We start from the raw sequence: 113,384 nt of genomic DNA, 5'->3' as shown, positions 1-113,384 counted from the left end.
CGCCTTGGGCTTGTTGCGCGACCAGATCAGGTCGTGCGTGCCGTTCTCGCCTTCGATCAGGCGGGCATAAACGGTGGCTGGGAACGAAGGATCGTCCAGGGTCACGGACACATAGGGCCGTCCGGCCTCGCTGGTCTTCTTCCACGCCGCGCCGATGTCATGACTTGCCGCTTGCAGGCGGTAGTCGGGGGCGTTCTCGTTGTCGCCCTTGTCGTTGGGAACCAGCTTGACTTTGACGTTGAGCGTCAGGGTGCGGAGCGTGCCGGTGAAGCCGTCTTTCTCTGCGGTGAAGGTGCCGATGTTTGCCATGATGATTTCTCCTTTCGGGTTGAACAAGGTCGCGCCAGTGCGTCCTTGTTGTGATCCGTCCGGCGGGGATGGGCTGGCCGCACCGCTTGCGGTCGGAACGAAGTGGAGAACCTGGAAGCAAAAATAATTTGTCCCGCGAGGAATGCGCGCAGCGCAGGGGAAATTATTTTTGCTGGAAGGTTGCGGCCATGAAGCCCAAGGCGCAGCCGCGCCACCGCCAGGATTCACAACAAGACAAGGACGTACAGGCCGACCGCTCCCGAATGGAGACATGGCCGACTCGGCATCCCCGCGTGACGGCTTCACCGGCTTGCGCCCTGACGCGGGCCAGGTCAATGCCCCGACGACAAGGCCGGAGCGCCCCTGCCGCAGCTCGCGGCACATGCTTGAGGCGTGGCGTGGAGGCTCCATCGGGCGAGGCCGGGCGGTGTGTCGGTGAACCGTCCTTCGTGACATACAGGCAACGAACCGCCAGCGTCGAGGACGGCACGCTTTCGCACAACCTGCCGCAGCAAGCCGGGGCGTAGCCCCACAAGCCCCGCCCATTGCGGCGGGGCGCAGTCCAAACACCGGCGGCGGGGTGCGCCGCCGCACTTGTGGGCTTCGTGGTTTCTCGCGCACAAGGCCGCTTGTGCGCGGCCCCTTCGCCGCCCGCCCGAAGGCGGCGAAGGGGCGTTTTGGTTTTGGGCCTTGAAACCGGGCGCGGCCACCGCCGCGCCCGGATTTTTGACCACCAGCCCCAGGGCGGAACGGACTGGGGCTGGCGTGAATGATGGGTTAGTCCTTGGTTTCGATAATCCACCACACGGCACGCGGCAAGGCGCGGCCCGTGATGGGGTGAAAGTCGGTCAGGTCGGCTCGGGCTGTCCAGCCGCGAGGCGGACGGTAGCCGCGCACGTCGCCTTCGCCGTGCCAGCGGCGGGCGCGTACCGTACCGGGGGCATAGGTCGCCGCCATGCGTGGGCGGCTGGTCGTGGTGCGGGTCATTGGGGTTTCTCCTTGCAGCGAAGCGCCCCGGTCGAGGCCGGGGCGCTTGCCTTCCGTGCGGGTCAAGCGGCCAGTGCTTCGGCGGGTTCATCCGCCATTGCCTCGGCATCCTCCGGGGCGTTTTGCTCCGGGCCTTCTTCCTGCACGGCATCCTGCGGGCCTGCGGCCTTGAAGATGGCGGGCATCCAGCCCGTGCCATCGGCCAGCCGCTCGGCCTCGCTGGCAATGTCGGCCTTCTTCAACTTCGCCAGCCGGGTTACAGAATCCGGTGCAAACACGGCCACGGCATCCAGAATCACGGCCTTGGAAACATGCTTGAAGTAGCCTTCTGCGGTCGGCTTCCACCATGCGGCCATGTCGAGGCCCACGGCCTGCGCCAGTTCTGCGCCGCGCTGGTGCGGCGTGGCGCGGGGTGTCACCACGTCCACCGTGGAAGCCACGCACACGGCCAGCAGCCGCACCAGTTCATCTTGCGGCTTCGCCAGCAGCACGGCGAACAGTTCGGCGCTGTCCTCCGGCAAGGCTTCGCCCGCCACCTGTTGCAGTTCGCGCAGCGCCACGGCGGCGGGCGATTCGGGCAAGTCCGGGGCCATGCCTTCCAGCCGGTCTTGCACTTTGAGGCTTACGCCCAGCGGCAAGTCGTGGCCGTAGTGGCTGCCCTGCAAAACGGTCTGCACCATGCCATGCACCACGGCGGCCAGCGCGGCTTGCGGATGCCGGGCGACTTCGATTTGCAGCGCGGCGGTGCGGTGGGCGCTCAACTTCTGCGCCAGCCGGTCGGACATGGCGGCGGCCTTGGGCTGCCTGTCGTCGTCTCCGTCCTCGCCTTCCTCGTCGTTCGCGGCTTCGCCTTCGCCGCCGAAACCCTGCCGAATCCTTTCCAGTGTGCGCAGCGCCTTGGCTTCGGCTTCGCGCATCAGGCCGCGATGAATGACGGCCTCGCCGTTGCGGTCGATGGTGACGATGGCTCCGGCTGCGGCCTTCACGTTCGCGCCGTAGTCTTGCAAGCCATCTTCTAGCGCTTGCAACTGCTCGCCCACGGCTTCGCCTTCCTCCTGCAAGGCATCGGCCTTTTCCTCGTCGTCGGCGTCCAATGCGGCATCCACGGCTTCGGCCAGTTCGTGCATCCGGGCTTGCAGCTTCTCGATGCGTGCGGCTTCGCGCTTGTTCGGTTCGCGGCGCTCCCTCGGGGCGCGTTGGAAGGTGTGCAGGTCGGCATGGGTCGCGCCCGGCGTGGCATCCACCCACGCCCAACCTTCGGCGCGAACATTGGCGGCAATGCCTGCCAGCCGGGTTTGCGCCAGTCGTTCCAGCAGCGCGGCATCGGTCAGATACACGCCCGCATCGCCTTCCGCAAACAGGTCGCGGCGGATGCCACCGCCTGCGGCTTCGTAGGTGTCCAGCCCTACGAACCGCACCAGCGGATGCCGGTAGGCGTCGATTTCGCGCTCGGTCAGGCGTTCGCGCAAGTGGGACGGATGCCGCTGCCACTGCGGGGCATCGTAGAACGCGGCTTCCTGTGCGGCGTGGTCATCGGTGATGGCAAGCGCCATCAACTGATCGAGCGTGACGGCATCGGCGCGATAGTCGGCCATCAGGCGCGGCGACACGTTCGCCAGCTTCAAGCGGCGTTGCACCACCAGCGGCGTGACGCTGAAATCCGCCGCAATGTCCTCGATGGGCCGGCCTTCGGCCACCAGCGCGGCGAATGCCTCGAACTGGTCGGCGGGGTGCATGGCTTCGCGCTGTACGTTCTCGGTGAGGCTGGCCGTGCGGGCGGTGCCATCGGCTACCAGCAGGCAAGGAACCTCCCATTCCTTGCTGATGCGGTGCTTTTTCGCCAGCAGCTTCAACGCGGCGAGGCGACGGCCACCGGCGACGACTTCGTAATGCTCGCCATCGGCGGATGCAATCACGATCAGGTTTTGCAGCAGGCCGACACGCTGGATGGATGCGGCGAGTTCGGGGATGGACATGCGCGGGGTCTTGCGCACGTTGCGGCCCGTGGGGCGCAACACCAGCCGCGACAGCGGAACCAGAATCAGGTTCTTGGTCGGGTCGGCAGCTTCCAGCGCGGGGGCTTGGATGGCGCGGGCTTCGGTAGTGGTAACGGCGTTCATGGTGTATCTCCAATCAAGTGAAACAAGGGAATGGAGGGGAACCGCCCCTCCGGCGGGTAAAAGATCGGAAGGGTTCAGGCTTTCAACTGGCGCAGGCCATCGGCCAGCATCCAGAGGGCGCGATTGAGGCGCACATCGGAATCAATGCCTTGCACCGGGCGGGTCTGCTGGCGGCGCCCGTTGGCGCTGCGGCCATGCAATCCGCCTTTGGTCAGGTTTTCTTGGGTGCGGTTGAACACGCTCCACAAGTCCGGGCGGCGGTCGTCGAACCGGCGCGGCATCAGGATTTGCGATTCGGTGATGGGCGCTGGCTTGTTGTCGGTGGGGTCGTACTTGAGGGCCAGCGCGGAACGGGCGAACACTTCGGCCTCGCCTTCGTCCAGCGTGATCGCGCGCATGGCATCGCGGGATTCCTTCACCCGCTCGAAGCCGCTCAACACCTCGAAAGCGCCTTCGATGACGGAGCCGGCTACGTCGCCTTTGTGGGGCACGCGCACGTCCGCCACGGTGTCGCCGCAGACAAGACCATTGCTGCACACGAACCGGAACATGCCGGCCAGCATCTGATAGCTGCTGGTGCCGTCATGCGAGTTCAGCAGCACGATTTCGTTAGCCTCCGCGCCGTTGATCTGGCTGGCGTGGCGCAGGCGAATCATGTGTTTCGTGTGCTCGCGCTTGCCTTCATCGCGCACGCGGGTCTGCGTCACCATGAAGGGCTGGAAGCCTTCTTTCCGAAGCTCGGTCAGCACGGCGGCGGTGGGGATGTAGGCGTACCGCTGCGAACGGCTCTCATGCGGGGCGTCCGCGAAGATGGACGGCGCGACACGGTGAATCTGGTCATCGGTCAGCGGGTATTCGCTGCGCAGTGCCGGGGAACGGGAAGCGAAACGGGATGCGAGTTGCATGGTCTTTCTCCTGACAAAAAGAGGTTTGCTGTTCACACCGCACACCGGATTCCTAGATTCGGAGCCCAGCCTTTCAGCTGTTCGGTGCGGTCGGCACGAGGAACCCGGTTAGCCCTGTTGCCACCGTCTTTCCTGAGTTCATCGCCCGCGACGGTCAGGAGCGCGCGAACGGGTGCCGTCAAGGAGGCAAGCGCAGGGTTGGTGCGGCCCGCAGGCGCAGCCGAGGACACGGCCCTGCGTGCCTTGACGGCACACGGGCGCGGGCTACAGTCGCAGACAAGGTGATGAGGTCAGGGAAGACGGCTGGACATGGCAACGGCCATCCCTATGTGCCGAACCGCACGGCAAGCGAAGCGCGCAGGCCCGGATCTAGAAGCCGGGCCGGAGGCGTCAGCCGAGCGGAGCGAGGGAACGATGGAAGCCCGTCAGGGGCGAGACGCCGCAGGCGGCTCGATGCGCAACGCGCACGACAGCGCGACCGGCCATGTCTTCTTGGCCGGGGACGCCCTGACTTCGATGCTCGATGAACATCACGCCCAGGACAGCCCTCATGCACAAGGCATCGAGAAATTGCTTCTGCTGCTGGGACTGCGATTGGCTTCTGGCCGATCCGGCGCAGCCGGTTCGGCGGTCTTCCAGGGGCGCCAAGCATCGCGCGGCGGGGATAGCCCGCAGGGCTTTCCCCTGGAGGCAAGCGAAGCGCCGCGGGCGCGAAGGCATCGGCATCGGGCGCAGCAAAAAGAATGGCGCGTCGCCCGAAAGGACGACGCGCCGGGTTGTTAGCGCGATCAGCTCGTCGCCGGCGACACCATCGCTTCAAGCTGCTCTATGACGCCCGGCTTAACGAAGACGCAAGGCTGGTTGGCCTCGATCGGCACGTTGAACACCTTGGCGAACACATGATGCTTCAGGTGCGCCAGCCGGCCCGTGCGATAAGCCTGCTCGGGCTTCAGGCGGCCACCCGGCGAGCCGCTGCGCTGCGGGTCGCATTCGACTAGCGCGACGAAACCATCGTCGGCCAGCTTCTGGTGCTCGGGGCATAGGCCCCAGCCCGTCTTCGTATGGTGCTCCATGCTTGCACGCAGGCGCTTGTCGAGCAGGATGGTGCCGGTATCGAACGCTTTGCCGCAGACCAGGCAAACGTGCTGTTCGAGGGAAACATGTGATTTATCGTTCATGACGATCTCCGGTTACACAGGCGGAATTGCCCGGAACCGTCACCAGCACGGCGCAGCGCAAGCGGTCAGGGGTCAAGGACGGCCGGGAGGCCGCAAGCGTGCTTGCACGCGCAGCCCTTGACGGCGAGAACGCCGTGATACGGTGAAGGGAACAGCAAGACCGCCTCACACCACCACCTACGCACACCTGTCTTCAGCAAGCGCAGGCCCGCGAGGGCCGTAGCTGCGCCACCGGGCGCAGCAAAAAAGGGGCCGCAGCCCCCCTGTGTCAGATCAGGCCACGCTCAGCGAATGACGTAGTGGCCTCGCCGCCGACGACGATGTGATCCAGCGTGCGCACGTCCACCAGCGCCAGGGCTTCCTTGAGGCGTTGGGTCAGCAGCTTGTCCGCCTGGCTCGGCTCGGAATTGCCGCTCGGATGATTGTGCGAAAAGATCACGGCCGCTGCGTTGTGTTGCAGTGCCGTTTTCACGACTTCGCGCGGATACACCGATGCCTGGTCGATGGTGCCGCGAAACATCTCCACGTATTCGATCAGACGGTTCTGGCTGTCGAGGAACAGCGTAGCGAAAACCTCATGCTCGAAGTTGGCCAGCTTGGTGCGCAGGTAGTCCTTGACCAGCGCCGGCGAAGTGAACAGCGTCCCGCGCGGAGTTTTCTGGTCGATAACGTACCGCGCAGCTTCCAGAATTTGGTCGGCAGTCGCCGGCAGATAGCGCCCCTGGTCGTCACGCACCAGCAGCGAGGAATCGAGAGACAGAGAAAGTTGCGACATGATCATGCTCCGGTTGCTCGGGCGGAATTGCCCGGAACCGGCCTCAGCACGGCGCAGCGCAAGCGGTCAGGGGTCAGCGACGGCCGCCAGGACGCAAGCGCGCAAGGCGCGCGCAGCCCTTGACGGCGAGAACGCCGTGATACGGTGAAGGGAACAGCAAGACCGCCCACACCCCGCCCGCAGAGACGACGGATGGGCAAGCGCAGCGCGCAGGCCCACAGGGCCGGAGGCGTCAGGGATCAAAGCCGGATGGCCATGACTCGGTACGAGGCATGGGGCGTAGCCCGCGAGCCCGACGGCGGAACGCCGGGACGCTCTTTTGTCGCTAAGTTCCTATGAAATGTGGAGCTTCAACTCGCGATCTATAGGTAACGACGTGACCACACGCATTTAGAGCATCGTCAGCAGGTTGGAGATGAAAATTGCTTTGTCCATAGAGCCGTCGATTCAGTCAAGAACCGCTGTTGCGCAGTCAGCGCTTCCCTCAAATCATTGCCCAAATCGTGGTGCCCCTGACTCAATAGTTCTGCCATCACGGACTCGGCGATTTGCGAACCCCGGGGGAATGCCAAAAGCGTGCCTTCGGCCAGTACAGGCGGGAACTCCATGTTCGAACCAGAACCTACCAAGCTCTTCACAGTCCATAGCATCTGTCCGGCCAAATCCTTGGGGAGCAATACCAGATGAAATCCATCGAGCAGCCATTGCACAGTCAAATGGTTGCGCTGGTAGAGATAGAGTTTCGAGGCGAGGTGAATGCGCGCGCCAATGCGCTTAGCGACATGCACGGCGCCCGCAAGATGGTGAGATCCGCCACTGTTGTCAAGGAACAAACGGCCATCCCAAGCTCGCACGCTAAACGTGTCGGAGCCACGTCCGTGCAGTAGCCGAATTTCGCCATGAGAACAAAGCTCTTTTAAGCTCGCATCATCCAGTCCGAGCGGGGGCTTTCCTTTTCTGGCATATCGATTCTGCTCATCAATATAGTAGGCACCAAAGACATCCACACTTTCGTGTGGCATATCTGCCGACTTGCTTGCGGAGATGCCCTCTATATCGCTTGCGTCGCATTCAAAGTGAGGCACCATCGTCACTTGCACTAGCGATCCATGAGGACTTTGGAAAGCCTCCTTAGCGCCCGAGGCTAAGCCCGAAAATCGGCTCCGCAAAGTAAAGTTGCTGCGATTAAGATTGTCCAGGATGTCCCATCGACGGCGTGAGTCATCAAAAATCTTCGATTTTGCGGTGTTGAGGAGCACATTTTTTCCTGCCGACTCCTTGAGCCCCAATAGCTCACGCCAAGCTTCACACCGCTTCCGTACAAGCGCCGGCGGTCGATTCCAAAATCTTCGCCACCACGGCCATGTGTGGAGTTCAAGCACAGAAATTGGAAACTCAGAGAGCGACATCGCATGCATAGGTTGCAAGTACCTGGTAGTTAGGCAAGCGCAGGCCCGCAAGGCCGGAGGCGTCAGGAATCAAAGCCGGGTGGCCGCGACTCGGCATGAGGCGCGGGGCGCAGCCCGCGAGTCCGACGGCGGAACGCCGGGACGCTCATAACGTAGGCGGCAGAAAGCCAATGAACAGCACGTCACGCTCAAACTGCCCGCTCAACTCTCTTGCTCTTCGGGGTACTCTGCTTGAGGAATTGATACCCAGCCATCGCGGGTAATGCCCGCCCCAATGCGGAGATTCTTGCTTTCGGTTGCCGCCCAGTGCCCACCCCGGTGCAATACAGCGCGAATTACGGACTTCCGCGGGTGATCCTCATCGGCTTTGGCAGAACTGCAAATGGCATTCCAGGTATGCTTGTCCGGCATGCTGTCCAATCGTGGACCAACCAGTTGATCCAGAATTTCAGTCGAGACATTGTGTCGCCCGCCATGATGAGGCACCTGGAAATACCGAATGCCTGGCAACGCGAGTCCGGCAAAAGGCGCGTAGTCAATAACCTCTTGCAGCGCTTCACGCCCGGCATCGCCAGTAAGCATGACACGATGACCGTTCAGAACAGCCGACTGGACCACACTCATTTCATTTTCACGGCTGGTAGGCTCCGGCGGAAAATATTCCTCGCCCCACAGGGACTTGATGTAGGCGGTCGCGGCCTTCACCACCCGGAATATGCTGCTCAGCGCGCTATCCAAAGCACTTTCTTCAACAGCTTCCGGTGTCTTCGCGGAGTCCACGATCAGGTCGAAGTAGCGATCTAGTGTGGGTGCCATCACCATGAAGGGACCGATGTTCTGCCCCTGAAGAGGGGCATGGATTGGAATTCCCTTCTCAACCGCAAGATCCTCAAGAATTGCCGTGGCATCGTAGATGGAGCGCAATTTCCGTCTCAGTGCTTCAACTGATTCATAGGTCTCGAATCGATCAATCAACTGATCTGCATAGATCCACGGCCTGTTGATCCAGAGATTTTTGACTGTGCATTGCTCCAGGACTTTTCGCAGCCCATTGGCGTGATCGCGATCGGGGTGTGTGAGGATCACATGGTCGATGACTGTTGTTCCATAGTACGTCTTCAGGTGCTCGACGAGCTGATCTCCCGTATCCAGATACCCACCGTCAACGACGTGCACGCCCTCTGTGCCATTCACCGAATAGCGTAGCGTGATTGCATCCCCGCTTTTCGCTGTTTCGACGCCAAGAAAATCGATCTCGAAGTAGTCAGCCATACATCCCTTTCGTTTTATGCCAAGAAAGTGCCGGCGGCTTTGCCTTTACCAGCGATCCACCGCACACCTGAGTCCTGTCGGAGTCCATACCAACGACACGGCGGGAAGGCCGCCAGCATCCTCGGCGATGCCGCGCAACGTATTTCGGTCTATGCCCGAATGTGCGCCGCCTTTCGGGTGGCTATGCCAAGTGCCGATGAAGGCCAGATACCCCAAAGAGGTTCCATTCGCTGTGCGCAAATTTTGAACAAGCCCATTCGTCCCAAGGACGAAGCGGGCGGCCTCCCGAATGCTGTCAGGCGGCGCATCCACGAGGCCAGCAATGGTGATGGTTCGATTCTCAAACGAGATACGACCGACCAAGGCTCCACCTGTTTCCAGAGCGCCCCAGCGCAGCGCATCAGCATGGATCGCTTGCACGACAGGGTGCAGAATCCGAATGTTCCAGCCACCATCGTCTGCTACGTTGAGCACAGTGGTCGGGCCGAGGCTGGTGCTGGTCCATGCCATGCCGAGGCCTTCGGTATCCGAGACCCCGGCGCAAAGCGTCGCCTCCTTCGGGAGTCCGCCAACGAGCCAGCGTTCCAGTTGCAGGCCAGCTAATGAAGCAGAACGCGAAACAACGGCATCGGACATTGGCATCGTCAGTGAACGGCAGTTGTCGCCCACAAAAATACGCGTCGGCTCAGACGTATCGCCAGCAATCGACGCCCGCAGTTCCGGCACAAACCGACAGCACTCGAACAAGAATGCCGTAAGATCGTCAACCCGACCGGCGCGACCAGGCCCTTCAAGCAAAACCGCGACACAGCGCCCCTGGCCATACATGACGATCCGTGCCAACCGCGCAGGGGATTGGTTCAGCGCCGTTGATTGCGTTTCTGCGGCCAACACCTGAAGTGAGGCTGTCGCATCCACGATGAGGGCCGCATCCTGCGGAACGGTTGCAGCAAACTGCGCAGCATCGACCAAGAGAGTCACTGCGTCGGTGTCGAACGCTTGCGATTGAAGATGCGACAGCGACTCAAAGGCCGTCTTCATCAGCGCCGACTTCCGAGGTGGGACCAGCACCGATGCCCGCTCAATGAGTGCATGCCGGGCCGCGTTGTGAGGCGACATGGACTCGTTATCGACGAAGGTCATTGAGCCGAAACCCGCTCGCCCCAGTTGCATCGCGATTTTCGACCCCACGCTTCCGCAGCCGAGCAAGACCAGCGGCTGCGATGTGGCCGCAGATGGAATGCCGGACGTTCTTGCCAGCAGTTCGGGAGACAACGCATGTGCGTGAAAAGCCGGGTGAACCGTGGCGTTTCGCTCCAGGAGCGATTGAGCGTTGAGTTCATAGCGCACCACGTAGGGCAATACCTCGATACTTCTCCCCGGTGAGCCCACAAGCGACGCTGGCCTTTGAACAGTCAGAATCACAATCGCATACAAGCCATGCGTCCAGCCACGCGAGTCTTGCTGCATATCCAGAATCGAACGTCCATAGTAGCCGTCCAAGCCTTGAGCCAAAGCGTCACGATCGACGCCGAGTTCCGCTGCTCGATCAAGCAACGTCGCGAGATCGACAACCGTCTCGGGTTGATAGTGGCCGACCACATGCGGGTTGCCGTCGGTTATTGGAGCCCGCGCAATGAAGGCTGCGGTATGGCCATTTCCCCATTTACCCAACTTGTCGTTGTGAACCTCCTGATAGAACACAGGATCGACTTGAGCAGTCAGTTCGGCATTGACGATGGCGTATAGCCCGCCATCAATCGTCACGTAGCCTGCGGGAACCACCAAAATCGTGCCGTCAGCGGGAGCGGCGGCCGCGACATTCTCGGCACTGAATACAAGGGTCGAAGGACAACTGTCTCGACGAGTCGGCTCCCACCCCTGTTCAAGGTCCAGCAACGTCCCGGCTGCGGCCTTGTGCAACCAAACGATCAACTGATCGACGATGGCGTCCAGACCAAACCGATGCAGCAGCTCGTCCAACGATCCCTCGAACAGACAAGGCGAGACCAACTCGCCTTCGCGATGAGGATTGATGTGCGGCAAGTTGAGTGGGAAGTCCGCACGCAAGAAAGGCTTGGGTGCAGACATGGGCCAGTCACTGCCGAATACCAGAACGCATGTCTCGACCGAGCGCACTCCGGTCCCGGATACGCCATTGCGCCGAGACCTGCTCGGCAATTCAACAGCAACATCGACTTCAATCTGCGTCGATTCACCACTTTTCCTTGGCTCGCCAACGCGGACAAGGCCCCTGTGCCGCTGAAGTTGATGCAGTGCGTCCGCGATGGTGCCCGTCATGATGCCCCGTGTGGCATGGGCGCGCGCGCGGAGGTGATCACGGCGGCGGCCTTCGATCCGGCTTCCTTCTTCGAGGGAGGCTGCACACCCTGAGCGGTGACGGTGAAAACGAGGGGCTCCACGGATTTTTCGCTCGGATATTCGCCCGTGCAGTAAAAGTCGCCTTTTACTTCGTCCACGATTGCTACGTATTCACGCTTTGCGCGGATGCAGGGCGGATCGCTGTCGTCGTCTGCGATCGGCTTGCAACTGGCGACGATGACGGCACCGTTGCGGGTCTGCGAAAGCGCCTTGCGAGCGTCGGCATCAAGTTTGGCCTTTTCGCGGTAGTCCGACCAACTGTCATAGGACAGCGAATGCCAGGAACAGTGATGTGGCGCCTGCATGATGTCGTACTCAAGCACATCGGCTTCGGCCTTGTGGCGCTGCCACTGGCGGTTCCAGATAAATACTTCGGCATCGCCACCAGTAAGGAATTTTGCGCCATCCGGCGTCTGAGCATCAGCGGCCAATGTGAAGTTCAAGATCACGCTGGACTGGTTCTTGACCAGGCACTCTTCCTCTTCTTCGTCGTCCTGGGCGTCCAAGGGTGCCAGAAGAATCGCGGAGAAGAATGCGGAACTCTTGCCATTGATCGTCGAGAAGCGCGTGTCCACCTTCCGCACAATCGAGGTGAGATCATCGGTTTTTCCGTCGATGTCCTCGCCCATGATCTGAATGCGGTCGCCGTTCCCGACGACGAAATTCTTGTCGCGGTTCAGCTGTACGCGCCGACGCGCCTCCGTGTTGAATGCCTTGGCGTCGTCACTCAAGGTGTGCGTCTTGCTGGCGCGTCGAAACACGATCGGAGACGACCATATCTCGCGGATCACGATCTTCTTGTCCTTGTCGTCCTTCTTGTCATCCGGATACTTGTCCAGCGGCCCCAGGTGGAAGTGCCGCGTCAGGCCTCGGCAATGGTCCTGGTCCGGGTGGCTCAGCAGGAACGCATCGACATACGGCCTGCCGTTCTCATCTTTCTTCAGTCGGTCGCGCAGATCCTTGGCGACATCGCGCGCCTCACCGTCAGGGTCGTCGGCGTCTTGCCTGATGTTTACGTCGATCAGCAGGGTGGTTGCGTCGAGGTCGCCGAACTTGATGAGGGTCATGTCCCCGTTGTCGACGGGAAAAAACGTGATGGTTGTGGGCATTGGGGCTCCGGGTAGACGACCGAAGGATGATCGCGTATAGTTAATGTACGACTATTTTTTATATCCGTCTACTTTTTAGGCGCAACTGATGCAAGAGCCCTCTGTCACTGCCGCCAATCCTGCTGAGCCCAAAGGGCTAAGTTGGGGGTTGGAAAGCAGACTTCAATTCATCGATTTCCGTTTGCGCTGGGAACGGCACATTAATCGAATGGATCTCACTGAGCACTTCGGCATATCGGTTCCCCAGGCGTCACTGGACATTGCCAAGTACACGGAGTTGGCGCCGAGCAACCTAACTTACGACCGCAGTTCCAAGACCTACACGGCAGCGCCGAGTTTTCACCCGCTTTACCAACGAAGTTCGGCGCAACACTATCTAGCGGAGCTGCTGGCCACCAAGATGGGAGTCATCGAGCCTGCGGCCAGCTTTATCGGCTCAGCACTTGAGGCAGATTGGGCGCCGTCCCCCTGGCGCACGATCAATGAACAGACCGTCGAAGCAGTGGTCCGGGCAATTCGGCAGCAGGAAGCCATTTGGGTGAGCTACCAGTCCATGACGTCCATGGACGAATCGGTTCGTCTGCTGTCTCCCCACGCCCTTGGTAATGACGGTTTTCGCTGGCACATGCGCGCGTTTTGCCACAAACGCCAGCGCTTCAGTGATTTCGTCCTCGCCCGAATCCTGCGCATCGACGGCTTCGAAGCGAGCCAAGTGGACGCCAGCCAAGATTCGCACTGGCAAACTCTCTTGACGCTGGTGCTTGCACCGCACCCCGATTTGCCCGCTGCCAAGAAACGAGTCCTGGAGTTGGACTATGGAATGGAAGACGGACAGGTCAAACTTCCATGCCGCCAAGCGTTTTTGTATTACACGCTGAGGCGTTTGGGCTTGCATACCAAGGAAGCACCCGACCCTCTCGCGCAGCAGATCACTTTAAAGAACCGCGATGAAATTCAACCCTATATTGATGCCTTGTCGGCCCAAAGCTGAACGCCCATGACAACTATTTTTGAACTGGTCAAAGACCCCTATGAGCGCAAGGCGCGCGTAATCCCAGGACTTCTTGTAGCGTTACCGCTGCTCGTTCCTTTGTTGTGCGTCTACGGCGCAAAGCACCCGGTACTTACAGGCGTGATCGGCTTGCTTGGTGGCTGCGGTGCCATTTATGCGCTTGCGAGCGTAGCTCGCGGGCGCGGGAAGAAGCTTGAAGAGATCCTGGTTGCAAGGTGGGGCGGTATGCCGACAACCATCGCGTTACGCCATCGCGACAAGTTTCTCGATGGTGTCAGCAAGCAGCGCTACCACACGGCGATCACGGCCAAGCTGGGCATCGCCATGCCAACGGCAGAAGAAGAATCAGCAAGCCCTGACAAGGCAGACGACATCTACGTTGGCGCCACAAAGCGGCTTCGCGAACTCACGCGTTCCAACAAGCAGCTCTTGCTGAAAGAGAACATCGCCTACGGATTTCACCGCAATATGCTGGCAATGAAGCCTGCCGGCATCGTGTCGTGCCTCCTGGGCATCGTCTACGGATTGCTGATTGCAAAGATTCTGCAGGTAGTACCTCCTCATTTTAACCTAGAGCACCTTGCCGATCCGGGGCTTGCCGCAGGCTTGACACTGCTCATTTCGCTGGCATTACTTGCCGCTTGGCTGCTGTATTTCGATCAGGGCGCGGTCAGACGGATGGGGTTCGTCTATGCAGAACGCTTGTTTGAGTGCTTGCCGTCTTTGCCTTCTTCGGCCCCGCGGAAAAGAGCCTCAAAACCGACTACGGACTGAGATTCAATGCTCTTTGCAAATAGGCGCGTAACTCCGCAGGAATGCTTGCCTATCGGCTGACTTCCGACGGGGGATGGTCACGCCTCTTGGCTGGCAGCCGCGTGATTGCGATGCAGGTCCGAAACCACCGCGATCAATCTGTTGATCGGTTCAGCCAGCCGCTTCGGCAAGACGCGATGCTGGGTATGGGTTTTCAAGTCGGCGATCCAGCGATGCGCAACCCACACGTCTTCTTCAGGGTGGTGGTTGTCTACGCCGTTGCAATACTTGTAGCCAACGAGCGAATCAGTGTGCGACAGCAGGATGCGCGCCATCGTCATGTGGAAGCGATGGGCCTGGAGATCCGCCGGGCCTTTGGGACGCGGCAGGGTCAGTCGTAGGCATCGCTGGCCGTTGAACTCGCTCCAGTCGGGGCCAACGACTTGTCCCGCGCGTTCCAGCATCTTGCGCGACTGTTCGTTCTTGCCATTGACCAAGGCAACGGCGACCGTACCCTTCGGGTACTCCAGCTTTTCGGCGAGCAGGTTCATCCAGCGCACCAACTTGTTCAGGGTCTCATCGTCGGCAAACACAAGGAACTGATGGCGCTGCTCGTCGTCCAGAAACGCCGGCAATTGCGCGTAGAGGGGGTACAGCAGGTCGTGGAGATAGATGTAGGTCTGCCGGCGTCCTTGCTCGTGGCTCCGCGTGGTCGCAGTCAATACCTGCCGTGCCCACTCGGGCGTGAGTTCGTCCAGCGTCATCTCGGTGATGTCGATGGAGATGAGCGGGAATCCGAGCGACTTCCCGATAAGAGCCTTGCGCCCGTCGAAGGCGTGGCCGAGTTCGATTTCAACGCCGCCCAGCACCATCGGTTCAGCCTGGACCGGGGGGCCGAGCACGGCAACGTCGAGCCGGAATTTGCTGCCGAATGGCGTCTCCAGGGGATGCTCGGTTGCCACCTGGTCGGCGCCGAGCAACAAGTTGCCTTCCAGCGGATAGTCCGACGCATCCATATCCTTGAACGCCCACGGCATCGCAAGCCCGGCATTCAAACGTCGTGAGAGTTCGGCCGCGACAAGTTCTTTCGCCCGCCGGTGTTCAGGACTTTCCTGCACGGCGCGCCATCGGCTGGCTTCTTCATCGTCGAAGTGCGCTTTGGGGTTAAAGGTGTGCTGGGCAGGAAGTACGCGGAAATGGGATCGCCGACGCAGCTTCCCGCTTTCAAAGGAGGGGCTGACCCATGTCACCATCTGGCGCTCTGCGCCTGGAGACACCAAGGGCCACAGCTTGCGCGCATGTTCCCGGCTGCGAACGTCGCGCGCGGCAATCGTGGTCTGGAAAATCCCTTTTCGAGAGAAGACAACGATCGCCTCGTCCATTCCTGTCTCTCACTTACGGCGATACGGCCGCTAATTTCGTGGTGCCATCCAGCTTGCGGTGAATCAGCGATACCAGCGTCAGGATGTCCAGTGCGTCCTGTTCGGACATGGGCCAATTCGTCTTGGGCGCATGGGCCAGCGGATTGCGCACGGCGCCAAATAAGCCGATCAGCAGGTTGGCAAAGCCTTTCTGCTCGCTCTTTTCGGACTCGGTGGTGAGCGGTCCCAAGGCGAGAACGGGTTGCTGGCCTGCGAATGCCTTGTTCACCAAGTCCGCGCCGTCGCCGTTCAGGCCCGACAGCAGGCGAATCCGCTCCGCAACACCTTTCGTTGCCTCGAACACGGCATGGAAGTAGTTTTCCTCCAGCAACTCGGCGCGGCAGTAGTTCAGCACTTCCGCATGGACGACGCGGCTTTCCAGTGCGGCCTTGAGTCGTCCCGCGCGGGCGCGGGCGGCATCAAGCGTCGTGGCCTTATCGGCGTGAGCAACCTTGCCGTCATCGCGCACGTAGAAACCGGAGAAGGCAAGGACGACATTGAGTTCGTCGCGCCGCCAAGCGAACGTCGCGGGATCGCGGGCGTAGTTCACCGGGTTCATCGCGCGGTTGATGAACATGATGAGATGGTTGCCGATCTGGTGGTGGTTCTGCGCACCGGCCAGCGCATTGAACAACCGCTTCCACTTTGTCATGCCGGGCGACGTGTCGGCAACCTCGATTTCCTGCAGCAGCCGCTCGATCTGTGTACCGCTCAGACCGCGTTCGGTATCGGCGAGCACGCGGCAGGCGGCTTCAAGATGCTGTGAGTTGAAAGGGGTAATTCGCGTCGCCAATGCCTGTCTCCCTCGTCAGGCATCAGATGATGGCCTGCAGGCCCTTGTCGGCGATGACGTTGAGCAGTTTGAGCGCTGGCCCCGTGGGATGGGTTTCGCCTTGTTCCCACTTGCGCACGGTCGAGGCCGACGTGTGTAGATGAAGAGCGAACACCGGCTGGCTAAACTTCAAGGCTTCACGCAGCCGCTTGATATCGAAAGCACTGAACTCCCGCACCGGCGGCGGGCAGATTGCGTCGAACTCGCGCATCGTTACCTTGCCGATCGCTCCCGCTTCGTGGAGCGCGGCCAGATCGCCACGCAGGGATTCAATGATCTTGCTCACAATGCACCTCCAATAACACGCCTGACTGCAACGCCTTCGACAATGCTTCGGCGGACAGTTCCAGGAACACCTTGCCGGCGAATTGCAGTGCCTTCTTCTCGTCCTGCGTAATGTTCGCCTTGTCGCTCTTGGGGAACCCATGCAGGAACACATAGCGGCTGCCGATCCGGGCCGACAATAACGTGCGGTAGCCGCCACTCTTGCCACCACCAGGGCGGGCAACCCGTTTCTTGTAAAGGAAGCCGCCCAAGTCCGCGTCAATCAGACCGCTTTCCATCTCCTGAACCGCTTTGCACAAGGCGGCATCGGACAGCTTTTCGCCCGCCTGCCACCGCGCAAAATCCTTTCGTTTGAGGATGCGCGTCATCTTGACCTTCAAACTATACCCGAAACGGGCACACTTTTCCAGTGCTTAGTACGATACGCAGGCGGTGATGGCCACTGAGCCAATTGTCGTAGCGGTGATACGACAATTGGGGCGGCAAGGTGGATTGCTGGCCTCTGATCATGCGGTCACCTCTTTCGGTTCTTGATGCATGCTGACGACCGACTTGCGTCGATTCGCCACCAGTTCGGCGGCTTCCCGCACGGGCTTGTCCTCGGTGTGGACGTAGCGCATGAACATCACCACGGTCTTGTGCGCCGTCAGGGCCATGCCGACCTTGACCGGGATACCCGAATTGGCAATGTCGGTCGCCGAGCGGTGGCGGATGCCGTGCGTCCCCACATGCGTTGCCCCCGCCGCTTTGAGCGCACGGCTCCAGCCGCCGTAATACTCGCCCGTGGTCAGGTGTTGCCCTGGATGGCGCGGCGACGGCAGGACGTAAGGATTGCCTTCCTGCCTCGGCGCCGTCGAAAGCAGCCGGTAGGCTTCCTCGCTGATGGGCTTGGACATACCGCCGGTCTTGCTGTCAGGCCAGACGACGCGGCGGTTTTCCAGATCGATCCATTCCCATTCGAGCGAGACGATTTCGCCACGGCGGCCGGCAAACTCGAATTGCAGGCGGATCGCCAACGGGATGACGTAGTTCTCCAGCCCCTCGGCCTCGATCTTGTCGAGCTGCCGGAAAAGTTTTCCCATGTCCTCGTCGCTGATAAGGTGGGTGGACTTGCCGGCAGGGAACATTGGGACATGGCGGCAGGGATTGGTGCCGTCAGGCCGATAGCCCCACACCTCAGCCAAATTGAACATCTTGCGCAGGATGCTGAACGCCTTGTTCGCCTCGGTCTGCTTGTAGGAAAGCTTTTCCATCAGTCCGGCAATGTCAGGCCGCTTCACGTCGTGGACCTTCTTGCGGCCCAACAACGGGATGATGCAGCGGTCGATGACACCTTGATAGCCGACTCGGGTGCTGGGCTTGTTGCGCTTCTTGGAGTGGTCCTCCATGAACTTCTTGCACAACTCTTCGACGGTGGGCGCTTTGCGTGCTTCCGTCTTGGCTGCGCCGGGATCACCACCCCGGCGTACCTGGGCCAGCCATTCTTGCGCGAGCGAACGGGCCTGTTCGACGGTCAGTTCCCCGTACTGACCCAAGGCGGGCTTGCGGCGCTCGCCAGCGTTCGTCCGGTACTGGAGCATGAACACCTTGCGGCCCGACGGGGTAATCTTGCACAAGAAGCCGGGAACCAACGTATCCCGGAGTTCGACGGCCTGCGCCTGGGGGTGTGCCGCATCGACAGCGGACTTGGTGAGTTTGATTTTTGCCATGATGACTCCTTGGAAAGACCCGGTTCCCAGGAGCCTTCTAGGGGCCAGTAGAGGGAAAGTCAGGTCAAGTTTCGGAAAGCACCGGCATATGATGAACTCGCCTAAGTCATTGATAAACCTGCTGTATCAAGCCTTGGCGTAGTCCAGCGCAGTACCGGGCTGGAGTCATGGTGAAATAAAAAAGCCCGCAGAGTGCGGGCTTTTGCAAGGTGGGGATTCCTGGCTTATTCGGCCTTGGGGGCCTCGTCGGCAGGCGCGGCATCGGCCTCGTTGACCGGGGCGACTGGCGCCGGGCCCGGTACCAGCTCCACCGCCGGCTTGGCGATGAGGGAGCGGGTCTCTTCCACCGCTTCGGTCAGCTTGACCTCGATGATCTGGCCGAGCTCGTAGACCACCTCGGTCTTGTCTAGATAGACGCGGCCGTTGTCCCAGTTGCACTCCAACCGATCCTTGTTGTCGAGGATATGGCGGGCGGGCATGAACACCACGGCGCCGTTCTCGCGCAGACGCAGCTTGAGGCCGGCGCGCATCACGTCGATGATCTCGGCGTTGAACACCTTGTCGGTGCCGGCATCGGCCTTGAGGTAGCGGACATAGAGCCAGTCGCCGATGTCGCGCTCCACCATGCGGTGCAGGCGGCGGCAGGCGGTCAAGTGCTCGGTGAGCTCTAGGTTCGGGCGCTCACCCGGGGTCTTGCCGGCGATGACGGCTTTGAGCAGGCGATGGTTGACCATGTCGCCGTACTTCCGAATAGGTGACGTCCAGGTGGCGTAAGCATCCAGCCCCAGGCCGTAGTGGGCGCCCGGCTCGGCGGACATCAGCGCATAGCTCTGGAAGCGGCGGATCTTGCCATCCAGCCAGCGGGTGTCCAGGTTGTCGATCCAGCGGCGCAGGGCGCAGAAGCCGGACAGGCTGGCGATCTCTTCCTTCTCGAACGGGGCCTCGGCGCTTTTCAGCAGATCGATGGCGCCGTCGAGGGACTCTTCGTCAAAGCCGGTGTGGACGTTGAAGATGCCGTAGCCGACCTGCTTGCCGAGCACGCGGCCGGCACAGATGTTGGCGGCGATCATCGACTCTTCCACCATGCGGTTGGCGATGCGGCGTGGCTCGACGTGGATGGCCAGCACTTCGCCGTTCTCGCCCAGCTCGAAGTCGTAGTCGGGACGATCCGGGAACACCAGGGCATGTTCGGTACGCCAGGCGATGCGCGCCTCGGTCATTGCCTTCATCAGCGGCAGCTGGGCCAGCACGCCGGCGTCGATATCCAGCTGCTTGCCGTGCTCGGCCCAGTCGGAGACGTCGTCATAGGTGAGACGGGCGTGGGAGCTGATGCGGGCGGCGAAGAACTCGGTCTCCTCCAGCAGCAGGCCATCCTCGGCGATGAGCAGACGGGCGCACAGGGTGTTGCGCTCCTCGCCCTCTTTCAGGGAGCAGAGCTCGTCGGAGAGGGTGCGCGGGATCATCGGCACGTTGCGGCCCGGCATGTAGACGGTGAAGGCGCGCTGGGCGGCTTCCTTGTCCAGCTCGCTACCCTCGGCCACGTAGGCGGTCGGGTCGGCGATGGCCACCAGCAGTTCCCAGCCGTTGTCCAGTTTGCGGATGGCCAGGGCATCGTCCATGTCCTTGGTCTTGGCGCCGTCGATGGTGAAGAAGGGGGTCGCGGTCAGATCGGTGCGCGGCAGCTCTTCCTCTTCGATCACCTTCCACTCCGGCAGATCCGCCGGCTCGACCTGGGCCAGGTTGTGGCGCGCCAGCACCACCCACCAGGGCACGTTGTGATCTTCCTGCGAGGCGATCTTCTGGGTGATCTCGGCAGAGAAGTTGCCGTCCACCAGGGCGTGACGCTTGAGGGTGGCAACCACCCAGTCCCCTTCCTTGAACTCTTTCTCGTCCAGCCCCTTCTTGACGCGGGCCTTGATGGCGTCCTTGATCAGCGGGTGATCGGCGACCACGTTGAGGCGGTCACGGAACATCTTGACCCGAGCCACGAAACGGGTGACGGACTGCTCCAGCAGGGCATCCGGCTCGGCCACTTCCTTCTCTTTTTCGGTACGGATCAGGGCGCTCACCCGGTCACCGTGCATCACCTTCTTCATGTAGGGAGGCGGCACGAAATAGCTGGTCTTCTCATCGACCTCCAGGAAGCCGAAGCCTCGATCGGAGGCGCGGATCACACCCTCTTTCTTGGGGATGTTTTCGCGGATTTGTTGCTTGAGCTGGGCCAGCAGCGGATTGTCTTGGAACATAAGTGAGGAACCTGAAGTGGAAAACCTGGGTGGAGACCTGATGACGGATCGCCCTGCACTATACGTTTTTACCCCTCCAAAGCCAAGGTGAATGGCCGGCTCAGCCGGGTTGCAGTGCCCGGCGACCCTGCTCGATCAGGCGCTGGGATATCTGTTTGTGCAGCCCCCGTTCCAGCACCCAGCGGTGCCAGTAGAGCCGCTCGACCAGATGTTGGTCCGGGCTGAGATCGAGCAGGCTGCCCTCCGCCAGCTGGCGGCGGATCTGCAATTCCGGGATCAGGCAGCAGGCCAGCCCCTGTTCGGCCATGGCGACGAAGGCCTCGGACGAGCGCACCGTGTGGCAGGGGTAGCCGCCGGGCTCCAGCCCGAAGTGGCGGGCCATGTAGCTGACGTGCATGTCGTCGCGCTGATCGAAGGCCACCGCCGGCGCCTTGGCCAGCGCAGCCAGTGTCAGCCCCTGCGGGAAGTGGCGGGCGACGAAGGCGGGGCTGGCGGTGAGCAGGTAGCGCATCTCGCCGAGCTCGTCGACGCAGCAGCCGGCCAGCGGCTGGCCGTGCAGGCTGACGGCGCCGAACGCCTGCCCCTCGCGTACCCGATCCAGGGTGCGGCTCTCATCATCCACCAGCAAGTTCAGCTCGATGGGGTGCTGCTCCAGCAGCGGGGCCAGGGCCGGCAGAAACCAGGTAGCCAGGCTGTCGGCGTTGACGGCGATGCTGACCCGGATCGGCGCCTGCGGCTCGGCGGGGGAGAGCTCGCCAGCCAGTTCCAGCTCCAGCTGGCGCACCTGACGGTAGTGGGCCAGCAGCTTCTGACCGAGCGCGGTGGCCTGCAGCGGCTGGCCGCGGATCAGTAACGGTTCGGCAAACTGCTGCTCCAGCTGCTTGATGCGCTGGGAGATGGCGGACTGGGTGATGTGCAGGCGCTGGGCGGCCCGCTCGAAGTTCTGCTCTTGCATCACCGCATCCAGCGCCAGCAGCAGCTTGTAATCCAACGCCTTCATCAGCATGCCTTATCAACAGGGGGAATTAAGAAGAGATGCTACTCAAGTGGTGGCGACAGAACAACCGGAGATCGCTGAAAATGTCGGCAGGCCAGGCGTGACAAGGGCTGCGGGGTCAAAGCGGATTTGTCACTGTGAGATGTGACAGTGGTGGTCAAAAGGTATTCAGGAGATACTCTTTTGCGTCCGTTTTTGCATGGGGTGGAAACGGGCCATAGCGAGAACTTTTAATCCCGGGTCTTACCCCGGGATTTTTTTGCGTCGTCTTTATTCGGTGACCAGTTCGCGCGCCTCGTCATAGGCACCCTGCAGGGGCTGGCCGACGGCACGGGCGAACCGCTCATCCAGATGGAAGCGGATCCCGACCCCGCACACGGCGCCCAGATCCACCGCCTGGCGGTGACCGAGCCGTTCGATGGGCAGGCCGAGACGGCGGAAGATCCGCTCTACCGGCAGGCTGACCACGGCAACCAGCTCGCGGATCCCCTGCGCCTTGGCGAAGGCATAGACCTCGCGGAAGATGATGCAGGTCAGTTCGCTGATGCCGTTGCCGAGCCGGGGAGCCCGTTCGGCATCGATGGCGAGGCGGGTCAGCTCCCACACGTCGTTGCTGCGCGGCGGGGCTTCACCGGCGAGGGCGGTAGGGAAGATGCTGGGCAGCATGTAATCCTGGGCACAGCTGAGCAGACGGATGCAGCCGCACAGCCCTTCCTCATCTTCGATCAGCACCCAGTGGGTATCAGGGGTATCGAAACTGTCCTGCTCCAGACCACGGTGGGATTCCACATCCCAGCCGAGGCGATCGGAGAAGACGCGATTGCGAAAGCGATAAAGCTCGTTTTCTACCTCCCATCTGGGGTGTTCTTTTAATTTTCCTTTGAAAACAAGCATTCAGATGTCTCCATTTCAGTGTTCGGCGCTATAATCGAGGCCCTGGCCAGGGGGGCTAGCATATGAAACAAGACCAACTGCTTGAGTACCTCGAACATTTCACTTCGGTAACGGACGGGGATCGTTTGGCCGAGTTGATCGGTCGGTTCACGCTCGGTATGGGTTACGACTACTACCGGTTTGCGCTGATCATTCCCATGTCGATGCAAAGACCCAAGGTGGTGCTGTTCAACCAGTGCCCAGACTCCTGGGTGCAGGCCTACACGGCCAACCATATGCTGGCCTGTGATCCCATCATTCAATTGGCCCGCAAGCAGACCTTGCCCATTTACTGGAACCGGCTGGATGAGCGGGCGCGTTTTCTGCAAGAGGGCAGTCTTGACGTGATGGGGTTGGCGGCGGAGTTCGGGCTGCGCAACGGAATTTCGTTCCCGTTGCACGGTGCGGCAGGGGAGAACGGCATACTGTCGTTCATCACCGCCGAGCGGGCATCGAGCGATCTGCTGCTGGAGTCCTCGCCCATCCTCTCCTGGATGTCCAACTACATCTTCGAGGCGGCGATCCGGATTGTGCGGGTCAGTCTGCGGGAAGATGACCCTCAGGAGGCCCTGACTGACCGGGAGACCGAATGCCTGTTCTGGGCCAGTGAAGGGAAAACGTCGGGTGAAATCGCCTGCATCCTGGGGATCACGGAGCGAACCGTGAACTACCACCTCAATCAGGTCACCCGTAAAACGGGGTCGATGAATCGCTACCAGGCCATCGCCAAGGGGGTGAGCAGTGGCATTTTGCTGCCCAATCTCGAGCAGGTCGTGGTCACCAACTTCCCCAAGCTGATGCAATAAAACCCGATGATTCTCGGGGTAGAGTGATTGGCTAACAATTGTCAGATCCTGCAATTGACAGTCATGGCCGAATGGCGGCCCTTCTGCCCCGAAGGGGTTATGCCTGCTGCGCACCATTAGCAAAACCAATGGCTCAGCAGATCAATGAATTTCTCTAAATAGAACTGTCCCCCTTATAGTGCCGTCCAATCACTCTGCTGGACGGTTCATCCATGTTTGCTACCACCCTGCAAGGCTTCACCCTCGGCCTTGCCATGATCATTCCCATCGGTGCCCAGAATGCCTTCGTGCTGAGTCGGGGCATCCACCGTAACCACCATCTGCTGACGGCGACCCTCTGCTGCCTGTGCGATCTCGTGCTGATCGGCATCGGGGTGTTTGGCGGGGCCAACCTGCTGGCGGCCAGCCCGATCGGCCTGGCCCTGCTGACCTGGGGCGGCGTGTTGTTTCTCGGCTGGTTCGGTATCCGTTCCCTGCGCAGTGCCTGGCGCGGGCAGGGAGCCAAGCTTGCGGACTCGCCCCAGTTGATGGGGGTCAAGAGCGTGCTGGCCATGACCCTCGGGGTGACCCTGCTCAACCCCCACGTCTACCTGGATACCCTGATGCTGCTCGGCTCCTTCGGCAGCCAGTTTGCCGAAGAGTTGCGGCCGGCCTTTGCGGCCGGGGCCATGCTGGCCTCGCTGGTCTGGTTCTACAGCCTGGCGTTCGGGGCGGCCGCCCTCTCGCCCTGGCTCGCGCGCGGCAGGGTTCAGCAAGCTATTGATACTATTGTTGGTTTCATCATGCTGGGGCTGGCGTTGCAGCTGGCGAGCGGGGCTCTGCTGGCGTCATAAGGCTATTTTTGTGCCGCACCTCATAAAAATTAATCCCGGCTTCATGCGCTGACATATTCGTCTGTTAAATTCCCGTCGCTGGTAAAGCGACACTCATAATAAAAGGGACAAGACAGTGAATAAAACCATGAAGCTGGGTGCTATTGCAGCCATCGTGCTGTTATCTGCCTGTAGCAATGAAAACGACAGCAAGGCGCAACCGGGTGAGGTTGCCCTGCGTCTGATCCAGACCTCCGATATCCACTCCAACGTGCTGGGCTACGACTACTACCAGAACAAGGAGGATCGCAAGTTTGGTCTCTCCCGCACCGCGCTGCTGATCCGCGCGGCCCGCGCCGAAAACCCCAACAACCTGCTGCTCGACAACGGTGACCTGATCCAGGGCACGCCGCTGGCGGACTACATCTTCGAGCAGTCCGGTGCCGGTTACCTCGACAAGCAGGCCCACCCGGTGTTCAAGGCGATGAACGAGCTCGGCTACGATGCCGGCAACCTGGGCAACCACGAATTCAACTATGGGCTGGATTACCTCACCAAGACCCTGCAGGGGGCCAAGTTCCCCTATGTGAACGCCAACGTGTTCGAGGCGGGTGCCTTCAAGCGTGATGCCAAGGGGCAAATAGACTGGAGCGGCAACAAGTTCACCCCCTACCTGCTGCTGGAGCGCAAGGTGAAGGATGACAAGGGGCAGCTGCAGACCGTCAAGGTCGGCATCCTGGGGCTGACCCCGCCGCAGGTGCTGCAGTGGGACAAGCGCCATCTGGAAGGCAAGGTGGTGGTGGCCGACATGGTCGAGACCGCCAACCACTATGTGCCCGAGCTGCGCGCCAAGGGCGCCGATATCGTGGTGGTGGTAGCCCACACCGGTATCAACGCCAGCAGCTACGAGGCCATGATGGAGAACTCCGCCTGGCACCTGGCCAAGGTGAAGGGGGTGGATGCCCTGATGCTGGGCCACGCCCACAAGAACTTCCCGGGTGACTTCCCGGATCTGCCGGAGGTGGACAACAAGGCCGGTACCCTGAGCGGCATTCCGACCGTAATGCCGGGTTACTGGGGCAACCACCTCGGCATCATCGACCTCAAGCTGGAGCAGGTGGACGGCAAGTGGCAGGTGAAACAGAGCCAGGCCAGCCTGCGCAAGATCGACTCCAGCGAGGGCAGCGCGGTGGATCAACGGGTGGTGGACCTGGTACAGGCCGACCACGACGCCACCAACCAGTGGCTGGATGAGCCGCTCGGCAAGATCACCTCCTCCATCCACAGCTTCTTCGCCCTGGTGCAGGATGACCCCTCAGTGCAACTGGTGAGCGATGCCCAGCGCAAGCATGCCGAGCAGTTGCAAAAAGACGGCCTGCTCAAGGAGTCCTACCCCATTCTGTCGGTGGCGGCGCCGTTCCGTGGCGGTCGCAACGGCATCAATGACTTCACCTACGTGGCTCAGGGTGACATCTCCCTGCGCAACGTCTCCGACCTCTACATCTATCCGAACACCCTGCAGGTGGTCGAGGTGAACGGGGCCACCGTCAAGGAGTGGCTGGAGATGAGTGCCGGTCAGTTCAACCAGATCGACACCGGCAAGACCGAGGTGCAGTGGCTGGTGAACGAGAAGTTCCCCACCTACAACTTCGACGTGATCGACGGGGTCAACTACGAGGTGGATATCACCCAGCCGGCCCGTTACAACAAGGAAGGGGCCAAGGTCAGCGACGGCCAGCGCATCAGCAGCCTCACCTTCAACGGCCAGCCCATCGATCCGGCCCAGAAGTTCTACGTGGTGACCAACAACTACCGCGCCAGCGGCGGCGGCCACTTCCCGGGCATCGACGGCAGCAACATAGTGCATGAAGACCCCTTCGAGACGCGCGAGATCATCGCCCAGTACCTGAAGGCCCAGTCTGCCGACAACCCGGCCGGCTTCAGCCCGGCGGCCAACAACAACTGGCACATGAAGGCCCTGCCGGCCAACGTGGACGTGCGGCTCTACTCCTCGCCCCGCGAGGAGGCCAAGCAGCTGGCCGGTGCGGATCTGGAGTACAAGTCCACCCTGCCGATGGATGACGCCCAGCACCCTGGCTACGCCATCTTCCGGCTGGTCCGTCAGTAATTCCCGGCCGACATGGCAATAAAAAAAGCCCTCGCAGTGCGAGGGCTTTTTCATGGGCGGAGGGTTCCGAGGGCTTAGTTGACCACGGCCACGTTGATGGTGCCGTTGCCCTGGGTCATGCGGACCCGGGCGCCCGGTACGAAGGTGGGGCTGGCCTTCTGCACCACCACGATGGATTCGCCGTTCTCTTTCTTGATCTCGAGTTCGACGCCGTCCACCTGATTGAGCTTGTCACCGGCCGCCTTGCCCGCTGCCGCACCCGCGATGGCGCCACCGGCCGCGGCGATGTCGCTGCCGCGCCCGCCGCCAATGGTGCTGCCGAGCAGGCCGCCGACCACGGCGCCGCCGATGGTGCCGATCAGCGAGTTCTCATCGGCCTGGATCTTGACCGGGCGGGTGGAGAGGATGGTGCCGTAGCTGACGGTCTGCACCTGCTTGGCTCGATCCTTGGTGTAGACGTCACCGGAGTAGACGTCGCTGTTGGCACAGCCGCTGAGGGTGGTGGCGGTGGTGGTGGCCAACAGGGCGATGAGGGTAATGCGTTTCAACATGATGGGCCTCCTGGGCTGGCATCTAATCTGGTTTGTTCGGTCAGTGATTCAACTCTACGCCAACCGGATTGAGCATGAAACCAGCAAAGTGTAACCAATTATAAGGCCCGGGCCCCGCAAACCCCGTCACTGCCGGCTCAGTCGAGCCGTTTTTCCAGCAGCAGGCGATCCTCGCCCGGGCCGAAATAGTCGCGCTCCTCGGCCAGTTGTTGATAACCGAGTCGAAAGTAGAGGCGCTGGGCCGGATTGGCCGGATCCACCGTCAGCCTGACCCGCTCGATCCCCAGTGTCAGCAGTGACTGCTCCACCTGCAGCATCATGCGTTCGGCCAGGCCGAAGCCGCGTGCCTCCGGCAGCACCGCCAAGGAGAGCAGCCAGCCCTGCGACCGATCCTGTCCCAGTCCGCCCAGGGCATAGCCCAGCAGCTTGCCATCCAGCTCGGCCACCAGCAGCAGCTCGGGCCACAGATCCATGGCCTGGCGGAAGAAGAAGCCGGGATAGACATCCTCCCCGAATACATTGACGTCGATCTGCCAGATGGCGTGCATGTCGGTGTGGCGCGCCACTCTCAAAACGGGGGGCTGGTGCATCCGGGCTCCTGTGGTGTCGTACGTGCTGCCGGGCGGCAGTCAAAAGGAGCCACAGGGTAGTGGGCCCGCCGGACTGATGCAAGCGGGTCTGGGGCGCTGAGCGGCAGGGCCGCCCCGGCTCAGGGCGGCAGGGGACGGCTGCCCGGTCGTTTGGGGGCCTTGCGGCGGCTGTCCAGCAGGTGGCGCAGGGCCAGCCAGGGGTGATGCCACAGCATGCGCGGGCCGCTCCACTTCATCACCAGCTGGATCTGCTTGCGCATGGCCGGGGCATAGCAGTGGATGTGGCAGTTGGCACAGGTGGGCTTGTGGCCGTGACCATAGCGGCAGCGGCGCAGCCGCTGGTGGGCGAACTCCTGCAACTGCTGGCAGTGCCGGCAGGCGGGGTCCTGATGATGGTGGTCGCAGTAGAGGCGGATCATGGCGCTGACCGTCTGCTGCTCCCGCTTGAGCCTGGGATGCACGGGCGCCTTGTCGGCACGGGCCGGGCGCGCGGGGGGGGAGTGATGGGTCGTCATGCAGGGCATTGTCCGGACCTGGGGCGGCGGGGTCTTGATACAGGTCAAACCGGCGGGCAAAAAAACAGGGCCCGTGGGCCCTGTTTCATCAGACAAGTAGCGTTGTCTGCGCTTAGATGAGGCTGGTTGCCTGCTCCAGCCAGGCGAGATCCTCGCCTTCCAGCAGCGGGCTCAGGCGGCGGTAGACCTCGGCGTGATACTCGTTGATCCAGCGGAACTCGGCCGGGCTCAACAGGCTGCGATCGATGAGGCGGGTATCGAACGGTACATAGGTCAGCCGCTCGAAGCCCAGCATCGGCAGTTCGCCGATCTGCTCCTGCTCGGTGACCACCACCAGGTTCTCGCAACGGATGCCGAAGGCATCTTCCCGGTAGTAGCCAGGTTCGTTGGAGAGCACCATGCCCGGCTGCAGGGCCACCAGGCTGCCCTTGGGGGCGATGCGCTGCGGGCCTTCGTGCACGCTCAGGAAGTGGCCGACACCGTGGCCGGTACCGTGGTCGTAGTTGTAACCGGCCTGCCACAGCGGCTGGCGGGCCAGCACGTCGAGCTGGATGCCGGCGGTGCCGCGCGGGAAGCGGGCCTGATCCAGCGCGATGTGACCCTGCAGTACCCGGGTGAACATTGCCTTGTGCTCGTCGGTCAGCTCACCCACCTTGATGGTGCGGGTGATGTCGGTGGTGCCGTCCAGATACTGGGCGCCGGAGTCCACCAGATAGATGCTGTCCTGGCCAAAGGTGCGCGGAGTGCCGTTGGTATGGCGGTAGTGGCACATGGCGGCGTTGGGGCCGAGCGCCGAGATGGTGTCGAAGCTCGGCTCAACATAGTGCTCCTGCTCGCGGCGGAAAGCTTCCAGCTGATCGGCCAGGGTCCCTTCATCCACCCCGTCGAACTCGCCGCTGGCGATCAGCCGATCCAGCCAGGCCAGGAAGCGGGTGACGGCGACGCCGTCGCGCAGATGGGCGGCGCGCATGCCGGCCAGCTCCACCTCGTTCTTGCACGCCTTGGGCAGCATGGTCGGGTCCTGACCGGCCACCAGGATGGCGCCCGCCTCTTCCATGACCAGCTGGGTCCAGGCGTTGGCGGTGTTGGGATCGGCCAGCACCTTCTGCTGGTCTTCACCGATGCGCTGTAGCACGTCACCCAGCTTGTCGATGGGGTAGACGGAGACATCCTGCCCCACGTGCTGACTGAAGGCGAAGCAGTCGATCTTGTCGGTGTCGACGAAGAAATCCATGGTGGCGTTGGCGTAGAGTACCGCAAAGCCCAGCACCACCGGCAGCCGATCCACGTCGCGACCACGCAGGTTGAGCAGCCAGTTGATGGGCTCGGCCTGGGTCAGCAGCACCGCATCCAGAGCGCGCTTGCGCAGATCGCTGGCCAGCATCTCGCGTTTGGCCTGGCTGGACTGGCCCGCCAGCGCTTCACTGTAGAGGATGGCCGGGTTCTTGGTGGGGGCGGGGCGATCGCTCCAGTGCAGATCGATGGGGTTCTGCTCGACCCGCACCAGCTCGATGCCGCGCTCGGTCAGCACCGCCTTGGCATTGTGATACCAGGCCAGGCTGTGCAGGCGGGCATCGAAGCCGACCCGGGAGCCGGACGGCAGCTGATCCGCCAGCCACTGCACATGGGGATCTTCCACCAGATGGAGAAACTCGAAGAGCTCGGCCGATGCCTGCATGCGGGCCTGCACCGTGTAACGACCGTCGATGAACAGGGCCGCCCGCTGCGCCAGTATGATGGCGAGGCCGGCGGAGCCGTTGAAACCCGTGATCCAGTCCAGTCGCTCGGCGTAGGCGGGAATGTACTCCCCCAGGTGCTCGTCGTCGTGGGGGACGATGAAGGCGTCCAGCTCCATCATGGCCAGTTCGGCCCTGACCTGGGCGACGCGGGTTTCAATAATCTCGAAATGATTCATGTCGTTAATGCCAGATTGTTGTGATGTGAGTGTTCAGTGGTTGTGGCCGCTGTCCAGGATCCGCTTGATGGACTGGCCGGCCGCCTCGATATGTTGCTTGAGCAGTACCACCGCCTCGTGCTTGCGGCGGGCGCGGCACAGCTCCAGCAGCTGGGCGTGCTCGCGCTCTGCCTTGTCGACGCCATCGCTGGCGAACAGCAGCTCGAAGCGCACATAGCGGTCACAGCTCAGATTGATCTGGGCGATCAGCTCCAGTGCCTGGGGGCGGCCGGCGGCCTGATAGAGGGTGGCGTGAAAACTGTGGTTCAGTTCGGCCCAGCGTTCGATCTGGGTGCCCGACTCGAGGGCCTGGTCGAACTGGGCGAGGATCGCCTGCGCCCTGGCGAAGGTCTCCTCCGTCATCAGGTCGACGGCGTGGAACAGGGTATCGGCTTCCAGCAGGGCTCGCAAATAAAAGAGCTCCTCGATGGCCGCGGCGTCCAGCATGGTGACCACGGCGCCGCGGTGTGCCTCGAACTTCACCAGCCCCTGCGCTTCCAGCTGCATCAGGGCTTCCCGCACCGGAATACGGCTCACCGCCAGCTCCTTGGCGATGGCGTCCTGACGCAGGGGGGCGCCGGCGGGAAACTCACCGCGCAGGATCCGGCCACGGAGGTTTTCCATCACCATTTGGGTACGGGTCTTGTAGGGTGGGGTCATGATCGGGTCACAGGGGAATCGTTACAAAATTGTATATTGTATAAAGTTGGGCTGAATCTAACGCGCAAGGGCCCACAAGGCAAGGTTTGGCAGGAGTCAAACGCCGCACTCTGCTCAAAAAAATACCGGCCAGCTGGGCTGACCGGTATGAGATTGGCAGTAAACGGGCTGGCTGTTACAGCTGCGGACCTGCCGCTACCAGACGCTTGCCCTCTTCATTGTCGGTGAAGCGCTCGAAGTTCTTGATAAAGCGTCCTGCCAGGTCAACCGCCTTGGCGTCCCACTCGGCCTTGTTGGCGTAAGTGTCGCGCGGGTCGAGGATCGCCGGGTTCACGTCGTGCAGGGCGGTCGGTACTTCCAGATTGAAGATCGGCAGCACCTTGGTCTCGGCCTTCTCGATGGAGCCATCCAGGATGGCGTCGATGATGGCGCGGGTATCCTTGATGGAGATGCGCTTGCCGGTGCCGTTCCAGCCGGTGTTGACCAGGTAGGCTTCCGCGCCGGCGGCTTCCATCCGCTTCACCAGCTCCTGACCGTACTTGGTCGGGTGCAGGGAGAGGAAGGCTGCGCCGAAGCAGGAGGAGAAGGTCGGGGTCGGTTCTGTGATGCCGCGCTCGGTACCGGCCAGCTTGGCGGTGAAGCCAGACAGGAAGTGGTACTTGGTCTGCTCTTTGGTCAGCTTGGAGACCGGGGGCAGCACGCCGAAGGCGTCGGCAGTCAGGAAGATCACCTTGTTGGCGTGACCCGCCTTGGAGACCGGCTTGACGATGTTCTCGATGTGATAGATGGGGTAGGAGACCCGGGTGTTCTCGGTCTTGGAGCCATCGTCGAAGTCGATGGTGCCATCTGCCGCCACGGTCACGTTCTCCAGCAGCGCATCGCGACGGATGGCGTTGTAGATGTCCGGCTCGGCTTCCTTGGAGAGCTTGATGGTCTTGGCGTAGCAGCCCCCTTCGAAGTTGAACACGCCGTCGTCGTCCCAGCCGTGCTCGTCATCGCCGATCAGCTGACGCTTGGGATCGGTGGAGAGGGTGGTCTTGCCGGTACCGGAGAGGCCGAAGAAGATGGCTACGTCACCGTCCTGACCCACGTTGGCGGAGCAGTGCATGGAGGCGATGCCGCGCAGGGGCAGGAAGTAGTTCATCATGGAGAACATCCCCTTCTTCATCTCGCCACCGTACCAGGTGCCGCCGATGAGCTGGATCTTCTCGGTCAGGTTGAAGGCGACGAAGTTCTCGGAGTTGAGACCCTGCTCCTTCCAGTTCGGGTTGGTGCACTTGGCACCGTTCATCACCACGAAGTCCGGTTTGAAGGTTTTCAGCTCTTCATCGCTCGGGCGAATGAACATGTTTTTCACGAAGTGAGCCTGCCAGGCCACCTCGGTGATGATGCGCACGGCCAGGCGGGTGTCCGGGTTGGCACCGCAGAAGCCGTCGACCACGAACAGGCGCTTGCCGGAGAGCTGTTTGGTCACCAGGGATTTCAGATGTGACCACACTTCCGGGCTGATGGCTTTGTTATCGTTTTTACCCTGGTCAGACCACCACACAGTATTCTGGGTAGTGGCGTCTTTGACGATATATTTATCTTTAGGGGAGCGGCCGGTGAAGATGCCGGTATTGACATTGACGGCGCCCAGTTCGGTCACCACGCCGCGCTCGAACCCTTCCAGGTCGGCACGTGTCTCTTCCGCGAACAGCTGGTCGTAGGAAGGGTTGCGCAGGATTTCAGTGGAGTTCTTGATACCGTACTGGTCCAGTCCTAATTGCTTGGCCAGGGTGGGTTCTGCCACGATTGTCATTGTATTCTCCTGGGTTCAGAGGTTGGTAGGGTTCTATCTGGCGTTCATCCTATCACTTAGGTGGTAGAGTTTAGCGATCGCCATCAAACTTTATAAAATAGGGTATTTTTTTGTTATTTAAGTTAAAGGCGGGTTTTGCCCGCCTTCAATTAGTGTAACTTGTTTGCATCATTACCGGGAGCCCTGCTGAACAGGGTTTCGACGTCGATCCCATCAAATTGGTACTGGGCGCCGCAATAATCACAGTGCATGTCGATCTTGCCGAGCTCCTGCACCATCTCCATCACCTCTTCCTTCTCTATCTGCAGCAGAGCCCCTTCGCAACGGGCGCGGGAGCAGGTGCAGCGGAACTCGACCGCCTGCGGATCGAACACCCGCACCTTGTCCTGGTGGTAGAGGCGGTAGAGGATCTCTTCCGCTTCCAGACCGAACAGCTCTTCATCCTTGATGGTGCTGGTGAGCTGGGTCAGGTGCTCGAAATCGTCGCTGTGATCCTCGCTCTGGGCGGGCAGCTCCTGCAGCAGGATGCCGGCGGCGCGCGGCTCACCCTGGTGGTAGCCGGTGCGGATCCACAGCTTGGTCGCCAGCTGTTCGGACTGGGCGAAGTAGTGCTCCAGGCAGCCGGCCAGGGTGTCGGCGTCCAGCGCTATGATGCCCTGATAGCGTTCACCCTGCTCCGGGGTGATGGTGATGACCAGCTGGCCTTCTCCGATCAGGCTCTGCAGCTTGTCGTCGCTCGGCAGTTCCCCTTCATAGCGGGCCACGCCACGCAGCTGCTGGTTGTTGTCGCCGTTGATGACGGCCAGCCGTACCGGGCCGTTGCCCTGCAGCTGCACCGTGATGGAGCCTTCGAACTTGAGGGTGGCGGTCAGCAGGCTGGTGGCGACCAGCAGTTCACCCAGCAGTTTTTGCACCTGTACCGGGTAGTTCTGGGCCTCAACCACGTGGCGGTAGGTGTGGTCCAGCTGGACCAGCTCGCCCCGGACTTCGTACTCTTCGAACAGATAGCGATACAGGAGATCTTGGTTACTCATCATGCATTCCTGGGTTCTTCGGTGGGGTAAATAGATAAAAACATTAATAAACAGCTGGTTAGGAACTTATTCCGGCAACTGTCGTCATAAAAGGGCCATCTTGGCGGGTCAATATTGCTTGACCTTGATCAGCTGGCGCCGCTCCTGCTTGTCGGGGCGACGCTCGGGGCTTGGCGCAAACTGGCTGTTGAAGCGGCGTGCCTCGCTGTTTTCGGCCCGCTTTTTCAGGCTGGCCTCGGTCTCTTCATAGAGCTGCTGGGCCAGCGGGGCGGATTTGCGCTGCTCGCTCACCTCGAGCACCCGCACTTCCCGTTCGTCCTGACCCTGCCAGCAGCGAATGAGAGCGCCGACCTCGACATGCTTGCCCGGTTTGCTGCGCTGGCCGTTGTAATGCACCTTGCCCCCTTCAATCTGGTCGCGGGCCAGGCTGCGGGTCTTGTAAAAACGTGCCGCCCACAACCACTTGTCGAGACGGACCAGGGTTGGGGTTTCTGCGGGGTTCGGCATGAATCGACTCCGGAATGGCTGAAAGGGGTGCCTGATTATACCAGAGGCGGGCCCCGGGATAGAAACAGGGGGGCTGATGGTGTGACGGAATGTCAATTTTCGCAGCTTCATCCCATCCGGTCGGTTGTCTCTGGGTCCATTGCCGTACACAATAGCCAACCGATTTGGATGCCAGAAAATATTGATAAACATGACGCTACCGTTCAGGGATGACTTGTTGAGCTCCCTTCTGGCCCGTTGTAAAACCGTGCCACTCTCCCGATTCAGCCAGCCTCTGTTCTGGCTTCTGCTGCTGTTGCTGGCCCACCAGTGTGCCGGTCTCACCTGGCGTCTGCTGGATCTCGGCAGCCGGCCCGTCAGCCAGTCCTGGCAACCGTCGGTGGTCGCCAATCAGAGCCAGGGTGCAAACCGGCTCGACCTGAGCGGCGTCAGCCGGCTGGCACTGTTTGGCAAGGCCAAACAGCAGGCCCAGGCGGCCGATGTTGTCGCAGCCGATGCTCCCAAGACCCAGCTCAATGCCCAGCTCAACGGCGTGCTGGCGAGCTCGGATCCCGCCAAGTCCATTGCCATCATCGCCCACAACGGGCTGCAGAACTCCTACGGCATCGGTGATCTCATCGATGGTACCCAGGCCAAGATCCGCCAGGTGTTCCCGGATCGGGTCATCATCGAGCGGGACGGCCGCGACGAAACCCTGATGCTGGACGGGGAGGAGTACGGCAAGCCGCTGCCCAAGCCGGGCAACCAGGACGGCAAGCTCTCCTCGGTACGCAACGAGCTGATGGGCAACCCCGGCAAGATCACCGATTACCTCAATATTTCCCCGGTCCGGGTCGATGGTCGCATGGTCGGCTATCGCCTCAATCCGGGCAGCAATCCGGAACTGTTCAATCAACTGGGGCTGGTCGCCAACGACATGGCGGTCAGCATCAATGGGCTGGATCTGCGGGATAACGCTCAGGCCATGCAGGCGATGCAGCAGGTGGCTGGCGCAACGGAAATGACCGTCACCGTCGAGCGGCAAGGACAGCTCTACGACGTTTATGTCGGCTTGTCAGAATAATGATTTGGAGTAGCACCAAGAATGATAAATAAAGGGAAGGGCTGGCGTCTGGCCACCGTGGCTGCGGCGCTGATGATGGCAGGTTCTGCCTGGGCCACCGAATATTCCGCCAGCTTCAAGAATGCCGACATCGAAGAGTTCATCAACACGGTCGGCAAGAACCTGAACAAGACCATCATCATCGAGCCTTCGGTGCGCGGCAAGATCAACGTCCGCAGCTATGACCTGCTCAACGAAGACCAGTACTACCAGTTCTTCCTGAGCGTGCTCGATGTCTATGGCTTCGCCGTGGTCCCGATGGACAACGGCGTGCTCAAGGTGGTGCGCTCCAAGGATGCCAAAACCTCCGCCATCCCGGTGGTGGACGAGAGCAACCCCGGCAGCGGCGACGAGATGGTGACCCGGGTCGTGCCGGTGCGCAACGTCTCGGTACGTGAACTGGCGCCGCTGCTGCGCCAGCTCAACGACAACGCCGGTGGCGGCAACGTGGTCCATTACGACCCCTCCAACGTGCTGCTGATCACCGGCCGTGCTGCCGTGGTCAACCGGCTGGTGGAAGTGGTGCGTCGGGTCGACAAGGCGGGCGACCAGGAAGTGGACATCGTCAAGCTCAAGTACGCCTCTGCCGGCGAGATGGTGCGGCTGGTGACCAACCTCAACAAGGATGGCAACAACCAGGGCGGCAACACCTCCCTGCTGCTGGCACCCAAGGTGGTGGCCGACGAGCGCACCAACTCGGTGGTGGTGAGCGGCGAGCCCAAGGCGCGCGCCCGCATCATCCAAATGGTGCACCAGCTCGACCGTGACCTGCAGAGCCAGGGCAACACCCGGGTCTTTTATCTGAAATACGGCAAGGCCAAGGATCTGGTGGAGGTGCTCAAGGGCGTCAGCTCCAGCATAGAGGCGGACAAGAAGGGCGGCGCGGCCACCACCACAGGGGGTGGCGGTGCCAGCATCGGAGGCGGCAAGCTGGCCATCTCCGCCGACGAGACCACCAATGCGCTGGTGATCACCGCCCAGCCGGACGTGATGGCCGAGCTGGAGCAAGTGGTCGCCAAGCTCGACATCCGTCGTGCCCAGGTGCTGGTGGAGGCGATCATCGTCGAGATCGCCGATGGCGACGGCCTCAACCTCGGGGTGCAGTGGGCCAACACCAATGGCGGCGGCACCCAGTTCACCAATACCGGTTTGCCGATTGGTTCGGTGGCCATCGCGGCCAAGGATTATAAGGATAACGGGACCACCACAGGCCTGGCCTCGCTGGCCAAAGAGTTCAACGGTATGGCGGCCGGTTTCTATCACGGCAACTGGGCCGCGCTGGTGACGGCTCTGTCGACCAACTCCAAGAGCGATATTCTCTCCACCCCGAGTATCGTCACTATGGACAACAAGGAAGCCTCCTTCAACGTCGGCCAGGAAGTGCCGGTGCAGAGCGGCTCCCAGAGCTCCACCACCAGCGATCAGGTGTTCAACACCATCGAACGCAAGACGGTGGGTACCAAGCTGGTGGTGACGCCGCAGATCAACGAGGGGGATTCCGTACTGCTCAACATCGAGCAGGAGGTCTCCAGCGTAGCGAACAAACCAGCCGAGGGAACTGCAACACTTGGCCCGACCTTCGATACCCGCACCATCAAGAATGCGGTGCTGGTGAAGAGCGGCGAGACCGTGGTACTGGGCGGCTTGATGGACGAGAAGACCAGCGAAACCGTCTCCAAGGTGCCGCTGCTCGGCGATATCCCGGTGCTGGGCTATTTGTTCCGTTCGACCAATAACAGCACCTCCAAGCGCAATCTGATGGTCTTTATCCGGCCCACCATTTTGCGGGATGCCAACATTTACACAGGTGTTTCCAGCAACAAGTACACCGAGTTCCGGAACGAACAGGTGGAAGCGGCGGCACAGGAGGGCTACCTCACCTCGCCCAAGCGCCAGGTGCTGCCCGAGTACAGCCAGGGTGTGGCAACATCGCCCGAGGCACAAAAGCAGATTGAACAGATGAAGCAGCACCAGCAGGCGACGATCGAATCGGTGCAGCCATTCGTGGGTAACAAGTAATGGCGGCATACCAGCTGGATGGCGTCGACATGCCGGCAGCCCTGCCCGAGCTGCCGTTTGCCTTCGCCCGCAACTTCGGGGTGATCCTGACCGAGCGGCAGGGGGCCCCGGTGCTGCTCTGCCGCCAGGGCGTGACGCCGCAAACCCTGCTGGAAGTGCGGCGGGTGGCGGGCTGCGCCTTCACGGTGGAGCAGATGGACGGCGAGGCCTTCGAAGAGCTGCTGATGGCCCACTACCAGCGTGACTCCTCCGAGGCGCGCCAGCTGATGGAGGATCTCGGCAACGAGATGGACTTCTTCGCGCTGGCCGAAGAGCTGCCCCAGAGTGAAGACCTGCTGGACGCCGACGACGACGCCCCCATCATCCGCCTCATCAACGCCATGTTGAGCGAGGCGATAAAAGAAGAAGCGTCCGACATCCACATCGAGACCTTCGAGCGGGCCCTAGTGATCCGCTTCCGTATCGATGGGGTGCTGCGGGAGATCCTGCGTCCCCATCGCAAGCTCGCCTCCTTGCTGGTGTCGCGCATCAAGGTCATGTCGCGGATGGACATCGCCGAGAAGCGGGTGCCGCAGGATGGCCGCATCTCACTGCGCATCGGCGGCCGGGCGGTGGACGTGCGGGTTTCCACCATGCCGTCCAGCTACGGCGAGCGGGTGGTACTGCGTCTGCTCGACAAGAACAACGTGCGGCTCGAGCTCAAGCAGCTCGGCATGACGCTGGCCAACCGCAACATCATCAGCGAGCTCATTCGTAAGCCTCACGGCATCATTCTGGTGACGGGCCCGACCGGTTCGGGCAAGTCCACCACCCTGTATGCGGCGCTCTCCGAGATCAACTCGCGGGATCGCAACATTCTCACGGTGGAAGATCCTATCGAATATGACCTCGAAGGGGTTGGCCAGACCCAGGTCAACAGCAAGGTGGACATGACCTTCGCCCGCGGCCTGCGCGCCATTCTGCGCCAGGATCCGGACGTGGTGATGGTAGGGGAAATCCGTGACCTCGAAACTGCCCAGATCGCGGTGCAGGCGTCGCTGACCGGTCACCTGGTGATGTCGACCCTGCACACCAACACCGCCATCGGTGCCATCACCCGGATGCGGGACATGGGCATCGAACCCTTCCTGCTCTCCTCCTCACTGCTGGCGGTGCTGGCCCAACGGCTGGTGCGCACCCTCTGCCCCGATTGCCGCGCGCCGCGCCCCATCACCGAGCAGGAGCGCATTGCCATGGGCATCGAGCTGGCGCCGGATCAGCAGGTGTGGCGGCCAGTGGGCTGCGAGCAGTGCAACCACACCGGCTATCGCGGCCGAACCGGCATCCACGAGCTGGTGGTGATCGACGAAGCGGTACGCGAGGCGATCCACAGCGCCAGCGGCGAGCTGGCCATCGAGCGGCTGATCCGGGGTCACACCCCCAGTATCCGCCGCGACGGCATCGACAAGGTACTCAAGGGGCAGACCAGCCTCGAAGAGGTGCTGCGCGTGACCCGGGAAGACTGAGATGGCTGCATTCGAATACAAGGCCCTCGACGGCAAGGGACGCAACAAGAGTGGCGTGCTGGAGGGGGATTCCGCCCGCCAGGTACGCCAGCTGTTGCGCGAGCAGGGGCTGACCCCGCTCGAGGTGAACGAGACCACCGAGAAGGCCAAGCGCGAGGCGAACCGCTTCGTGTTGTTCCGCCGTGGTGCCAGCACCGCCGAGCTGGCGATGATCACCCGCCAGCTGGCTACCCTGGTGGGGGCCGGTCTCACCATCGAAGAGGCGCTCAAGGCCGTCGCCGAGCAGTGCGAGAAGGCCCACCTGCGCAGCATGGTGGCCACGGTGCGCAGCAAGGTGGTGGAGGGCTATTCGCTGGCCGATTCGCTGGCGGCCTTCCCCCATGTGTTCGATCAGCTGTTCCGCTCCATGGTGGCGGCCGGCGAGAAGTCCGGTCACCTGGAGAAGGTGCTCAACCGCCTCGCCGACTACACCGAGCAGCGCCAGCACATGCGCACCAAGCTGCTGCAGGCGATGATCTACCCCATCGTATTGACCTGCGTCGCCATCGGCGTCATCTCCATCCTGCTCACCGCCGTGGTGCCCAAGGTGGTGGCCCAGTTTGAACACATGGGTCAGCAACTGCCGGCCACTACCCGCTTCCTCATCGGTACCAGCGAGCTGATGCAGCACTACGGCCTTTGGTTCCTGTTGCTGCTGCTGGTGGGTGGTTTTGTCTGGCGCTGGTGGCTGACTGACGACAAGCGTCGCCGTCACTGGCACCAGCTGATCCTGCGCCTGCCGGTGATCGGCCGGGTCAGCCGCGGTCTCAACACCGCCCGCTTCGCCCGTACCCTGAGCATCCTCAACGCCAGCGCCGTGCCGCTGCTGGAGGGGATGAAGATCTCCGGCGAAGTGCTCTCCAACGACTTTGCCCGCATGCGCATCGGTGAGGCCACCGAGCGGGTGCGGGAGGGGACCAGCCTGCGCAAGTCGCTGGATGAAACCAAAATTTTTCCGCCCATGATGCTGCACATGATCGCCTCCGGCGAGCAGAGCGGCGAGCTCGACAACATGCTGGAGCGGGCGGCGGACAACCAGGATCGGGAGTTTGAAACCCAGGTGAACATCGCCCTCGGGGTGTTCGAACCCATGCTGGTGGTCTCCATGGCCGGGGTGGTGCTGTTTATCGTGATGTCGATCCTGCAGCCGATCCTCGAGCTCAACAATATGGTGAATATGTAAGGTTCGGATGTTCGAATACGCTTCGCTATTCGAGCCTGCCAGTCCAATCGAGCGATCGTGGTTTAACAGTTAATCGTTGATGGTTCATGCCATCTCATTTCGTGAGGGAGTAAGTCATGCAAAAGCGTCGTCAATCGGGTTTTACCCTGCTGGAAGTGATGGTGGTCATCGTGATCCTGGGGATCCTGGCCAGCCTGGTGGTGCCCAACCTGATGGGCAACAAGGAGAAGGCTGACCAGCAGAAAGCGGTCTCCGACATAGTGGCGCTGGAAAACGCCCTCGACATGTACAAGCTGGACAACAACCGCTACCCGACCACCGAGCAGGGGCTGGACGCGCTGGTCAACAAGCCGACCGCCGCACCTGAGCCGCGCAGCTACCGCGAAGGGGGCTACATCAAGCGCCTGCCGCAGGATCCCTGGGGCAACCCGTACCAGATGCTGAGCCCGGGTCAGTTCGGCAAGATCGACATCTTCTCCATGGGGCTGGATGGCGAAGCCGGTACCGATGACGACATCGGCAACTGGAACCTGAAGGACTTCCAATAAGTGATCCCGCCACGTCGCGCTCACCGAGTCATGCCGAGGCTGCCTGAATGAAGGTGGCCTCTTCTGCCCGTCGCCAGGCCGGTTTTACCCTGCAGGAAGTGTTGCTGGTGGCCATGTTGATGGGTCGGCTCGAGGCCACTGCCATGCAGTTGAGGCTGGCGCCATGAAACATAGTCGCCAGGCCGGTTTTACTCTGCTGGAAGTGTTGCTGGTTGCCATGTTGATGGGGCTGGTTGCCACTGCCGTCACCCTCAGCATGGGCGGCGCCAGGGGGGATAGAGAGCTGGACAAGCAGGCGCACCGCTTCATGGCCGTGCTGCAGCAGGCGCAGGAGTACTCGGTGATGGATGGCCGGCTGGTGGGCCTGCGTGTCGAGGACAACAGCTGGCAGTTCATGCAGCGCGCGGCCAAGGATCGCAAGTGGCAGGTGATGAGCGGTGACAAGCTGCTGGATCGGGTCGAGTTGCCCGACAACATGCGGCTGGCCATCGAGCTCGAGGGCTTCAGCTGGCGGACCGAATCCGACGAGAAGTACGAGAAGGGGCGCGACGAGAAGGAGCGCACGCCGCAGGTGTTCATCTTTCCCGGTGGGGAGCTGACCCCCTTCGTGCTGACCCTAACCCAGCAGGACGACGATCTGCGCTATGTGCGCACGGTCAAGGCGGACGAATTCGGCCGCCTGCGCCTGCTGCAGGACGAGGAGGAAGAGGAATGAACGCCCGCGGCATGACCCTGCTGGAAGTCATGGTGGCGCTGGCGGTGTTTGCCATCGCCGGGCTGGCGGTGATGAAGACCGCCAGCGAGCACCTCTCCGGCCTCAACTATCTGGAACAGAAGACCCTGGCGACCTGGGTGGTGGAGAACCAGCTGGTGCAGCAGAAGCTCGAAGCCAAGTGGCCCGGTGACAGCTGGGTGGAAGGGGACGAGCAGATGGCGGGCCAGACCTGGTACTGGCGCTATCGCGGCGTCGCTACCGCCGACAGCAACTTCAAGGCGCTGGACATGGAAGTGCGTACCGCGCCCAAGGCCGAGAGCCCGGTGGCCATGATTCGGACCTATATCAGCCGATGAACCTGCATCAAGGTGTCTCCATGATCCGGAGCCAGCATCAGCCGATGAATCTGCAGCAACGTGTATACATGACCCGGCGTCAGGAGGGGTTTACCCTGCTGGAGATGCTGGTGGCCATCGCCATCTTCGCCGGCCTGAGCCTGGGCGCCTATCAGGTGCTGCAAGGGGTGCTCACCAGCGACGAGGTGGCCAAGCGCAAGGAGGCTCGTCTCTCCGAGCTGCAACTGGCCTTCTCCGTGCTGGAGCGGGATATCACCCAGATGGTGCCGCGCAGCGGCCGCATCGACGGCGAGAACAACAAGGTGCTGCTGGCGGCCTCCCGTTTCGGCCAGCAGAGCGACGACTGGGGCATGGCCTTCATGCGCGGCGGCTGGCTCAACCCGGACGGCATGCTGCCGCGCTCCGGCCTGCAGCGGGTCGGCTGGCGCCTCAAGGATCACAAGCTGGAGCGGCTGAGCTACCTCTACCCGGATCCGGTGATCGGCACCGAGCCGCGCATTCAGCCGATGCTGGAGCGGGTGACGGCGCTGCGGCTCTACTTCTACGACAAGGGCGCCTGGAAAGAGGAGTGGACCCAGCGCAACGTGCTGCCCTACGGGCTGGCGGTGGAGCTGGATCTGGAAGACTACGGTACCATCCGTCGCCAGTTCCTGATCGGGGCCGGTGGTCAGAGGGCAGAGAATGGTAACTGATCGTCGTTTTTCCCGCCCCGGCCGCCAGGGGGGCATGGCCCTGCTGGTGGTGCTGCTCATCCTGTCGGTGATGGTGATCATCGCCAGCAACATGAGTGGCCGCCTGCAGCTGGAGCTGCGCCGCACCGCCAACCTCACCGCCGGCAAGCAGGCCTGGTGGTATGCCATGTCGGCGGAGGCGCTGGTGAGCAAGGTGCTGGCCCAGGATTTCAAGGACGACCCCAACGTGGTCAGCCTGGGGCAGAACTGGGCGCGCCAGGATGCGGTCTTCCCGGTGGATGACGGCAAGCTCACCGGCCGGGTGCGGGATCTGCAATCCTGCTTCAACCTCAACAGCCTGAGCGTGCCGTTGAAAGACGGGATCAGCGGCGACGATCTGGAGAAGCAGCCCTATCCGGTCAAGGTGTTCAAGGCGCTGCTCAAGCAGCTCGAGGTGGAAGATTACGAGGCGGTGCAACTGACCGATGCCATCCGCGACTGGACCGACAAGGATACCGTGCTGGTGTCGAGCTACGGCGCCGAGGATGCCTATTACGAAGGGCTCACCCCCCCATATCTGACCGCCAACCAGTGGATGCTCGGCACCGACGAGCTGCGGGCGGTGCGCGGGGTGAGCGCCAAGCTGTACGCCCGGCTGGCGCCCTATGTGTGCGCCCTGCCCAACGACAAGCTGGTGGTGAACGTCAACACCATCCGCCCGGAGCAGTCGGCCCTGCTGGTGGCGCTCTATCTGGACAAGGTGGGGCTGGACGATGCCAAGCGGGTGCTGACCAGCCGTCCCCAGAAGGGGTGGAAAAACAAGAAGGAGATGACGGACCAGATGCCGGTGCAGGTGAGCAACATCCAGGGGCTGGATGCGGCGCTGGACGTCAAGAGCAGCTATTTCGAGGCCAGGCTGATTGCCGAGGTGGGTGACACCCGCGCCCGGCTGGAGAGCGTCTTCGTGCGCGGCAAGGACAACAAGCTGGTGATGCTGCGCCGTCTGAACGGTGGCGCCGAATAACAAGGGAGGCGGGCGACGGCCGTTGGCCGGCCCGCGCCATCCCCCGATTGGACTGCAGCCCATGGCTGCGCGCCCGCCCATCCCGAGGGATGCGAGCGAGCATGGCAGGAGAGACATTAGTGAGCGAGAGTCTGGTCATCCGTCTGGGGACCAATGCGCAGCAGCCGGTCGAGTGGCTGGTGTGGTCGGGCGGGGAAGAGGAGGTGATCGCCTCCGGTACCCTGGCCTCGGCCCATGCCCTTGGCGAGCTGCAGGAGCGGGCCGGTGGCCGTCCGGCGGTGGTGCTGGTGCCCGGCAGCGATCTTATCTTCCGGCGGGTGAGCCTGCCGGGCAAATACAGCCGCCAGTCCGCGGCCGCCTTGCCCTATCTGCTGGAGGAGCAAATCGCCTCCGACGTGGATGAGCTGCACCTGGTGGTGCTGGGTCATCAGGGGCACGAGGTGGACCTGATGGCGGTCGACAAGGAGAAGATGCAGACCTGGCTCGGCTGGCTGGAGCAGGCCGGTCTCAAGAGTCGGCAACTGCTGCCGGACGTGCTGGCGCTGCCGCAGGCGAGCGAGGGCTGGTCGGCGCTGCAACTGGGCAAGGAGTGGCTGCTGCGCCAGGGCCCCTGTCAGGGCATCGTCGCCGACGAGCCGCTGCTGGCCATGCTGCTGGCGGCGGAGCCGGCGCCGGTGACCATTCACAGCCATACCCCGCCGCCGGCCATTGCGGCGGCCAGCTGGCAGGCGGCCGATCCCGAGCTGCCCATGCTGCTGCTGGCCCGGGGGGCGCTCGCCAGTCAGGCCAACCTGCTGCAGGGCCCCTACCGACCGCAGACCGAATACTCCCGCTACTGGCAGCAGTGGCGCAAGGTGGCGGTGGTGGCCGGAGCGCTGTTGGTGGTGGCGTTTGCCCAGCGCGGCGTGCAGCTCTATCAGCTGGCGGAGCAGGACAAGGCGCTCAAGGCGGAGATCCGGCAGGTCTACACCCGGATCTTCCCGGGGGAGAGCCGCATCGTCAACGTGCGCAGCCAGATGACCCAGCACCTCCAGCAGCTGGGGCAGACGCCGCAGGACGGGGTGTTGATGGTGCTGACCGAGCTGGCCCCCACCTTCGCCGAAGTACCCGGCCTCAAGCCCGAGGTGCTGCGTTTCGACGCGGCCCGCGGCGAGCTCAGGCTGCAGGTGACGGCTCCCGGTTTTGCCGAGATCGAGCGTTTTCGCGAGCTGGCCGGCAAGCGCTTCGACGTGCAGCAGGGGGAGGTGCGCAGCACTGAAGGTAAGGTTGAAGGGGCACTGGTGCTGAAGGGTAAATCATCATGATGGACAAACTACAAGGCTGGTGGCGCGGTATCAGCGCCCGCGAGCAGCGGCTGGTGGCGGTGGGCGGCAGCGTGCTGTTGATCGGCTTCTGCTACTGGGTCATCTGGCAGCCCATCGGCAATCGCATCGATGAGCGCGAGCGGCAGGTATTGAGCCAGCAGCAGACCCTCGCCTGGTTGAAAGAGAAGGGTGAAGAGGTGCTGGCGCTGCAGGGTGGCCAGGGCCGCCAGCTCGATACCAGCGGCACCCTGGAAGGGGTGGTCAACCGCACCGCCTTCAACCAGAAGATCAAGATTGCCCGGTTGCAGCCTCAGGGCCAGGAGCTGCAGGTGTGGATCGACACGGTGGCGTTCGATGACCTGCTGATCTGGCTGGCGACCCTGGCAGATCGCCATGGCGTGCAGGTGCAGGTGATCGAGGTGGCCCGCGAGAATCTGGCGCCCGGCCTGGTCAAGGTACGCCGCTTGCAGCTGAGCCGTCCCCAATGAAACAACGCGTCCCGAGCAGGGCCATATGCCTGAGCGGGCGTTTGCAGTCGAGTCGTTTTCTATGAAGCAAAGAGTGCTGATTGCCGTGCTGTTTCTGGCGGCCTATCTGGTTTTCCTGCTGGCCAAGCTGCCGGCGTCTCTGGTGGTGCGCTACCTGCCGCTGCCGCCCCTGGTACAGCTGGAAGGGGTGAGCGGCACCCTCTGGAGCGGCCAGGTTGCCCGCCTGCAATACGCCAGCGAGTCGCTGACCCAGCTGCGCTGGGAGCTCAACGGCTGGTCGCTGCTGCGTTTTGCCCCTGAGGTGTCCCTGCGCTTTGGCGAGCGCAGCGGCCTCAACGGGCAGGGGGTGGTTGGCTGGAGCGGCGCCGCCTTTGGCCGCGACATCACCCTCAACGTGCCGGCCCCCTGGCTGCTGGCGCGGGTGCCGATGCAGTTGCCCGTGCCGGTGACGGTGGCTGGCCAGCTGCAGCTCAAGCTCGATCAGGTTGCCCAGGGCAACCCCTGGTGCGACAACCTCTACGGCAACCTCTACTGGTACGGGGCCGATGCCGATACCCCGGCCGGCAAGCTGGTGCTGGGGGATCCCGAGATCAAGCTGACCTGCATCGACTCCCGGCTGGTGGCCGAGCTCAAGCAGGGCTCGGAGGCGGTGCAGGTGCAGGGCAAGCTGGAGCTGCAGGCCAATCGCCAGTACCTGTTCCAGGGCACGTTGAAACCGGGGCCCGATCTGCCGGAGCAGATGAAGCAGGGGCTGCCCTTCCTCGGCCAGCCCGATGGTCAGGGGCGCTTCCCGCTGCGCTACCAGGGCCGCATCTGACGGCCTTGCTGTCTGATCTGGCATGCATCAACACCACCCCGCCCCGGCGGGGTGGTGTCGTTATGGGGTGGTGCTGGCCGGCGCCGTGATGAGGTGATTGAGGAAGAAGCGGAACAGCTCGGCCCGCGAGCGCAGGTGCAGCTTGGCGTAGAGGTGCTTGCGGTGATTCTTCACCGTGCCGCTGCCGATGCCGAGCGCACCGGCAATGGCCTCGGTGTCGAGCCCCTGCAACAGCAATCCCGCCACCTGACGCTCGCGGCGGGTGAGGCTCGCCCCCCCCACGCTGGCGATGGCCTGCTCCACGGTCGCCTTGAGATCAGTGCCGCCTGGCAGTGCTGGACTCTGTGCCAGCAGGGCGGCTTCCTCCCGCCAGTGCTGGCGGCACAGCGAATGCACCAGCGGGAACAGTGCCTCCAGCCTGGCCAGCTCGTCACGGCTGAGGGAGCTGCGCTTGTCGAGGCGGCCCAGAAACAGCATCAGGGTGAGGCCGCCGCGCACCGGCAGGATCAGCCCCACCTCCTCCTGCCAGCCGGTAGCCTGATAGAAGTGGTGGCGATACTCGGGGTCGAGCCGCCCGCGCGACACCTGTGCCAGGGTCCAGACCCCGGCCCCCAGACCCTGTTCCAGCGCCTGCATAAAGGGATCCTGACTGAAGTGGCGGGTGAGGTAGCGATCGAACAGCAGGGCCCGCTGGTGGTGCAGGTTGTCGTAGAGGTAGACGGGGCGCTGCCCCACCCCGAGCAGCAGGGCACAGTCGAACGCCACCTGCTGCTGGATCAGGCGTACCAGCGCCGCCGGAAAGGCGCTGCCGTGCAGGGCATCGACCACCTCGGTCATGCTGCGGGTCATGGCATCTGTGGCAAGAGTCTGGATCATGGGTACTGGTTCATGGCGATGGCTTCCGGGTGGCGGGCAGGCTCCCCGCGATGGTCGTGCGATGGTCGTGCGATGGTCACACGATAGCCGGATGCTAGCACGAGAGTGGCAAAACTGTCCCCTGGGGGACATATTCGGTACGAGCCAGAGCGGCGAGGATGTGGGCTTTTCCCCCTGTTGTTGGAGACCCCATGATCAACCCCCACCTGCTCGATGAGCTGACCCGACGCGGCCTGGTGGCCCAGAATTCCGATCCGGTGGCGCTGGCCGACCATCTTGCCACTCCGCGCACCGTCTACTGCGGGTTCGATCCCACCGCCGGCAGCCTGCACATCGGCCATCTGGTGCCGCTGTTGATGCTGCGCCGCTTCCAGCTGGCGGGCCACACCCCGGTGGCGCTGGTGGGCGGTGCCACCGGTCTTATCGGCGATCCCAGCTTCAAGGCGACCGAGCGCAACCTCAACAGCGCCGAGACGGTGCAGGGCTGGGTAGCCAGCCTGTCGGCCCAGATAAAAGCGCTGCTGCCGGCCAGCGAAGGGCTGGCGGCACCGCTGCTGGTCAACAACGCCGATTGGATGGGGCAGATGTCCGCCCTCGATTTTCTGCGCGACATCGGCAAACACTTCTCGGTCAACGCCATGCTGGCCCGCGAATCGGTGCGCCAGCGGCTGGCCCGCCCGGATCAGGGTATCTCGTTCACCGAGTTCTCCTACGCCTTGCTGCAATCCCAGGACTTCGCGGTGCTCAACCAGCGGCTCGGCTGCACCCTGCAGATCGGCGGCAACGACCAGTGGGGCAACATCACCAGCGGCATGGATCTCACCCGCCGCCTCCATCAGGCTCAGGTCTATGGCATGACGTTGCCGCTTATCACCAAGGCCGACGGCACCAAGTTCGGCAAGACCGAAGGGGGCGCAATCTGGCTCGACCCGGCGCTCACCTCGCCCTACGCCTTCTACCAGTTCTGGCTCGGCACGGCGGATGAGGATGTCTACCGCTTCCTGCGCTACTACAGCTTCATGCCGCTGACCGAGATTGAGGCGCTGGAGGCGGAGGATGCGAAGCGACAGGGGCGCAAGCTGGCGCAGCAGGTGCTGGCCGACGAGCTGACCGAGCTGGTGCACGGCAAGGGGGCGCTTGCGGCAGCGCAGCGCATCAGCGAACTGCTGTTCAGTGGCGAGGTGGCCCGCCTTGGCGAGAGCGATCTGGCCCAGCTGGCGCAGGATGGCATGCCGGGCTGGCGTATCGAGGGGGAAACAGATCTGGTGACCCTGCTGGTGGAGAGCGGTCTGGCCAACTCGAAGAGGATCGCCCGCGAGCTGCTGGCGGCAGGTGCCATCAGCCTCAATGGCGAGATCCGCCGGGATGAGCCACTGACGGCGGCCGACCGGCTGTTCGGCCGCTACCTGCTGCTGCGCCGGGGCAAGAAGCAGTACCGGCTGGTGACGTGGCTGGGGTGAGTCGATCCGGGATCGACAAGGGCTGCCTGGGCAGCCCTTTTGTTTATCCGTCAGTTCGAGAGCCTTGTAGCCCTGTTGGCTTACATGGCCAGCGGCAATAACTCGGCGTAGTCGCGGAAGGGATGGGGGAGGCGGTGCCTGGTTGCCCGGATGCTCACCTGCATCTCGGCTTACCCGGCCAGCGGCAATAACTCGGCGTAATCACGGATCGCCGGGAAGGCGGTGATGTGCTGCTCGGGCTGGCAACTGTCCGGGTTCTGGATGGCGAGCTGATAACCGATGCCGTAGTCGGCGGCGGCGCGCAGGATCCGCTCGCTGTCATCTACAAAGAGAGTGCGGGCCGGGTCGAACGCCAGCCGCTCGGCCAGTGCCTGCCAGCAGTGCTGGCTCTCCTTCGACCAGCCCAGCTCGTGGGTGCTCACCATCAGATCGAGGTGGCCGGCCAGCCCCAGCTGCGCATCCTTCACCGACAGGCTGGCGGGGTGGGCATTGGTGAAGAGCACCAGCTGCTTGCCGGCGGCCCGCAGGGCGGCCAGGAAGGGGATGACGTGTGGCCGCCACTGGATCTTGGCCAGGATTTCCTGCTTGAGGGCGCGGATGTCGAGCCCCAGCGTCTCGCTCCAGTAGTCCACGCAGTACCAGTTGAGGGTGCCGCTGACGGCCTGGTAGTGCGCCTCGATCTGCACTCTGGCCTCGGCCAGCGGCAGGCCGAGTCGCTCGGCATAGCGCTCGGGTACCAGCTGTTGCCAGAGGTGGTTGTCAAAATGGAGATCGATCAGGGTGCCATCCATATCGAGCAGGACAGTGTCTATCTGGTGCCAGGGCAGTGGGGTCGGTGGTCGGGTCGAAACGGGCGGGCATTATAACGGATTTTTACCGCCGCTTTCCCACCCTTGCCCCGTGGTGTTCGAGAGGGGAGTCGTTTACTCTTGAAACACGATTTTTTAACGAGCAGCCAGCCCCGATGAGTGACCTCCACCAACGCAAACCCGTCCACCTCAGCGTCGACACCATGGCGCACGACAAGAGCAAGCCGGAGATCCTCAAGGCCGAGATCGTGGCCGAGAGCCGGCTGTTCAAGGTGGAGTCCCTCCATCTCAAGTTTTCCAACGGCGAGGAGCGGGTCTACGAGCGGATGCGCGGTGGCAACCGGGGCGCCGTCATGGTGGTGCCGCTGTTCGATGCCCACACCCTGCTGCTGGTGCGCGAGTACGCGGCGGGCACCCACTCCTACGAGCTGGGCTTTCCCAAGGGGCTGATCGACCCGGGTGAAGATGCCTTTGAGGCGGGCAACCGGGAGCTGATGGAAGAGGCGGGCTTCGGCGCCAACAGCCTGACCCTGCTCAAGCAGGTGTCGCTGGCGCCGGGGTACTTCTCCAGCCGGATGGACATCTTGCTGGCACGGGATCTCTTCCCCGAGCTGCGGGTGGGCGACGAGCCCGAGCCCCTCGAGGTGATCCCCTGGCCGCTGAACCGGATCGACGAATTGCTGGCGCGACCCGACTTCACCGAGTCGCGCAGCATCAGTGCGCTGCTGCTGGCCCAACGCTGGCTGGCGGAGCAGGCAGAGTAGCCCGCAGACGGGCAGTTTGAATACAGAGGATAACAAGATGCAGGAGTTGTTGGCCTGGGTGCCGGGGGTCAAGGAGATCGCGCGCGAAGCGGGCAGGATCCTTCACGAAATCTATCACGGCGGTCAGTTCGAGCGTCAGCTGAAGGAGGATGCGACCCCGGTCACCAGTGCCGATCTTGCTGCCGATGCCTACCTCAAACAGGCGCTGTCGGCGCTCACTCCCCATGTTCCCGTGCTGACCGAAGAGGCGGCCGACATCCCCTTCAGCCAGCGCGCCAACTGGCGCCAGTACTGGCTGGTGGATCCCCTCGACGGCACCGGCGAGTTTATCGCCGGCAGCGGCGACTTCGCCACCCTGATCGCCCTGGTGCAGGACAATGTGCCGGTGCTCGGCGTCATCTATGCCCCCGAGTCGAACGTGCTCTACTGGGCGGTGCGCGGTCATGGCGCCTTCAAGGAGGCGAACGGCGAGGTGCATCCCATCAGCGCCATGCACCACGAGCACGATCAGCCCGATTCGCTGGTGGTGGCCATCAGCCGCCGCCAGAGGCTGGAGAACCTGACTCGCCGTCTCAACCCGGCCATCAACTACGAGCTGATCCCGCTCGGCTCCAGCTCGCTCAAGTCCTGCCTGGTGGCGGAAGGGGCGGCCGACTGCTACGTGCGGCTCGGCCCTACCGGCGAGTGGGACACCGCCGCCGCCCAGTGCATCGTCGAGGCGGCCGGTGGTCGCATCCTCAGCCTGGCGCTGCAACCGCTGCGCTACAACGAGACGGAGTCGCTGGAGAACCCGGACTTCATCGTGATGGGGGATCCGGATCTCGCCTGGGGCAGCATTCTGGCTCACTGAGCGGGTGAACAGGTCATCATTGACGGCAATCAGGCGGCCCCATGGCCGCCTGATTGCTTGGTGTGATCCGCTGGTTTCATCGGGAATGAACAGAAATATCCGCTGGCAAAGCGCGGGAATGACAGTGAATCATCACAAGAGAGGGCGGCGGAACGGCACGATTTTTCAGGTAATTCTGCAAACGATCGATTGGCCAAAATAAAAAATTGACCATGAATGGAAATTTGGTTTTAAATTTCGTAAATTTAACAAAATTAAGTTTTATTCATTTATGTGACCCCGATTCCATTCCCAATCTCACTGGCTGAAGCCCGTAATGGTAGTGATATGTTTCAGGGTGGATTTTTGAGAATTAAATCCCGATAAACCACAATGAACTCAGATTAAAACACTGACAAGAAGTGAATTAGTAATGAGTTTGTCTGTAGACGTCACCAAGGAGCTGTCCGGTTCCTGCTCCACCACCGTCAGCGCCACCCCCTGGCGCCGCCACGACACCCACTGGGTCATCAGCCTGTTTGGTACCGCCGTCGGCGCCGGCATCCTGTTCCTGCCCATCAATCTGGGTCTGGGCGGGATCTGGCCCCTCATCATCGTCTCCGTGCTGGCCGGCCCCATGACCTTCCTGGCCCACCGCGGGCTGGCGCGCTTCGTGCTTTCCTCTTCGCGCCCCCACGCCGACTTCACCGAGGTGGCCCAGGAGCACTTTGGCAAGATGGCCGGCCGCCTCATCTCGGCGCTCTACTTCCTCTCCATCTTCCCGATCCTGCTCATCTACGGGGTCGGGCTGACCAACACAGTGGAGAGCTTCATGATCAATCAGCTCGGCATGGATGCCCCGAACCGGGTGATGCTCTCCGGCCTGCTGGTGTTCGCCATGATCGCCGTGATGCTGGCCGGCGAGAAGGCGATGCTGCGCGCCTTTGCCGTCATGGTCTATCCGCTGGCGGCCATCCTGGCGGCGCTCTCCTGCTACCTGATCCCCCAGTGGCAGTGGCCGCAGCTGGGCAGCTTGGAGGGCGGCAGCTTCCTCAACACCGTCTGGCTGGCGCTGCCGGTCACCGTGTTCGCCTTCAGCCACGCTGCCGCCATCTCCGGCTTTGCCAACGTGCAGCGCCGGGAGTACGGCGAGCAGGCGGAAGCCAAGAGCAGCCTGATCCTGCGCAACACCACTGTCATGCTGGTGGGCTTCGTGCTGTTCTTCGTCTTCTCCTGCGTGCTGAGCCTCTCGCCGGCCCAGCTGGCCGAGGCCAAGGCCCAGAACGTCTCGGTGCTCTCCTATCTCGCCAACATCACCGACAATCCGGTGATCGTGACCCTGGGGCCGCTCATCGCCTTCATCGCCATCAGCTCCTCCTTCCTCGGCCACTTCCTCGGGGCCCGCGAGAGCCTGAAAAGCCTGATCGCCAAGCCCACCGGCCTGTCGCTGGCCAAGGCGGACCGGCTCGGCATCGCCCTGATGTTCTTCTCCATCTGGGGCGCCGCCATCATCAACCCGGGGATCCTGGGGCTGATGGAGACCCTCTCCGGCCCGGTGATCGCCATGATCCTGTTCATCATGCCGGTGGTGGCCATCTACAAGGTGGAGGCGCTGGCCCGCTTCCGCCAGCGCTGGGCCAACGGCTTTATTCTGCTGACCGGCGCGCTGGCGGTGTCGGCGCTGATCTTCAGTCTGCTGAAGTAACGGCGCGCAACCAGCCGCAAAGCAAAAGAGAGAGGCGACCCCAGGGTCGCCTCTCTTGTATCGGTCCGGTGGTGGCTTCAGCCAAGCTTGGCGCCGTTTTGCACCGCCTGCTCGGGGATGGCGATCACCACGGCGCCGTCCGGCCGGTAGAAGCCGGTCAGCAGAAACTCCGACTGGATCGGGCCTATCTGTTTGGGGGGGAAGTTCACCACGGCGACGATCTGGCGGCCCACCAGCTCCTGCGGTTGGTAGAGATCGGTGATCTGGGCGCTGCTCTTGCGCACCCCGAGCTCGGGGCCGAAATCCGCCCACACCTTGTAGGCCGGGCGGCGCGCCTCGGGGAAGGGCTCGACCCGCACCAGGGTGCCCACCCTGAGCTCCACCATCTCAAAATCCTGCCAGCTTATGGTCTGCATCTTGGCTCCTCGTTGCCCATACCTTGCATGAGCCTCAGCATGCCTCGAAACGACCTGCGCCGTCTTCGGCAAACGGCCGCCCGGTTACGGCAAGCGGCCGTTTTGTTGGCGCCAGCGGGAAGGGGTCAGTCCGGTTTCGGCCAGGAAGCGCTCGGCGAAGGCCCCCTGATTCTGGTAACCGCAGCGGCTGGCCACGTCGCCGACGGGCAGGGCGGTGTGGGCGAGCAGGGTGCGTGCCAGCGCCATGCGCCGCGCCCGGATGTAGTGGGAGACGCTCATCCCCACCTGCTGCTGGAAGGCGTGCTTGAACTGGCTCTGGCCGAGGCAGGCGATGGCGGACAGCTGCTCGTTGCTGAGGGGCTCGGCGAGATGCGCCTCGATATGGCGCTGCACCTTGCCGATGCGCGGGGCGAGGCGGGCACGGCCGCGCGAGCCTGCCTGCTGCGCCTCTGCCAGCAGACCCAGCCACACCTGCTCCATGCCGGCCACGTGGCGCCCCTCGGCCACCATGCGGTGCAGGAAGGCGAGGTAGTGGCGCTGGGCCTCGTCCAGCTCGATGAAGGGGCGCTCACCCAGCTCGCCGGGCAGCCAGTGGCTCTCCTGCACCAGAAACGAGAGCGCCGGATCGGCGGCATAGTCGTGCCGCTCACCGGGGGCGATGATGCAGGCAAAGCCGGGTGCAAGCCGCCGCCCCTGGCCCTGCACCTCGATCTCGATGGGACCGTCGAGGGGGATCACCAGCTGGGCATGGTCGTGGCTGTGGCTGCAGATGTCGCTCTGGTAGCGACGCAGGCTGAAAGGGGCGGATAGCGATGACGCGGCCTGGGGCCGCGTCATCGAAGGGGGTTTGCTGTTTGGCATCTGCTGCAGGATTACTCGGCGTCGAAATCTTCGATCTCTTTGCCCAGCGCTTCCATGATGGCACGCGCCTCGGCAGGGACGCTGTCCGGATGATCCTTGCGCAGATCTTCGTCGCAGGGCAGCGGCTGACCGGTGAAGGCGTGCAGGAAGGCTTCGCAGAGCAGCTCGCTGTTGGTCGCATGACGCAGGTTGTTCACCTGGCGACGGGTGCGTTCATCGGTCAACACCTTCAGCACCTTGAGCGGGATCGAGACGGTAATCTTCTTGACCTGTTCGCTCTTCTTACCGTGTTCCGCGTAGGGGCTGACGTAGTCGCCGTTCCACTCTGTACCCATGATCCACCTGTTCTCATTTAGCCGTGAGCGCGGATTTTAACCCTTAAGGAATTTAATGGCAATCCAACAGCAAAGCCATTTAGACGTCTAGAAGTGTTGACGGCCTTTTTAAGCTGGCGTAGTGTGGTTCACCATGAGCCTGCAATGGCGGGATGGCGCGTGGCAGAAACAGCATGCCAGCGTGTGAAGAGACATCAAGGAGAGTGACATGACCCACAAGGCCACCCAGGCGGTACTTTGTATCGGAAGATCGAGACAGAACGATCGCACAGTCACGGCGCCAAGGAGAGCATCATGAGTCATAAAGCCACACTGGCAGTACGCACCGGGATTGAGACAGACACACAGCACGGTGCCGTGGTGCCGCCCATCTACCTCTCCAGCAACTACACCTTTGCCGACTTTGGCGAGCCCCGTCAATACGATTATGCCCGCTCCGGCAACCCGACCCGCACCAATCTGGCGGACGCGCTGGCGGCGCTGGAAGGGGGCGCCGGCGCCGTGGTGACCGGCACCGGCATGGGGGCCGTTCATCTGGTCACCACCGCCCTGCTCAAGGCGGGGGATCTGCTGATCGCCCCCCACGACTGCTACGGCGGTACCTGGCGCCTGTTCGAGTACCTGGCGGCCAAGGGCCATTACCGGGTGCAGTTCGTCGATCAGGGGGATGCGGCGGCACTAGCCGCCGCGCTGGCCCAGCAGCCCGCACTGGTGTGGGTGGAGACCCCCTCCAACCCGCTGCTGCGGGTGGTGGACATCGCCGCCATCGCCGAGGCGTCCCACGCGGCGGGCGCCAAGGTGGCGGTGGACAACACCTTCCTCTCGCCGCTGCTGCAACAGCCGCTGGCGCTGGGGGCCGACCTGGTGGTGCACTCCACCACCAAGTACATCAACGGCCACTCCGATGTGGTGGGCGGGGTGGCGATCGCCAAGGAACCCGAGCTGGCCGACTCCCTGGTGTGGTGGGCCAACTGCCTGGGGCTCACCTCCGGGGCATTCGACTCCTACCTCACCCTGCGCGGCTTGCGCACCCTGGCCCCCAGGTTGCGCACCCATCAGGAGAACACCGACCGCATCCTCGCCTTCCTGCAGCAGCAACCGCTGGTCAAACGCATCTATCACCCCAGCCTGCCGAGCCATCCGGGCCACGATATTGCGCGCCGTCAACAGTCCGGCTTCGGCGCCATGCTAAGTTTTGAGCTCGATTGCAGCGAGGCGGGCATTCGCGCCTTCCTGGCGGCCCTCACCCTCTTCTCGGTGGCCGAATCCCTCGGCGGGGTGGAGAGTCTGGTGGCCCATCCGGCCAGCATGACCCACAGGGCCATGACCCCGGCCGCCCAGCAGGCGGCAGGCATCAGCGCTCAGCTGCTGCGCCTGTCGGTCGGTATCGAGCACGGTGAGGATCTGGTGGCCGATCTGGCCGCGGCGTTTGCACAGGCACAGCAGGTGGCGAAGTAATGGAACAGCAGCAACAAGGAGAGATCGCGGTGGCAACAGAAGCAGGCTTGAAGCGACGTCACGTCCACAAATTCGGTGGCAGCAGTCTGGCGGATCCGGTCTGTTATCGCCGGGTCGCCAGCATTCTCGAACAACAAGCCGAGCCGCAGGGGGGCGGGCGAGAGCTGGTGGTGGTCTCCGCCGCCGGCAAGACCACCAACCGGCTGATCCAGCTGGTGGAGCTGGCCGAAGCCGGGGATGAAGCCGCCGGCGAGGCCATCTCGGCTCTGCAGGCCTATCAACAGAGCCTGATCGACGGCCTGCTGGAAGGGGAACTCCACCTCGAACTGAGCCAGCAGCTGGCCGACGACATGCAGCTGATCGCCAAGACCCTGGAGGGGCAGTTTGACCGCTTCGAGCGCAACGGTCTGCTCGCCTTTGGCGAGGTATGGTCGGCGCGCCTGTTGGCGGCCCTGCTCACCAGTCGCGGCGACAAGGCCATCTGGCTCGATGCCCGCAGCTTCCTGCGCGCTGAGGATGGCGCTCTGGTCAAGGTGGATACCGCGCTGTCCAGCGAACTGCTCAAGGCGCGGCTGGCGGAACACGCCGGGCGCATCGTGGTGACCGGCTTTATCGCCGCCGACATGGAGGGACGCTCCCTGCTGCTCGGCCGCAACGGCTCCGACTACAGCGCCAGCCTGTTGGCCCTGCTGGCGGACGGCGAATCCACCACCATCTGGAGCGACGTGGCCGGGGTCTACAGCGCCGACCCGCGCCGGGTCAAGGAGGCGCGCCTGCTGGAGCGTCTGAGCCTGGCTGAAGCGAACGAGCTGGCCCGCCTCGGCTCCTCGGTATTGCACTCGCGCACCCTGCAGCCAGTGGCCGACAGCCGCCAGCGCCTCACCCTGCGCTGCAGCTACAACCCGGACGAGGGCTGCACCCACATCCTGCGCCGTGCCCCGCGCTCCGGCGGCGCCCGCATCGTCTCCTCGGTGGATCAGATCGCCCTGATCGAGCTCAAGGTGCTGCCGCAGACCCATTATGAGCAGACGGTAGCAGCCATCGAGGCCCATCTGGCCCGCCATCGCCTCAACCCGCTCACCTTGCAGCGCCAGCCGGATCGCCGGATCCTGCGCCTCGCCTACACCCTCGAGGTGGCGCAGGGAGCGTTCGAGCTGCTGCGCGACTTCCAGCTGCAGGGCAGCTTCACCGGTCTTATCCAGCGCGAAGGCTACAGCCTGGTGGCGCTGGTGGGGGCCGGCGTCACCGACAACGCCGAACAGTGCCACCGCTTCTACCAGTTGCTGGCGGATCAGCCGCTGGAGTTCGTGCAGGTCGCCAAAGACGGCCTGAGCCTGGTGGCCGTGCTGCGCCAGGTGGTGCTGGAGCCCCTGCTGATCGCCCTGCACAGCGCCCTGTTCAGCCGCCCGAACCGGGTCGGTCTGGTGGTGTTCGGCAAGGGCAATATCGGCGGCCACTGGCTGAACCTCTATGCCCGCGAGAAGGCGCGCCTCGAGCATGAACTGAACCTGGCGCTCACCCTCTACGGGGTGTTCAGCTCGGAAGGGGGCCTGCTCGATGAAGAGGGGCTGGATCCGCTCAAGGTGCAGGACAACTTCAATCCCAAAGCGCTGATCTGGCCCGAACTGCTGGCCCAGCTGGAGCAGCACGGCTTCGATACCCTGATCGCGCTGGACATGACCGCCAGCGAGACGGTGAGCCGCTACTACCCGGACTTTGCCCAGCTCGGCATTCACATCATCGCCGCCAACAAGTTTGCCGGCGCCGCCGACAGCGAGTTCTACCAGCGCATCAAGCAGACCTGCCGCGACCATCAGGTGCAGTGGCGCTACAACGCCACCGTGGGCGCCGGGCTGCCGATCCAGTCCAGCATCCAGATGCTGCGCCAGAGCGGCGACCGTATTCAGGGGGTCTCCGGCATCTTCTCCGGCACCCTCTCCTGGCTGTTCCAGCAGTATGATGGCACTCGCCCCTTCTCCGATCTGGTGGACGAGGCGTGGCAGCACGGCCTGACCGAGCCGGATCCCCGCGAGGATCTCTCCGGCCAGGATGTGCGCCGCAAGCTGCTTATTCTGGCGCGGGAGGCGGGTTTCGAGCTCGACTCCGCCGACATCGAGCTGGAGAACCTGGTGCCTGTCTCCCTGCGCAAGGTGAGCACGGATCAGTTCATGGACAGGCTCAAGGAGTTGGATGACCCGATCCAGACCGCCTTCGAGGGGGCACGCCGGGTCGGCAAGGTGCTGCGTTACGTCGCCCGCTTCGAGCATGACGGCAAGGCGCGGGTCGGGCTGGAGGCACTGGAGCCCCACCACCCGTTCGCCAACCTGCTGCCATGCGACAATATCTTCGCCATCGAGAGCGACAGCTATCGCACCAACCCGCTGGTCATTCAGGGGCCGGGCGCAGGCCGGGAAGTGACGGCCGCCGCCATCCAGTACGATCTCTGGCAGATTTGTGCCAGCCTGTAACAGCAAACAAGCCGTTCAGCAAAAGAGGCGCCACTGGCGCCTCTTTTTATTTTATTGTTTAGCGCCAGGTTTTTAGGTCTGCCGGCTGATTTCCCTATCCCGTAAGCGGCCCGTTTTTTAGCTTCTTCAACAGGTTGCTGGCAGGAGTCAGGTAATAACCGGACTTGCACATGTAGCATGAACGGGCATTGCTCCCGCACAGACTGGTCAAGAACGGGTACGGTATTGGTTCCCCCTCTTATTCGCTGAGGCGAGTACGCTTGTCCAGGTCGCGAGACAGGATGTCGAGCGAGTGGCGCCGGGCCATGGATGGCCCGTCGGCGCGTGCCGTCGGACATGCGGGTGAGCCGAAGGTACCCGACGTAGTCGGGCGAAGAAGCGGGGGAGAAGACCTTTGGTGACTTTGGGTCTTTCCAAAGTCACTCGCCCCAGCCCGAAGGGCGGGCGACACCCCTTCGAGACCTGCAGGCTTGCATCCACCATCCTATAAAGCTGTAAAGCGAGCGATTGCGCCTGATAGTTAATCGACCCTGCGATTCCATGGCAACGCCTAACAACCAAGGATTCTCCAGCAACCCGGTTCTAGTGGGCCCTGTAGATATGACAAAGGGCGCCGAGACGCCCTTTGTCATTGAGGGGAGCTTGATAGCCCCGACTATCAACCGGTGTTGCGCATACCGGCTGCGATGCCGGCGATGGTAACCATCAGCGCCTGATCCAGCTCGGGATGCAGGGTCTCGGCATGGTTGCGCGAGCGGCCCAGCAGCTCGACCTGCAGCACGTTGAGCGGGTCTGTGTAGGGGTTGCGCAGCTTGATGGACTCCTTGATCCAGGGCTGGTCGTCGAGCAAGTCGCCCTGCGGGCGCAGCTCCAGCACCACCTGGATGGAGTCGGCAAGCTCCTGACGCAGCTGTTTGCCGAGGCCCCACAGCTCTTTGGGCACCAGCCGGGTGTCGTAGTACTCGGCCAGCCAGACGTCAGCCTTGAGGAACACCATCTCCAGCATTTCGAGGCGGGTGCGGAAGAAGGGCCACTGGCGGCTCATCTCTTCCAGCACGCCCTTCTGGCCGTCGGCGATGGCTTGCTGCAGCCCCTTGTGGGCGCCGAGCCAAGCCGGCAGCATCAGCCGGTTCTGGGTCCAGGCGAAGATCCAGGGGATGGCGCGCAGGCTCTCGACGCCGCCGTTGGGTTTGCGCTTGGAGGGGCGCGAGCCGAGCGGCAGCTTGCCGAGCTCCATCTCCGGGGTGGCGGCACGGAAGTAGGGCACGAAGTCCGGATGACCGCGCACGATACTGCGGTAGTGATCGCAGGAGACAGACGCCAGCTGCTCCATCACGGCGCGCCAGCACTCCTTGGGCTTGGGCGGCGGCAGCAGGTTCCCCTCCAGCACGGCGCTGGTGTAGAGGTTGAGGCTCTGGATGGCCACCTTGGGCAGGCCGAACTTGAAGCGGATCATCTCGCCTTGTTCGGTCACCCGCAGGCCACCGCGCAGGGATCCCGGCGGTTGCGACAGGATGGCCTGATGGGCAGGCGCGCCACCGCGGCCGACGGTACCGCCACGGCCGTGGAACAGTGTGAGGCGCAGATTGTTGGCCTCGGCCAGTGCCACCAGGGATTCCATGGCGGCGTACTGGGCCCAGCCGGCGGCCATCATGCCCGCGTCCTTGGCGGAGTCGGAGTAGCCGATCATCACGTACTGACGGCCCTGGATGTAGCCGCGATACCAGTCCACCGACAGCAGGCGCTCCATCACGGCGGTACCCGCCATCAGGTCTTCCTGGGTCTCGAACAGCGGGGCGACCGGCATGCGGAACTTGCAGCCAGCCTCTTTCAGCAGCAGCTGCACCGCCAGCACGTCGGACGGTGCGCCAGCCATGGAGATGATGTAGATGCCGAACGCATCGGGATCGTGCTGGGCGATGACCTTGCAGGTATCCAGGGTCTCGCGGGTCTCGTCGCTCGGCTCCCAGTCGGTCGGGATGAGCGGGCGGCGGGAGTTGAGTTCGCTCAGCAAGAAGGCTTGCTTGTCATCTTCGCTCCACTCGGCGTAGTCGCCCATGCCGAGGTAGCGGGTCAGCTCGGAGAAGACCTGGCCGTGGCGCTCGCCATCCTGGCGGATGTCCAGCTTGACCAGGTGGATGCCGAAGCAGGCCAGCTTGCGCAGCACGTCCAGCAGCATGCCGTCGGCGATGTTGCCCATGCCGCAGGCGTGCAGGGAGTGGTAGCAGAGCTCCAGCGGCTCGCGCAGCTGGGCGGTGGTCTTGACCAGATCCCGGCTCTCGCTCGCCTGGCCCTGCACCTTGGCGGTGAGGAACTCCTGGGTCTCGCGCAGCTGTTCGCGCAGCTCGCGTACCAGGGCGCGGTAAGGCTCGGGGTGATCGCCGACCCGCTCGCGCACGGCGTCGGTGCAGTCGGACATGGAGAGCTCGGAGGTGAGTTCCTTGATGTCCTTGTAGAACAGGCTCACCGCCATCCAGCGGCCCAGCTCCAGCACTTCGGCGGTCACCTTGGCGGTGACGAAGGGGTTGCCGTCGCGGTCGCCGCCCATCCAGGAGGTGAATTTGACCGGCGCGGCATCCAGCGGCAGCCGCACACCCAGGTGGTGTTGCAGCCGTTCGTCCAGATTGCGCATGAATTCGGGGATGGCCGGCCACAGGCTGTTTTCCACCACGGCGAAGCCCCATTTGGCTTCGTCCACCGGGGTTGGGCGCTGTTCGCGGATCTCGTTGGTGTGCCAGGCCTGGTTGACCAGCTGTTCGATGCGATTGAGGATCTTGTCCCGCTCGCGGGGCAGCAGATCGGAGAGCTCCAGCGCCTCGAGGCAGTCGTTGAGCTGCACATGCTTGTGGATCAGGGTGCGACGGGTCACCTCGGTGGGGTGAGCGGTCAGCACCAGATCGATGTCCAGCTCGCGCACGGCCTGGATGATGGCCTCTTGCGACAGGTTGGAGGCTTTCAGCTTGTCGAACATCTGCTCCAGCGGATCCGGGGTGCAGACCTGCTCTTCGCAGCGACGGGAGATGGTGTGGAACTGTTCGGCCACGTTGGCCAGGTTGAGAAACTGGCTGAAGGCGCGGGCCACCGGCAGCAGCTCGTCATCGCTCAGGTTGCGCAGGGTATCGAGCAGACGTTCCCGGTCTGTCTCATTGCCTTTGCGGGAGGATTTGGCCAGCTGGCGAATGGTTTCGATCTTGTCGAGGAAGGCCTGTCCCTGATGATCCTTGATGGACTTGCCCAGCAGTTGACCCAGCATGCCTACGTTGGCGCGTAGTGCGGCGTACTTTTCGTTCATTCCACATCCTTATCTTGTTGGTGCCTGACACCCATCCGGGGTGAGAGACGACCTCACTTATTGTTGTGCGATTACAACATATGCTCCGTCATCTTAGGGTGACAATCTACCCAGATTGTCTGCGCAAGGTCAAATAACAGGCCGATTCAGAACATGTATTTCCATCACCTGTCCCGAGGTGCGATGTCATGTAACTTACTTACATTCCCGTCAATTCAGAGACAGAAATGGCGGATCAGGTGCTGCAATACGCGGGTGGTCGGCTTGACGAACGACAGATCCAGATATTCGTCCGGCTGGTGGGCCTGGGCGATGTGGCCGGGGCCCAGCACTATGGTTTCACAACCGAGCTGCTGGATGAAGGGGGCCTCGGTGCAATAGTTCACGGATTCGGCGGCCCGCCCGCTCGCCCGCTCGGCCTCGCGCACCAGCTCGGAGTCGCCGTTGCAGGCGTAGGCGGGGATCGGCTCGTGCAGGTGCTGCAGGTGCAGGCAGCCAGGCTGGTGAATTTCGATGGGGGAGAGCGCCTCTTTGAGCATGCCCATCAGTTCGTCGGGGCCCACCTGCGGGGTGGGGCGCATGTCGATGTGCAGTTCGCAGCAGCCGCAGATGCGGTTCGGGCTGTCGCCCCCCTGGATGTAGCCGAGGTTCAGGGTCGGTTGCGGCACGGCGAATCTGTGGTCGGCGTACTTCTCCTTCAGGCTGTGCTGCAGCTTGAGCACCTGGCCCATGGCCTGGTGCATGATCTCCAGCGCGTTGATGCCGTTGGCGGGATCCGAGCTGTGACCACTCTTGCCGGTAATGCGGATGGCTTCCGACATGTGCCCCTTGTGGGCCACCACCGGCACCAGCCCGGTCGGCTCGCCGATCACCGCGTAGTCGGGTTTCAGCTCAGCTGCGGCAGCGATGGCCCGGGCCCCCGCCATGGTGGTCTCTTCATCGGCGGTAGCCAGGATGCGCAGCGGCTTGTTGAGCGTCTTGAGATCGATCTCCTTGAGCGCCTCGACGATAAAGGCGAAGAAGCCCTTCATGTCGATGGTACCGAGGCCATAGAGGCGGTTGCCCTCTTCGGTCACCTTGAAGGGATCCTTGCGCCAGGCGCCCTCATCGAACGGCACCGTATCGGTGTGGCCCGCCAGCAGCAGCCCCCCTTCGCCCTGACCTATCGTCGCCACCAGATTGAATTTGCCCGGCAGATCGGGCAGGGCGGTTACCTCGCATTGAAAACCGAGCTGACCGAACCAGTCGGCTAGCAGCCGGATCACCGCCTCATTGCTCTGATCCCAGCGGGGATCCGTGCTGCTGATGGACGGAATCGCAATAATATTCTTGTAGAGTGAAAAAAAATCCAGATTGGCCACCTGCTCCTCCTTGCTTCCCCGGAATGTTTCTGTTAGAAAATACAAATGCAAAGTGAGTGCATGAATATTCTGTAAGTTTGCCTGAATACGTGGCTCATCGACAAGGCTTCTAGTTGTAAGGGAAAGTTAATGTTCTGTCACCTGATCTATAACCGACGACACACACCCGCCTGAATTGCCCCTCCGCACTTGTGCATGGGGCATCGAACCCCCTTGTGCACCGCAGCACCATGCTGTGAATCTCGAACTCTGACTTGGAATACTCAACATGCTTAACACCGTTATCGTCGGTGCCAGTGGCTACGCGGGAGCCGAGCTGGCCGCCCTGGTCCAGAACCATCCACAACTCAAGCTGTTCGGCCTCTATGTTTCCGCCGGCAGCCAGGACGCCCACAAGCGTTTCTCTTCTCTGCATCCCCAGTGGGTCGGCGCGCTCGATCAGCCGCTGCTGCCGCTGGACGAAGATGGCATGACCCGGATCCTGACCCAGGCCGATCTGGTGCTGCTGGCCACCGCCCACGAGGTGAGTGCCGAGCTTGCACCCAAGTTTCTCGCCAAGGGGCTGCCGGTGTTTGATCTCTCCGGCGCCTTCCGGGTCAGGGATCAGCAGTTCTACGCCTCCTACTACGGCTTCACCCACGACAGCGAGCAGTGGCTGGATCAGGCCGCCTACGGCCTGGCCGAGTGGAATGCCGCAGCGGTCAAAGCGGCCCAGCTGATTGCCGTGCCAGGTTGCTACCCGACCGCCTCTCTGTGCGCCCTCAAGCCGCTGCAGCAGGCAGGACTGATTGCCAAGGGGTGGCAGCCCATCATCAACGCCGTCTCCGGGGTCTCCGGTGCCGGTCGCAAGGCAGCCATCAACACCAGCTTCTGCGAGGTGAGCCTCAACCCCTACGGCACCTTCAACCACAGGCACCAGCCGGAGATCAGCCACCACCTCGGCAAGGAGGTGCTGTTCCAGCCTCACCTTGGCAACTATGTGCGCGGCATCCTGGCCACCATCTATGTGCAGCTGGCGGATGGCGTGACCCCCACTCAGGTGGATCAGGCCTTCCTCAAGGCTTACGAAGGCAAGCCGCTGGTGCGTCTGACCGGCCAGATGCCCTCCATCCGTGGCGTCGCGGGCACCCCGTACTGCGACCTCGCCTGGCAACAGCAGGGCAACATGCTGGTGGTGGTCTCCGCCATCGACAACCTGCTCAAGGGGGCCGCCTCACAGGCCATGCAGTGCATAAATATCAAATTCGGATTTGAACCGGCCACCGGCCTGATTTAAGGACTCAAGGAAGGATCGCAACGATGAACAAGCAGACTCTGGTAATCAAGTTGGGCGGTGCACTGATCGAGAACGACGAGGCGCTGACCGCCCTGTTTGCCACCCTCAAGACCTTTCTGGACGAGCAGCACAGACCCCTGGTGCTGGTGCATGGCGGCGGCTGCCTGGTGGATGACTTGCTCAAGGGGCTGGGGCTCACCTCCACCAAGAAGAACGGTCTGCGGGTGACCCCGTTCGAGCAGATCCCCTTCATCGCTGGCGCGCTGGCCGGTACCGCCAACAAGCAGATGATGGCCAAGGCCATCGCCACCGACATCCCGGCGGTGGGACTCTGTCTGGCGGACGGCGGTCTGTGCCAGGTGACCCAGCTCGACCCGGATCTCGGTGCCGTCGGCGAGTGCAAGCCGGGCAACCCGGCACTGGTGGCAGGGGTCCTCGGTCAGGGCTTCCTGCCGGTGGTGAGCTCCATCGGCATCACCGCCGAGGGGCAGCTGATGAACGTCAACGCGGATCAGGCGGCCACCGCCATTGCCGAGGCACTGGGCGCCGACCTGGTGATGCTGTCGGATGTGAGCGGCATCCTGGATGGCAAGGGCAAGCTGGTGCCCCAGCTCGACAAAGTGACCGCGCTGGATCTGATGGAGAAGGGGGTGATCAGCGACGGCATGGCGGTCAAGGTGAAAGCCGCCCTGCACGCTGCCGAGACCCTGGGAAAACCGGTCTGCGTCGCCAGCTGGCGCTACCCGGATCAGCTGCTCAAGCTGCTGGCTGGCGGCGCGGTCGGCACCCAGGTAGCCATTTGATCTCCACCGGAACAAGGAATATCCGATGCAACATCTTCTGAAAGACAGTGATCTGAACAAAGCCCAGATTGAAGCGCTGATTGCCCTGGGCAAAGCGGTCAAGGCCGATCCGAAAAAGTACGGCCAGGCACTGGCGGGCAAGAGCGTGGTCACCCTGTTCGAGAAACCCTCCCTGCGTACCCGGGTCACCTTCGACATCGGCATCGCCAAGCTGGGTGGCCACAGCGTCTATCTGGATCAGCAGAACGGCGCGCTGGGCAAGCGGGAGTCGGTGAAGGATTTCGCCGCCAACCTGTCGCGCTGGTGTGATGCCATCGTCGCCCGGGTGTTCGATCACCAGACCCTGGTCGAGCTGGCCGAGCACGGCACAGTGCCGGTGGTGAACAGCCTGTGCAACCTCTACCACCCCTGTCAGGGGCTGGCCGACTTCATGACCATTAGCGAGCACTACGGCGATCTGTCCAAGGTGAAGCTGGCCTATCTCGGCGATGGCAACAATGTCAGCCACTCCCTGCTGCTGCTGGGGGCGACCCTGGGTACCGACGTGACCTTGGTCTGCCCGAAAGGCCACGGCCCGGATACCCAGATCTTCCTGCAGGCCCAGGCGCTGGCGGCCCAGTCTGGTGCGACCATCCACATCAGCGACGACGTGGCGGCCATCGAAGGGTTTGACGTGGCCTACACCGATACCTGGGTCTCCATGGGTGACAACACGCCAATGGAGCAGGTAAAAGATATCTTTATGCCTTATCAGATCAACCAGGCCCTGCTCGACCGCACCGGCATCCAGCACGTGCTGCACTGCCAGCCGGCGCACCGGGAGCTGGAGATCACCTCTCAGGTCATGGATGGGCCTGGCTCCCTCATCATGGACGAGGCAGAAAACCGGATGCATATCCAGAACGCCGTACTGCTGACCCTGCTTGGGCACAAATAACGGCAACCGACCCCAAATAACACCCTTTTATCGAATCATCATGGAGAGAAGTAAATGAGCGGAATCAACAAGATCGTACTGGCTTACTCGGGCGGACTGGATACCTCGGCCATCATTCCCTGGCTGAAGGAAAACTATGATGCGGAGATCATCGCTTTCGTCGCCGACGTCGGTCAGGAGCGTGACGATCTGGAAGGGATCGAGCAAAAAGCCATCGCCTCCGGCGCCACCAAGTGCATCGTCAAGGATCTGCGGGAAGAGTTCGTCAAAGAGTACGTCTACCCGACCCTGAAGACCGGCGCCGTCTATGAGGGCACCTACCTGCTGGGTACCTCCATGGCCCGTCCGGTGATCGCCAAGGCGATGGTCGAGGCGGCGCTGGCGGAAGGGGCCGATGCCATCTCCCACGGCTGCACCGGCAAGGGCAACGACCAGGTGCGTTTCGAAGGTGCGGTCGCCGCGCTGGCGCCCCAGCTGAAAGTGATCGCCCCCTGGCGTCTGTGGGACATGCGCTCCCGGGAAGATCTGCTGGCCTACCTGGAGACCCGCAACATCCCCTGCAAGGCGACCCTGAAGAAGATCTACAGCCGCGATGCCAACGCCTGGCACATCTCCACCGAGGGTGGCGAGCTGGAGAGCACCTGGAACGAGCCGTCCGAAGCGGTCTGGCAATGGACCGTGCCCGCCGAGCAGGCACCGGATCAGCCGGAGTACGTCAAGCTGACCGTGGCCCAGGGTGAAGTGGTGGCCGTTGACGACCAGCCACTCAGCCCGCACCAGATCCTGATGACCCTGAACGAGCGTGCCGGCAAGCACGGCGTGGGCCGCATCGACATCACCGAAAACCGGATGGTGGGCATGAAGTCCCGTGGTTGCTACGAAACCCCGGGCGGTACCGTGATGGTCGCCGCACTGCGCGCCGTGGAAGAGCTGGTCTTGGATCGCCCGACCCGCGCCTGGCGGGAAAAGCTGGGTGCCGAGTTCTCCCACTTGGTCTATGACGGTCGCTGGTTCACCCCGCTGTGCAAGGCCATTGTCGCCTCTGCCAACGCCATCGCCGAAGATCTCGACGGTGAAGTGGTGCTGAAGATGTACAAGGGTCAGGTCACCGCGGTGCAGAAGAAGTCGCCGAACAGCCTCTACTCCGAAGACTTCGCCACCTTCGGCGCCGATGAAGTGTACGACCAGAGCCATGCCGAAGGCTTTATCCGTCTCTACACCCTGGCCAGCCGGATCCGCGCCATGAAGGAGCAGCACCAGGCCATCGGTGGCGATCACACCCACGGCTAAGCAAGCGCGATAACCCGTTGATTCCGTTGAGGGGGCATGGCCCCCTCTTCTATAGGTTGAGGGCATGGCTCCTGAGCCATCATCGGCGGGTGTGACAAGAGCGGCAGCGCCTCGACCGCTTCTGTGAGATAACAGGCTCGCAGAAAAACAGGGCACGATTTCAAGCTCGGTGGCCAGGGGCCGCTGACAACGCATTCAAGGAGAGCAGTATGGCACTTTGGGGTGGACGCTTCAGTCAGGGAGCCGATAGCCGGTTCAAGCAGTTCAACGATTCGCTGCGGTTTGATTACCGGCTGGCGGAGCAGGATATTCAGGGCTCCATGGCCTGGGCCAAAGCGCTGGTCAAGGTGGGCGTGTTGACCGCTGATGAGCAGGGCAAGTTGCAGCAGGCGATGGAAGTGCTGCTCGCCTCGGTACAGCAGGATCCCCAGCAGATCCTGAGCTCGGACGCCGAAGATATCCACTCCTGGGTCGAGAGCCAGCTCATCGCCGCTGTCGGCGATCTCGGCAAGAAGCTGCACACCGGCCGCTCGCGCAACGATCAGGTCGCCACCGACCTGAAACTCTGGTGCAAGGCCCAGGGCGAGCTGCTGCTCGGCTCCATCACCGCCCTGCAACAGGGGCTGGTCGCCTCCGCTCGCGAAAATCAGGCCGCGGTACTGCCCGGTTACACCCACCTGCAGCGGGCCCAGCCGGTCACCTACGCCCACTGGGCACTGGCCTATGTGGAGATGCTGGAGCGGGATTACTCCCGGCTGCAGGATGCCCTCAAGCGCCTCGACACCAGCCCGCTCGGCTGCGGCGCGCTGGCGGGCACCGCCTACGCCATCGATCGCGAAGCCTTGGCGCTCGACATGGGCTTTGCCGGCGCCACCCGCAACAGTCTGGATTCGGTCTCCGATCGGGATCACGTGGTGGAGCTGATGCACGTGGCGTCCCTCTCCATGACCCACCTGTCGCGCTTTGCCGAAGATCTCATCTTCTACAACACCGGCGAGGCGGGGTTTGTCGAGCTGTCCGATGCGGTCACTTCCGGCTCGTCGCTGATGCCGCAGAAGAAGAACCCGGATGCGCTGGAGCTTATTCGTGGCAAGACCGGCCGGGTGGTCGGCGCCCAGATGGGCATGCTGATGAGCCTGAAGGCGCTGCCGCTGGCCTACAACAAGGACATGCAGGAAGACAAAGAGGGGCTGTTCGATGCCCTCGACACCTGGCACGACTGCCTCGACATGGCGGCGCTGGTGCTGATCGATCTGAAGGTCAATGGCGAGCGCACCATGGCGGCGGCCCAGGGCGGCTACGCCAACGCCACCGAGCTGGCGGACTATCTGGTGGCCAAGGGAATTCCGTTCCGTGAGGCGCACCATATCGTCGGCGAGACCGTGGTCTACGCGATCCAGGTGAAGAAGCCGCTGGAGGAGCTGACCATCGGCGAGTTCCAGCGCTTCAGCCCGGTGATCGAGTTCGACGTCTACCCCAATCTGGAGCTGGAAGCGACCCTCGCCAAGCGGGTTGCCAAAGGCGGCGTCGCCCGCGAGCAGGTTGAGGCAGCCCTGACTGCCGCCGAAGCTTGGCTGGCCAAGCGCGGCTGATTGCCGAATTGGATAAAACGAAGAGGGCTCAGGCCCTCTTTTTTATGTCTATGCCATCGCCTGCCACTCCCGATTGCGCAAGAATGGGCTTCTGCATGGACGCCAATGCCTCGCTCAAGGAGCCTTTATGTATCAACCACCCCATTTTGCCGTTACCGACTCCGAGACCCTGCACCAGCTGATCCGGGCCTATCCGCTGGGGGCCCTGATCACTCATGGTGAAGAGGGACTGGATGCCAACCATCTGCCGTTCGAGTTGGATGCTGGAGAAGGGGAACATGGTGTCCTGCGTGCCCATGTTGCTCGCAACAACCCGCTCTGGCAGGAGGTGAAAGACGGCGACGACGTGCTGGTGATCTTCAGGGCTGCTGATAGCTACATCTCCCCCAACTGGTATCCGGGCAAGCATGAGCATCACCAGCAGGTGCCGACCTGGAACTACAGCGTGGTGCATGCTCACGGTCGCATCCAGATCCGCGACGATGCCCGCTTCGTGCGCCGGCTGCTGGCAAATCTGACTCGTCACCATGAGGCCGGAGAGCCGACCCCATGGAAGATGGCGGATGCGCCGCGAGACTATCTCGAAACCATGGTGCAGGCGGTTGTCGGCATCGAAATCGAGATAACCGGGCTGGTCGGCAAGTTCAAACTGGGTCAGAACAAGGAGGCGGCGGATCGCCTGGGAGCGGCCAATACCTTGCAGGAGCGCGGGCAGACCGCGCTGGCTGAGGCAATGCTGAGTCCACCTTCCTCACTACCCTAGCGTGGCAGCATGAGGTCCGGCCCGACAAAAACGGCAACCTCCAGGTTGCCGTTTTTCATGGTTCCACTCCCGTTCACGCGCTGGCATTGAGCAGCTTGCCGACGCCTTCCCCCTTGCCGTTGGGCAGGGTTTGCTTGAAGGCGTAGAGCAGTTGATCGAGGTTGAGGTCGCTGTTGCCAAGGGAGCCCTTGAGGGTGTCGAGCTCGCTCTGCAGCGCGTCGAGGCGGGTGCTCTGGGTGCCGTCGGCCAGCTGGGTGCGGGCGGCGTCGATGGCCTGGGACAGCGACTGGCCCGAGTACTCCTGACCCAGGGTCTGCATCAGCGCCCCCATGAAGTGATTGATGGCGGGGCGGTTTTGCTCGCTGTTGGCATCCTTGACTCCCAGCCGCTGGAACAGGCTCTGCACCGTGGGGGCGAGCCGTTCTTCCTGGACGGGGGGCTCGGCCTTGGCCTGTGGCGTGCCATCGCCGAGCAGCTTGCTGCCGAGCTTGAGGGCAAGGGAGGCGAGGGGAAGCAGGGTGCTTATGGCGATCATGATGTCACTCTCCGTACGACTGATGTCATGACGGAGCAGGGAATGGGCCAGCTTGGCGAAAATTCAGCCTGAAAATGGCAGGGGACTGATCCAGCTGTGAATTTAGTTTTTGCCTGGCAGGAGGCGGGTGAGCACAGGAGGGGGCGGCGGCAAACCCTTGCAGCCCGGGGGCTGGCCGGTTTGCCGCCCGGCTTGCCGGATCAGAGCTCCTTGAATGGGCGGCGCTTCTCCTCCTCGATGACGATGGCCTCCAGATTGGCGATGCGCTCCTGCAGCTGGTTGATGAGCACGTCCTGTTTGCCGAGGCGGTCGGTGATGCGAATATCCCCCAGCTGGTAGCGGGCCCGCTTGCTGAGAAAGCCGAACAGTGCGCTGATGAAGACGATCAGCACGATACCGGTCCACATGGTCATGAGTGACTCCTTGCCGATGAACAAACGAGAAAACAGCCTGATTGCCTTCTGTTGTCTCATACCCGATTGCCGGCTGCAATGGCCGACAATCGGGCACTGCGACCCGCGTCAGATCGTCTGCCAGAGCGGGCGGCCGAGCCAGAGCCCCCACAGGGTGAGGTGCAGCAGCACGATGAACCAGAACACCCTGCGATAGCTCCCCTTCTGGGTCTTGTGACGCAACCAGTGGCGGGCCACCAGGGCACCTGGCCAGCCGCCGAACAGCTCCAGCAGGTGGAGCCGGGATTCGGGGATGCGCCAGCCACCGCGAATGGCCTGGCGCTTGTCGTGGGCGTAGGCCAGCACCGTCAGCAGGCTCATGGTGGTGACGATGGCCAGCGGCCACCAGTTGGTGTCGACCAGGCCGAGCCAGGCGGTCCACAGCAGGGGAAGCAGGGCGAGCCAGATCACAGGGCCAGCTCCCAGCCACGGGGGGCATCCGAGCTCAGGCTGCGGATCACGCGCGCCGGGTTGCCCACCGCCACCGAGTCGGCCGGGATGTCGCGGGTGACCACGGCGCCGGCACCTATGATGGAGCGCGGCCCTATGGTGACGCCGGGGCAGATGATGGCGCCGCCGCCAATCCAGCAGTCATCGCCGATCCGCACCGGCTTGTTGTAGGCGGTCCAGTTGCGTCGCTCCAGATAGTCCATGGTGTGGGTGGCGGTGTAGATCTGCACGTTGGGGGCCAGCAGCACATGGCTGCCTATATGCACCTCGCCCACGTCGAGAATGGTGATGTTGAAGTTGAAGAAGGTCTTCTCGCCGATGTGGATGTTGCGGCCGAATTCGCAGGTGAAGGGAGTGCTGATCCAGCAGGAGTCGGGGCAGTGGCCGAACAGCTCGCCGCACAGGCGCTGGCGCAGGGCTTCGTCACCGGCCGGAGAGGCGTTGAGTTGTGCCAGCAGCGCCTGACCACGGATCCGGTCGTTCGCTATCTCCTCGCTCTGGCTGTCCAGGGCGCCGCCCGCCAGTACCTTGTCCCAATCGCTTGCCATGCTACAGCTCCTCTCATGTGCCAAGAGGAGCCAGTATACGCGAGCACTCTGGCGGCGTCAGGCTGTCACTTGCTGCAAGTTCAGGCGCCGGGCCAGATCAGCGGCAGGATCAGCAGGGCCGAGACGAAGTAGGGCAGCAGCACCCGCAGCCCCAGCCGGCGGCCGCCGATCCCCAGGGCCAGCAGCCCCTTCACCAGCGAGTTGACCAGCCCGGCCAGCAGGATGCCGCGGGCCGCCACCTCCAGCGCCAGCTCCTTGTGGGAGAGCTGGGAGAGCGACAGGGTGATGGCGTCCACGTCGGTGATGCCGGAGACCAGCGACAGCAGGTAGACCCCGGAGTTGCCCACCTTGCTCTGCAGCAGGGTGGCCATGAAGCCGATCAGCGCCAGCAGCAGGCCGAACTTGATGGCGGTGGCGAGATCGAGCGGGTTGCTGGTCTGGGGCTGCACCGGGCCGTCGGTCAGTTCTTCGCGCTGGCGCCAGAACCAGAAGGCGAAGCCGTAGACGGTGGCTGCCAGCAGCAGCAGGGGCGCTGCGAGGCGCATCGCCAGCTCGCTGTGAATGAGCAGCACCAGCACCAGCAGCCGCAGCCACATGGTGGCCCCCGCCAGCAGGATGCCGGTGGCCAGCAGCCGCTCCAGCCCGCCCTGCTCCTTGTTGAGGCGGGCGAACTGCAGGGTGAGGGCGGTGGAGGAGGCGAGCCCCGCCAGTATGCTGGTGAGCACCAGTCCGGCGCGGGTGCCGAGCAGGCGCACCGCGAAGTGGCCGCAAAACGAGATGCCGGCGATCACCACCACCATCAGCCAGATCTTGAAGGGGTTGAAGGCGTCGAGTGGCCCCATCTCCTCGTTGGGCAGCACCGGCAACAGCACCAGCGAGATGAGCAGAAAGCGCAGGGTGGCGTGAAATTCGGTCTCGCTCAGAAACAGCATCCCCTGCTGGATCTTGCCCTTGAGCCCCATCAAGAGGGCCGCCAGTACGGCGCAGGCCACCGCCTCGCTCGGGCTCAGCAGCACCGACATCAGCCCCAGCAGATAGGTGAGCAGCATGGCCACCGAGCTGGTGAGGCCGAACTCCCCCTGCCAGCGCTGGGCCAGCCAGACCGAGAGGCCGCAGCCCGTCACCACCGCCAGCAGGCCGAGCAGCGGCAGCCAGGGGCCTAGGGTGGGCAGCAGCAGGGCGCAGACCCCGCCGAGCAGGCCGATGAGGCCGTAGGTGCGCATCCCGGCGATGCGCTGGTTGTCCCCCAGCTGGCGCACCTGCCAGCCCCGCTCCAGTCCGATGATGAGGCCGATGGCCAGCGACACCAGGGCGCCATTGACGGGTTCTGCATTGATCCACATAACGACTTCCTTTTTGTCATCTGCCTGCCTTGTTTCCATGATGGCACAGCCGGCACCGGGCCAGCGCGGCCTGGCTCACAGAGTGCGCGAATGACGCCTGTGGCCTCCTGATATGAGCAAATGAGATAAGCAAAGCGTTATTTCTTGGTTCTCGGCATAACAAGCCCACGGCATGCTGCATTCAACCCAACGAGATATGGAGTATCCCCATGAAACTGCGAATGACCGCCCTGACCCTGCTCCCCCTGCTGGCCCTCGGTCAGGCCAATGCCGCCGAGATCCGTTTGCTCAACGTCTCCTACGATCCGACCCGCGAACTGTTCCAGGAGTACAACGGCGCCTTCGCCAAGGAGTGGAAGGCGAAGACCGGCGACGATGTGGTGGTCAGCCAGTCCCATGGCGGCTCCGGCAAGCAGGCGCGCGCCGTGGTGGACGGGCTGGAGGCGGACGTGGTGTCGCTGGCGCTGGCCTACGACGTCGATGCCGTGGCCAAGCAGGGGCTGATCGCCGCCGACTGGCAGAGCCGGCTGGCCAACAATGCGGCGCCCTACACCTCCACCATCGTGTTCCTGGTGCGCAAGGACAATCCCAAGCAGATCAAGGACTGGGATGATCTGGTGCGCAAGGACGTGGCCATCGTCACCCCCAACCCCAAGACCTCCGGCGGAGCGCGCTGGAACTACCTGGCTGCCTGGGGCTATGCCCTGAAGAAGAGCGGCAGCGAGGAGGGGGCCAAGCAGTTCGTCGGCGATCTCTACAAGAACGTGAAGGTGCTGGATTCCGGCGCCCGCGGTGCCACCACCAGCTTCATCGAGCGGGGCCTCGGCGACGTGCTGCTGGCCTGGGAGAACGAAGCCCTGCTGGTGCTGGGTCAGCCCGGCAATAGCGACAAGTTCGAGCTGGTGGTGCCGTCGGTCTCCATCCTGGCCGAGCCGCCGGTGGCGGTGGTGGACAAGGTGGCCAAGAAGCACGGCACCGAGGCGGTGGCCAAGGCTTACCTCGACTACCTCTACTCCGACGAGGGGCAGCGCATCATCGCCAAATATCACTATCGCCCCAGCAACCCGGCGATCCAGAAGGAGACCGCGGCCCAGTTCCCGCAACTGGCGCTGTTCACCGTCAAGGATCTGGAAGGGGATTGGGACAAGGCGCAGAAGAAGCACTTTGCCCAGGGCGCCCTGTTTGACCAGATCTACCAGCCGGGTCGCTAAGCGGCCGGCCATCGCCAACTTAACTGGCCCCTGTGCCAGCTGATAGGAGCACCAAGATGAACAAGATCCTCCTGGTTCCCGGTCTGCACAACAGTGGGCCGGATCACTGGCAGAGCCGCTGGCACCAATACTTCCCCCACTGGCAGCGGATGGTTGGGTTGCCGTGGGATCGGCCTGACCTCACGGTCTGGAGCGCCAAGCTGGCGAGCAAGCTGCGCAGCCGGCGTGGCCGGGCTCACCTGGTGGCTCACTCCTTCGGCGCGCTGGCGGCCATCACGGCGGCGCGCCAGCAGCCCGACAAGGTGGCCTCGCTGTTCATCGTGGCCCCGGCGGATCCGGCCCGCTTCGGCTTGCCAGACGAGCTGCTGGCAGGGTCGCTCAAGGTGTCGGCCCAGCTGGTGGCCAGCCGCAACGATCCCTGGATGAGTTTTGAGCGGGCCGAGTACTGGAGCCGCCAGTGGCAGGTGCCGCTGTTCGATGCCGGCGAGGTGGGCCACATCAATGCCCAGTCCGGCCACGGCGAGTGGAACCAGGGGCTCAACCTGCTCGGCACCCTCTATCGGCGGGCCGAGATGGTGGTGGAGCCGACGCCGGCGGTGTGGGAGCGGCGGGCAGCCTTGAGTTTTCGCTGAGCGGCGAGCGTTGATCACAGAGGTTTGGAATAGAGAAGGAGGGCAGGCACCCGACACCACGACAGTCTGATTTGGATAGCTTGGTACATTGCACGACGCTCCATTTTTAGGTCTTTTATTTATATAAAAGACCTTTTTTTCATTTTATGGCTCTAAAAGCCTTGTCCGCCGCTGTTAGACAAAAAAGTGCTTAGCAAAGGCGTTATTGGTGTTTGTTGCCCCAAACAGGAATGCGCAGAATCGCTGTATCTAATGTTTTTCATAACAAACGGATGCGTTATGCGATTTGGTTCTTACTCCGTGCTGCCGGGCTTCGGCCCGACCCTCGGCTTCAGCCTGCTCTACCTGGGTGTGCTGGTGCTGCTGCCACTTTCGGCGCTGGTGCTGTTCGCGGTGAACAATCTGACCCTGGCCGAGTTCTGGCAGGTGATAGGTTCGCCGCGGGTGCTCGCCTCCTTTCGTCTGAGCTTCGGGGCCGCCCTGGTGGCGGCGCTGCTCAACGCCCTGTTCGGTCTGATCCTGGCCTGGGTGCTGGTGCGCTACACCTTTCCTGGTCGTCGACTGGTGGATGCCCTGATCGACCTGCCGTTCGCCATGCCCACCGCCGTCTCCGGCATCGCCCTGTGCGCCATCTTCGCCCCCAACGGCTGGATCGGGCAGTGGGTCGCCCCGTTTGGCATCGAGCTCGCCTACAACCCCATCGGCGTGGTGATTGCGCTCACCTTCATCGGGCTGCCGTTCGTGGTGCGCACCTTGCAGCCGGTGCTGCGGGAAGCCGAGACCGAGCAGGAGGAGGCTGCCGCCAGCCTGGGTGCCGATCGCTGGCAGACCTTCATCCGGGTGCTGTGGCCGACCCTGGTGCCGGCCCTGCTGACCGGCTTTGCCCTGGCCTTCGCACGGGCGGTGGGGGAGTACGGCTCCGTCATCTTCATCGCCGGCAACCTGCCGATGGTCTCTGAAATCGCGCCGCTGATGATCATGAGCCACCTGGAGGAGTACGACTACGCCGGCGCCTCCGCCATCGCCGTGGTCATGCTGCTGATCTCTTTCATTTTGTTACTGCTTATCAACAAGTTGCAGGCCTGGAGTTGGGCCCGTATCGGAGGGAGCCGGATATGAACGCATCCAACGCAAGCCTGGCGCTGGCAACGGGCGAGGCGGCGCCGACCACCTCGGTGCGCCAACCCCCTGTCATCCGCGAGCCGGTCTGGGTCAAGTGGCTACTGATCACGGTCGGCCTCGGCTGGTTTGCCGCCCTGCTGCTGCTGCCGCTGGCCACCGTCTTCATCCAGGCGCTGAGCCCTGGCTTGGCCTTTTTCTGGCACGCCATCAGCGAGCCGGAGGCCCTCAGCGCCCTCGGCCTCACCGCCCTGGTGACCCTCTGCTCGGTGCCCCTCAACCTGCTGTTCGGGGTCGCCGCCGCCTGGGCCATCGCCCGTTTCCGTTTCCCGGGCCGGCAGCTGCTCATCACCATCATCGATCTGCCGTTCTCGGTGTCGCCGGTGATCGCGGGGCTGATGTTCGTGCTGATGTTCGGCAGCCGTGGCTGGTTCGGCGAATGGTTGAGCGAGCACGACATCAAGGTGATCTTCGCCACCCCCGGCATCATCCTGGTCACCACTTTCATCACGGTGCCCTTCGTGGTGCGCGAGCTGCTGCCCCAGATGGAGGCGCGCGGCCCGGAAGAGGAGGAGGCCGCCATCATGCTGGGGGCGAGCGGCTTGCAGATGTTCTGGCGGGTCACCCTGCCCGGCATCCGCTGGAGCCTGATGTACGGCCTGCTGCTCTGTACCGCCCGGGCGGTGGGGGAGTTCGGCGCCGTGTCGGTGGTCTCCGGCCACATTCGCGGCCAGACCAACACCCTGCCGCTGCACATCGAGATCCTCTACAACGAGTACCAGACCGGCGCCGCCTTCGCGGTAGCCAGCCTGTTGGCCCTGTTCGGGATCTTCACCCTGCTGGGGGAAACCCTGCTGGCCCGGCTGCGTGCCCAGCCCACTCACTCTCACTGATCACCGAATTCAAGAGGCTGCCATGAGCATTCAGGTACAAGGACTCAACAAGCATTTCAACCAGTACGCGGCGCTGGCCGACATCAACCTCGACTTTCACGACGGTGAGCTGGTGGCGCTGCTCGGCCCCTCCGGCTGCGGCAAGACCACCTTGCTGCGGATCATCGCCGGGCTGGAGCAGGCCGATAGCGGCAGCGTCATAATCCGGGGCGAGGATGCCTCGGATCTGCACGTGCGCGAGCGCAACGTCGGCTTCGTGTTCCAGCACTACGCCCTGTTTCGCCATATGACGGTGTTCGAGAACGTGGCGTTTGGCCTTAGGGTCAAGCCGCGCAGCGAGCGACCGGCCGAGGCGGCGATCCGCGCCAGGGTCAAGGAGCTGCTGGAGCTGGTGCAGCTCAGCCACGTGGCCGCGCGCTACCCGACCCAGCTCTCCGGCGGTCAGCGTCAGCGGGTTGCGCTGGCCCGCGCGCTGGCGGTGCAGCCCAAGGTGTTGCTGCTGGACGAGCCCTTCGGCGCCCTCGACGCCCAGGTGCGCAAGGAGCTGCGTCGCTGGTTGCGGGAGCTGCACGACGAGCTGCATGTCACCAGCCTGTTCGTCACCCACGATCAGGAGGAGGCGCTGGAGGTGGCGGATCGGGTGGTGCTGATGAATGCCGGCAAGGTCGAGCAGATTGGCACCCCGGCCGAGGTCTACGACCAGCCCGCCAGCTCCTTCGTGCACAGCTTCCTCGGCAGCGTGAACTTGTTTCGCGGCCGGGTGGCCGGGCAGGGGCTCGGTATCGGCGAGCAGCTGCTGGGCGGGCCCATCAGCTCCCAGCTGGCGGAGGGCAGCGCGGCCGTCGCCTATGTGCGGCCCCACGAGCTGGAGATACTGCCGGAGGATGCGCCGGGCGGCATCAGCGCCACCATCACCCGCCTGCTGCCCATGGGGCCACGCATCCGGGTGGAACTGCGTGGCAATGGGGATACAAACGGTGCACACTTCGAAGCCGAGCTGAGCAAGGAGGCGGCCCGCGCCTTCAGCCCGGGCCAGGGGGTGCGACTGGTGGCCAAACAGGCTCAGCTCTACCCGGATTACCAGATTTAAGTGGCAGGCCCCTGGCGGGCCGCGCAGGCAAGCAGCGTGACCATGGCGGAGTCTGCCCGCCTGGGATACAACAGGGTCAGTATGGCGGCCAGAGTTCAGGCTCGGGCGGCCAGACAAGATAACAACAAGGCGGCGGGGAGAACCCCGACCTGCCGGTCAGCGCAGGAGGCGATGACGTGAATTTTCAGCAGTTGCGAATTATCCGGGAGGCGGCACGGCGGGATTACAACCTGACCGAGGTGGCCAATGCCCTGTTTACCTCCCAGTCCGGGGTCAGCCGCCATATCCGCGAGCTGGAAGAGGAGCTGGGGATCGAGTTGTTCATCCGCTACGGCAAGCGGCTGCTCGGCATGACCGAGCCGGGCAAGGAGCTGCTGGTGATCGCCGAGCGCATCCTCAACGACGCCAACAACATCCGCAAGCTGGCCAGCACCTTTGCCAACCGCGAGTCGGGCCGGCTGCTGGTGGCGACCACCCATACCCAGGCCCGCTATGCCCTGCCACGAGTGGTGAAGGCGTTTCGCGAGCAGTTCCCGCTGGTGCAGCTGGAGCTGCGCCAGGGCAGTCCGGAGGAGATAGTGCGGCTGGTGCAGACCGGCGAGGTGGACATCGGCATCAGCAGCGAGCAGCTCGACAAGAGCGAAGGGGTGGTGGCGTTTCCCTACTACCGCTGGCACCACAACATAGTGGTGCCGGAGCAGCATCCGCTCACCGCCGAGCGGGAGCTGACCCTGGCGGCGCTGGCCCACTGGCCCATCATCACCTACCAGGCCGGCCTGACCGGGCGGGCGCGGGTGGACGAGGCGTTTGCCGAGGCCGGCATCGCTCCGCAGATCCTGTTGACCGCGCAGGACTCCGACGTCATCAAGACCTATGTCGAGCTGGAGATGGGAGTAGGTATTCTCGCGGACATGGCGTTCGACACCCAGCGCGACAAGGGGCTGGTGCAGCTGGACGGCAGCCGGCTGTTTGCGCCCCACACCGCCTGGATCGGTCTCAAGCAGGGGCAGTTCCAGCACAACTTCGCCTGGCAGTTTATCCAGCTCTGCAACCCGGAGCTGGCGCTGGCAGATATTCAGGCCCGCGCCATGGGCAGCGAGGCGGCCATCGATTTCCAGATCTGAGGTGGTGCATCAGAGAAAACGGGGAGCCAGTGGCTCCCCGTTTTGTTGATGGTGTCATGCTGTGCCTGCGGCTCAGTTCACCTGGATCCAGGCATCCTGCCAATTGGTGCCGACCCCGGGTTCATACTGGGCGGCACTGGCCGACCACTGGCTGCACCAGCCGCGATAGGGGAAGGGCTTGCACTGGTAGACCTTGCCGTTCTTGGGCTGCAGCACCTTGGTACCGTCGGTGTAGGACTTGAGCCCGTCCGGGAAGGTGAACTGGTAGTCACCGCCGGCGGCCGGATCCTTGAGCATCAGATCCAGGGTCTGCTGCACCGCATCGCCACCGGCCTTGGGTTTGCCCTCGATCACCAGCTGGTGGTGACCGGCGCTGAGCCCGGTCAGCGGCATGGTGAAGCTGTGGGTGCTGTCCTTGATGTCGGCGCTGGTCTGCCCCTTGGCGGCCCCACCGTGATCATACAGGGTGTTGGTGACGGTCAGATCGCCCTCGGCGGCCACGGTAAAGTTGAGGGTAAGCTTGCCCTCGTCGAGCAGGTAGTCGCTCTCCAGGCCGCTCACGCTGACGCCATTGCTCACCGGCGGCTGCTGTTGCTCGAGCTGGATCTCGACCCGCTCCAGTGCGCTGCCGGCCTTGAAGTAGACCGGGTTCTGGCCGTAGACGGGGTTGAACTGGCCTTCGCCGCTCTGCTGGCCGGCCCGGATCTGGCTCTGCTCTGCATTGATCTTGGTCGCCAGGGCGTGGGTCCAGTTGTTCTTCTGGCCCTGCTCCGGGCTGGCGATGGTCAGCTCGGTCTGCAGATCGGGGCGCACGCCGTTGGCGTCGAACACCAGGGTTCTGGCCTTGTCGCCGACCGCCAGTTCGGTGGAAGGATAGATGGTGCCGCCCTGGCTCCAGGCCAGCGGCGGCTGGGTGCCGCCCTTGAAGTTGGCGTCGATCACGTTATAGAAGCTGTTGCTGGTGTCTCCCACTTCCCACACTCCCAGGATCACCTGATAGCCGGTGCGCTGGGGCAGGTTGCACTGGTGGGTGACCTGCTTGGGCGGCTGGGTCATGTTGCCGTCCACCACGCAGAAGGGGGTGAGCTCGAAGGCGGCGCGGGTCAGCGGCTGGTTCGGGTTCCAGTCCTGCTTGGTGAGGTAGTAGCGCCAGTTGCGGGTGACGTGGTTGGCGGTGAAGGTCCAGCTGATGGCGAAGGGGCCGGCCTGCACCTCGCGGCGGGTCCAGCGGTCGCTGGTCTGGGCGTTCAGCTCGCGCCAGCTGGCACTGCCAGCCGAGGCGATCTGGCCATCGGGCGGACCGGCCTGCGGGAAGCCGGAGGGGCCTTCCACGCTCTGGGGCTCCCATTGCACCGCGCCGCACTGGCTGTTGCCGCCGGTTTTGCACAGGTAGTTGCGCGATTCCGGCTGGCTGATGTAGCCGTGGGCGAGCACGCTGCCACTGACCAGCAGGGCCAGCGTCGCAGCGACGTGATTGAGTTGGATTTTTGCTGCCATACATTCCTCTGTTCGACAGATGTGGGCAGTCAGGTTGGCAGGGGGAGTTCCCCGAAGCACGATGTGGCAACCCCGCTATCCTGGACGACATGTCTTTAGACCGGAGGCTTTGCGTCCTGGCCTTTCAACCAGTTTGCCAAATGACTACATAAAGGGTCATGGTGTCGCGTTTGGCGACAACCCATCATGGCTATTTTTGATTAAATAATTAAGTGTAAATCTTTACAGCTTGACCTCATCGGAGTAGAGCAAACACTTAACTGTTTGTTTTTAAATGGTGGTTAACTGAACGCTGCCGCATCAATGTCGTCGAACAGGTCGACAAGATGCAAAAAATCCACATTTTTCATCAATGAAGAACGCCCCCACCAGCCGGGCTGACGGGGGCGTGCGCTGCGACAGGGCAGGACGGATCAGTGGCGAGCGCGGGGGCGTTCGGCCGGACTCACCTGCCGATGCAGAGGGGCGAGTCGCTGCTCCAGCTGCTGGTCGATGGCGCTGCCGAGTTTGAATACCGCCAGCCGCTCGTCCAGGCTGCGCGAAAGACCGGCCAGCAGCTCGCTCTCCTGGGCCAGCTGGGAGGCAGACTGGGACATCTCCAGCGCCGAGTCGTTGATGCCGCTGACGTTGCGGTTCATGTCCTCCGCCACCATGCTCTGCTGCTCCGCCGCGGTCGCTATCTGGGTCGCCATGTCGCTGACGTGCTGGATATGGTTGACGATGAGGGAGAGATCCTGGCCTGCCTTCTCCGACTGGCTGACACTGCTCTCCGCCAGCTTGCGGCTGGCGTCCATGGCGCTGGCGGCGGTCACCGCCCGCTGTTGCAGCTGGGCTATGGTGCTCTGGATCTCCTCGGTGGACTGGCGGGTGCGACTGGCCAGCTGGCGCACCTCGTCGGCCACCACGGCAAACCCGCGGCCCTGCTCGCCGGCGCGGGCCGCCTCGATGGCGGCGTTGAGGGCCAGCAGGTTGGTCTGCTCCGAGATGGCGCTGATGACCGCCGTCACCTCGCTTATCTGCATCACCCCCTCCTTGAGCTGGTTGACCTGCAGGGTGGCCTGCTCCACCTCGGTGGCCAGCGCCTGGATGCCGTGCACGCTGGCGTGCACGTCACGGTTGCCGAGGCCGGCCTCGCTGGTGGCGTCCTGGGTGTCGCGGGCAGTGTTCTCGGCGTGGCCCGCCACGTCGGAGATGGTGGCGCTCATCTCGTTCATGGCGGTGGCGAGCTGGGCCAGCTGATCCCGCTGGCTGTTGACCGCCTGGTTGGTCTGCTCGGCGGAGGCGGCGATGCGCAGGGCGGCATCCGCCACGTTGCGGGCCCCCTGGCTCGCCTCCAGCAGGGCGCGGCGAATGGCGTCGAGCCCCTGGTTGGTGCAGCTGGCGACAGCCCCCAGCTCATCCTTGCCGTGCACCGGGATGCTCACCACCAGATCGCCGGCGGCCACCTGTTGCATGGCCCGGTTGATCTCGGCCAGCGGATTGACGATGGAGCGGCTGATGGCAAAGCCCAGCAGCCCCATCAGCAGGGTCACCAGCAAGGTAGCGCCCCCCATCAGCTGATACTGGGACCAGATGGTGGCCTGGATGTCCTGCAGCAGCACGCCGGAGCCGAGGATCCAGCCCCAGGGCTGATAACCGGCCACCAGCGACATCTTCTGGGCCGCCTCGCCGGAGGGGGAGATCCACTTGTATTCCAGCCGGCCGCTATGGCCCCCCTTGCCGAGATCCACCATCTGCTGCCAGTGGACGCCGGCGGTGGCGGTGCCGCTCTCGCCCATCTGCTGGCCGACCAGCTCGGGCCTGACGGGGTGCACCACCATCCGGCGGTTCTCGTCCAGCACGAACAGGTAGTTGTCGCCGTCAAAGCGCATGCTGTTGAGCATGGCCTTGGCTTCGGCCTGGGCCTGGGGGGCGGGCAGGGTGGCCGCCAGCGTCTGGATCCGGCTCATGGCCAGGTCCAGCACGGCCTGCAGCCTGGCTTCCCGTTCACTCATCAGGTTGCGATGCAGGGCACTGGCAGAGATGAGCAGCAGTGCGATGAAACCGATCAGCGCCAGTGAGAGCAACAGCATCAATTTGCGGCTCACGGCAATATCACCGAGCTTGAACATAGTCTCTTCCTTAACTTTCCCGTGCGGGTCTGGTGGTGGCCAGTCCGTTGGCTGGCCCTGATTATTTTGTTATTAACATTTAATTAACTTTCAATGGCTTGGGGCCATAAAACGCCAATTGAGCAATTTGACAATCAGTATAGCCAGCAGACAGAAACCCTCGCTTTTGGTAGCGTGGTTGCGCGCATCCCGGCGCACTATTTGTCTGCTCAATTTGCAGAAAATGTGAATGAGTTGGCATTTCACCAAAAAGGAGTGGGCGCCCTCGTGGCCGCCCCATAACAAGAGGGAAGTTATGAGTTCCATTGCCAGGAATTATCTCAATCAGCTCAACGCCGACTACCTGCAGGTACACAGGCGCAAGGAGGATCTGTTCTGGTCCACCTACATGGGCACCAGCGACGATCAGGCCGGCTTCACCGCCGCCGAGCAGGCCTACAAGGCATTCTGCGCCGATCCGGCGCGCCTGCCGGTGTTGCGGCAGATGCAGGCCCAGGCCGAGGAGACCGAGCTCAAGCGCGGTCTGGGGGGCTGGATCGCCTTCTTCGAGTGCAACGTCATCGAGGATCCTCAGGCCGCCGCCCTGATGGACGAACTGGTGGCCGCCGAGGCGGCGCTGTTTGCCCGCCGCCGGGAGCTGAAGCTGACCTTGCTGGATGAGCAGGGCCGACAGGTGGCCGGCAGCCTGCCCGCCGCCAGCACGGCGCTGGCCGCTAGTAGCGACGAGGCGGTGCGGCAAAGCGCGCTCGCCATGTTCCACACCCTGGAGCAGTGGGTGGTGGACAACGGTTATCTGGCCATCGTCGCGCTGCGCAACCGCTTCGCCCGCGCCATGGGTTATCGCGACTACTTCGACTACAAGGTGCACAAGAACGAGCAGATGAGCCCGGCGCAGCTGTTCGCCATTCTCGACGACTTCATCGCCGGCACCGAGCAGCGGTTGCACCAGAGCCTGGCCGAGCTGAAAGCGGCCAAAGGGGAGGCTGCCCTGCTGCCCCACAACCTGCGCTACAGCGTGAGTGGCGACGTGACCCGCCAGCTCGACCCTTACGTGCCCTTCTCGCGGGCGCTGCAGGACTGGGTCGAGAGCTTTCGCCGGCTCGGCATCCAGTACCGCGGCGCCACCCTCACCCTGGATCTGCTGACCCGGGAGGGGAAATACGAGAACGGCTTCTGCCACGGCCCGGTGCCGAGCTTCTGGCAGGAGGGGGAGTGGGTGCCGGCGGTGGTCAACTTCACCAGCCTGGCCAACCCGGCCCAGGTGGGCAGCGGCTGGAGCGGACTCAACACCCTGTTCCACGAGGGCGGCCACGCGGCGCACTTTGCCAATGTCACCGGCAACGCCCCCTGCTTCTCCCAGGAGTTCCCGCCCACCTCCATGGCCTACGCCGAGACCCAGTCGATGTTCTGCGACAGCCTGCTGGACGATGCGGACTGGCTCAAGCGCTACGCCAGAAACGCGGCGGGGGAGCCGATCCCCGATGCGCTGATCAAGGCGATGATCGAGGCGCGCCAGCCGTTTCGCGCCTTCAACGAGCGCCAGATCGCGCTAGTGGCCTACTTCGAGCGGGATCTCTACGCCATGGACGAGGCCGAACGCACCCCGGCCGCCGTGCTGGCACTGGCCCGCCGCTGGGAGCTCCAGATCCTGGGGGTGGAGAGCCCGCGCCCGCTGCTGGCCATCCCGCACCTGCTCAACCAGGAGTCGGCCTGCGCCTATCACGGCTATCTGCTGGCGCTGATGGCGGTGGAGCAGACCCGCGCCTACTTCTTGAAACGCGACGGCTACCTCACCGACAACCCGCGCATCGGGCCGGATCTGGCCGCCCACTACTGGGGACCGGGCAACGGCATGACCCATGACGAGACGCTGCAGAGCCTGACCGGCAAGGGCTTCAGTGCGGGGCCGCTGGCCCGGGCCTGCAACCAGAGCGTGGCCGAGGCGTGGCAGCAGGCAGAAGCCTGCATGGCGGCGGCCCGCCAGCGTCCGCCGGTCGGCGAGGGTGAGCCGCTCAATGCCCGCATCCGGGTGGTTCACGGCGACCAGCTTATCGCCGACAATAGCGGCTCCGAAGCGGCCATGCTGGCCGATTTTGAGCGCTGGATCCGCGACCACTACCAGGAAGCGGTGACCAGCCACTGAGGCGCAAGCCGGTGAACATGCGTTATGTCAGACCCCTGCCGCGGCAGGGGTCTGTTTTCATGGGAAGGAGTCGAGGGTGGGAACAACAGCGCGGTGGCGGTGGCTGCTGGTCACGCTGCTGCTGACGGGAGGGCTGGCGCAGCCGGCCCGGGCACTGCAGGCGCTGACCGAGCAGATGCCCCCTTACAACTATCAGCTGGCCGGTCAGCCGGTGAGCGGTTTTTCGGTGGATCTGCTGCATGCCATGCTGGCGCGAAGCGGCCTGGCGCTGCGCGGTGACATCCAGCTGCAGCCCTGGGCGCGGGCCTATCAGAATGCCCGCTATCAGGCGGGCAGCATCCTCTTCTCGGTGGCGCGCACCCCGGAGCGGGAACAGCAGTTCCAGTGGGTGGGGCCGGTCGGGCCGCGAACCATCAGGGTGTGGCGCCTGAGCTCGCGCACTGACATCCAGCCCCGCAGCCTGCAGGAGGCGAGTCACTACCGGATCGCCGTGGTGCGCAATTCGGCCTCGGCCCAGCAGCTGATCCGCCAGGGGCTGGCGCCGGTCAGCGTCAACAGCGAGGAGGACAAGTTTCGCATGCTGCTGCGCGGCCGGGTGGATCTGGTGACGGCGCTGGATCTGGGGGCCGCCTTTCACATGCACCAGCTGGGCCACGGCCTCGAGGCGCTCACCCCGCTGTTCGTCTATGACGACGGCGAGCAGTACTACTTCGCCCTCAATCTGGCGACGGAGCCGGCCAAGGTGCAGGCCCTGCAGCGGGCCCTCGATCAGATGCGCCAGGATGGCTCACTGGAGGCGCTGCGCCGGCGCTGGCTCAACCTCCATGCATTGCCACCCAGCTCGGCCAGCGGGGCGACCCCCTCCTGATGGCGATCCGGGCTCAGCCCTGGATCTTCAGCACGCTGACCGGCTTGTCCTTGAGCGCCACCAGCAGCTGGCGGCCCGGCAGCTTGTGGCCGTCGATCATGATGGAGCTGTGGCCGAAGTTGGCCACCAGCCGGCTGCCGTCGGAGAAGCGGGTCTCCTGCACCCGGCCCACCCCGTCACGCCAGCGAAAGCCCACCAGTGCCTTGTCCCACAGTGCCTCGTGCAGCGGGCCGAACTGGCTGTCTAGCCTCACCAGCTCCGGCAGGCGGCTCGCCAGCGTGCTGCGACTCAGGTTGACCAGCGGCGGCGTGTTGTAGAGCAGGCCGAGGAGGGCGCGCTCCTCCTTGATGCCCGGGAATTTCAGGTTGTCCAACAGCCAGTGGTGGCTGTTGAGCACGGAGTCGTGGAACACCGCCTGATAGAGGGGCAGTCGATCCGCCGGGTTGAACACCGTCTTCAGGTAGCGCGGCTTGAGCCGGGCGGGCTGAAAGAAGACCTGCGGCGCTTCGTCCGGCCACCACTTGCCGAGGTAGTAGGGGGACTTGGCCTGCTTGCGCATGGCGGCATCGGTCCAGCCAAAGCCCCAGCTCTGGATGCCGTGGGCAAACAGCAGCGGCTTGCTGGTGAGGGCGTTGCCATCCTCCGAGCCCAGCACCAGCCCGAGTCGCTCACCCACCCAGCTCATGCGGGCGTTGCGGTCGGCGATCATCGCCTGGCTGCCCTGCTGGTGGGCCGGGTTGTAATCGTTGGAGGCCATGGCGGTGCCGTCCACGTCGAGGAACAGGCTGTTGATGCCGCTGGCCTTGGCCAGCTCGCTCATGCGGCTCTTGGCAAACGGCAGGGTGCAGCCCGGGTTGAGATAGACCCCCTCGCCACCAAAGCCCGGCTTGGGCTTGCCGTTGGCCTCGACGATGGCGCAGCGCTTGCCGATCTCCGGCGGCAGCTGGGCGGTGAGCCAGCTGTCGTTGGTGCCGGGCGCGATGGCGGTATCGTAGGAGTCATAGCTGCCTACCAGATAGCCCTGACGCTGGGCGGCGATGAGGGCATAGCTCTGTTGCAGGGCCGCCGTCCATTGTGGGGTGCCGAGCCACAGCTTGCGCAGTCCCGCCTGCTGCAGCGCCTCGATCACCGGCAGCGACAGCCCCTGGCCCCAGCGCTCCTGCGCCACTAGTTGCTCGCCGAACTGGCTCTTGACCCACTGCTGGCGCAGGGCCAGCACCTTGCTCTGGGCCTGCGGACCCTGCTGGGCAGGCAGCGGCAGCTGGTTGGCAATCAGCCGGTTGAGGCCGGCCATGATCAGGTTCTGCTGCCAGATTTCGGGATGGGCGGCGGCCAGCGCCTCCTGCTCCTCGTTGTTGAAGCCTTGCAGCCACTCCGGCTTTTGCCGGAGCTTGGCCTGCAGCGCGGGCCAATTGGTCACATCTTGCCGATCGAGCAGATCATCGCCCCACAGGTAGACATGGCTGGCGCCGATCAACCGCCGCCCGGCAGGAATGCGGGCGACCTTGTCGGCCAGAGACTGCCAGGCCCCCTCGCTCTGCAGCCACGCCCGGTATCGGCGGGCGCCGGCCAGCCAGTCATCTCCCACGCTCAGCCGCACCACCATCGGCGCCTGCTTGTTGAAGCTGCTGAATTCATGGCTGGCGCTCAGTTGCAGCCGGCCTCCTTGGCGGCTGAAGCGAAGCCGGTTGTCGTAGGGGGTCTGCAGGATCCAGCTGTAGGTCTGCTTGCCGGCATCCTGGCTCCAGAGCGGCAGCTTGAGGTCGTAGTGGGTGTTGAGCTCGGCCAGCTCGTCGCCGACATAGCCGAGCCAGTCGCTGTCGCGCACCGAGAAGCGGCTGCCCTCGCCGAAGGCCAGGGAGAGGTGGGTCTGGTTTTTCGGCAGGCTGAACCAGGCCAGCTGACGGGGACTGTCGCTGACCAGCGTCAGCAAGAGGTCGTCGCCATCCAGCTTGACCTCCACCCTGGTGTCCTGGGCGGGCCAGTGCCAGCTGGCCTGCTGCTCCCCTTGTTGCAACTGATCGACCTGGCGGGCGGGCTGGCCCGCACTGACCGGGATCTGGTTGACCGAGATGGCCAGGGTATCGGGATCGATGCGGTAACGCTGGGTCTCGCCCTGCAGCGTCAGGGGGGCGGCGGCCAGCGGCGCCGCCAGCAGTGAAATCAACAGCCAGCCCAGTGCTGGCGCCCGTATCGGCAAACCGTTCATGCAACATCCTTGACCTGATTGATGCCATCAGGGTACGCCGACGCCTGCCCCCCGGTACAGCCAAATCTGCTTAACCCATATGGGGTGAATGGCCTCATTCCAGCCCTTTTGGGAGCCATTTTCATGCGGCAAAAAAGCATCATTCGAACCCTCTCTCAGCCCCCGCCAGCACTGACTTGCGCGACTAATCCTGCGGGGGTGAACCTCCCGCGTCCATTTTTTCGACGCCCCATATAGGGGGGTGCCAGCCTGCTCGGCGGTTTCTAGCATGCCTGCTCACTTTGAACGCAATCCATTGTTTTATAAGGATTGTTTTTGACTGGAGTATCAGTATGAAGAGAGCGAAATGGAAGCCTTTGCTGGGGTTGTGCGCCCTCTTGGCCGGGGTGATCGGCTGGTACCTGTGGCCGCAACCGGTGGCGCCCGGTCAGGCGGCGGCAGGGGATGAGGAGCACGCGGCGGATAGTGGCCCGTTGGCGGAGCTCACGCCACTCGCCGCCATGCCTGCGCCTGTGCTCAAACCGGCGCCGGTCGCGGCCCCTACCAAGCCGGATCGGCTGCGAGAAGATGGCAGCCAGCAGCTGGAGACCCCCTGGCAGGCGGCCGAGGTGGATGCGGACTTTCCGCTGGCGGAGCCCGGCGATGCGGTCGAGCAGCCCCAGCCGATCGCCCTGCAGGGCAGCGATCTGGAGCGGGCCCAGGTGGGTGACAGCGTGGCCCTGCCGCTACCGGACGGCAGCACCCTGCAGGCCAGGGTGACCAAGGTTGAACTGCAGCGGGGCGGGGAGCGCAACTGGCAGGGGGAAATTCGGGTCGACGGTGACAGCTATCCGGTCAATTTCACCGTCGGCAAGCAAGCGACTTTCGGGTTCATCGGCACGCCGCAAGGCAGTTACTCCGTCGAGACCCTGGGAGGCAAGGGCTGGGTTTACAAGAACCCGCCGCTGGATCTGGGTCATGGCGGCGATGACGCCCTGATCCCGACTCACCAATAACAACAGAAAAGGAAGATCACATGCAGAAAACCACCTTGGGGATCATGATTGCGGGATTGCTCGGGGCGACCCCGGTGCTGGCGGAAACCATCGACCTGATGGTGCTGCACAGCCCGGGGCTGGCGGCCCGCTATCAGGGGGATGCGCAGACCCGGATCCAGCACATGATCAACGTCACCAACCAGATCTATGCCGCCAGCGGCCTGGATCTGACGGTGCGGGCCGTGCACGACCAGCAGGTCAATTACCCGGATGGCGGCACCGACAAGTCCGCGCTCAACGCGGTGACCTACCAGCAGGATCCGGCTTTCAAGCAGGTACCGACCCTGCGCACCCGTTATGGTGCCGACATGGTGGTGCTGATGCGCCCCCAGACCGGTGACCACGGCAGCTGCGGGCTGGCCTGGGTTGGCGGTTCCGCTACCTATACCGATGGCAGCAAGGCGTATGCCGACGGGGATGTCTCCCAGGATGCCGGCAGCATGTTCAGCCATGTCACGGCCACCGGCTGTGGCGACGTGGTGCTGGCGCACGAGCTGGGTCACAACATGGGGCTCAACCACTCCCGCCTGCAAGATGGCACGGGGGGCACTTATCACTATGCGTTGGGGCACGGGGTGCGGGGTTCCTTCGCCACCGTGATGGCTTATCCCTCCAGCTTCGGGGTCTACAGCCACGAGTACAAGTTCTCCAGCCCGGACCTGATCTGCAAGGGGCAGCCGTGCGGCGTGGATTACCGGGATCAGGCCAACGGTGCCGATGCGGTGCGGGCGCTGAAGGTGACGACGCCGCAGATCGCCGCCTTCTATCCCACCATGGTGTCGGAAGAGCTGCCGGATCTGGGCGAGCTGGAGCGCTCCCTCGAGACCCGGCGCCAGGACTTGGCGGCGGCTCAGGAGCACTACAGCCAGCAGGTGGCGGCCAGAACCGCCCTGCAGGATCGCCAGCAGACGCTCAAGGGCAACTTTGATCGCTACCAGCGCGAGCTGAGCCAGCTGAACCAGCGCAACCGCCAGACGGTGCAGGAGATCAACCGGCTGGTGCGCGAGCACAACAGCTACAACGGCAGTTACGGTCGGGAAGAGTATCGCCGGATCCGCGCCATCCAGGCGAACCTGAGCGCCCGCATCGATCAGCTGCACGATGAGAACAACGCCATCATTCGCCAGTCCAACGAGATCAGCCAGCGCTACCAGGCCGAGGTGAACGAGTACAACGGCAGCTGGGATCGCTACAACCAGCTGGTGGCAGCGGTGAAGAGCGCCGATGGCAAGGTGGACGAGGCGCGCCGCGAGCTGGAGCTGGCCGAGCACAGGTATCAGCTGGCGTTGGCCCGCCAGCCGGCCGAGACGCAGCCGGCCTGATGCAACAAGGGCGCCCCGCAACAGGCGGGGCGCCCTTGATGTCTGTCTGTCAGAGGAGCCGACCGGGCAAGCCCGGCCGGCTCCTCTTTTGCTGGTTGGCGTCAGTCAGCCCGTTTGGCTGCGGGTTTCGCATTCGTCGACAGCTGGGCGAGGGCGGCCTGCACCGCGGCTGCCAGCTGGGGATCGCGCCCCGCCAGCATGTCGGCCGGGGTCAGCGCCACCTGCACGTCCGGGATCAGCTCCTGATTCTCGTACAGGGTGCCATCGGGGTTGCGCAGCCCCAGGGTCGGGATGCCGTAGGCGAGGCCCGGGATCAGCCTGGAGGTGTGGGCATACACCATGGTGCCGGTGCCCGGCACCGGCTCACCGACGATGGGGCCCACCTTGAGGGTGCGGTAGTACTGGGGAAAGGCCGAACCTTCCGAGTAGCTGCCCGCATTGACCAACACCACCGAGGGTTTGGTCCACTGGCGAGTGGCGGCATCCGTCTCCCCCTTGCCAAGGCGTGGCCAACTGCGGGCCATGCCCTGGGCGCTGCCGCTGCCGGTCAGGAACTCCACCAGGGTGTTGGCCAGATAGCCCCCCTTGTTGAAGCGCACGTCAACTATCAATGCCTCGCGGTTGCGCTGGCGACCGAGGGCGTCGGCCACCACCTCCTCATAGACGGCGCTGCTCATCTCCGGCAGGTAGACATAGCCGACCCGCCCCTGACTCAACTGCTCCACCTGGCTGCGGCGCTTGGCGATCCAGCCGTCGAGCTGCAACTGATACTCCTGCTGCAGGTCGATGGCAGTGACCTCCAACTGGCTGGGCTCCTTGGCTCCCTTGGGCAGCACAGTGAGCGCCAGTCGCTGGCCGGCCTGGTGGTTGAGCAGGGCATCCAGCTCGTTGAGGCTGTGCAGCTCGGTGCCGTTGACGGCCAGCAGGCGGGCGCCCGGCGCCAGATCCGTCTCCTGCTCCAGCGGGCCGCCGGCCAGCAGGGCGTCGAGCTCGACCGCCCCCTGTCGCTCGCGCCAGTAACCACCGAGGCTGGCGGTCTCGTCCGGCATGCGCAGGGAGGGGGCCGGGCCGCTGCCCCAGGTGTGGGAGACATTGAGCTCGCCGGCCAGCTCCGCCAGCAGGTTGCCGAAGTCACGATCGTTGCTGATGCCGGGCAGCAGGCGGCGATAGGCGGCCACATAGCCGTCCCAGTCCACCCCGTTCATGTCGGCCCGGTAGAACTCGTCCCGGGTGAGGCGGGTGATCTGGTCGAAGGCGGCGCTCATCCGATCCTGCCAGCTGGCGGTGATCAGCAGATTGAAGGGATGGCTGCTGGCCTCGCCGGAGCGGGTATCGATGAGGGCGATTTCCCCCTCCCGCACCAGAGTGGCGAGGCTGGCATCCTGGTTGAGGCTGGCCAGCGCCGGCCCCGGCTGCTCGGCAAACAGCAGCTTGGTCTCCCCCTTGCGCAGATCCTGGGCGTAGCCCTTGATCTCGCTCTCGCCGTTGGCGTCCATCACCTCCACCAGATAGATCAGATGATCGTCGACGATGCGACTGGCGAGGATGGGGCCCTCTGGCTGCAGCTGGAGCGCCTCCCGGTGTGCCAGCCGGTCGGCTTCGAAACCGTAACCGGCCTTGGGCGGCGCCTGTTCGGCGATGAAGTCGCTCTTGGCGGCGCGGCTGCTGTAGAGGCCGAGCAGGCTGCCACCGAGGGGCTCGCCATCGGCACCCAGCACCCCGTACTTGGTGGATTGCCAGTAGAGGATGCCGCCGTCCTGACTCCAGGCAGGCTCGCCATCCCGATAGCCGTTGAGGCTGACGTTGACCGGCTTGGCCTTGGCATCCCGGGTATCGATGACGGCGATCTCTTGCTGGGCGGAGTCGGGCTGGATGGTCAGCGCCAGGTGGCGCGAATCGGGGGCAAAGGCCAGCTCCACCGCGTGACGGGTGGGGTTGAACTCGGCCGCGACCAGCTGGCGCTGCTTGCCGCTGGCCAGATCCAGCAGATGGACGGCCTGGCCGTCCACCACGAAGGCGAGCTGTTTGCCGTCGGGGGAAAGGGTCGGCACGCTGATGGCGGCGCCCGGAATGGCCAGCAGTTTCTCCTCGGTCAGGGTGCCGGGGTCGCTGAACAGCTTGTCCGGCTGCCCCTTCTTGAGGCGGTACAGCGCCGCCGGCCCCTCCTGCTCGGAGAGGTAGATGAGTGTCTGCTCTTTATCCAGATAGCGCGGCGCCGACTGTTCGCTGGGGTGGCGGGTGAGCTGGCGTACCCGCTCGCGGCGGGTGTCGACCGCGTAGAGATCCCCCTGGCTGACCAGGATCACCTCTTCCCCGTCCTGGCGGGCGATGGCCTCGTCGACGGGGCCGGGCTGCCAGCTCTGCTCGGCCGGCACCTTGGCGAACAGCGGCTGGATGACGAGCTTGAGCGGGGTGTCGCTGCCGGCATCGAGGCGGTAGAGCTCCCCCTGCCAGGACCAGACCAGATCCCCCTGGCGGGAGGCTGATAGGCCGCGCACCGGGTGGTCTTTGAAGTGGGTGAGCTGGCGATCCTGGCCGCTGGCCAGGTCCCGTTGCCAGACGTTGAAATCGCCGCTGCGCTCGCTCAGGTAGTAGAGCCGCTTGCCCTGTTCGTCCCAGACCGGATCGCTGGCGGCCACCCTGTCTTCGGTCAGCTGGCGATGCTGCTTGCCGTCGAACAACCACAGACGGGAGACGGCGAACGAGTGCTGGTGCTTGCGAAACGGCTGATCCATGCCCGGCATCTGGTAGGCCAGCTGGTTGCCGTGGGGGCGGGCCAGAGTGGCGGGCAGGGGCTGGGCTGGGGTCAGCGTGCCGCCGGTAACCGGCGTCCAGTAGAGGTTGCCGGCCTGATAGCCTTCCGCCACGAAGTGATCGGCGTCGGGGTCGGTGAGGCGCTGACTGCTCAGCAGCAGCTGCTTGCCGTCGGCGCTGAAGGCCTGGGGCAGGTCGGGGCGCGAATCCCGGGTCAGCCGCACCATCTCGCCGCCGTGGCTCGGCACCACGAACACGTCTTCGTTGCCGTAGAGGTTGGCGGAAAAGGCTATGAGCTTGCCATCAGGCGACCAGAGCGGGCGCTGGCTCAGGTAGTTGCCGTCGGTGAGGGGCATGGCGGGCCCGCCATCCCCGGCGCTCAGGTAGACGCGGCCCTGCCAGGTGAAGGCAAGCTGTTTGCCGTCGGGGGAGAGGGCGGGCTCGCGCAGCCAGAGCGGCTCGGCCGCCTGCAGGGAGGAGCAGAGCAGCAGGAGCAGCAGTGAGAGTCGGTATCGCATCGTGAGGTTCCTGAGAGGTGAAAAGCGCCTTATCTTCCCCCAATGTCCCGCCCGGGACTATCCCGAGATAGGGGGGTTATCCCGTTGTTTTGGCAGTTAATTGTAACAATCTATAAAAGATGGCGCGGGATATGTTTCTCTGGATATATTGAGTATTGATGGCGATCCAATATGATGGCGCTCGCCCGCCACTCGAGGCGGTGCAGTTCAGATGATTTGGTAACAGAAAAGCCCTTACCAGAGGCTTGCCGAGGGATGGAATGAGAGCCGTATTACTGTGTTTGCTGGGGCTGTGGCCCGCATTGAGTTTTGCCACCCTGTCCGCCGATATGGTGGTGGTGAAGAAATCGAGTTATAGCCTGACCCTGATGAAGGATGGCAAGGAGGTCAAACGCTACTGGATCGCTCTGGGTCCGGCTCCCAAGGGGCACAAGCAGCGGGAAGGGGATCAGCGCACGCCGGAAGGCCGTTACATCCTCGACTATAAGAAGACCAACTCCAACTATTACAAGGCCATCCACATCAACTACCCGAATCTGGACGACATCAAGGCGGCCAACGAGATGGGTGTGCGACCGGGCGGCATGATCATGATCCACGGTCAGCGCAACAGCATAGGCAACACCCGCCTGCAGCCGTCCAACTGGACCAATGGCTGCATCGCCATGCTCAACAAGGATCTGGACGAAGTGTGGAACGCCATCGAACCCGGCACCCCCATCATCATTCAGCCCTGACCCTCAACAGCGCGCCACCTCCGGGTGGCGTTCTGTTTTTTGGCTACCTCTGTTTTGCGCCATCCTCTCTTTACCTGCAGCCTCTTGGTATCCGTCCCCGTGCCGTGCTAGTTTTTCCGGCTCGCCGTGGACGCAACAAGGATGATCCCATGCCGTCAGCAACCCGCTCCCGACCCGTTGGGGCCGAGAGTACCCGCGCGCTCTGGTGGCGCGCCTCCATCGATATTCTGCCGCTCTCCGTCTCGGTGATCCCCTGGGGGATCCTGTGCGGTGCTCTGGCGCTGCAGGTGGGACTGAGCCCGCTGCAGGCCCAGCTGATGTCGCTGCTGGTCTATGCCGGCGCCGCCCAGCTCTCGGCCACCACCCTGTTCGGGGCGGGTACGCCGCTGCTGCCCATCATGGGCTCCACCTTCGTCATCACCTCCCAGCACCTGCTCTACGGCTTCACCTTTCGCCGCGACGTGCTGCCGCTCTCCCTGCGCTGGCGCGCCAGTCTGGCGTTCTTTCTGACCGACGAGATGTTCGCGGTGGCGCTCAAAGACCGGGAGCGCAGCGGCCGTTTCGATCCGGCCTATGCGCTCATCGCCGGCTTCGTCTTCTATCTGTTCTGGAATGCGGCGACCCTGCTCGGCATCGCCGCCGGCCAGTACATCGACGGGCTGGATCAGATGGGGCTGGATTTTGCCATCGCCGCCACCTTCATCGCCATGACCATTCCCGCCATGAAGAACCTGCCTATGGTGGCGGCCACCCTGGTGAGCGGCGCCATGGCGCTGCTCACCAAGCCGCTGCTGGCGGAGGTCTACATCATCATCTCGGCGCTCTCCGGCATGCTGGTGGGTTATGTGCTGCACCGGATGAGGAGGTAATCATGAGCTGGCTGATGATAGGCCTGCTGGCCCTGATCACCTTCTTCAACCGCTTCGCCTTCTTCTCGCGGCTGACCCGCTATCAGCCGGGCGCCGAGATGGGGGCCTTCCTCAGTTTCTCGGCCCAGTCGGTGCTGACCGCCATCTGGCTGCCCATCGTCTTCAGCTACCAGCCTGGCGTTGGGTTAAGCTGGGATCCGGACTATCTGGTCGCCACCCTGCTGGTGACGGCGCTGACCCTGCTGCGGCTGCCAACCCTGGTGGTGGTGGTGGTCGGCATGGGGGGCTTCTTCCTGCTGCGCTGGCAGGGGGGCGTGGCCCAGCTGCTGCCCTGGCTGGGCTAGGCCCGTGATCTTGCATGGCGGATGTCTTTATCGGATATCCGCCATGTTGTGAATGTCACTTCAAAAAACACCTCTCAAGTGTGAGGATTTAGCTCCCATCCGTCGAGGAGCGAGTCATGTCCTTCACCGAAACCTGCCAGCGCATCGTGCGCGATCCCCTGCTGTCACCGGCCCAGAAGAGCCATGCTCTGGCGCTGGCCGCCGAGAATGCGTTGCCCTATCCCGAGCTGCCCGCCGAGGTGAGCGAGGCGATGGCCAAGGGCTTTGTCTGCGACATGTTCGAGGGGCACGCCCCCTACAAGCCGCGCTATGTGCTGCCGGATTACGAGAAATTTCTGCGCCAGGGCTCGGCCTGGCTGGAGCTGGCACCGCCGCAGGATTTCGACGAGGCGCTCGATGCCTTGCGCATCCTCTACCACCATGTGCCCTCCGTCACCAGCATGCCGGTCTGGCTGGGCCGGCTCGATCACCTGCTGCTGCCCTTCGTCGGTGAGCTGGATGACGAGGTGCTCTATCGCAAGCTGAAGGGGTTCTGGATCTACCTGGACCGGGTGCTGCCGGATGCCTTCATGCACGTCAACATAGGCCCGGATGACAACCGGCTCTGCCGCCTGATCCTGCGCATCGACGGCGAGCTCAAGCAGGTAGCCCCCAACCTCACCCTGTTCCACGATCCGGCACAGACCCCGGACAGCCTGCTGCTGCAGGGGGTGAAGAACATCGCGGCTTGCAGCAAGCCCCACATCGCCAACTACCCGCTGCATCGCAACACCTTCGATGAGCGCGGCTTCGGCATCGTCAGCTGCTACAACGCCCTGCCCCAGGCGGGTGGCGCCAACACCCTGGTGCGGGTCTCCCTCAAGCGGGTGGCCGAGCAGGCCCACGGCATCGACGACTTCCTGGGCTGCCTGCTGCCCCACTACTGCCGCCTCGCCTCCCGCCTGATCGAGGCGCGTGCCGCCTTCCTGCACCAGGAGTCAGGCTTCTTCGACAGCTTCCTGGTGCAGGAAGGGCTGCTGGAAGAGGGGCGTTTCGTGCCCATGTTCGGCATCTACGGCATGGCCGAGGCGGTCAATTTGCTGATGGACAAGGAGAATCTGCCGGAGCGTTACGGCCGTGACGAAGAGGCGAACCAGCTGGGCTACCGCATCTCGGCCCAGCTCGCCCGCCACGTGAGCGAAACGCCGCAGCGCCACGCCTGGGGCGGCCACGCCCTGCTCCACTCCCAGGGTGGGCTCAGCGTGGATCGCGGGGTGACCCCCGGGGTGCGCATCCCCTATGGCGAGGAGCCGGATCCCGCCAGCCACGTGCTGGCGCTGGCGCCCCACCACGGCTTTTATCACTCCGGGATCAGCGAGATCCTCACCCTGGATCCTACCATCCGCCAGAACCCGCAGGCGCTGCTGCAGCTCTGCAAGGGGGCGCTCGCCATCGGCATGCGCGAGTTCACCGCCAACGTGGCCGACAGCGACCTGGTGCGGGTGACCGGCTACATGATCCGCAAGAGCGATGTAGCCCGCTTCGCAACCGAGGGCTCGCGGCTGCAGACCACCTGCCTCGGCGCCGAGGCGAGCGAGCTGACCGGGATCCGCCAGCGGGCGCCGCGGGTGGTGGGGCGCGAGGCGACCCTGTGTGACTACTGAGTGCGGCAGGCGGGCAGGGGCGGCGCGCACCGCGACGGTGAGCCGCTGGCTGCCCTTCTCCTGCGTGGACGGCCCCGGCAACCGGCTGGTGCTGTTTCTGCAGGGCTGCAACTTCGCCTGCCCCGGCTGTCATAACCCGCACACCATCGGCCTCTGCGATCACTGCGGTGACTGCGTGTCCGGTTGTCCGAGCGGGGCGCTGACCTTGCACGAGGGGCGGGTGAGCTGGCAGGCGGCAAGCTGCACCGATTGCGATGCCTGTCTCGATGCCTGCCCCCGCAGCGCCAGCCCCAAGACCGCCACCATGACGGTGGCCGAGGTGCTGGCCCTGCTGCGCCGCTACGGCCCGCTGCTGACCGGCATTACCGTCTCCGGCGGTGAGGCCACCACCCAGTTGCCGTTCGTGATCGCGCTGTTCACGGCCATCAAGGGGGCGGCGGATCTGGCTCATCTCGACTGCCTGCTCGACAGCAACGGTTCGCTCGCCGAGGCTGGCTGGCAGCGGCTGCTGCCGGTGCTGGACGGCGCCATGATCGATCTCAAGGGGTGGGGCAACTCTGTGCATCACATGCTGACCGGCTATGGCCGCGAGCGGGTGCTGGCGTCGCTGCAACTGCTGGCGCAGGCGGGCAAGCTGGCGGAGGTGCGCCTGCTGCAGGTGCCGGGGCAGAGTGATTATCTGACCGCCGACGGCACGCTGGAGGGCGGGCTCGCCGCCTTTTTGCACGCTCTCGGGCCCGTGCCCATCCGCCTCAACGGCTTTCGCCATCACGGCGTGCGCGGGGCGGCGCAGAGCTGGCCAGAGGCGGCGCGAGAGGAGCTGGAGCAACTGGCCGCTGCGCTGGCGGTGGCCGGGCTCGGCCCGGTCAGCCTGCCGCCACTGCTCTGAATAGCCGGGTGCTAATCAACTGATCGCAAAGGGATTTGATACTACAAGGCAAGATTGGACGGCGAACCGAGCGGTTCGGCGTGGCTTTTTTGCTGCCTGAGTCTTGAGATGACGTAACTGTGATTGCTGTCTATTTGAGCTCTGCGAGGTGGCGGCTAGAATGGGTCAATCGCCCACCATCAACAGACGAACATGAGTGAATCCAACGCCTTATATCGAGTGCAGTTCATTTGTCACAACGAGCGTTACGAAGTCTATGTCAGGGAAGTGAGCCAGGGTCAGCTGTTCGGCTTCATCGAGATCGCCAACTTCGTGTGGGACAACCACACGGCGCTCATCGTCGACCCCAGCCACGAGAAGTTGAAGAGTGAATTTGCCGACGTCAATCGCACCATGATCCCCATGCACCACGTGCTGCGGGTCGATCAGGTGCGCAAGCAGGGGGCCGCCCGCATCACCGAACTGGGCAACAACGTCTCTCCCTTCCCCAGCCCCATCTACACCAAGAAACCCTGACACCCACCATGCCCGGCCAGCGTGTGCCGGGCATGGTCGTCCTTATCCCAGCTCGCGGGCCAGTTGCAGGATGCGCTGGCGGAACCAGCGCCGGGCCGGCTCTTCTCCGGCCGGGCCGTACCACACCAGGCTGTGGGTGACGGCACCGTAATCGAAGGGGACCGGCCTGTTTACCAGAGCGTGGGGGGCCGCCTGCTCTGCCCAGCCACCGATGGCAGTGAGGATCAGATCGCTCTGGCGCAGCAGGGCCGCCGCACTGCCAAAATCCGGCAGGATGGCGGCGATCTGCCGGCGCACCTGCAACTGGGCCAGGCTCTGTTCGAAGAAGGGGTTGGCCAGCTCCTGATCGCGAATGGCGATATGGCGCCAGCTCAGGTAGGCATCGAGATCCCAGGATCGCGCCAGCGCCGGGTGATCCGCGCGCAGCAGGCAGACCAGCTTGTCCTCGCGCAGGGTCTCCCACACCAGCCCTTGCTGGCGGGGCAGGGGCTGGCTCTGATCGTGGGGCAGGATCACGAAGTCCAGCTTGCCCGCCGCCAGCGCCGCCAGCCCCTGCTCATCCTTGTTGCGAATGTCGGGCACCAGGCCCGGCACCTCGCGCATCAGCTGCGCCAGGATGGGCCCCATGGGCCAGACCATGCCGCTTTCACGCAGGGCGAATTTCAGCTGCCCCTGCCAGCTGGCGGGATCGAACCCGCCCTGGCCGGTGAGGCCGTTGAGCTCGCTCAGCAGCCGGTGCAGGGTGGGGCCGAGCCGCTCGGCGAACGGGGTCAGCAGCAGCTGGTTGCCCTGGCGGTAGAGCAGCTGATCGCCGAGCAGATCCCGCAGCTGGTTGAGGGTCTTGCTGACGGTGGAGGGGGTGGTGCAGAGCCGCTCGGCGGTGCGGGTGACGCTCTGGCTGTCGAGCAGCAGGTGCAGGGTAACCAGATGGCGACCGCCGAGGCGGGAGAGGGCAATGAGATCCATAACGGTTCCACAAGCAAACGGGACAAACAAAAAGCCCCGCCTGAGCGGGGCTTGCGGGGATCAGCCCTTGAGCACGGCGGCCATGGCGTCGGCCACGTAGTCGACGTTGCGGCTGTTGAGGCCCGCCACGCACATGCGACCGGAGCGCACCAGATAGACGGCGAATTCCTCGCGCAGTCTGTCCACCTGCTCCGGGGTGAAGCCGGTGTAGCTGAACATGCCGCGCTGGTTGATGAAGTAGCTGAAGTCACGGCCCGGCACCTTGGCGCTCAGCACCTCGAACAGCTTCTCGCGCATCGCCTTGATGCGGGTGCGCATCTCGGTCACCTCACCGACCCACATGGCGTGCAGGCTGGCATCGTTCATCACGGCCGCAGTGATCTGGCCACCGTGGGTGGGCGGGCTGGAGTAGTTGCGGCGCACGGTGGCCTTCATCTGGCCCAGCACCCGGCTCGCCTCTTCGGCATCCTGGCAGATGACCGACAGGCCGCCACAGCGCTCGCCGTAGAAGGAGAGGTTCTTGGAGAAGGAGTTGCTGACGAAGAAACTGACGCCGGCGGCCACCATAGCGCGAATGGCGTAGGCATCCTCTTCGAGCCCGTCGCCGAAGCCCTGATAGGCGATGTCCATAAAGGGGATCAGGTTCTTCTCGACCACCAGCGCGATCACCTGGTCCCACTGGGTGCGGGAGAGATCCACCCCGGTCGGGTTGTGGCAGCAGGGGTGCAGCAGCACGATGCTCTTTGCCGGCAGGCTGCTCAGGCAGTCGATCATGGCGTCAAACTGCACGCCGCCGGTAGCCGCATCGTAGTAGGGGTAGTCGTGCACCTTGATGCCGGCGCCCTCGAACATCGCCTTGTGGTTGTCCCAGGTGGGATTGCTGACCCACACCTCGGAGGTCGGGAAGTAGCGCTTGAGCAGATCGGCGCCGATCTTGAGCGCGCCGGAGCCGCCGATGGTCTGGATGGTGGCGATGCGACCCGCTTTGACCGCTTCGTGGTCGGCACCGAACAGCAGGTGCTGCACTGCGGTGCGGTAGTTGGCGGCGCCTTCCATCGGCTGGTAGGGGCGCGGGGCCGGGGCGGCGGCGCGCTGGGCTTCGGCCTGCTGTACCGAGGCCAGCAGCGGAATGCGGCCCTGCTCGTCGTAATAGAGGCCGATCCCCAGGTTCACCTTCTGCTCGCGGGTGTCTTTGTGGAAGGTCTCGACTAGGGTCAGGATGGGGTCGCCAGCATAGGCATCGACGTGTTCAAACATGGGGGGTCCTTGCGAAATGGAATCCAGGGTATGGCGATCAATGATCGGCGGTCATCATGGCGTAAAGCCGGCGAGGGCTCAAGTCTGAAAGGGGCGGGGGCTGGCGGGCCGACGCCACCCAGCCGTCAACGGGATGAGGTGGGGCTACGCATGGCCCCATCCACCGGCCCTACTTCAGATAGGATCGCAATACCCGCACCACCTGATCCAGATCCTCCAGCCGCTCGGCCGGGGTCGCCTCTTCGGCGCCGAGATGCTCGCGCATGTGGCCCTCCAGCACCTCCAGCATCAGGCCGTTGACGGCGCCGCGAATGGCGGCAATCTGCTGCAAGATGGCGGCGCAGTCGCTCTCCTGCTCCAGCGCGCTCTCCAGTGCCCCTGCCTGCCCCTTGATGCGGCGCACCCGCGCCAGCAGCTTCTTCTTGCCGTGAATGGTGTGTGACATGCAGGATCCTCTCGATCAATAAAACTATACTGGGGTATAGTATATTGCATTGTCGTCCTCAGGAGAAATCCATGTCATCCCTCGCCTCATCCCACTGCCACCAACCCGTCGTCCACGAAGGGAATCCGCTGGCCGAACAGAAGACCCGCTGGGCCGTGCTGCTGACCGTCATCATGATGGTGGCGGAGATCGGCGGCGGCTGGTTCTACAACTCCATGGCGCTGCTGGCCGACGGCTGGCACATGAGCTCCCACGCGCTGGCGCTCGGCCTGTCGGTGCTGGCCTACCGCGCCGCCCGCCATTTCGCCCGCGATCACAGATTCAGCTTCGGCACCTGGAAGATCGAGGTACTGGGGGGCTTCACCAGCGCCCTCTTGCTGGTGGGGGTGGCCGGCATGATGCTGTTCGAGTCGGTGTTCCGGCTGCTGGATCCCAGCCCGATCCACTACCAGCAGGCCATCGTCATCGCCATCGTCGGCCTGCTGGTGAATCTGGCCTGCGCCTGGCTGCTCAAGGATGATCACGGTCACCACCATGGCCACGGTCACGACCACCATCATGATCATCACGACCACGCTCACCCGCACGATCGTGGCCAGCATCACGGCCATCAGGATCTCAACCTGCGCGCCGCCTACATCCATGTGCTGGCGGATGCGGCCACCTCGGTGCTGGCCATTCTGGCGCTGGTGGGGGGCATGCTGTGGGGAGCTGACTGGCTGGATCCCCTGATGGGCATAGTGGGGGCCGGGCTGGTGGCGGTGTGGGCCTGGGGCCTGCTGCGCGACTCCGGCCGGGTGCTGCTGGATGCCGAGATGGACGCGCCGCTGGTGGCGGAGATCCGCGAGGTGATCGCCGAGTTGCCGGACGCCGAAGTACGCGATCTGCACGTCTGGCGGGTGGGCCAGCAGCAGTATGCCTGCGTGCTCTCCCTGCTGATGGCGGCGCCGGTCTCCGCCAGCGAGATCCGCGCCCGGCTCGCCATCCACGAGGAGCTGGTGCACGTCACCATAGAGGTGAGCGCCGCCTGATCCTGGCCGGTTGGCCGCCCGCAACAGCAGAAAGGGGCCAAGGCCCCTTCCTGTTTTTCTGGCTCAGTGCGGCTGGCCCTGCACATCCTCCGGTTTGTGCTGCCAGATGGCGCCGAGCAGCAGCTTGAGCAGCAGCTCGGGCGGGTTGTCCAGCAGCCGGCCCGACTCCAGCAGCAGGTGGCCGTCGGCCCGAAAGCCGAGGCTGGCGTGGATGGTGCCCTCTTCACCGCACACCTGGATCAGCCCGCTCAAACTGCCGCGCTCCCCCGGCTGGCAGCGCAGCCGCAGCTCCCGTGGCTCCCCCAGCAGGGTAAAGGCCCGGGCGAGGGGCGGGGTATCCTCATAATCCGGCCAGTTGAAGAAGTGGTACTGCTCGGCGAGCGTCCCCGCCTGCTGACAAAATTGGTCAAACAGCTGGGCAATCTCTTGATACTCCTGGTCCAGCCGTCTGGCCTGCTCTTCAATCCGCTTCATCTGTCGTGGCTCCCTCTCTCTTGCTGTATCCACTTATCCATTTGATCGGAAATCAATTTTTCCAGACATCATGGCTCTGCCCGCAGGTATGTGCCGAATCGGGCGGCAGGTCTGTGAGCCCGATCCGATTTTCGTTATGAAAACGTTATCTTGTTGAAAGCGGTTAACTTTTTTGCCCCCCTGCTCACATTTGAAACGATTTCTGCTGATTAATATGGCACCGCTCGGCAATGACCGGGTACTCGGATATCGAGACTAACTACAGCGGGAATTATAAAAAAATGGATATGAAAAAGACCAAAGTGGCGCTGGTAACAGCCTCACTGCTCGCACTTTTGTCCGGCTGCAATGACAACAGCTCCTCCCCCTCCACCCCTGAACCCACGGACGGCCCCGTCGCCCGTCTGCCCAATGTGCAACCCCCTGCCGAGCAACTGGTGGCCGGGCCCGATCAGGCGGTGATCGCCCTGGTGGATACCCAGACCAGTGCGGCCCGCGGGGTCACTGGCCCCTTCGCCAACCACAGCCTGCACCTGTGGAACAACGACGCCTGCAGCGCCACCGCCGAGAGCGGCCTCAACGCAGGCTGGGACGACAAGGTCAACACCCCGGCCGCGGCCGACGGCTTCGGCCCGAGCTGGGTGGTGCCCCTTAGCAAGCTGGAAGGCTGTATCAACTTCATCGCCCGCAACGGCGATCTGGCCAACCTGACCGGCAGCGACATGAAGGTGGTCTTCAGCGATCACCCGGACCGCACCGTGGCCATCGTCGCCGGCAAGAACGAGATCTTCGGCAGCCGCGCCGAGGCCTTCACCGCCGCCTTCGGCGTGGCGGGCGCCAGTGCCCACCTGATCGACGGCAACACCCTGATCTGGCAAGGGGGCAAGGACAAGCCCCATGTCCGCCTCTATTACACCGAGTCCGGCACCATCAAGGCCAACGCCGAAGGGGTGTTCGACTTCCCCTACATCACCCTTGCCCCGACCAGCCTGACCGCCGAGCAGCAGGCCAAGTATCCGCATCTGAAGGATGCTGCCGCCTTCGCCCTGCCGGCTGGCAAGGATCTCAAGCCGCTGCTCAAGGGTGAGCTGGTGGCCATCGGCACCGATGCTGACGGCATTCTGCAGGGGGCGACCCTGGTGCAGAGCGCCGGCGCCCTCGATGCCCTCTACAGCGAAGCGGCCACCAAGCTGACTTATGGCGCCGTGGTCGAGGGAGGCAATGTCACCTTCCGGCTGTGGGCGCCGACCGCCAAGTCGGTCAAGCTGGCGCTGTTCGACGGCCAGCACAAGCCGCTCGGCGAGCGCACCATGACCCTGGACGAGGCCAGCGGCAGCTGGAGCGTGCAGGGCGGCAGCGAGCTGGTGGGCAAGTTCTACCGCTACGACATCCAGGTCTATCATCCGGTCAGCCGCAAGCTGGAATCCTATCAGGTGACCGACCCCTACTCCCTGAGCCTGGCGATGAACTCCGAGTTCAGCCAGGTGGTGGATCTCAACGATCCGGCCCTCAAGCCGGAAGGGTGGGACAGCCTCAAGGCACCCCACAGCCAGCAGAACCCGGCCGACATCACCATCTATGAGGCCCATGTCCGCGATCTGACCGGCAACGACGACTCCACCCCGGCCGAGCACCGCGGCAAGTTCCTCGGCCTGACCGATACCGACACGGCGCCGGTCAAGCACCTGCAGGCGCTGGCCAAGAGCGGGGTCAGCCACCTGCACCTGCTGCCGGTGTTCGACATCGCCACCGTCAACGAGGATCCGGCCAAGGTCGCCAACATCAGCGACGACTTCGGCAAGTTGTGCCAGGTCAATCCCGAGGTGCAGAACTCCAAGTTCGCCGGCTACTGCAGCAGCGGCCAGACCATCGAGGCCGTGCTCGGCGACCTGCAAGGGAGCGACAGCAAGGAGAACCCGCAGGTGCAGGAGCTCTACGGCTATCTGCGCGGTGTCGACTCCTTCAACTGGGGTTATGACCCCTACCACTACACCACCCCGGAAGGCTCCTACGCCACCAACGCCGAGGGCAGCCAGCGCATCCTGGAGTTCCGCGAAATGGTCAAGGCCATCAAGCAGAACATCGGCATGAACGTGGTGATGGACGTGGTCTACAACCACACCAACGAGGCGGGCCTGGGGCCCAAGTCGGTGCTCGACAAGATAGTGCCCTGGTACTATCAGCGCCTCAATCCGGAGACCGGCTCGGTGGAGAACTCCACCTGCTGCTCCAACACGGCGCCAGAACACGCCATGTTCGCCAAGTTGATGGATGACTCCCTGGTCACCTGGGCGCGCGACTACAAGATCGACGCCTTCCGCTTCGACCTGATGGGTCACCACCCGAAAGATCAGATGGTGCAGGCGCTAGCCGCGGTGAAGCAGGTCAACCCCGAGATGTACTTCTACGGCGAGGGCTGGAACTTCGGCGAGGTGCAGGATGACAAGCGCTTCGTGCAGGCGACCCAGAAACACCTGGCCGGCACCGGCATCGGCTCCTTCTCCGACCGACTGCGGGATGCGGTGCGCGGCGGCAGTCCGTTCGACGGCGGCGACACCATTCGCAAGACCCAGGGCTTTGGCAACGGCGCTCTGGTGGATGCCAACGAGATGGACGGTGTCGATCGCGCTACCGCTCTGCATCAGGCCGATCTGGTGCGCCTCGGCATGGCCGGCAACCTCAAGGACTTCATCCTGACCGACAAGGACGGGATGCCGAAGAAGGGCTCCGACATCGACTACAACGGTCAACCGGCGGGCTACGCCCAGGATCCGACCGAAATCCAGAACTACGTCGACAAGCACGACAACCAGACCCTGTTCGACAACCTGATCTACAAGGCGCCGCAAGGGGCCGATCTGGTGCGGATGCAGGGGGTATCGCTCGCCACCGCCATGCTGGGACAGGGCATTCCCTTCACCCACGCCGGTGTCGAGCTGCTGCGCTCCAAGTCCATGGAGCGGGACAGCTACGACTCGGGTGACTGGTACAACCGGGTCGACTACACCCTGGCCGACAATAACTTCGACAAGGGGCTGCCGCGCAAGGACAAGGATGGCGACAACTATCCGTTGATCGAGAAAGTTCTCGGCAAGCACGTCAAACCGAGCGGTGCCGACATGGCGACCATGGTGGGCTTCTATCAGGAGCTGGCCGAGCTGCGTCAATCCTCCCGTCTGCTGCGTCTGGGCAGCGGTGCCGAGGTGATCAAGCGGGTCGACTTCCGTAATACCGGCCCGGATCAGGAACCCGGCCTCATCGTGATGACGGTGGATGACGGCATCAATGCGGGGGCGGATCTGGATCCGGCCATCGACGGTCTGGTGGTGATGATCAATGCCACCAATGCTCCCCAGAGCGTCAGCGACTTCCGTGACGGCAACGATCAGCCCATTGACCTGACCAGCCTGCAGCTGAGCCCGGCCCACCACGGCGGCGAGAGCATCGCCCGTGATGCGGCCGTCAATGGCGGTACCCTGACCCTGGGTGCCTGGTCGGCGGCGGTGTTCGTCAAGCCGCAGAGCGGTGCTCAGGGCAGCGGCCTGCCGGTCGGCAAGAAGACTGATCTGAGCACGGTACCGCCGTTTGGTGACACCGCCGTCTATCTGAAGGGGTTCCTCAATGAGTGGGGCAACACCAACCAGATGACCTTCAGCAGCAACTTCATGTATGAGTTCACCACCGAGGTGAGCAGCGACAAGCTGGGCACCACCAACGTCAAGATCGCGGATGCCAGCTGGGGTCCCCTCAACTACGGCAGCTGCAATGCGGGTGACAAGCTGGTGGTCGGCACCCCGTTGACCCTTTGCAAGGGCGGCGATACCGGCAACATCGGGCTCGATCTGGCCAAGGCGGGCAGCTACAAGTTCGTGTTTACCGCCATGAACAAGGACAAGCCCACCCTGAGCGTCAGCTTCACCGAGCCGGTGCAGAGCTGCAAGGTGCTGGACACGGTGGCGGGCAATCCGCTCGGCTACAACCTGTTCGTCAAGGGCGAGCTCTCCGGCTGGGCCGCTCAGCCCCAGTACCAGTTGAGCTACAAGGGGATGGACGGTGACCTCGCCATCTATCAGGCGGCCTTCAACTACACCGGCAGCACCGAGTTCAAGGTGGCCAACGAGGACTGGAGCAAGGAGTACCTGCTTAACGGTGGCGGCGCGGTGACGGCGGAGACAGGTTATGCCATCGGCTTCTCCCAGCCGGGCAGCGCCAACAACAGCATCACCTTGCCGCAGGGGCTGTGGAGCGTGCTGGTGAAGGTTGACCCGGCCGGTACCAAGGCCGGTACCGCTGTGATCCAGGAGTGCAGCGCCAAGTAGTCATTCCCATCGAGCCCGGGGCTGGCTCGGCACCCCAGGGTTGAATTCCACCTCGCCAAGGGTGGGATAACTCCGAGAGAGTAAGCAAAGCGCGACTGCCGACCGGCAGCCGCGCTTTTTCTTTGCTCGTGGGCAAGGCAATAAAAAAGCCGCCCCGTTGGGGCGGCTGTTGGTTGTGCCGTCAACGGCCGGCTTAGCGCTTGCGCAGCAGGCGCAGGGCGTTGGCGGTGACCAGCGCGGTGGCGCCGGTGTCGGCCAGCACCGCAATCCACAGGCCGGTGATGCCGAGCAGGCTGGTGACCAGGAAGATGGCCTTGAGCCCCAGCGCCAGCGCTATGTTCTGGTGGATGTTGGCCAGTGCAGCGCGCGAGAGCCGGATCATGGCGGCGACCCCGCCGAGCTGGTTGTGGGTCAGCGCCGCATCGGCGGTCTCCAGCGCCACGTCGGTACCGCCTCCCATGGCGATGCCGATGCTGGCCCGCTTCATGGCCGGCGCGTCGTTGATGCCGTCGCCGATCATCGCGACTTTCTGGCTGAGGCCGAGCTTGGCGATTTCATCGACCTTGCCCTCCGGCAGCAGGCCGGCGCGCCAGCCCATGCCTAGCTCACCGGCGATGGCCTCGGCGGCGCGGGGGTTGTCACCGGTCAGCATGATGCTCTGCAGGCCGAGCTGGTTGAGCTCTTGCAGCGCCGCAGCCGCTTCCGGCCGGATCTGGTCGCGCAGGGCCAGCAGGGCGGCCGGGGCGGCGTCAGGCTGACCGAGCACCACCACCGTCTTGCCTTGCTGCTCCAGGGTGGCGACCCGGGCCTGCATCGCCGCATCCAGGGTGGCGACCCGGCTCGGCGCCAGCAACTGCCAGAGAGCGCCGTCGATGCGACCTTCCACGCCCATGCCGGGCAGGGCGCGCAGCGCCTGGGCCGCGGCGAGGCTGAGGCCCCGTTCGCTGGCCGCCGTCAACACGGCGCGGGCCAGCGGGTGGTGGGAGCCCTGCTCGATGGCTGCCGCCAGCGCCAGCAGCTCGGCCTCAGGCTGGCCATTGAGGCTCACCAGTTCGGTCAGCTGCGGCTTGCCCAGGGTCAGGGTGCCGGTCTTGTCAAAGGCCACGGTATCGATGTGGGCGAGGCGCTCCAGCGCGGCGCCCCCCTTGATGAGGGCCCCCTGCCGGGTGGCTGCCGCCAGCGCCGAGGTGACCGCCGCCGGGGTGGAGATGACCAGGGCGCAGGGGCAACCGATCAGCAGCAGCGCCAGCCCGCGATAGACCCACTCGTCCCAGCCCTGGCCGAAGGCGAGCGGCGGTACCAGCACCACCAGCAGGGCAACCAGCATCATGGCCGGGGTATACCAGCGGCTGAAGCGGTCGATGAAGCGCTCGATGGGGGCGCGCTGGGTCTCGGCCTCCTCGATGAGATGCAGGATGCGGTCGATGGCGTTGTTGCCGGGTTCGGACACCACCTCGAGGCGCAGCACCCGATCCGCCGCCAGACTGCCGGCAGGCACCTTGTCACCCTGGCGGCGCTCCACCGGGATGGATTCGCCGGTCAGGGCGCTCTCGTCAAAGGCGCCGAGGGCGTCGAGCAGGCGGGCATCGGCGGCCAGGCGGGCGCCCGGGGCGATTTCGATGATGTCACCGGGGCGCAGCTGGTCGGCAGCGACTTCTTCCCGCACTTCGCCCTCGGCAGTGGTGCGGATGCGCAGCGCCTTGTCGGGCACCAGCGCCATCAGGGCGGTGACCCCGGCGCGGGCACGGCCGGCGGCATAGGCCTCCAGATGTTCGCCCAGCATGAACAGCAGCAGCACCATGGCCGCTTCGGCGGTTTCGCCGAGGAACAGGGCGCCCACGGCGGCGACCGTCATCAGGGTCTCGATGGCGAAGGGGGAGCCGCTCTTGGTCAGCGCCCACGCCTTGCGGGAGATGGGCCACAGCCCCCACAGGGTGGCCAGGGTAAACAGCGGCTGACCGACCTGGCTCGGCAGCAGGGCCGCCACCCCCATCAGGCCGGCCAGCGACAGCGGCTGCCAATACTTGGCGAGCAGGGTCTGCAGAGGGCTGCGTTCGAGGCCAGGCTCCTGCTTGCCGCTGCGCTCGCCCTTGAGCTGGAAGCCGGCGGCCAGCACGGCGGCGGTGACGGGATCGGGGGAGAGGCCGGGGGCCAGATCCACCACCAGCTTCTCGGTGGCAAACAGCACGCGGGCCTGTTGCACGCCGCTCACCCGGCTGACGGCGGTCTCTATCTTGCGGGCGCAGCTGGGGCAGTCCATCCCCAGCACCTGCCAGCTGTGGCGGCGGCTGTTCTGCTCGGGGGCGTCCAGCGGGGGGTCTGCCGCGACGGCATGCTCATGGTGGTCGTGCTCCCCGTCATGCTCATGGTGGTCGTGCTCCCCGTCATGGGCATGCTGGGCATGGGCGGGCGGTGGAGTGGCGCAACAACCCCCTCTGGGGGGCTCTTCCCCCTCGGGAGCGTCGCTGGCGGCATGATCCTGATGATCATGGGGGGCCTGACTCGCGCAGCAGCTGACTGGTGCGGCCTGGTCGCAGCAGTGGCTGTCGTGCTGGTGCTCGGCCTGGGGCGCAGCGCTCTTGCTGACGGCCTTGATGGGGGCGGCGGCGTGTTGATGGCTGCAGCAGGATTTGCTCATGATGAGTCCCTCTTGGATGGATCCCGCCGGTGCGAGATCTTCGATAACTGAGCCGAGTGTAAACCTTGGTGTTAAGTCCAAGGTCAAGCCCCTTTCTCCCGCTCCTGGCAACAGGCTGCCGGCAGAGGCGATATCCCTGTGGTTGGCGGGTGTTTGTCCCCGCCCGGCAGGCCTATACTGGAGGGCCTGATCCTCCCTCGATAATCAAGGACATAACATGAGCAATTCCGTTACCCTGCAAGGCAACCCCGTCTCCGTCGCCGGTCACTTCCCGGTTGCTGGCGAGCAGGCCAAGCCGTTCTCCCTGGTGGCCAAGGATCTCTCCGATCTGACCTTGGCGAGCTTCGCCGGTCAGCGCAAGATCCTGAACATCTTCCCGAGCGTCGACACCCCGACCTGCGCCACTTCCGTGCGCAAGTTCAACGAGCAGGCCAGCGCGCTGAACAACGCCGTGGTGCTGTGCATCTCCGCCGACCTGCCGTTCGCCCAGTCCCGCTTCTGCGGCGCCGAAGGGCTGGACAAGGTAGTGACCCTCTCCACCCTGCGTGGTGCCGCCTTCCTGCAGGACTACGGCGTGGCCTTCTCCTCCGGCCCGCTGGTGGGTCTGGCTGCCCGTGCCATCGTGGTGCTGGATGAAGAGAACAAGGTGCTGCACAGCGAGCTGGTGGCCGAAGTCGCCGACGAGCCGAACTACGCTGCCGCCCTGGCCGTACTGTAAGCAGGCAGACTGACAAAAATCCCGCCGGGGCATGGCCCCGGCGGGATTTTTTTATGGGCGGCCGCCGTCAGGGCGTCTTGTTGCCATCAGCGGCTGGCAGGGGCTGGGGTTGCCACTCGACATAGGGGCGGTGCAGCCTTGAGTAGATCTCTGCCAGTTTGCCGGAGGAGGCGAGCCTCTCGATCGCCTCGCCGAGGAAACGATCCGTTTCATCCCCGGCAGGCCCCTTGGCGATGATGAAGACATCCTCGAAATCCCCCAGGTGTTCCCGGTGAATGTTGGTCAGCTTGAGCTGGCGCAGCATCAGGTCGGCCTCCTCCTGGGCCCAGATGAAGGCGTCGATGCGCCCGCGCGCGAGCTTGCGCAGGGACTGCTCTATGCTCATCGACCGTTGCAGCGGAATGGGCAGAAAGCCGGGGGTCGCCTCGATCAGCAGATCCCGTCTGGTGGGCACTATGCCGTAGGCCATGTCGGGGGTGATGAGGTGGTCGGTATTGCTGTAGAGCACGTGGGTGACCTTGCCGAAGCTGCGGGTGCTGAAGCGATAGGGCAGCAGGTCGACATCCTGCAGATTGCGGATGGCGGGCAGGCTGAAGTCGGCGGTGCCGGCGATCACCCCGGCCATGGCTCGGGCGAGGGGATAGATGGTGATCCGGATGCTCACCTCGGGGTAGAGCTCATCGATGGCGCGCACCAGATCGACGAAGGGACCGGTCTTGTCGGCGTTGATGAGCCCCGGCAGCTCGCCGAGGTGGGCGTTGAGGATGCGTACCGGTTTGGCGGCGGGGGCGGGCGCCGTGTCGGCGCGGGAGAGGCTGAGGCTGGTCAGCCCCGTCAGGCAAAGCAGCAACAGCAGCAGAGAGGGATGTCTGGTCATGGTCTGGTCACGTCCCCGTGGGAGGTTCCCAGAAGTGTAGTCAGGCCCGCTTTGCTCATGGTGGGCCGGGAGTGGGCCCGTGGCTGCGATGGATGGGATTTTACTTATGGTCTGCCGCTCACTAGACTTCGCCCCCACCTCCCTCTTCTGTCGATAGCTGCGTAGCCCCATGACTTTTGATGAACTTGCCCTCGCCCCCGCCCTGCTGGCGACCCTGCCCGCCGACCTCAAGCGCCCGACCCGGGTGCAGCAACTGGCCATTCCCGCCGCGCTGGCGGGTCGGGATCTGCTGGCGCTGGCCCGCACCGGCAGCGGCAAGACCCTGGCGTTCGGGCTGCCGCTGCTGCAGCAGCTGGATCTGGCCTGCGATCGGGTGCAGGGGCTGGTGCTGGTGCCGACCCGCGAGCTGGCGGTGCAGGTGAGTGAGGCGTTGCAGCGGCCGGCCGCCGGGCTGGGTCTGCGGCTGGTGACCCTGTGCGGCGGGGTGGCGCAAGAGCTGCAACAGGCCGAACTGGCGCTGGGGCCGCAACTGCTGGTGGCGACCCCGGGGCGACTGCGGGATCTGCTGGCCCAGCAACTGCTGGGTCTGAGCCAGCTGCGCCATCTGGTGCTGGACGAGGCGGACCGGCTGCTTGAGATGGGCTTCTGGCCCGACATCCAGTGGCTGCTGAATGCCATGCCGGTCGAGCGTCAGACCCTGCTGTTCTCGGCCACCCTACCGGCCGAGCTGGATGCGCTGGCGACCGGTCTGCTGACCGAGCCGGTGCGGGTGGAGGCGGATCCCCGCAACAGCGTGGCCGACGACATCGAGGAGCGGCTCTATCTGGTCAACAAGAGCAGCAAGGTGCCGGCGCTCATCAGCCTGCTCAAGGCCCACGAGTGGCCGCAGGTGCTGGTCTTCATCAGCGCGCGGGACGACGCCGACGGGGTGGCCCGCAAGTTGGCCAAGGCGGGCATCGCGGTGGCGGCCCTGCACGGCGAGAAGGAGCAGGCGGTGCGCGAGCAGGCGCTCGGCGACTTCAAGGCGGGCAAGGTGCGAGTGCTGGTGGCCACCGATCTGATGGCGCGCGGCATTCACGTGGAGGCGCTGCCGCTGGTGATCAACCTGGATCTGCCCGCCAGCGCCCCCGTCTACGTGCACCGCATCGGCCGTACCGCCCGGGCCGGACGCTGCGGGCTCGCCATCTCGCTCACCTGCCATGGCGAGGCCGACACCCTGGCGGCGATCCGCACCCTCACCGGCCGCGAGCTAGCGCTGGCCGAGCTCGCCGGCTTCCCGGTCACCGATCAGCCAGCCAGCGGGGAGGGCAAGCGCGCCCCCCGTGACAAGCAGGCCAATCGTCGTACCCAGGCCAAACGCAGCGCCAAGCAGTTCAAGAGCAAGGGCTGACCTGCCCTGCCCGCTTGGGCAGTACCAAAGGACGCCCGTTTCACTATGCTCCATGGGTTCAACCACGGAGGGATAGGCAATGGCGAGTCTGGTGATGGGGCCCCTGCTGGGGCTCGAAGCGGAGACACAATACAGCATCTGTTTTTTGGCGGGGCCTGACTGCAAGGGCGCCGGGGTCAGGATCAACGGCAGCCTGCTGGCCGCCGACAAGCAGGCGGATACCCCCAGGGGCGGCTTCTGGCGGGTCAGCTGGACGGCGACCCCGGCCGAGGCGGGTTCGAGCGTGGAGTACCAGATCCTGCTGGATGGGGAGCCTGCCCGGGATCTGGCCGGTGAGGATCGCTGGCAGTTTCATCTGCCAGGGTCGGCGGAGCGGGTGCGCATTGGGTACGCCTCCTGCAACGGCTTTTCCGACTTCAAGCTGCTCACCTCCACCCCGCAGCCCTATGTGATGTGGGACAAGCTGGCCGCCGAGCACGCCACGCACCCCTTCTCGCTGCTGCTGATGGGGGGCGATCAGGTCTATGCCGACTCCCTCTGGACCACGGTGCCCAGCCTCAAGGCCTGGAACGAGCTGGACATGGCGGAGAAGGTCAAACGCAAGGCCACTCGCACCATGGAGGAGCAGCTCGATCGCTTCTACTGCGATCTCTACTGCAAGCAGTGGGGGCGGCCCGAGGTGGCGCGCCTGCTGGCCCGGATTCCGAGCGCCATGATGTGGGACGACCACGACATCTTCGATGGCTGGGGCAGCTATCCCGAGTCGCCGGACAATCTGCAGGGCTGCGACGTCTATAAGGCCATCTATGCCGCTGCGTCCCGCTATTTCCGGCTGTTCCAGCTGCGCTCCGTTGCCAACGTCTCCCTGCTGGATCCGGTCAAGCTGGGCCACCACTCCTGGCGGCTGAGTTTTCGGGGCTACCAGATCCTGGCGCTGGACAACCGGACCAATCGGACCCGCGCCCAGGTGATGAGCCCGTCCCAGTGGGATCAGATCAACGATGCGCTGGCCGTCTGCGACGCGGGCCATCTGCTGGTGCTGGCGGGGGTGCCCGTGGTCTATCGCGACTTCTCCTTCACCGAGGCGGCGCTGGATGCCACCCCCTGGGAGGAGGAGCTGACCGACGATCTCAAGGACCACTGGCGGGCCAAGGATCATCAGGGGGAGCGGGCCCGGCTCATCATGCGGCTGCTGGACAATGCCAAGAGCCGGCGTGGCTGCAAGACCCTGATCCTCTCCGGCGACGTGCACGTGGGCTGCCTCGGGGTGATCCAGGACAAGCGGGACGGGGTGCTCAACGTGCACCAGCTGGTCTCCTCCGGTATCGTTCACCCCTGTCCCACCCAGTTCCAGTGG

99 protein-coding genes and 1 riboswitch (2 of these 100 cut by a window edge) are annotated in these 113,384 nt (G+C 63.8%); of the genes, 51 read left to right on the top strand and 48 right to left on the bottom strand.

The annotated features are described in order from the left end of the window. From PG881_RS04540 to PG881_RS04525, 4 genes are all read right to left on the bottom strand, one after another. On the bottom strand, positions 1–309 hold the 5' portion of the coding sequence (locus PG881_RS04540; protein WP_014703526.1) for a DUF736 domain-containing protein. 6 nt of this gene lie to the left of the window's left edge; only the first 309 of its 315 coding nucleotides appear in the window; its start codon is at positions 307–309; the stop codon falls past the left edge of the window. A 777-nt stretch (positions 310–1,086) separates the two neighbouring features. Then, entirely contained in the window at positions 1,087–1,296 is a 210-nt protein-coding gene (locus PG881_RS04535) for a hypothetical protein (RefSeq protein WP_023110658.1), read from the bottom strand. 62 nt (positions 1,297–1,358) lie between these two features. After that, positions 1,359–3,416 carry a ParB/RepB/Spo0J family partition protein gene (locus PG881_RS04530; RefSeq protein ID WP_014703524.1) on the bottom strand — a complete coding sequence of 686 codons (2,058 nt, stop codon included), beginning with the start codon at positions 3,414–3,416 and terminating at the stop codon, positions 1,359–1,361. 74 nt (positions 3,417–3,490) lie between these two features. Further along, positions 3,491–4,321 carry a DUF932 domain-containing protein gene (locus tag PG881_RS04525; RefSeq protein WP_023110659.1) on the bottom strand — a complete coding sequence of 277 codons (831 nt, stop codon included), beginning with the start codon at positions 4,319–4,321 and terminating at the stop codon, positions 3,491–3,493. A gap of 414 nt (positions 4,322–4,735) precedes the next feature. Here PG881_RS04525 and PG881_RS04520 point away from each other — a divergent pair, with 414 nt between their 5' ends. Next, positions 4,736–5,104, top strand: coding sequence for a hypothetical protein (locus tag PG881_RS04520; RefSeq protein WP_014703521.1), 369 nt, complete (start codon positions 4,736–4,738; stop codon positions 5,102–5,104). A gap of 5 nt (positions 5,105–5,109) precedes the next feature. Here PG881_RS04520 and PG881_RS04515 read toward each other — a convergent pair whose 3' ends face one another. The 6 genes from PG881_RS04515 to PG881_RS04490 all read right to left on the bottom strand — a co-directional run bounded on the left by PG881_RS04515 (position 5,110) and on the right by PG881_RS04490 (position 12,446). Next, entirely contained in the window at positions 5,110–5,499 is a 390-nt protein-coding gene (locus PG881_RS04515; RefSeq protein WP_014703520.1) for a hypothetical protein, read from the bottom strand. A gap of 268 nt (positions 5,500–5,767) precedes the next feature. Continuing rightward, positions 5,768–6,274, bottom strand: coding sequence for a JAB domain-containing protein (locus PG881_RS04510; protein ID WP_014703519.1), 507 nt, complete (start codon positions 6,272–6,274; stop codon positions 5,768–5,770). Positions 6,275–6,675: 401 nt separating this feature from the next. Then, positions 6,676–7,533, bottom strand: a complete 858-nt coding sequence (locus PG881_RS04505) for a DUF6685 family protein (RefSeq protein ID WP_270798158.1) — start codon at positions 7,531–7,533, stop codon at positions 6,676–6,678. A gap of 351 nt (positions 7,534–7,884) precedes the next feature. Next, positions 7,885–8,955, bottom strand: a complete 1,071-nt coding sequence (locus PG881_RS04500) for a ComEC/Rec2 family competence protein (RefSeq protein ID WP_014703517.1) — start codon at positions 8,953–8,955, stop codon at positions 7,885–7,887. A 45-nt stretch (positions 8,956–9,000) separates the two neighbouring features. Further along, on the bottom strand, positions 9,001–11,256 hold the full coding sequence (locus PG881_RS04495) for a ThiF family adenylyltransferase (protein ID WP_014703516.1): 2,256 nt from the start codon (positions 11,254–11,256) through the stop codon (positions 9,001–9,003). Beyond that, a complete protein-coding gene (locus PG881_RS04490) occupies positions 11,253–12,446 on the bottom strand; it encodes a hypothetical protein (RefSeq protein WP_023110661.1) in 1,194 nt (397 codons plus the stop codon). Before PG881_RS04490 ends, PG881_RS04495 begins: the two co-directional genes overlap by 4 nt. A gap of 88 nt (positions 12,447–12,534) precedes the next feature. Here PG881_RS04490 and PG881_RS04485 point away from each other — a divergent pair, with 88 nt between their 5' ends. Beyond that, entirely contained in the window at positions 12,535–13,437 is a 903-nt protein-coding gene (locus tag PG881_RS04485) for a WYL domain-containing protein (protein ID WP_014703513.1), read from the top strand. A 6-nt stretch (positions 13,438–13,443) separates the two neighbouring features. After that, positions 13,444–14,232 carry a hypothetical protein gene (locus PG881_RS04480; protein WP_014703512.1) on the top strand — a complete coding sequence of 263 codons (789 nt, stop codon included), beginning with the start codon at positions 13,444–13,446 and terminating at the stop codon, positions 14,230–14,232. 77 nt (positions 14,233–14,309) lie between these two features. Here PG881_RS04480 and PG881_RS04475 read toward each other — a convergent pair whose 3' ends face one another. The 8 genes from PG881_RS04475 to PG881_RS04440 all read right to left on the bottom strand — a co-directional run bounded on the left by PG881_RS04475 (position 14,310) and on the right by PG881_RS04440 (position 22,595). Beyond that, positions 14,310–15,593 (bottom strand): hypothetical protein, encoded by a 1,284-nt coding sequence (locus tag PG881_RS04475; RefSeq protein WP_014703511.1) that lies wholly within the window; start codon positions 15,591–15,593, stop codon positions 14,310–14,312. A 13-nt stretch (positions 15,594–15,606) separates the two neighbouring features. After that, positions 15,607–16,425 carry a TIGR02391 family protein gene (locus PG881_RS04470; protein WP_014703510.1) on the bottom strand — a complete coding sequence of 273 codons (819 nt, stop codon included), beginning with the start codon at positions 16,423–16,425 and terminating at the stop codon, positions 15,607–15,609. 22 nt (positions 16,426–16,447) lie between these two features. Further along, the gene (locus PG881_RS04465; protein ID WP_014703509.1) at positions 16,448–16,750 is read right to left on the bottom strand and encodes a helix-turn-helix domain-containing protein; all 303 of its coding nucleotides are present in this window, start codon (positions 16,748–16,750) and stop codon (positions 16,448–16,450) included. Beyond that, positions 16,734–17,117, bottom strand: coding sequence for a type II toxin-antitoxin system RelE/ParE family toxin (locus PG881_RS04460; RefSeq protein ID WP_014703508.1), 384 nt, complete (start codon positions 17,115–17,117; stop codon positions 16,734–16,736). The genes PG881_RS04465 and PG881_RS04460 overlap by 17 nt, the downstream gene beginning before the upstream one ends. Before the next feature lie 138 nt (positions 17,118–17,255). Beyond that, positions 17,256–18,458, bottom strand: a complete 1,203-nt coding sequence (locus PG881_RS04455; protein ID WP_023110663.1) for a tyrosine-type recombinase/integrase — start codon at positions 18,456–18,458, stop codon at positions 17,256–17,258. Between the two features lie 224 nt (positions 18,459–18,682). Beyond that, on the bottom strand, positions 18,683–20,704 hold the full coding sequence (locus PG881_RS04450) for an exoribonuclease II (protein WP_041216195.1): 2,022 nt from the start codon (positions 20,702–20,704) through the stop codon (positions 18,683–18,685). Between the two features lie 100 nt (positions 20,705–20,804). After that, complete coding sequence (locus tag PG881_RS04445) at positions 20,805–21,704, bottom strand: LysR family transcriptional regulator ArgP (protein WP_011704527.1); 900 nt, start codon at positions 21,702–21,704, stop codon at positions 20,805–20,807. Between the two features lie 267 nt (positions 21,705–21,971). Continuing rightward, a complete protein-coding gene (locus tag PG881_RS04440) occupies positions 21,972–22,595 on the bottom strand; it encodes an acyl-homoserine-lactone synthase (RefSeq protein WP_270798135.1) in 624 nt (207 codons plus the stop codon). A 62-nt stretch (positions 22,596–22,657) separates the two neighbouring features. Here PG881_RS04440 and PG881_RS04435 point away from each other — a divergent pair, with 62 nt between their 5' ends. The 3 genes from PG881_RS04435 to PG881_RS04425 all read left to right on the top strand — a co-directional run bounded on the left by PG881_RS04435 (position 22,658) and on the right by PG881_RS04425 (position 26,380). Continuing rightward, the gene (locus PG881_RS04435; protein ID WP_005315931.1) at positions 22,658–23,440 is read left to right on the top strand and encodes a LuxR family transcriptional regulator; all 783 of its coding nucleotides are present in this window, start codon (positions 22,658–22,660) and stop codon (positions 23,438–23,440) included. Positions 23,441–23,652: 212 nt separating this feature from the next. Then, positions 23,653–24,273: an L-lysine exporter gene (gene lysE / locus PG881_RS04430; protein WP_011704530.1), complete on the top strand. Its 621-nt coding sequence runs from the start codon at positions 23,653–23,655 to the stop codon at positions 24,271–24,273. A gap of 127 nt (positions 24,274–24,400) precedes the next feature. Further along, entirely contained in the window at positions 24,401–26,380 is a 1,980-nt protein-coding gene (locus PG881_RS04425) for a bifunctional 2',3'-cyclic-nucleotide 2'-phosphodiesterase/3'-nucleotidase (protein WP_270798278.1), read from the top strand. A gap of 74 nt (positions 26,381–26,454) precedes the next feature. On the opposite strand, the gene PG881_RS04420 is transcribed toward PG881_RS04425, so the two are convergent. From PG881_RS04420 to hslR, 8 genes are all read right to left on the bottom strand, one after another. Then, positions 26,455–26,931, bottom strand: coding sequence for a glycine zipper 2TM domain-containing protein (locus PG881_RS04420; protein WP_005308463.1), 477 nt, complete (start codon positions 26,929–26,931; stop codon positions 26,455–26,457). 137 nt (positions 26,932–27,068) lie between these two features. After that, on the bottom strand, positions 27,069–27,521 hold the full coding sequence (locus PG881_RS04415) for a GNAT family N-acetyltransferase (RefSeq protein WP_039215349.1): 453 nt from the start codon (positions 27,519–27,521) through the stop codon (positions 27,069–27,071). Positions 27,522–27,640: 119 nt separating this feature from the next. Beyond that, on the bottom strand, positions 27,641–28,036 hold the full coding sequence (locus tag PG881_RS04410; protein WP_244089522.1) for a nitrous oxide-stimulated promoter family protein: 396 nt from the start codon (positions 28,034–28,036) through the stop codon (positions 27,641–27,643). A 112-nt stretch (positions 28,037–28,148) separates the two neighbouring features. Beyond that, the gene (locus tag PG881_RS04405; protein WP_270798128.1) at positions 28,149–29,951 is read right to left on the bottom strand and encodes an aminopeptidase P family protein; all 1,803 of its coding nucleotides are present in this window, start codon (positions 29,949–29,951) and stop codon (positions 28,149–28,151) included. Between the two features lie 33 nt (positions 29,952–29,984). Then, a complete protein-coding gene (locus tag PG881_RS04400; RefSeq protein WP_011704535.1) occupies positions 29,985–30,650 on the bottom strand; it encodes a GntR family transcriptional regulator in 666 nt (221 codons plus the stop codon). A 175-nt stretch (positions 30,651–30,825) separates the two neighbouring features. Next, positions 30,826–32,451 carry a phosphoenolpyruvate carboxykinase (ATP) gene (gene pckA, locus PG881_RS04395; RefSeq protein ID WP_011704536.1) on the bottom strand — a complete coding sequence of 542 codons (1,626 nt, stop codon included), beginning with the start codon at positions 32,449–32,451 and terminating at the stop codon, positions 30,826–30,828. 149 nt (positions 32,452–32,600) lie between these two features. Then, positions 32,601–33,485 (bottom strand): Hsp33 family molecular chaperone HslO, encoded by an 885-nt coding sequence (hslO, locus tag PG881_RS04390; protein ID WP_024943636.1) that lies wholly within the window; start codon positions 33,483–33,485, stop codon positions 32,601–32,603. Positions 33,486–33,593: 108 nt separating this feature from the next. Continuing rightward, entirely contained in the window at positions 33,594–33,992 is a 399-nt protein-coding gene (gene hslR, locus PG881_RS04385; protein WP_206819274.1) for a ribosome-associated heat shock protein Hsp15, read from the bottom strand. A 214-nt stretch (positions 33,993–34,206) separates the two neighbouring features. Between hslR and exeC the strand changes: the two genes are divergently transcribed. The 12 genes from exeC to exeN all read left to right on the top strand — a co-directional run bounded on the left by exeC (position 34,207) and on the right by exeN (position 45,763). Beyond that, positions 34,207–35,055, top strand: coding sequence for a GspC family type II secretion system variant ExeC (gene exeC, locus PG881_RS04380; protein WP_272481873.1), 849 nt, complete (start codon positions 34,207–34,209; stop codon positions 35,053–35,055). Between the two features lie 21 nt (positions 35,056–35,076). Beyond that, entirely contained in the window at positions 35,077–37,113 is a 2,037-nt protein-coding gene (exeD, locus tag PG881_RS04375) for a GspD family T2SS secretin variant ExeD (RefSeq protein ID WP_227290201.1), read from the top strand. Beyond that, positions 37,113–38,618, top strand: a complete 1,506-nt coding sequence (exeE, locus tag PG881_RS04370; RefSeq protein ID WP_016349336.1) for a GspE family T2SS ATPase variant ExeE — start codon at positions 37,113–37,115, stop codon at positions 38,616–38,618. Before exeD ends, exeE begins: the two co-directional genes overlap by 1 nt. 1 nt (position 38,619) lies before the next feature. Beyond that, the gene (gene exeF, locus PG881_RS04365) at positions 38,620–39,840 is read left to right on the top strand and encodes a GspF family T2SS innner membrane protein variant ExeF (RefSeq protein ID WP_010635230.1); all 1,221 of its coding nucleotides are present in this window, start codon (positions 38,620–38,622) and stop codon (positions 39,838–39,840) included. Between the two features lie 116 nt (positions 39,841–39,956). After that, on the top strand, positions 39,957–40,388 hold the full coding sequence (gene exeG / locus PG881_RS04360; RefSeq protein WP_005308483.1) for a GspG family T2SS major pseudopilin variant ExeG: 432 nt from the start codon (positions 39,957–39,959) through the stop codon (positions 40,386–40,388). A 163-nt stretch (positions 40,389–40,551) separates the two neighbouring features. Next, positions 40,552–41,103, top strand: coding sequence for a GspH family T2SS minor pseudopilin variant ExeH (gene exeH / locus PG881_RS04355; RefSeq protein ID WP_270798121.1), 552 nt, complete (start codon positions 40,552–40,554; stop codon positions 41,101–41,103). Further along, the gene (exeI, locus tag PG881_RS04350) at positions 41,100–41,459 is read left to right on the top strand and encodes a GspI family T2SS minor pseudopilin variant ExeI (RefSeq protein ID WP_073348808.1); all 360 of its coding nucleotides are present in this window, start codon (positions 41,100–41,102) and stop codon (positions 41,457–41,459) included. The genes exeH and exeI overlap by 4 nt, the downstream gene beginning before the upstream one ends. A 44-nt stretch (positions 41,460–41,503) precedes the next feature. Beyond that, positions 41,504–42,151 (top strand): GspJ family T2SS minor pseudopilin variant ExeJ, encoded by a 648-nt coding sequence (exeJ, locus tag PG881_RS04345; RefSeq protein ID WP_270798275.1) that lies wholly within the window; start codon positions 41,504–41,506, stop codon positions 42,149–42,151. Then, a complete protein-coding gene (gene exeK / locus PG881_RS04340; RefSeq protein ID WP_270798120.1) occupies positions 42,141–43,154 on the top strand; it encodes a GspK family T2SS minor pseudopilin variant ExeK in 1,014 nt (337 codons plus the stop codon). The genes exeJ and exeK overlap by 11 nt, the downstream gene beginning before the upstream one ends. A 119-nt stretch (positions 43,155–43,273) precedes the next feature. After that, positions 43,274–44,458, top strand: a complete 1,185-nt coding sequence (gene exeL / locus PG881_RS04335; RefSeq protein ID WP_011704547.1) for a GspL family type II secretion system protein ExeL — start codon at positions 43,274–43,276, stop codon at positions 44,456–44,458. Beyond that, a complete protein-coding gene (gene exeM, locus PG881_RS04330) occupies positions 44,455–44,946 on the top strand; it encodes a GspM family type II secretion system protein ExeM (protein WP_016349344.1) in 492 nt (163 codons plus the stop codon). Before exeL ends, exeM begins: the two co-directional genes overlap by 4 nt. Before the next feature lie 61 nt (positions 44,947–45,007). Then, complete coding sequence (exeN, locus tag PG881_RS04325) at positions 45,008–45,763, top strand: GspN family type II secretion system protein ExeN (protein ID WP_011704549.1); 756 nt, start codon at positions 45,008–45,010, stop codon at positions 45,761–45,763. A gap of 60 nt (positions 45,764–45,823) precedes the next feature. Here the strand turns inward: exeN and PG881_RS04320 are convergent, their stop codons facing one another. Further along, entirely contained in the window at positions 45,824–46,639 is an 816-nt protein-coding gene (locus tag PG881_RS04320) for a helix-turn-helix transcriptional regulator (RefSeq protein WP_270798119.1), read from the bottom strand. 191 nt (positions 46,640–46,830) lie between these two features. Between PG881_RS04320 and tyrS the strand changes: the two genes are divergently transcribed. After that, entirely contained in the window at positions 46,831–48,099 is a 1,269-nt protein-coding gene (gene tyrS, locus PG881_RS04315) for a tyrosine--tRNA ligase (protein WP_270798118.1), read from the top strand. Between the two features lie 170 nt (positions 48,100–48,269). Here tyrS and yrfG read toward each other — a convergent pair whose 3' ends face one another. Further along, positions 48,270–48,926: a GMP/IMP nucleotidase gene (yrfG, locus tag PG881_RS04310; RefSeq protein WP_270798273.1), complete on the bottom strand. Its 657-nt coding sequence runs from the start codon at positions 48,924–48,926 to the stop codon at positions 48,270–48,272. A 137-nt stretch (positions 48,927–49,063) separates the two neighbouring features. Between yrfG and nudE the strand changes: the two genes are divergently transcribed. From nudE to PG881_RS04295, 3 genes are all read left to right on the top strand, one after another. Next, entirely contained in the window at positions 49,064–49,672 is a 609-nt protein-coding gene (gene nudE, locus PG881_RS04305; protein ID WP_270798117.1) for an ADP compounds hydrolase NudE, read from the top strand. 37 nt (positions 49,673–49,709) lie between these two features. Next, positions 49,710–50,522: a 3'(2'),5'-bisphosphate nucleotidase CysQ gene (gene cysQ, locus PG881_RS04300; protein ID WP_270798116.1), complete on the top strand. Its 813-nt coding sequence runs from the start codon at positions 49,710–49,712 to the stop codon at positions 50,520–50,522. Between the two features lie 412 nt (positions 50,523–50,934). Beyond that, on the top strand, positions 50,935–52,206 hold the full coding sequence (locus PG881_RS04295; protein WP_201886967.1) for an aromatic amino acid transport family protein: 1,272 nt from the start codon (positions 50,935–50,937) through the stop codon (positions 52,204–52,206). 77 nt (positions 52,207–52,283) lie between these two features. Here the strand turns inward: PG881_RS04295 and PG881_RS04290 are convergent, their stop codons facing one another. The 3 genes from PG881_RS04290 to metJ all read right to left on the bottom strand — a co-directional run bounded on the left by PG881_RS04290 (position 52,284) and on the right by metJ (position 53,818). Next, on the bottom strand, positions 52,284–52,622 hold the full coding sequence (locus PG881_RS04290) for a tRNA-binding protein (protein WP_010635217.1): 339 nt from the start codon (positions 52,620–52,622) through the stop codon (positions 52,284–52,286). 84 nt (positions 52,623–52,706) lie between these two features. Beyond that, positions 52,707–53,459, bottom strand: coding sequence for an AraC family transcriptional regulator (locus PG881_RS04285; protein WP_270798115.1), 753 nt, complete (start codon positions 53,457–53,459; stop codon positions 52,707–52,709). A 35-nt stretch (positions 53,460–53,494) separates the two neighbouring features. Then, positions 53,495–53,818 (bottom strand): met regulon transcriptional regulator MetJ, encoded by a 324-nt coding sequence (metJ, locus tag PG881_RS04280; protein ID WP_005308521.1) that lies wholly within the window; start codon positions 53,816–53,818, stop codon positions 53,495–53,497. A gap of 294 nt (positions 53,819–54,112) precedes the next feature. On the opposite strand from metJ, the gene metB reads away from it, so the two are divergent. Together metB and PG881_RS04270 are read left to right on the top strand one after the other, a co-directional pair. Further along, on the top strand, positions 54,113–55,276 hold the full coding sequence (gene metB, locus PG881_RS04275) for a cystathionine gamma-synthase (protein WP_270798114.1): 1,164 nt from the start codon (positions 54,113–54,115) through the stop codon (positions 55,274–55,276). Continuing rightward, a complete protein-coding gene (locus PG881_RS04270) occupies positions 55,276–57,744 on the top strand; it encodes a bifunctional aspartate kinase/homoserine dehydrogenase II (protein ID WP_270798113.1) in 2,469 nt (822 codons plus the stop codon). The genes metB and PG881_RS04270 overlap by 1 nt, the downstream gene beginning before the upstream one ends. 658 nt (positions 57,745–58,402) lie before the next feature. Here the strand turns inward: PG881_RS04270 and ppc are convergent. Continuing rightward, positions 58,403–61,036: a phosphoenolpyruvate carboxylase gene (ppc, locus tag PG881_RS04265; protein ID WP_017408960.1), complete on the bottom strand. Its 2,634-nt coding sequence runs from the start codon at positions 61,034–61,036 to the stop codon at positions 58,403–58,405. A gap of 215 nt (positions 61,037–61,251) precedes the next feature. Then, positions 61,252–62,397, bottom strand: coding sequence for an acetylornithine deacetylase (argE, locus tag PG881_RS04260; RefSeq protein WP_270798112.1), 1,146 nt, complete (start codon positions 62,395–62,397; stop codon positions 61,252–61,254). Between the two features lie 268 nt (positions 62,398–62,665). Here argE and argC point away from each other — a divergent pair, with 268 nt between their 5' ends. The 6 genes from argC (at position 62,666) to PG881_RS04230 (ending at position 69,058) form a co-directional block, all read left to right on the top strand. Continuing rightward, complete coding sequence (argC, locus tag PG881_RS04255) at positions 62,666–63,673, top strand: N-acetyl-gamma-glutamyl-phosphate reductase (RefSeq protein WP_270798111.1); 1,008 nt, start codon at positions 62,666–62,668, stop codon at positions 63,671–63,673. Positions 63,674–63,696: 23 nt separating this feature from the next. Continuing rightward, positions 63,697–64,476: an acetylglutamate kinase gene (gene argB, locus PG881_RS04250; protein ID WP_270798110.1), complete on the top strand. Its 780-nt coding sequence runs from the start codon at positions 63,697–63,699 to the stop codon at positions 64,474–64,476. Between the two features lie 25 nt (positions 64,477–64,501). Beyond that, positions 64,502–65,413: an ornithine carbamoyltransferase gene (locus PG881_RS04245; RefSeq protein WP_171282074.1), complete on the top strand. Its 912-nt coding sequence runs from the start codon at positions 64,502–64,504 to the stop codon at positions 65,411–65,413. 54 nt (positions 65,414–65,467) lie between these two features. Next, a complete protein-coding gene (locus tag PG881_RS04240) occupies positions 65,468–66,703 on the top strand; it encodes an argininosuccinate synthase (protein WP_016349361.1) in 1,236 nt (411 codons plus the stop codon). Between the two features lie 209 nt (positions 66,704–66,912). Further along, positions 66,913–68,295, top strand: coding sequence for an argininosuccinate lyase (gene argH / locus PG881_RS04235; protein ID WP_270798109.1), 1,383 nt, complete (start codon positions 66,913–66,915; stop codon positions 68,293–68,295). A 127-nt stretch (positions 68,296–68,422) separates the two neighbouring features. After that, entirely contained in the window at positions 68,423–69,058 is a 636-nt protein-coding gene (locus PG881_RS04230; protein WP_270798108.1) for an FMN-binding negative transcriptional regulator, read from the top strand. 73 nt (positions 69,059–69,131) lie between these two features. Here PG881_RS04230 and PG881_RS04225 read toward each other — a convergent pair whose 3' ends face one another. From PG881_RS04225 to PG881_RS04205, 5 genes are all read right to left on the bottom strand, one after another. After that, positions 69,132–69,593 (bottom strand): hypothetical protein, encoded by a 462-nt coding sequence (locus PG881_RS04225; protein ID WP_270798107.1) that lies wholly within the window; start codon positions 69,591–69,593, stop codon positions 69,132–69,134. A gap of 200 nt (positions 69,594–69,793) precedes the next feature. Then, positions 69,794–70,006, bottom strand: a complete 213-nt coding sequence (locus tag PG881_RS04220; RefSeq protein WP_016349365.1) for a hypothetical protein — start codon at positions 70,004–70,006, stop codon at positions 69,794–69,796. Positions 70,007–70,114: 108 nt separating this feature from the next. Beyond that, complete coding sequence (locus PG881_RS04215; protein ID WP_043168168.1) at positions 70,115–70,456, bottom strand: DUF1294 domain-containing protein; 342 nt, start codon at positions 70,454–70,456, stop codon at positions 70,115–70,117. Continuing rightward, positions 70,453–71,043 carry a sugar O-acetyltransferase gene (locus tag PG881_RS04210; RefSeq protein ID WP_270798106.1) on the bottom strand — a complete coding sequence of 197 codons (591 nt, stop codon included), beginning with the start codon at positions 71,041–71,043 and terminating at the stop codon, positions 70,453–70,455. The genes PG881_RS04215 and PG881_RS04210 overlap by 4 nt, the downstream gene beginning before the upstream one ends. A gap of 80 nt (positions 71,044–71,123) precedes the next feature. Then, on the bottom strand, positions 71,124–72,386 hold the full coding sequence (locus tag PG881_RS04205) for an MgtC/SapB family protein (protein WP_016349368.1): 1,263 nt from the start codon (positions 72,384–72,386) through the stop codon (positions 71,124–71,126). A gap of 209 nt (positions 72,387–72,595) precedes the next feature. Between PG881_RS04205 and PG881_RS04200 the strand changes: the two genes are divergently transcribed. The 6 genes from PG881_RS04200 to cbl all read left to right on the top strand — a co-directional run bounded on the left by PG881_RS04200 (position 72,596) and on the right by cbl (position 78,455). Then, a complete protein-coding gene (locus PG881_RS04200) occupies positions 72,596–73,597 on the top strand; it encodes a sulfate ABC transporter substrate-binding protein (RefSeq protein ID WP_270798105.1) in 1,002 nt (333 codons plus the stop codon). Between the two features lie 56 nt (positions 73,598–73,653). Then, positions 73,654–74,229, top strand: coding sequence for an RBBP9/YdeN family alpha/beta hydrolase (locus tag PG881_RS04195; protein ID WP_011704572.1), 576 nt, complete (start codon positions 73,654–73,656; stop codon positions 74,227–74,229). A 279-nt stretch (positions 74,230–74,508) separates the two neighbouring features. Continuing rightward, entirely contained in the window at positions 74,509–75,348 is an 840-nt protein-coding gene (gene cysT / locus PG881_RS04190) for a sulfate ABC transporter permease subunit CysT (protein ID WP_005308571.1), read from the top strand. Beyond that, on the top strand, positions 75,345–76,241 hold the full coding sequence (gene cysW, locus PG881_RS04185) for a sulfate ABC transporter permease subunit CysW (RefSeq protein ID WP_201904428.1): 897 nt from the start codon (positions 75,345–75,347) through the stop codon (positions 76,239–76,241). Before cysT ends, cysW begins: the two co-directional genes overlap by 4 nt. Positions 76,242–76,263: 22 nt before the next feature. Then, complete coding sequence (locus PG881_RS04180; protein ID WP_270798104.1) at positions 76,264–77,331, top strand: sulfate/molybdate ABC transporter ATP-binding protein; 1,068 nt, start codon at positions 76,264–76,266, stop codon at positions 77,329–77,331. Between the two features lie 176 nt (positions 77,332–77,507). Further along, positions 77,508–78,455 (top strand): HTH-type transcriptional regulator Cbl, encoded by a 948-nt coding sequence (cbl, locus tag PG881_RS04175; RefSeq protein WP_011704576.1) that lies wholly within the window; start codon positions 77,508–77,510, stop codon positions 78,453–78,455. 72 nt (positions 78,456–78,527) lie between these two features. Here the strand turns inward: cbl and gbpA are convergent, their stop codons facing one another. Both gbpA and PG881_RS04165 read right to left on the bottom strand, forming a co-directional pair. Further along, positions 78,528–79,952 carry an N-acetylglucosamine-binding protein GbpA gene (gbpA, locus tag PG881_RS04170; RefSeq protein WP_270798103.1) on the bottom strand — a complete coding sequence of 475 codons (1,425 nt, stop codon included), beginning with the start codon at positions 79,950–79,952 and terminating at the stop codon, positions 78,528–78,530. Positions 79,953–80,014: 62 nt separating this feature from the next. Beyond that, positions 80,015–80,100: riboswitch (cyclic di-GMP riboswitch) on the bottom strand. Positions 80,101–80,365: 265 nt separating this feature from the next. Further along, the gene (locus PG881_RS04165) at positions 80,366–82,063 is read right to left on the bottom strand and encodes a methyl-accepting chemotaxis protein (protein ID WP_045790705.1); all 1,698 of its coding nucleotides are present in this window, start codon (positions 82,061–82,063) and stop codon (positions 80,366–80,368) included. A gap of 295 nt (positions 82,064–82,358) precedes the next feature. On the opposite strand from PG881_RS04165, the gene PG881_RS04160 reads away from it, so the two are divergent. Both PG881_RS04160 and PG881_RS04155 read left to right on the top strand, forming a co-directional pair. Next, on the top strand, positions 82,359–84,206 hold the full coding sequence (locus PG881_RS04160) for a M3 family metallopeptidase (RefSeq protein WP_270798102.1): 1,848 nt from the start codon (positions 82,359–82,361) through the stop codon (positions 84,204–84,206). 76 nt (positions 84,207–84,282) lie between these two features. Further along, positions 84,283–85,074 carry a substrate-binding periplasmic protein gene (locus PG881_RS04155; RefSeq protein ID WP_270798101.1) on the top strand — a complete coding sequence of 264 codons (792 nt, stop codon included), beginning with the start codon at positions 84,283–84,285 and terminating at the stop codon, positions 85,072–85,074. Positions 85,075–85,087: 13 nt separating this feature from the next. Here the strand turns inward: PG881_RS04155 and PG881_RS04150 are convergent, their stop codons facing one another. After that, entirely contained in the window at positions 85,088–87,283 is a 2,196-nt protein-coding gene (locus PG881_RS04150; protein ID WP_270798100.1) for a glycoside hydrolase, read from the bottom strand. Positions 87,284–87,615: 332 nt separating this feature from the next. On the opposite strand from PG881_RS04150, the gene PG881_RS04145 reads away from it, so the two are divergent. Then, positions 87,616–88,278, top strand: coding sequence for a hypothetical protein (locus PG881_RS04145; protein ID WP_270798099.1), 663 nt, complete (start codon positions 87,616–87,618; stop codon positions 88,276–88,278). A 20-nt stretch (positions 88,279–88,298) separates the two neighbouring features. After that, entirely contained in the window at positions 88,299–89,642 is a 1,344-nt protein-coding gene (locus tag PG881_RS04140) for a zinc-dependent metalloprotease (RefSeq protein WP_270798098.1), read from the top strand. Between the two features lie 101 nt (positions 89,643–89,743). Here PG881_RS04140 and PG881_RS04135 read toward each other — a convergent pair whose 3' ends face one another. Then, the gene (locus PG881_RS04135) at positions 89,744–92,914 is read right to left on the bottom strand and encodes a S41 family peptidase (protein WP_270798097.1); all 3,171 of its coding nucleotides are present in this window, start codon (positions 92,912–92,914) and stop codon (positions 89,744–89,746) included. 260 nt (positions 92,915–93,174) lie between these two features. Here PG881_RS04135 and PG881_RS04130 point away from each other — a divergent pair, with 260 nt between their 5' ends. The 6 genes from PG881_RS04130 to PG881_RS04105 all read left to right on the top strand — a co-directional run bounded on the left by PG881_RS04130 (position 93,175) and on the right by PG881_RS04105 (position 97,912). After that, the gene (locus PG881_RS04130) at positions 93,175–93,651 is read left to right on the top strand and encodes a L,D-transpeptidase family protein (protein ID WP_005308598.1); all 477 of its coding nucleotides are present in this window, start codon (positions 93,175–93,177) and stop codon (positions 93,649–93,651) included. A 149-nt stretch (positions 93,652–93,800) separates the two neighbouring features. Continuing rightward, a complete protein-coding gene (locus PG881_RS04125; RefSeq protein ID WP_017408986.1) occupies positions 93,801–94,520 on the top strand; it encodes an AzlC family ABC transporter permease in 720 nt (239 codons plus the stop codon). A 2-nt stretch (positions 94,521–94,522) separates the two neighbouring features. Beyond that, a complete protein-coding gene (locus PG881_RS04120; RefSeq protein WP_270798096.1) occupies positions 94,523–94,864 on the top strand; it encodes an AzlD domain-containing protein in 342 nt (113 codons plus the stop codon). Positions 94,865–94,980: 116 nt separating this feature from the next. Continuing rightward, on the top strand, positions 94,981–96,507 hold the full coding sequence (locus PG881_RS04115; protein ID WP_270798095.1) for a YjjI family glycine radical enzyme: 1,527 nt from the start codon (positions 94,981–94,983) through the stop codon (positions 96,505–96,507). A gap of 37 nt (positions 96,508–96,544) precedes the next feature. Further along, positions 96,545–97,396, top strand: coding sequence for a YjjW family glycine radical enzyme activase (locus PG881_RS04110; RefSeq protein WP_270798272.1), 852 nt, complete (start codon positions 96,545–96,547; stop codon positions 97,394–97,396). A gap of 192 nt (positions 97,397–97,588) precedes the next feature. Then, a complete protein-coding gene (locus tag PG881_RS04105; protein WP_011704589.1) occupies positions 97,589–97,912 on the top strand; it encodes a DUF1820 family protein in 324 nt (107 codons plus the stop codon). Between the two features lie 42 nt (positions 97,913–97,954). On the opposite strand, the gene PG881_RS04100 is transcribed toward PG881_RS04105, so the two are convergent. From PG881_RS04100 to PG881_RS04090, 3 genes are all read right to left on the bottom strand, one after another. Beyond that, positions 97,955–98,878: a LysR family transcriptional regulator gene (locus PG881_RS04100; protein WP_270798094.1), complete on the bottom strand. Its 924-nt coding sequence runs from the start codon at positions 98,876–98,878 to the stop codon at positions 97,955–97,957. Between the two features lie 60 nt (positions 98,879–98,938). Beyond that, positions 98,939–100,135, bottom strand: coding sequence for an amino acid aminotransferase (locus PG881_RS04095; RefSeq protein WP_270798093.1), 1,197 nt, complete (start codon positions 100,133–100,135; stop codon positions 98,939–98,941). 169 nt (positions 100,136–100,304) lie between these two features. Then, a complete protein-coding gene (locus PG881_RS04090; RefSeq protein WP_005308614.1) occupies positions 100,305–100,580 on the bottom strand; it encodes a metal/formaldehyde-sensitive transcriptional repressor in 276 nt (91 codons plus the stop codon). A 71-nt stretch (positions 100,581–100,651) separates the two neighbouring features. On the opposite strand from PG881_RS04090, the gene dmeF reads away from it, so the two are divergent. After that, on the top strand, positions 100,652–101,611 hold the full coding sequence (gene dmeF, locus PG881_RS04085; protein WP_270798092.1) for a CDF family Co(II)/Ni(II) efflux transporter DmeF: 960 nt from the start codon (positions 100,652–100,654) through the stop codon (positions 101,609–101,611). 63 nt (positions 101,612–101,674) lie between these two features. Here dmeF and PG881_RS04080 read toward each other — a convergent pair whose 3' ends face one another. After that, positions 101,675–102,085 carry a hypothetical protein gene (locus PG881_RS04080; protein WP_011704593.1) on the bottom strand — a complete coding sequence of 137 codons (411 nt, stop codon included), beginning with the start codon at positions 102,083–102,085 and terminating at the stop codon, positions 101,675–101,677. A gap of 281 nt (positions 102,086–102,366) precedes the next feature. On the opposite strand from PG881_RS04080, the gene pulA reads away from it, so the two are divergent. Next, positions 102,367–106,404 (top strand): pullulanase-type alpha-1,6-glucosidase, encoded by a 4,038-nt coding sequence (gene pulA, locus PG881_RS04075; protein ID WP_270798091.1) that lies wholly within the window; start codon positions 102,367–102,369, stop codon positions 106,402–106,404. Between the two features lie 193 nt (positions 106,405–106,597). On the opposite strand, the gene PG881_RS04070 is transcribed toward pulA, so the two are convergent. Further along, positions 106,598–109,042 carry a zinc/cadmium/mercury/lead-transporting ATPase gene (locus PG881_RS04070; protein WP_270798090.1) on the bottom strand — a complete coding sequence of 815 codons (2,445 nt, stop codon included), beginning with the start codon at positions 109,040–109,042 and terminating at the stop codon, positions 106,598–106,600. A 217-nt stretch (positions 109,043–109,259) separates the two neighbouring features. Between PG881_RS04070 and tpx the strand changes: the two genes are divergently transcribed. Continuing rightward, entirely contained in the window at positions 109,260–109,760 is a 501-nt protein-coding gene (gene tpx / locus PG881_RS04065) for a thiol peroxidase (RefSeq protein WP_016349389.1), read from the top strand. Between the two features lie 67 nt (positions 109,761–109,827). Here the strand turns inward: tpx and PG881_RS04060 are convergent, their stop codons facing one another. Then, positions 109,828–110,637: an ABC transporter substrate-binding protein gene (locus tag PG881_RS04060; RefSeq protein ID WP_270798089.1), complete on the bottom strand. Its 810-nt coding sequence runs from the start codon at positions 110,635–110,637 to the stop codon at positions 109,828–109,830. Positions 110,638–110,806: 169 nt separating this feature from the next. Between PG881_RS04060 and PG881_RS04055 the strand changes: the two genes are divergently transcribed. Next, entirely contained in the window at positions 110,807–112,027 is a 1,221-nt protein-coding gene (locus PG881_RS04055; protein ID WP_135320640.1) for a DEAD/DEAH box helicase, read from the top strand. 79 nt (positions 112,028–112,106) lie between these two features. After that, positions 112,107–113,384, top strand: the 5' portion of a protein-coding gene (locus PG881_RS04050; RefSeq protein WP_270798088.1) for an alkaline phosphatase D family protein. 204 nt of this gene lie beyond the right edge of the window; the window shows 1,278 of its 1,482 coding nt (coding positions 1–1,278); it begins with the start codon at positions 112,107–112,109; its stop codon lies beyond the right edge, outside the window.

Origin of the sequence: Aeromonas sp. QDB54, assembly GCF_027707385.1 — a bacterium.
In the GTDB taxonomy this organism is placed as follows: domain Bacteria; phylum Pseudomonadota; class Gammaproteobacteria; order Enterobacterales; family Aeromonadaceae; genus Aeromonas; species Aeromonas hydrophila.
The sequence above is the reverse complement of the archived record's forward strand: the minus strand, read 5'-3'. Positions and strand labels throughout refer to the sequence as shown.

Excerpts from the sequence above, each read along its gene's own strand:
- PG881_RS04535 (WP_023110658.1), bottom strand. The coding sequence starts at position 1,296 with ATGACCCGCACCACGACCAGCCGCCCACGCATGGCGGCGACCTATGCC.
- PG881_RS04530 (WP_014703524.1), bottom strand. The coding sequence starts at position 3,416 with ATGAACGCCGTTACCACTACCGAAGCCCGCGCCATCCAAGCCCCCGCG.
- PG881_RS04525 (WP_023110659.1), bottom strand. The coding sequence starts at position 4,321 with ATGCAACTCGCATCCCGTTTCGCTTCCCGTTCCCCGGCACTGCGCAGC.
- PG881_RS04520 (WP_014703521.1), top strand. The coding sequence starts at position 4,736 with ATGGAAGCCCGTCAGGGGCGAGACGCCGCAGGCGGCTCGATGCGCAAC.
- PG881_RS04515 (WP_014703520.1), bottom strand. The coding sequence starts at position 5,499 with ATGAACGATAAATCACATGTTTCCCTCGAACAGCACGTTTGCCTGGTC.
- PG881_RS04510 (WP_014703519.1), bottom strand. The coding sequence starts at position 6,274 with ATGTCGCAACTTTCTCTGTCTCTCGATTCCTCGCTGCTGGTGCGTGAC.
- PG881_RS04500 (WP_014703517.1), bottom strand. The coding sequence starts at position 8,955 with ATGGCTGACTACTTCGAGATCGATTTTCTTGGCGTCGAAACAGCGAAA.
- PG881_RS04495 (WP_014703516.1), bottom strand. The coding sequence starts at position 11,256 with ATGACGGGCACCATCGCGGACGCACTGCATCAACTTCAGCGGCACAGG.
- PG881_RS04490 (WP_023110661.1), bottom strand. The coding sequence starts at position 12,446 with ATGCCCACAACCATCACGTTTTTTCCCGTCGACAACGGGGACATGACC.
- PG881_RS04485 (WP_014703513.1), top strand. The coding sequence starts at position 12,535 with ATGCAAGAGCCCTCTGTCACTGCCGCCAATCCTGCTGAGCCCAAAGGG.
- PG881_RS04480 (WP_014703512.1), top strand. The coding sequence starts at position 13,444 with ATGACAACTATTTTTGAACTGGTCAAAGACCCCTATGAGCGCAAGGCG.
- PG881_RS04475 (WP_014703511.1), bottom strand. The coding sequence starts at position 15,593 with ATGGACGAGGCGATCGTTGTCTTCTCTCGAAAAGGGATTTTCCAGACC.
- PG881_RS04460 (WP_014703508.1), bottom strand. The coding sequence starts at position 17,117 with ATGACGCGCATCCTCAAACGAAAGGATTTTGCGCGGTGGCAGGCGGGC.
- PG881_RS04455 (WP_023110663.1), bottom strand. The coding sequence starts at position 18,458 with ATGGCAAAAATCAAACTCACCAAGTCCGCTGTCGATGCGGCACACCCC.
- PG881_RS04450 (WP_041216195.1), bottom strand. The coding sequence starts at position 20,704 with ATGTTCCAAGACAATCCGCTGCTGGCCCAGCTCAAGCAACAAATCCGC.
- PG881_RS04445 (WP_011704527.1), bottom strand. The coding sequence starts at position 21,704 with ATGAAGGCGTTGGATTACAAGCTGCTGCTGGCGCTGGATGCGGTGATG.
- PG881_RS04440 (WP_270798135.1), bottom strand. The coding sequence starts at position 22,595 with ATGCTTGTTTTCAAAGGAAAATTAAAAGAACACCCCAGATGGGAGGTA.
- PG881_RS04435 (WP_005315931.1), top strand. The coding sequence starts at position 22,658 with ATGAAACAAGACCAACTGCTTGAGTACCTCGAACATTTCACTTCGGTA.
- lysE (WP_011704530.1), top strand. The coding sequence starts at position 23,653 with ATGTTTGCTACCACCCTGCAAGGCTTCACCCTCGGCCTTGCCATGATC.
- PG881_RS04425 (WP_270798278.1), top strand. The coding sequence starts at position 24,401 with ATGAAGCTGGGTGCTATTGCAGCCATCGTGCTGTTATCTGCCTGTAGC.
- PG881_RS04420 (WP_005308463.1), bottom strand. The coding sequence starts at position 26,931 with ATGTTGAAACGCATTACCCTCATCGCCCTGTTGGCCACCACCACCGCC.
- PG881_RS04415 (WP_039215349.1), bottom strand. The coding sequence starts at position 27,521 with ATGCACCAGCCCCCCGTTTTGAGAGTGGCGCGCCACACCGACATGCAC.
- PG881_RS04410 (WP_244089522.1), bottom strand. The coding sequence starts at position 28,036 with ATGACGACCCATCACTCCCCCCCCGCGCGCCCGGCCCGTGCCGACAAG.
- PG881_RS04405 (WP_270798128.1), bottom strand. The coding sequence starts at position 29,951 with ATGAATCATTTCGAGATTATTGAAACCCGCGTCGCCCAGGTCAGGGCC.
- PG881_RS04400 (WP_011704535.1), bottom strand. The coding sequence starts at position 30,650 with ATGACCCCACCCTACAAGACCCGTACCCAAATGGTGATGGAAAACCTC.
- pckA (WP_011704536.1), bottom strand. The coding sequence starts at position 32,451 with ATGACAATCGTGGCAGAACCCACCCTGGCCAAGCAATTAGGACTGGAC.
- hslO (WP_024943636.1), bottom strand. The coding sequence starts at position 33,485 with ATGAGTAACCAAGATCTCCTGTATCGCTATCTGTTCGAAGAGTACGAA.
- hslR (WP_206819274.1), bottom strand. The coding sequence starts at position 33,992 with ATGCCGAACCCCGCAGAAACCCCAACCCTGGTCCGTCTCGACAAGTGG.
- exeD (WP_227290201.1), top strand. The coding sequence starts at position 35,077 with ATGATAAATAAAGGGAAGGGCTGGCGTCTGGCCACCGTGGCTGCGGCG.
- exeE (WP_016349336.1), top strand. The coding sequence starts at position 37,113 with ATGGCGGCATACCAGCTGGATGGCGTCGACATGCCGGCAGCCCTGCCC.
- exeF (WP_010635230.1), top strand. The coding sequence starts at position 38,620 with ATGGCTGCATTCGAATACAAGGCCCTCGACGGCAAGGGACGCAACAAG.
- exeG (WP_005308483.1), top strand. The coding sequence starts at position 39,957 with ATGCAAAAGCGTCGTCAATCGGGTTTTACCCTGCTGGAAGTGATGGTG.
- exeH (WP_270798121.1), top strand. The coding sequence starts at position 40,552 with ATGAAACATAGTCGCCAGGCCGGTTTTACTCTGCTGGAAGTGTTGCTG.
- exeI (WP_073348808.1), top strand. The coding sequence starts at position 41,100 with ATGAACGCCCGCGGCATGACCCTGCTGGAAGTCATGGTGGCGCTGGCG.
- exeJ (WP_270798275.1), top strand. The coding sequence starts at position 41,504 with ATGAATCTGCAGCAACGTGTATACATGACCCGGCGTCAGGAGGGGTTT.
- exeK (WP_270798120.1), top strand. The coding sequence starts at position 42,141 with ATGGTAACTGATCGTCGTTTTTCCCGCCCCGGCCGCCAGGGGGGCATG.
- exeM (WP_016349344.1), top strand. The coding sequence starts at position 44,455 with ATGATGGACAAACTACAAGGCTGGTGGCGCGGTATCAGCGCCCGCGAG.
- exeN (WP_011704549.1), top strand. The coding sequence starts at position 45,008 with ATGAAGCAAAGAGTGCTGATTGCCGTGCTGTTTCTGGCGGCCTATCTG.
- PG881_RS04320 (WP_270798119.1), bottom strand. The coding sequence starts at position 46,639 with ATGATCCAGACTCTTGCCACAGATGCCATGACCCGCAGCATGACCGAG.
- tyrS (WP_270798118.1), top strand. The coding sequence starts at position 46,831 with ATGATCAACCCCCACCTGCTCGATGAGCTGACCCGACGCGGCCTGGTG.
- nudE (WP_270798117.1), top strand. The coding sequence starts at position 49,064 with ATGAGTGACCTCCACCAACGCAAACCCGTCCACCTCAGCGTCGACACC.
- cysQ (WP_270798116.1), top strand. The coding sequence starts at position 49,710 with ATGCAGGAGTTGTTGGCCTGGGTGCCGGGGGTCAAGGAGATCGCGCGC.
- PG881_RS04295 (WP_201886967.1), top strand. The coding sequence starts at position 50,935 with ATGAGTTTGTCTGTAGACGTCACCAAGGAGCTGTCCGGTTCCTGCTCC.
- PG881_RS04290 (WP_010635217.1), bottom strand. The coding sequence starts at position 52,622 with ATGCAGACCATAAGCTGGCAGGATTTTGAGATGGTGGAGCTCAGGGTG.
- PG881_RS04285 (WP_270798115.1), bottom strand. The coding sequence starts at position 53,459 with ATGACGCGGCCCCAGGCCGCGTCATCGCTATCCGCCCCTTTCAGCCTG.
- metJ (WP_005308521.1), bottom strand. The coding sequence starts at position 53,818 with ATGGGTACAGAGTGGAACGGCGACTACGTCAGCCCCTACGCGGAACAC.
- metB (WP_270798114.1), top strand. The coding sequence starts at position 54,113 with ATGAGTCATAAAGCCACACTGGCAGTACGCACCGGGATTGAGACAGAC.
- PG881_RS04270 (WP_270798113.1), top strand. The coding sequence starts at position 55,276 with ATGGAACAGCAGCAACAAGGAGAGATCGCGGTGGCAACAGAAGCAGGC.
- ppc (WP_017408960.1), bottom strand. The coding sequence starts at position 61,036 with ATGAACGAAAAGTACGCCGCACTACGCGCCAACGTAGGCATGCTGGGT.
- argC (WP_270798111.1), top strand. The coding sequence starts at position 62,666 with ATGCTTAACACCGTTATCGTCGGTGCCAGTGGCTACGCGGGAGCCGAG.
- argB (WP_270798110.1), top strand. The coding sequence starts at position 63,697 with ATGAACAAGCAGACTCTGGTAATCAAGTTGGGCGGTGCACTGATCGAG.
- PG881_RS04245 (WP_171282074.1), top strand. The coding sequence starts at position 64,502 with ATGCAACATCTTCTGAAAGACAGTGATCTGAACAAAGCCCAGATTGAA.
- PG881_RS04240 (WP_016349361.1), top strand. The coding sequence starts at position 65,468 with ATGAGCGGAATCAACAAGATCGTACTGGCTTACTCGGGCGGACTGGAT.
- argH (WP_270798109.1), top strand. The coding sequence starts at position 66,913 with ATGGCACTTTGGGGTGGACGCTTCAGTCAGGGAGCCGATAGCCGGTTC.
- PG881_RS04230 (WP_270798108.1), top strand. The coding sequence starts at position 68,423 with ATGTATCAACCACCCCATTTTGCCGTTACCGACTCCGAGACCCTGCAC.
- PG881_RS04225 (WP_270798107.1), bottom strand. The coding sequence starts at position 69,593 with ATGATCGCCATAAGCACCCTGCTTCCCCTCGCCTCCCTTGCCCTCAAG.
- PG881_RS04220 (WP_016349365.1), bottom strand. The coding sequence starts at position 70,006 with ATGACCATGTGGACCGGTATCGTGCTGATCGTCTTCATCAGCGCACTG.
- PG881_RS04210 (WP_270798106.1), bottom strand. The coding sequence starts at position 71,043 with ATGGCAAGCGATTGGGACAAGGTACTGGCGGGCGGCGCCCTGGACAGC.
- PG881_RS04205 (WP_016349368.1), bottom strand. The coding sequence starts at position 72,386 with ATGTGGATCAATGCAGAACCCGTCAATGGCGCCCTGGTGTCGCTGGCC.
- PG881_RS04200 (WP_270798105.1), top strand. The coding sequence starts at position 72,596 with ATGAAACTGCGAATGACCGCCCTGACCCTGCTCCCCCTGCTGGCCCTC.
- PG881_RS04195 (WP_011704572.1), top strand. The coding sequence starts at position 73,654 with ATGAACAAGATCCTCCTGGTTCCCGGTCTGCACAACAGTGGGCCGGAT.
- cysT (WP_005308571.1), top strand. The coding sequence starts at position 74,509 with ATGCGATTTGGTTCTTACTCCGTGCTGCCGGGCTTCGGCCCGACCCTC.
- cysW (WP_201904428.1), top strand. The coding sequence starts at position 75,345 with ATGAACGCATCCAACGCAAGCCTGGCGCTGGCAACGGGCGAGGCGGCG.
- PG881_RS04180 (WP_270798104.1), top strand. The coding sequence starts at position 76,264 with ATGAGCATTCAGGTACAAGGACTCAACAAGCATTTCAACCAGTACGCG.
- gbpA (WP_270798103.1), bottom strand. The coding sequence starts at position 79,952 with ATGGCAGCAAAAATCCAACTCAATCACGTCGCTGCGACGCTGGCCCTG.
- PG881_RS04165 (WP_045790705.1), bottom strand. The coding sequence starts at position 82,063 with ATGTTCAAGCTCGGTGATATTGCCGTGAGCCGCAAATTGATGCTGTTG.
- PG881_RS04160 (WP_270798102.1), top strand. The coding sequence starts at position 82,359 with ATGAGTTCCATTGCCAGGAATTATCTCAATCAGCTCAACGCCGACTAC.
- PG881_RS04150 (WP_270798100.1), bottom strand. The coding sequence starts at position 87,283 with ATGAACGGTTTGCCGATACGGGCGCCAGCACTGGGCTGGCTGTTGATT.
- PG881_RS04145 (WP_270798099.1), top strand. The coding sequence starts at position 87,616 with ATGAAGAGAGCGAAATGGAAGCCTTTGCTGGGGTTGTGCGCCCTCTTG.
- PG881_RS04140 (WP_270798098.1), top strand. The coding sequence starts at position 88,299 with ATGCAGAAAACCACCTTGGGGATCATGATTGCGGGATTGCTCGGGGCG.
- PG881_RS04135 (WP_270798097.1), bottom strand. The coding sequence starts at position 92,914 with ATGCGATACCGACTCTCACTGCTGCTCCTGCTGCTCTGCTCCTCCCTG.
- PG881_RS04130 (WP_005308598.1), top strand. The coding sequence starts at position 93,175 with ATGAGAGCCGTATTACTGTGTTTGCTGGGGCTGTGGCCCGCATTGAGT.
- PG881_RS04125 (WP_017408986.1), top strand. The coding sequence starts at position 93,801 with ATGCCGTCAGCAACCCGCTCCCGACCCGTTGGGGCCGAGAGTACCCGC.
- PG881_RS04120 (WP_270798096.1), top strand. The coding sequence starts at position 94,523 with ATGAGCTGGCTGATGATAGGCCTGCTGGCCCTGATCACCTTCTTCAAC.
- PG881_RS04115 (WP_270798095.1), top strand. The coding sequence starts at position 94,981 with ATGTCCTTCACCGAAACCTGCCAGCGCATCGTGCGCGATCCCCTGCTG.
- PG881_RS04105 (WP_011704589.1), top strand. The coding sequence starts at position 97,589 with ATGAGTGAATCCAACGCCTTATATCGAGTGCAGTTCATTTGTCACAAC.
- PG881_RS04100 (WP_270798094.1), bottom strand. The coding sequence starts at position 98,878 with ATGGATCTCATTGCCCTCTCCCGCCTCGGCGGTCGCCATCTGGTTACC.
- PG881_RS04095 (WP_270798093.1), bottom strand. The coding sequence starts at position 100,135 with ATGTTTGAACACGTCGATGCCTATGCTGGCGACCCCATCCTGACCCTA.
- PG881_RS04090 (WP_005308614.1), bottom strand. The coding sequence starts at position 100,580 with ATGTCACACACCATTCACGGCAAGAAGAAGCTGCTGGCGCGGGTGCGC.
- dmeF (WP_270798092.1), top strand. The coding sequence starts at position 100,652 with ATGTCATCCCTCGCCTCATCCCACTGCCACCAACCCGTCGTCCACGAA.
- PG881_RS04080 (WP_011704593.1), bottom strand. The coding sequence starts at position 102,085 with ATGAAGCGGATTGAAGAGCAGGCCAGACGGCTGGACCAGGAGTATCAA.
- pulA (WP_270798091.1), top strand. The coding sequence starts at position 102,367 with ATGGATATGAAAAAGACCAAAGTGGCGCTGGTAACAGCCTCACTGCTC.
- PG881_RS04070 (WP_270798090.1), bottom strand. The coding sequence starts at position 109,042 with ATGAGCAAATCCTGCTGCAGCCATCAACACGCCGCCGCCCCCATCAAG.
- tpx (WP_016349389.1), top strand. The coding sequence starts at position 109,260 with ATGAGCAATTCCGTTACCCTGCAAGGCAACCCCGTCTCCGTCGCCGGT.
- PG881_RS04060 (WP_270798089.1), bottom strand. The coding sequence starts at position 110,637 with ATGACCAGACATCCCTCTCTGCTGCTGTTGCTGCTTTGCCTGACGGGG.
- PG881_RS04055 (WP_135320640.1), top strand. The coding sequence starts at position 110,807 with ATGACTTTTGATGAACTTGCCCTCGCCCCCGCCCTGCTGGCGACCCTG.